Origin of the sequence: Pseudomonas sp. CAU 1711 (assembly GCF_039888625.1) — a bacterium.
Classification (GTDB): Bacteria; Pseudomonadota; Gammaproteobacteria; order Pseudomonadales; family Pseudomonadaceae; genus Aquipseudomonas.
In genome coordinates, this window is sequence record NZ_JBDQQT010000001.1 from 169,147 (window position 1) to 279,545 (window position 110,399).

Annotated in this window: 101 protein-coding genes, 1 CRISPR repeat array and 1 riboswitch (2 of these 103 only partly in view); of the genes, 48 read left to right on the plus strand and 53 right to left on the minus strand. The window is 68.4% G+C overall.

The annotated features are described in order from the left end of the window. Both AAFN46_RS00720 and AAFN46_RS00725 read right to left on the minus strand, forming a co-directional pair. On the minus strand, positions 1-92 hold the beginning of the coding sequence (locus AAFN46_RS00720; protein WP_347806766.1) for a glycine betaine/L-proline ABC transporter ATP-binding protein. The gene continues 1,105 nt to the left of window position 1, outside the view; only the first 92 of its 1,197 coding nucleotides appear in the window; its start codon is at positions 90-92; its stop codon lies beyond the left edge, outside the window. A gap of 522 nt (positions 93-614) precedes the next feature. Continuing rightward, on the minus strand, positions 615-1,547 hold the full coding sequence (locus AAFN46_RS00725; protein ID WP_347806767.1) for a choline ABC transporter substrate-binding protein: 933 nt from the start codon (positions 1,545-1,547) through the stop codon (positions 615-617). Positions 1,548-2,108: 561 nt separating this feature from the next. Here AAFN46_RS00725 and AAFN46_RS00730 point away from each other — a divergent pair. Then, on the plus strand, positions 2,109-3,200 hold the full coding sequence (locus AAFN46_RS00730; protein WP_347806768.1) for a GlxA family transcriptional regulator: 1,092 nt from the start codon (positions 2,109-2,111) through the stop codon (positions 3,198-3,200). Positions 3,201-3,263: 63 nt separating this feature from the next. On the opposite strand, the gene AAFN46_RS00735 is transcribed toward AAFN46_RS00730, so the two are convergent. The 15 genes from AAFN46_RS00735 to gbcB form a co-directional block, all read right to left on the minus strand. Next, a complete protein-coding gene (locus AAFN46_RS00735) occupies positions 3,264-3,509 on the minus strand; it encodes a hypothetical protein (RefSeq protein WP_347806769.1) in 246 nt (81 codons plus the stop codon). Between the two features lie 39 nt (positions 3,510-3,548). Next, a complete protein-coding gene (locus AAFN46_RS00740) occupies positions 3,549-4,328 on the minus strand; it encodes an electron transfer flavoprotein subunit beta (RefSeq protein WP_347806770.1) in 780 nt (259 codons plus the stop codon). Further along, positions 4,318-5,550: an electron transfer flavoprotein subunit alpha/FixB family protein gene (locus AAFN46_RS00745; RefSeq protein ID WP_347806771.1), complete on the minus strand. Its 1,233-nt coding sequence runs from the start codon at positions 5,548-5,550 to the stop codon at positions 4,318-4,320. Before AAFN46_RS00745 ends, AAFN46_RS00740 begins: the two co-directional genes overlap by 11 nt. A gap of 154 nt (positions 5,551-5,704) precedes the next feature. Continuing rightward, on the minus strand, positions 5,705-7,678 hold the full coding sequence (gene dgcB, locus AAFN46_RS00750) for a dimethylglycine demethylation protein DgcB (RefSeq protein WP_347806772.1): 1,974 nt from the start codon (positions 7,676-7,678) through the stop codon (positions 5,705-5,707). A gap of 101 nt (positions 7,679-7,779) precedes the next feature. Beyond that, positions 7,780-9,855 carry a dimethylglycine demethylation protein DgcA gene (dgcA, locus tag AAFN46_RS00755; RefSeq protein WP_347806773.1) on the minus strand — a complete coding sequence of 692 codons (2,076 nt, stop codon included), beginning with the start codon at positions 9,853-9,855 and terminating at the stop codon, positions 7,780-7,782. 45 nt (positions 9,856-9,900) lie between these two features. Then, entirely contained in the window at positions 9,901-10,431 is a 531-nt protein-coding gene (locus AAFN46_RS00760; protein ID WP_347806774.1) for a DUF5943 domain-containing protein, read from the minus strand. Positions 10,432-10,521: 90 nt separating this feature from the next. Further along, positions 10,522-11,499, minus strand: a complete 978-nt coding sequence (locus tag AAFN46_RS00765) for a dipeptidase (RefSeq protein WP_347806775.1) — start codon at positions 11,497-11,499, stop codon at positions 10,522-10,524. A gap of 384 nt (positions 11,500-11,883) precedes the next feature. Further along, a complete protein-coding gene (gene fdhA, locus AAFN46_RS00770; protein ID WP_347806776.1) occupies positions 11,884-13,083 on the minus strand; it encodes a formaldehyde dehydrogenase, glutathione-independent in 1,200 nt (399 codons plus the stop codon). 227 nt (positions 13,084-13,310) lie between these two features. After that, positions 13,311-14,168: a formyltetrahydrofolate deformylase gene (gene purU, locus AAFN46_RS00775; RefSeq protein WP_347806777.1), complete on the minus strand. Its 858-nt coding sequence runs from the start codon at positions 14,166-14,168 to the stop codon at positions 13,311-13,313. 207 nt (positions 14,169-14,375) lie between these two features. After that, positions 14,376-15,008 carry a sarcosine oxidase subunit gamma family protein gene (gene soxG, locus AAFN46_RS00780; RefSeq protein WP_347806778.1) on the minus strand — a complete coding sequence of 211 codons (633 nt, stop codon included), beginning with the start codon at positions 15,006-15,008 and terminating at the stop codon, positions 14,376-14,378. Positions 15,009-15,068: 60 nt separating this feature from the next. After that, the gene (locus AAFN46_RS00785) at positions 15,069-18,107 is read right to left on the minus strand and encodes a sarcosine oxidase subunit alpha (protein WP_347806779.1); all 3,039 of its coding nucleotides are present in this window, start codon (positions 18,105-18,107) and stop codon (positions 15,069-15,071) included. Beyond that, on the minus strand, positions 18,104-18,430 hold the full coding sequence (locus AAFN46_RS00790; protein WP_347806780.1) for a sarcosine oxidase subunit delta: 327 nt from the start codon (positions 18,428-18,430) through the stop codon (positions 18,104-18,106). Before AAFN46_RS00790 ends, AAFN46_RS00785 begins: the two co-directional genes overlap by 4 nt. Before the next feature lie 11 nt (positions 18,431-18,441). Continuing rightward, on the minus strand, positions 18,442-19,692 hold the full coding sequence (locus AAFN46_RS00795) for a sarcosine oxidase subunit beta family protein (RefSeq protein ID WP_347806781.1): 1,251 nt from the start codon (positions 19,690-19,692) through the stop codon (positions 18,442-18,444). Between the two features lie 126 nt (positions 19,693-19,818). After that, positions 19,819-21,072: a serine hydroxymethyltransferase gene (gene glyA, locus AAFN46_RS00800; RefSeq protein ID WP_347806782.1), complete on the minus strand. Its 1,254-nt coding sequence runs from the start codon at positions 21,070-21,072 to the stop codon at positions 19,819-19,821. A gap of 421 nt (positions 21,073-21,493) precedes the next feature. Further along, entirely contained in the window at positions 21,494-22,591 is a 1,098-nt protein-coding gene (gene gbcB, locus AAFN46_RS00805; protein ID WP_347806783.1) for a glycine-betaine demethylase subunit GbcB, read from the minus strand. A 391-nt stretch (positions 22,592-22,982) separates the two neighbouring features. Here gbcB and gbcA point away from each other — a divergent pair, with 391 nt between their 5' ends. Then, the gene (gbcA, locus tag AAFN46_RS00810; protein ID WP_347806784.1) at positions 22,983-24,269 is read left to right on the plus strand and encodes a glycine-betaine demethylase subunit GbcA; all 1,287 of its coding nucleotides are present in this window, start codon (positions 22,983-22,985) and stop codon (positions 24,267-24,269) included. Between the two features lie 459 nt (positions 24,270-24,728). On the opposite strand, the gene AAFN46_RS00815 is transcribed toward gbcA, so the two are convergent. Next, on the minus strand, positions 24,729-25,967 hold the full coding sequence (locus tag AAFN46_RS00815; protein ID WP_347806785.1) for a TIGR03862 family flavoprotein: 1,239 nt from the start codon (positions 25,965-25,967) through the stop codon (positions 24,729-24,731). Positions 25,968-26,074: 107 nt separating this feature from the next. Between AAFN46_RS00815 and AAFN46_RS00820 the strand changes: the two genes are divergently transcribed. Continuing rightward, complete coding sequence (locus tag AAFN46_RS00820) at positions 26,075-27,208, plus strand: aminotransferase class V-fold PLP-dependent enzyme (protein WP_347806786.1); 1,134 nt, start codon at positions 26,075-26,077, stop codon at positions 27,206-27,208. 121 nt (positions 27,209-27,329) lie between these two features. Here AAFN46_RS00820 and AAFN46_RS00825 read toward each other — a convergent pair whose 3' ends face one another. After that, positions 27,330-28,250, minus strand: a complete 921-nt coding sequence (locus AAFN46_RS00825; protein WP_347806999.1) for a histone deacetylase — start codon at positions 28,248-28,250, stop codon at positions 27,330-27,332. 170 nt (positions 28,251-28,420) lie between these two features. Between AAFN46_RS00825 and AAFN46_RS00830 the strand changes: the two genes are divergently transcribed. The 5 genes from AAFN46_RS00830 (at position 28,421) to AAFN46_RS00850 (ending at position 32,558) form a co-directional block, all read left to right on the plus strand. Continuing rightward, positions 28,421-28,975, plus strand: a complete 555-nt coding sequence (locus AAFN46_RS00830) for a GNAT family N-acetyltransferase (RefSeq protein ID WP_347806787.1) — start codon at positions 28,421-28,423, stop codon at positions 28,973-28,975. Further along, the gene (locus tag AAFN46_RS00835; protein ID WP_347806788.1) at positions 28,965-30,578 is read left to right on the plus strand and encodes a SagB/ThcOx family dehydrogenase; all 1,614 of its coding nucleotides are present in this window, start codon (positions 28,965-28,967) and stop codon (positions 30,576-30,578) included. Before AAFN46_RS00830 ends, AAFN46_RS00835 begins: the two co-directional genes overlap by 11 nt. Continuing rightward, on the plus strand, positions 30,575-31,444 hold the full coding sequence (tesB, locus tag AAFN46_RS00840) for an acyl-CoA thioesterase II (protein ID WP_347806789.1): 870 nt from the start codon (positions 30,575-30,577) through the stop codon (positions 31,442-31,444). The genes AAFN46_RS00835 and tesB overlap by 4 nt, the downstream gene beginning before the upstream one ends. Then, positions 31,441-32,040, plus strand: coding sequence for an HAD family hydrolase (locus AAFN46_RS00845; RefSeq protein ID WP_347806790.1), 600 nt, complete (start codon positions 31,441-31,443; stop codon positions 32,038-32,040). The genes tesB and AAFN46_RS00845 overlap by 4 nt, the downstream gene beginning before the upstream one ends. Positions 32,041-32,132: 92 nt before the next feature. Beyond that, positions 32,133-32,558: an endonuclease domain-containing protein gene (locus AAFN46_RS00850; RefSeq protein WP_347806791.1), complete on the plus strand. Its 426-nt coding sequence runs from the start codon at positions 32,133-32,135 to the stop codon at positions 32,556-32,558. 71 nt (positions 32,559-32,629) lie between these two features. Here AAFN46_RS00850 and AAFN46_RS00855 read toward each other — a convergent pair whose 3' ends face one another. Continuing rightward, positions 32,630-34,459, minus strand: coding sequence for a long-chain-acyl-CoA synthetase (locus AAFN46_RS00855; protein ID WP_347806792.1), 1,830 nt, complete (start codon positions 34,457-34,459; stop codon positions 32,630-32,632). Between the two features lie 153 nt (positions 34,460-34,612). On the opposite strand from AAFN46_RS00855, the gene AAFN46_RS00860 reads away from it, so the two are divergent. Then, entirely contained in the window at positions 34,613-35,626 is a 1,014-nt protein-coding gene (locus tag AAFN46_RS00860; RefSeq protein WP_347806793.1) for an AraC family transcriptional regulator, read from the plus strand. Positions 35,627-35,715: 89 nt separating this feature from the next. Here AAFN46_RS00860 and AAFN46_RS00865 read toward each other — a convergent pair whose 3' ends face one another. Both AAFN46_RS00865 and AAFN46_RS00870 read right to left on the minus strand, forming a co-directional pair. After that, positions 35,716-36,573, minus strand: a complete 858-nt coding sequence (locus tag AAFN46_RS00865) for a neutral zinc metallopeptidase (RefSeq protein WP_347806794.1) — start codon at positions 36,571-36,573, stop codon at positions 35,716-35,718. Positions 36,574-36,641: 68 nt separating this feature from the next. Next, positions 36,642-37,073 (minus strand): DUF411 domain-containing protein, encoded by a 432-nt coding sequence (locus AAFN46_RS00870; RefSeq protein ID WP_347806795.1) that lies wholly within the window; start codon positions 37,071-37,073, stop codon positions 36,642-36,644. A 129-nt stretch (positions 37,074-37,202) separates the two neighbouring features. Here AAFN46_RS00870 and AAFN46_RS00875 point away from each other — a divergent pair, with 129 nt between their 5' ends. Continuing rightward, a complete protein-coding gene (locus AAFN46_RS00875; RefSeq protein ID WP_347806796.1) occupies positions 37,203-37,586 on the plus strand; it encodes a DUF4345 family protein in 384 nt (127 codons plus the stop codon). On the opposite strand, the gene trmA is transcribed toward AAFN46_RS00875, so the two are convergent. Continuing rightward, positions 37,583-38,671, minus strand: coding sequence for a tRNA (uridine(54)-C5)-methyltransferase TrmA (gene trmA / locus AAFN46_RS00880; protein WP_347806797.1), 1,089 nt, complete (start codon positions 38,669-38,671; stop codon positions 37,583-37,585). The two genes, AAFN46_RS00875 and trmA, sit on opposite strands and share 4 nt — an antisense overlap. Further along, complete coding sequence (locus AAFN46_RS00885; RefSeq protein ID WP_347806798.1) at positions 38,668-39,963, minus strand: NCS2 family permease; 1,296 nt, start codon at positions 39,961-39,963, stop codon at positions 38,668-38,670. The genes trmA and AAFN46_RS00885 overlap by 4 nt, the downstream gene beginning before the upstream one ends. Before the next feature lie 197 nt (positions 39,964-40,160). On the opposite strand from AAFN46_RS00885, the gene AAFN46_RS00890 reads away from it, so the two are divergent. From AAFN46_RS00890 to AAFN46_RS00940, 11 genes are all read left to right on the plus strand, one after another. After that, on the plus strand, positions 40,161-40,718 hold the full coding sequence (locus AAFN46_RS00890; protein ID WP_347806799.1) for a DJ-1 family glyoxalase III: 558 nt from the start codon (positions 40,161-40,163) through the stop codon (positions 40,716-40,718). Beyond that, positions 40,715-41,161, plus strand: a complete 447-nt coding sequence (locus tag AAFN46_RS00895) for a hypothetical protein (RefSeq protein WP_347806800.1) — start codon at positions 40,715-40,717, stop codon at positions 41,159-41,161. The genes AAFN46_RS00890 and AAFN46_RS00895 overlap by 4 nt, the downstream gene beginning before the upstream one ends. A 101-nt stretch (positions 41,162-41,262) precedes the next feature. Then, complete coding sequence (locus AAFN46_RS00900; RefSeq protein WP_347806801.1) at positions 41,263-42,951, plus strand: molecular chaperone HscC; 1,689 nt, start codon at positions 41,263-41,265, stop codon at positions 42,949-42,951. Positions 42,952-42,962: 11 nt separating this feature from the next. After that, positions 42,963-44,657 carry a J domain-containing protein gene (locus AAFN46_RS00905; RefSeq protein ID WP_347806802.1) on the plus strand — a complete coding sequence of 565 codons (1,695 nt, stop codon included), beginning with the start codon at positions 42,963-42,965 and terminating at the stop codon, positions 44,655-44,657. Positions 44,658-44,978: 321 nt separating this feature from the next. Further along, positions 44,979-45,122 carry a hypothetical protein gene (locus AAFN46_RS00910; RefSeq protein ID WP_347806803.1) on the plus strand — a complete coding sequence of 48 codons (144 nt, stop codon included), beginning with the start codon at positions 44,979-44,981 and terminating at the stop codon, positions 45,120-45,122. Between the two features lie 6 nt (positions 45,123-45,128). Then, positions 45,129-45,317 carry a hypothetical protein gene (locus tag AAFN46_RS00915; RefSeq protein WP_347806804.1) on the plus strand — a complete coding sequence of 63 codons (189 nt, stop codon included), beginning with the start codon at positions 45,129-45,131 and terminating at the stop codon, positions 45,315-45,317. Between the two features lie 189 nt (positions 45,318-45,506). Continuing rightward, complete coding sequence (locus tag AAFN46_RS00920) at positions 45,507-48,338, plus strand: xanthine dehydrogenase family protein molybdopterin-binding subunit (RefSeq protein ID WP_347806805.1); 2,832 nt, start codon at positions 45,507-45,509, stop codon at positions 48,336-48,338. Further along, on the plus strand, positions 48,331-48,870 hold the full coding sequence (locus tag AAFN46_RS00925; protein ID WP_347806806.1) for a (2Fe-2S)-binding protein: 540 nt from the start codon (positions 48,331-48,333) through the stop codon (positions 48,868-48,870). The genes AAFN46_RS00920 and AAFN46_RS00925 overlap by 8 nt, the downstream gene beginning before the upstream one ends. Before the next feature lie 2 nt (positions 48,871-48,872). Beyond that, a complete protein-coding gene (locus AAFN46_RS00930; protein WP_347806807.1) occupies positions 48,873-50,078 on the plus strand; it encodes a cytochrome c in 1,206 nt (401 codons plus the stop codon). Beyond that, on the plus strand, positions 50,078-51,049 hold the full coding sequence (locus AAFN46_RS00935) for an XdhC family protein (RefSeq protein WP_347806808.1): 972 nt from the start codon (positions 50,078-50,080) through the stop codon (positions 51,047-51,049). Before AAFN46_RS00930 ends, AAFN46_RS00935 begins: the two co-directional genes overlap by 1 nt. Continuing rightward, on the plus strand, positions 51,046-51,618 hold the full coding sequence (locus AAFN46_RS00940) for a nucleotidyltransferase family protein (protein ID WP_347806809.1): 573 nt from the start codon (positions 51,046-51,048) through the stop codon (positions 51,616-51,618). The genes AAFN46_RS00935 and AAFN46_RS00940 overlap by 4 nt, the downstream gene beginning before the upstream one ends. A 214-nt stretch (positions 51,619-51,832) precedes the next feature. Here AAFN46_RS00940 and AAFN46_RS00945 read toward each other — a convergent pair whose 3' ends face one another. From AAFN46_RS00945 to AAFN46_RS00955, 3 genes are all read right to left on the minus strand, one after another. Then, complete coding sequence (locus tag AAFN46_RS00945; RefSeq protein ID WP_347806810.1) at positions 51,833-52,183, minus strand: hypothetical protein; 351 nt, start codon at positions 52,181-52,183, stop codon at positions 51,833-51,835. 2 nt (positions 52,184-52,185) lie between these two features. Further along, positions 52,186-52,932: a hypothetical protein gene (locus AAFN46_RS00950; RefSeq protein WP_347806811.1), complete on the minus strand. Its 747-nt coding sequence runs from the start codon at positions 52,930-52,932 to the stop codon at positions 52,186-52,188. A 319-nt stretch (positions 52,933-53,251) separates the two neighbouring features. Beyond that, positions 53,252-53,671: a MerR family DNA-binding protein gene (locus AAFN46_RS00955; protein WP_347806812.1), complete on the minus strand. Its 420-nt coding sequence runs from the start codon at positions 53,669-53,671 to the stop codon at positions 53,252-53,254. A gap of 200 nt (positions 53,672-53,871) precedes the next feature. Here AAFN46_RS00955 and AAFN46_RS00960 point away from each other — a divergent pair, with 200 nt between their 5' ends. Further along, positions 53,872-54,501: a cation transporter gene (locus AAFN46_RS00960; RefSeq protein ID WP_347806813.1), complete on the plus strand. Its 630-nt coding sequence runs from the start codon at positions 53,872-53,874 to the stop codon at positions 54,499-54,501. Next, entirely contained in the window at positions 54,491-54,826 is a 336-nt protein-coding gene (locus tag AAFN46_RS00965; RefSeq protein WP_347806814.1) for a DUF3703 domain-containing protein, read from the plus strand. The genes AAFN46_RS00960 and AAFN46_RS00965 overlap by 11 nt, the downstream gene beginning before the upstream one ends. A gap of 1 nt (position 54,827) precedes the next feature. Here the strand turns inward: AAFN46_RS00965 and holA are convergent, their stop codons facing one another. Genes holA through leuS form a run of 3 tightly spaced genes read right to left on the minus strand, consistent with a single transcriptional unit; the run spans position 54,828 to position 59,184 of the window. Beyond that, the gene (holA, locus tag AAFN46_RS00970) at positions 54,828-55,862 is read right to left on the minus strand and encodes a DNA polymerase III subunit delta (protein ID WP_347806815.1); all 1,035 of its coding nucleotides are present in this window, start codon (positions 55,860-55,862) and stop codon (positions 54,828-54,830) included. A gap of 37 nt (positions 55,863-55,899) precedes the next feature. Continuing rightward, entirely contained in the window at positions 55,900-56,511 is a 612-nt protein-coding gene (gene lptE / locus AAFN46_RS00975; protein ID WP_347806816.1) for an LPS assembly lipoprotein LptE, read from the minus strand. Between the two features lie 60 nt (positions 56,512-56,571). Continuing rightward, positions 56,572-59,184: a leucine--tRNA ligase gene (leuS, locus tag AAFN46_RS00980; RefSeq protein WP_347806817.1), complete on the minus strand. Its 2,613-nt coding sequence runs from the start codon at positions 59,182-59,184 to the stop codon at positions 56,572-56,574. A gap of 191 nt (positions 59,185-59,375) precedes the next feature. Between leuS and AAFN46_RS00985 the strand changes: the two genes are divergently transcribed. Both AAFN46_RS00985 and AAFN46_RS00990 read left to right on the plus strand, forming a co-directional pair. Beyond that, the gene (locus tag AAFN46_RS00985) at positions 59,376-59,825 is read left to right on the plus strand and encodes a hypothetical protein (protein WP_347806818.1); all 450 of its coding nucleotides are present in this window, start codon (positions 59,376-59,378) and stop codon (positions 59,823-59,825) included. A 24-nt stretch (positions 59,826-59,849) separates the two neighbouring features. Further along, positions 59,850-60,617 (plus strand): YdcF family protein, encoded by a 768-nt coding sequence (locus AAFN46_RS00990; RefSeq protein ID WP_347806819.1) that lies wholly within the window; start codon positions 59,850-59,852, stop codon positions 60,615-60,617. 124 nt (positions 60,618-60,741) lie between these two features. Here the strand turns inward: AAFN46_RS00990 and lnt are convergent, their stop codons facing one another. The 5 genes from lnt to miaB form a co-directional block, all read right to left on the minus strand. Further along, complete coding sequence (gene lnt / locus AAFN46_RS00995) at positions 60,742-62,280, minus strand: apolipoprotein N-acyltransferase (RefSeq protein WP_347806820.1); 1,539 nt, start codon at positions 62,278-62,280, stop codon at positions 60,742-60,744. Between the two features lie 188 nt (positions 62,281-62,468). After that, on the minus strand, positions 62,469-63,305 hold the full coding sequence (locus AAFN46_RS01000) for an HlyC/CorC family transporter (RefSeq protein ID WP_347806821.1): 837 nt from the start codon (positions 63,303-63,305) through the stop codon (positions 62,469-62,471). A gap of 31 nt (positions 63,306-63,336) precedes the next feature. Further along, entirely contained in the window at positions 63,337-63,795 is a 459-nt protein-coding gene (gene ybeY / locus AAFN46_RS01005; protein ID WP_347806822.1) for an rRNA maturation RNase YbeY, read from the minus strand. Beyond that, on the minus strand, positions 63,788-64,780 hold the full coding sequence (locus AAFN46_RS01010) for a PhoH family protein (protein WP_347806823.1): 993 nt from the start codon (positions 64,778-64,780) through the stop codon (positions 63,788-63,790). The genes ybeY and AAFN46_RS01010 overlap by 8 nt, the downstream gene beginning before the upstream one ends. Before the next feature lie 98 nt (positions 64,781-64,878). Continuing rightward, entirely contained in the window at positions 64,879-66,207 is a 1,329-nt protein-coding gene (gene miaB, locus AAFN46_RS01015; RefSeq protein ID WP_347806824.1) for a tRNA (N6-isopentenyl adenosine(37)-C2)-methylthiotransferase MiaB, read from the minus strand. A gap of 129 nt (positions 66,208-66,336) precedes the next feature. On the opposite strand from miaB, the gene AAFN46_RS01020 reads away from it, so the two are divergent. Then, positions 66,337-66,660, plus strand: a complete 324-nt coding sequence (locus tag AAFN46_RS01020) for a DUF1820 family protein (protein WP_068830405.1) — start codon at positions 66,337-66,339, stop codon at positions 66,658-66,660. A gap of 3 nt (positions 66,661-66,663) precedes the next feature. Here the strand turns inward: AAFN46_RS01020 and AAFN46_RS01025 are convergent, their stop codons facing one another. From AAFN46_RS01025 to AAFN46_RS01045, 5 genes are all read right to left on the minus strand, one after another. Next, a complete protein-coding gene (locus AAFN46_RS01025) occupies positions 66,664-67,269 on the minus strand; it encodes a tetratricopeptide repeat protein (protein WP_347806825.1) in 606 nt (201 codons plus the stop codon). Between the two features lie 151 nt (positions 67,270-67,420). After that, entirely contained in the window at positions 67,421-68,704 is a 1,284-nt protein-coding gene (gene hemL, locus AAFN46_RS01030; RefSeq protein WP_347806826.1) for a glutamate-1-semialdehyde 2,1-aminomutase, read from the minus strand. 18 nt (positions 68,705-68,722) lie between these two features. Continuing rightward, positions 68,723-69,358, minus strand: coding sequence for a thiamine phosphate synthase (gene thiE / locus AAFN46_RS01035; protein WP_347806827.1), 636 nt, complete (start codon positions 69,356-69,358; stop codon positions 68,723-68,725). Between the two features lie 12 nt (positions 69,359-69,370). Further along, positions 69,371-70,168, minus strand: coding sequence for a bifunctional hydroxymethylpyrimidine kinase/phosphomethylpyrimidine kinase (locus tag AAFN46_RS01040; protein ID WP_347806828.1), 798 nt, complete (start codon positions 70,166-70,168; stop codon positions 69,371-69,373). Between the two features lie 28 nt (positions 70,169-70,196). Beyond that, positions 70,197-70,949: a transporter substrate-binding domain-containing protein gene (locus AAFN46_RS01045; RefSeq protein ID WP_347806829.1), complete on the minus strand. Its 753-nt coding sequence runs from the start codon at positions 70,947-70,949 to the stop codon at positions 70,197-70,199. Between the two features lie 158 nt (positions 70,950-71,107). On the opposite strand from AAFN46_RS01045, the gene AAFN46_RS01050 reads away from it, so the two are divergent. From AAFN46_RS01050 to amrS, 5 genes are all read left to right on the plus strand, one after another. Next, positions 71,108-73,507: a 7TM diverse intracellular signaling domain-containing protein gene (locus AAFN46_RS01050; RefSeq protein WP_347806830.1), complete on the plus strand. Its 2,400-nt coding sequence runs from the start codon at positions 71,108-71,110 to the stop codon at positions 73,505-73,507. Between the two features lie 165 nt (positions 73,508-73,672). Further along, positions 73,673-74,308, plus strand: a complete 636-nt coding sequence (locus tag AAFN46_RS01055) for a TetR family transcriptional regulator (protein ID WP_347806831.1) — start codon at positions 73,673-73,675, stop codon at positions 74,306-74,308. Between the two features lies 1 nt (position 74,309). Beyond that, positions 74,310-75,959 carry an acyl-CoA dehydrogenase family protein gene (locus AAFN46_RS01060; protein WP_347806832.1) on the plus strand — a complete coding sequence of 550 codons (1,650 nt, stop codon included), beginning with the start codon at positions 74,310-74,312 and terminating at the stop codon, positions 75,957-75,959. Positions 75,960-76,164: 205 nt separating this feature from the next. Further along, positions 76,165-77,517, plus strand: a complete 1,353-nt coding sequence (gene amrB, locus AAFN46_RS01065; RefSeq protein ID WP_347806833.1) for an AmmeMemoRadiSam system protein B — start codon at positions 76,165-76,167, stop codon at positions 77,515-77,517. After that, positions 77,510-78,580 carry an AmmeMemoRadiSam system radical SAM enzyme gene (gene amrS, locus AAFN46_RS01070; RefSeq protein WP_347806834.1) on the plus strand — a complete coding sequence of 357 codons (1,071 nt, stop codon included), beginning with the start codon at positions 77,510-77,512 and terminating at the stop codon, positions 78,578-78,580. Before amrB ends, amrS begins: the two co-directional genes overlap by 8 nt. A 186-nt stretch (positions 78,581-78,766) precedes the next feature. On the opposite strand, the gene AAFN46_RS01075 is transcribed toward amrS, so the two are convergent. Then, positions 78,767-79,918, minus strand: a complete 1,152-nt coding sequence (locus AAFN46_RS01075) for an MFS transporter (RefSeq protein ID WP_347806835.1) — start codon at positions 79,916-79,918, stop codon at positions 78,767-78,769. Between the two features lie 105 nt (positions 79,919-80,023). After that, positions 80,024-80,164 carry a hypothetical protein gene (locus AAFN46_RS01080; RefSeq protein WP_347806836.1) on the minus strand — a complete coding sequence of 47 codons (141 nt, stop codon included), beginning with the start codon at positions 80,162-80,164 and terminating at the stop codon, positions 80,024-80,026. A gap of 101 nt (positions 80,165-80,265) precedes the next feature. Continuing rightward, a riboswitch (cobalamin riboswitch) is annotated at positions 80,266-80,461 on the plus strand. Positions 80,462-80,514: 53 nt separating this feature from the next. On the opposite strand from AAFN46_RS01080, the gene AAFN46_RS01085 reads away from it, so the two are divergent. Then, the gene (locus AAFN46_RS01085) at positions 80,515-81,195 is read left to right on the plus strand and encodes an energy-coupling factor ABC transporter permease (RefSeq protein ID WP_347806837.1); all 681 of its coding nucleotides are present in this window, start codon (positions 80,515-80,517) and stop codon (positions 81,193-81,195) included. 84 nt (positions 81,196-81,279) lie between these two features. Here the strand turns inward: AAFN46_RS01085 and AAFN46_RS01090 are convergent, their stop codons facing one another. The 3 genes from AAFN46_RS01090 to AAFN46_RS01100 form a co-directional block, all read right to left on the minus strand. Further along, positions 81,280-81,768, minus strand: coding sequence for a heme-binding protein (locus tag AAFN46_RS01090; RefSeq protein WP_347806838.1), 489 nt, complete (start codon positions 81,766-81,768; stop codon positions 81,280-81,282). Between the two features lie 97 nt (positions 81,769-81,865). Further along, positions 81,866-82,483, minus strand: coding sequence for a response regulator (locus tag AAFN46_RS01095; protein ID WP_347806839.1), 618 nt, complete (start codon positions 82,481-82,483; stop codon positions 81,866-81,868). Continuing rightward, a complete protein-coding gene (locus AAFN46_RS01100) occupies positions 82,480-83,928 on the minus strand; it encodes an ATP-binding protein (RefSeq protein WP_347807000.1) in 1,449 nt (482 codons plus the stop codon). The genes AAFN46_RS01095 and AAFN46_RS01100 overlap by 4 nt, the downstream gene beginning before the upstream one ends. A gap of 383 nt (positions 83,929-84,311) precedes the next feature. Between AAFN46_RS01100 and cas3 the strand changes: the two genes are divergently transcribed. Genes cas3 through cas2e form a run of 9 tightly spaced genes read left to right on the plus strand, consistent with a single transcriptional unit; the run spans position 84,312 to position 93,555 of the window. Then, the gene (cas3, locus tag AAFN46_RS01105; RefSeq protein ID WP_347806840.1) at positions 84,312-86,981 is read left to right on the plus strand and encodes a CRISPR-associated helicase Cas3'; all 2,670 of its coding nucleotides are present in this window, start codon (positions 84,312-84,314) and stop codon (positions 86,979-86,981) included. Continuing rightward, the gene (gene casA / locus AAFN46_RS01110; RefSeq protein WP_347806841.1) at positions 86,978-88,537 is read left to right on the plus strand and encodes a type I-E CRISPR-associated protein Cse1/CasA; all 1,560 of its coding nucleotides are present in this window, start codon (positions 86,978-86,980) and stop codon (positions 88,535-88,537) included. Before cas3 ends, casA begins: the two co-directional genes overlap by 4 nt. Further along, on the plus strand, positions 88,534-89,055 hold the full coding sequence (gene casB / locus AAFN46_RS01115) for a type I-E CRISPR-associated protein Cse2/CasB (protein WP_347806842.1): 522 nt from the start codon (positions 88,534-88,536) through the stop codon (positions 89,053-89,055). The genes casA and casB overlap by 4 nt, the downstream gene beginning before the upstream one ends. A gap of 11 nt (positions 89,056-89,066) precedes the next feature. Beyond that, complete coding sequence (gene cas7e, locus AAFN46_RS01120; protein WP_347806843.1) at positions 89,067-90,200, plus strand: type I-E CRISPR-associated protein Cas7/Cse4/CasC; 1,134 nt, start codon at positions 89,067-89,069, stop codon at positions 90,198-90,200. A gap of 2 nt (positions 90,201-90,202) precedes the next feature. Continuing rightward, positions 90,203-90,874, plus strand: coding sequence for a type I-E CRISPR-associated protein Cas5/CasD (gene cas5e, locus AAFN46_RS01125; protein WP_347806844.1), 672 nt, complete (start codon positions 90,203-90,205; stop codon positions 90,872-90,874). Continuing rightward, the gene (gene cas6e, locus AAFN46_RS01130; RefSeq protein ID WP_347806845.1) at positions 90,849-91,460 is read left to right on the plus strand and encodes a type I-E CRISPR-associated protein Cas6/Cse3/CasE; all 612 of its coding nucleotides are present in this window, start codon (positions 90,849-90,851) and stop codon (positions 91,458-91,460) included. Before cas5e ends, cas6e begins: the two co-directional genes overlap by 26 nt. Before the next feature lie 38 nt (positions 91,461-91,498). Further along, positions 91,499-92,326: a KilA-N domain-containing protein gene (locus AAFN46_RS01135; RefSeq protein ID WP_347806846.1), complete on the plus strand. Its 828-nt coding sequence runs from the start codon at positions 91,499-91,501 to the stop codon at positions 92,324-92,326. 2 nt (positions 92,327-92,328) lie between these two features. Next, complete coding sequence (gene cas1e, locus AAFN46_RS01140) at positions 92,329-93,255, plus strand: type I-E CRISPR-associated endonuclease Cas1e (RefSeq protein ID WP_347806847.1); 927 nt, start codon at positions 92,329-92,331, stop codon at positions 93,253-93,255. Further along, positions 93,256-93,555 (plus strand): type I-E CRISPR-associated endoribonuclease Cas2e, encoded by a 300-nt coding sequence (gene cas2e / locus AAFN46_RS01145; RefSeq protein ID WP_347806848.1) that lies wholly within the window; start codon positions 93,256-93,258, stop codon positions 93,553-93,555. It begins immediately after the preceding gene. A gap of 65 nt (positions 93,556-93,620) precedes the next feature. Further along, positions 93,621-95,175: a CRISPR direct-repeat array (repeat unit 29 nt; unit sequence GTGTTCCCCGCGCCAGCGGGGATGAACCG). A 132-nt stretch (positions 95,176-95,307) separates the two neighbouring features. Here cas2e and AAFN46_RS01150 read toward each other — a convergent pair. Beyond that, positions 95,308-96,009 carry a hypothetical protein gene (locus tag AAFN46_RS01150; RefSeq protein WP_347806849.1) on the minus strand — a complete coding sequence of 234 codons (702 nt, stop codon included), beginning with the start codon at positions 96,007-96,009 and terminating at the stop codon, positions 95,308-95,310. Between the two features lie 111 nt (positions 96,010-96,120). On the opposite strand from AAFN46_RS01150, the gene amn reads away from it, so the two are divergent. Both amn and AAFN46_RS01160 read left to right on the plus strand, forming a co-directional pair. Further along, positions 96,121-97,587 carry an AMP nucleosidase gene (gene amn, locus AAFN46_RS01155; RefSeq protein WP_347807001.1) on the plus strand — a complete coding sequence of 489 codons (1,467 nt, stop codon included), beginning with the start codon at positions 96,121-96,123 and terminating at the stop codon, positions 97,585-97,587. Between the two features lie 128 nt (positions 97,588-97,715). Next, positions 97,716-98,546 carry a hypothetical protein gene (locus tag AAFN46_RS01160; RefSeq protein WP_347806850.1) on the plus strand — a complete coding sequence of 277 codons (831 nt, stop codon included), beginning with the start codon at positions 97,716-97,718 and terminating at the stop codon, positions 98,544-98,546. A 112-nt stretch (positions 98,547-98,658) separates the two neighbouring features. Here AAFN46_RS01160 and AAFN46_RS01165 read toward each other — a convergent pair whose 3' ends face one another. Both AAFN46_RS01165 and AAFN46_RS01170 read right to left on the minus strand, forming a co-directional pair. Beyond that, positions 98,659-99,132, minus strand: a complete 474-nt coding sequence (locus AAFN46_RS01165; RefSeq protein ID WP_347806851.1) for a GNAT family N-acetyltransferase — start codon at positions 99,130-99,132, stop codon at positions 98,659-98,661. Continuing rightward, positions 99,129-100,154 (minus strand): NAD(P)-dependent alcohol dehydrogenase, encoded by a 1,026-nt coding sequence (locus AAFN46_RS01170; RefSeq protein ID WP_347806852.1) that lies wholly within the window; start codon positions 100,152-100,154, stop codon positions 99,129-99,131. The genes AAFN46_RS01165 and AAFN46_RS01170 overlap by 4 nt, the downstream gene beginning before the upstream one ends. A gap of 187 nt (positions 100,155-100,341) precedes the next feature. On the opposite strand from AAFN46_RS01170, the gene AAFN46_RS01175 reads away from it, so the two are divergent. After that, entirely contained in the window at positions 100,342-100,908 is a 567-nt protein-coding gene (locus tag AAFN46_RS01175) for a pseudouridine synthase (RefSeq protein ID WP_347807002.1), read from the plus strand. 155 nt (positions 100,909-101,063) lie between these two features. Here AAFN46_RS01175 and AAFN46_RS01180 read toward each other — a convergent pair whose 3' ends face one another. From AAFN46_RS01180 to AAFN46_RS01200, 5 genes are all read right to left on the minus strand, one after another. Next, positions 101,064-101,282, minus strand: a complete 219-nt coding sequence (locus AAFN46_RS01180) for a DUF2788 domain-containing protein (protein ID WP_347806853.1) — start codon at positions 101,280-101,282, stop codon at positions 101,064-101,066. A 90-nt stretch (positions 101,283-101,372) separates the two neighbouring features. Continuing rightward, entirely contained in the window at positions 101,373-101,852 is a 480-nt protein-coding gene (locus AAFN46_RS01185) for an Lrp/AsnC family transcriptional regulator (protein WP_347806854.1), read from the minus strand. Positions 101,853-102,165: 313 nt separating this feature from the next. Then, positions 102,166-103,026: a cation diffusion facilitator family transporter gene (locus AAFN46_RS01190; protein ID WP_347806855.1), complete on the minus strand. Its 861-nt coding sequence runs from the start codon at positions 103,024-103,026 to the stop codon at positions 102,166-102,168. Further along, positions 103,023-103,526: a DinB family protein gene (locus AAFN46_RS01195; RefSeq protein ID WP_347806856.1), complete on the minus strand. Its 504-nt coding sequence runs from the start codon at positions 103,524-103,526 to the stop codon at positions 103,023-103,025. Before AAFN46_RS01195 ends, AAFN46_RS01190 begins: the two co-directional genes overlap by 4 nt. After that, positions 103,526-103,942: a polyribonucleotide nucleotidyltransferase gene (locus tag AAFN46_RS01200; RefSeq protein ID WP_347806857.1), complete on the minus strand. Its 417-nt coding sequence runs from the start codon at positions 103,940-103,942 to the stop codon at positions 103,526-103,528. Before AAFN46_RS01200 ends, AAFN46_RS01195 begins: the two co-directional genes overlap by 1 nt. 155 nt (positions 103,943-104,097) lie before the next feature. Between AAFN46_RS01200 and hrpB the strand changes: the two genes are divergently transcribed. From hrpB to AAFN46_RS01220, 4 genes are all read left to right on the plus strand, one after another. Next, positions 104,098-106,614, plus strand: coding sequence for an ATP-dependent helicase HrpB (hrpB, locus tag AAFN46_RS01205; RefSeq protein ID WP_347806858.1), 2,517 nt, complete (start codon positions 104,098-104,100; stop codon positions 106,612-106,614). 130 nt (positions 106,615-106,744) lie between these two features. Beyond that, entirely contained in the window at positions 106,745-108,433 is a 1,689-nt protein-coding gene (locus tag AAFN46_RS01210; protein WP_347806859.1) for a phosphoethanolamine--lipid A transferase, read from the plus strand. A gap of 65 nt (positions 108,434-108,498) precedes the next feature. Next, positions 108,499-109,404 carry a hypothetical protein gene (locus tag AAFN46_RS01215; RefSeq protein WP_347806860.1) on the plus strand — a complete coding sequence of 302 codons (906 nt, stop codon included), beginning with the start codon at positions 108,499-108,501 and terminating at the stop codon, positions 109,402-109,404. 3 nt (positions 109,405-109,407) lie between these two features. After that, positions 109,408-110,399, plus strand: the start of a protein-coding gene (locus AAFN46_RS01220; protein ID WP_347806861.1) for an LTA synthase family protein. It continues 1,084 nt past the right edge of the window; 992 of the gene's 2,076 nt are visible here — the first part of the coding sequence; it begins with the start codon at positions 109,408-109,410; the stop codon falls past the right edge of the window.

The window sequence follows — 110,399 nt, forward strand, 5'->3', positions numbered from 1 at the left end:
CTCATGCCTTGCTTGAGCAGGTCGATCGCTTGCTGCGGGTGCTCACCGAAAACCTTGTAGAGGTTCTGCACCACGATTTTTCCAGACAACATGAGTCATTTCCCCTTGGCTAGGCATCCTTGCGGTAACACTCCGACGCGACTGCATCCGAGGGTTTCGGCGGCGGTGGCCGCAGGCAGGTATGGCCTGGGTGTCAAATGGTTCCTGGGCTTGGCCGCCGTGCGCATTGCGTACCACCGGCCTCCGTCGTGCCCGCACGGGGCGGGCCATGAACCGAGCAGGCGGGCGGTAATGCAAGACACGATCCAAACCGCTGGCAGTGTTACGCAGCTTCATCCATTAGGCAGCCGCCCGCATCCTGCGGGCGCGTACATCCGAATTTTCTTGTTGGGCCTGCGCAAGTGGCGTCAGGCGCTTGTCTGGCTTCGGTCCGGGGTGGTGTGCCCCGGTCTGTCGTCACTCACTGGCGGCGACAGCGACGAAATCGGCTGACTCAACGATAAAGCCTTCAGCTCTCAGGAATTGTCGGTTTGCGACCTCGGCTTGCTGGGTGACGACATGCGGCGCATGGCGCGCTGCACGGGGCATTCCAGGTCGCCATGCGCGGGAGGGGGTCAGGGCTGCTGCGCCAGCAGGGGCGGCAGGGCGCCGCCGTCGCGGCTGGTCACGCCCTGCAGCCATTGCGCCTGGGTCTCGGGGTTGGCCTTCAGCCAGGCGATGGCCTCGCGGCGGCGGTTGGTGTTCTGGTCGAGGATCGCCTCCATCAGGTGGTTCTCCATGGCCAGGCTGAAACGCAGGTTCTTCAGCAGCCGCGCGACATTCGGGCACTCGCTGGCATAGCCGGCGCGGATGTTGGTGTAAACGGTGGCGCCGCCGTAGTTGGGGCCGAAATACTGGTCGCCGCCGCTCAGGTAGCGCAGCTTGACCTGATTGTTCATTGGGTGCGGCTCCCAGCCGAGGAACACCACCCAGCGCTTGAGATGCGCGGCGAGGCGCACCTGCGCGAGCATGCGCGACTCGCTGGACTCCACCAGCTTGAAGTCGCCGAGGGCGAAGGCGTTGTCGTCGATCATCTGCTGGATCAGCTTGTTGCCGTCGTTGCCCGGCTCGATGCCGTGGATCTTGCCGCCCAGCTTGTCCTTGAACTTGGCGATGTCGGCGAAGCTGCGCAGGCCGCCGTCAAAGGCCTCCTGGTTTACCGCCAGGGTGTACTTGGCGCCCTCCAGGTTGGCGCCGAGGATCTCCACCGTGCCGTTCTCCTGATAGGGGCGGATGTCGCCCTCCATGCTCGGCATCCAGTTGCCGAGGAACACATCGATCTGCTTCGCCTGCAGGGCCTTGTAGGTATCGGGCACCGACAGCCGCTTGACCCGGGTGCGGTAGCCCAGCTCGGTCAGCACCTGGCGGGTGACGGCGGTGGTGACGGTGATGTCGCTCCAGCCGACATCCGCGAAGCGCACCACATCGCACCTGGCGGGGTCGGCGGCGTGGGTCAGCAGCGGGGCGCTCAGGGCTGCTGCCAGGAGCAGGCGTTTGGGCAGTTTCATGGAGGCGTCCTATGCGAGTTGGGGGGCAGAAGCGGCTGCGACGATCATGCCGGGGGTGTCCGGGCTTGCCTATGCAGCAGGTCGCATACTGCGAAGGCCTGGCGGATTTGGATATGCGCGGGTCGGTTTTGGATATTTGGCCTCGGGCCGAGCCCCGATGATGGGGCTGGGCGCCGGGCCTGCAGGCCCGGCGCGGCGGGTGGCAGGGAGCCCGCGTGGCGGTCGCCGCCGCGAGTGCCCGATAAGCGTCGCTCGCCGCTCTGCGCTGGTGCATGGGTAGGTGTTACTCGCGGCCCCCGGCCCTGTGTAGCGGCCCGCCCTGTGTCGACGGGGCAAGTGCTACCGAAGGCCTCAGGATGGCGCCGGGCCTGCCGTGGCAGTGGCCGGCGCAGTCGCCGGGAATGGCCGGGCTGGGCGGTTTTCTATTTTTATTGAATGGCCAATCAAGTTAGGCACGGCCTTTGCCTCGTCATCCCTGTCCATCCGGAGGGAACGGCTCCGGAGCATAAGAAAGACTCGTCGATCAGAGTCCAGACCGTGTTTTGCGTGAGGGTTACACTGATGTCGCAGCTCAATTCCGTGGGGCAGTCCCAGACCACCGAACCCCAGTCCATCGGCTTCCTGCTGCTGGACAACTTCACTCTGATCTCCCTGGCTTCGGCGATTGAGCCGCTGCGCATGGCCAATCAGCTGTCCGGGCGCACGCTCTACCGCTGGCACACCCTGACCCGCGACGGCGGCCCGGTCTGCGCCAGCGACGGTCTGCAGATCACCCCCGATTCCGCTCTGAGCAACGCGCCGGCGCTGAATTCCGTGATCGTCTGCGGCGGCATCGATATCCAGCACAGCGTCACCCGCGAGCACCTGCTCTGGCTGCAGAGCCAGGCACGCCTGGGGCGCCAGCTCGGCGCCGTGTGCACCGGCAGCTGGGCGCTGGCCAAGGCCGGGCTGCTCGACGGCTACGACTGCAGCGTGCACTGGGAGTGCCTGGCGTCGATGCAGGAAGCCTTTCCGCGCGCGGCCCTCACCACCCGCCTGTTCTCCATCGACCGCAACCGCAACACCGCCACCGGCGGCACGGCGCCGCTGGACATGATGCTGCACCTGATCGCCCGCGCCCATGGCCGCGAACTGGCGGCGGCGATTTCCGAGATGTTCATCTGCGAGCGCATCCGCAACGAGCAGGATCATCAGCGCGTGCCGCTCAAGCACGTGCTGGGCACCAACCAGCCGAAGCTGCAGGAGATAGTGGCGCTGATGGAGGCCAACCTGGAGGAGCCGATCGAGCTCGACGAGCTGGCCTGCTACGTCGACGTCTCGCGCCGCCAGCTCGAGCGCCTGTTCCAGAAGTACCTGCACTGCTCGCCGTCGCGCTACTACCTGAAGCTGCGCCTGATCCGCGCGCGCCAGCTGCTCAAGCAGACCAGCATGTCGATCATCGAGGTGGCGGCGGTGTGCGGCTTCGTCTCCACCCCGCACTTCTCCAAGTGCTACCGCGAGTACTTCGGCATTCCGCCGAGCAACGAGCGCGCCGGCCAGCAGGGCGCCAGCGTGGTGGCCCTGCTGCCGATTCCCGGCGAGCTGCACGGCGCCCAGTCGCTGGCGCTGAGCCGCGCCCAGGGCGAGTCGAGCTACGCCAGCGTGCGCCTCTGAGCGGCGTCTGCCGCTAAGCAAAGGGGGCGCCACGGCGCCCCCTTTGCATGGCTCTGCGTACTGCTAGCGTGGCGCCAGGGCCGGCAGCAACTGGCGGGAAATCGCTTCGCGCACGGCCGGCAGCAGGGTAGCGCCGCTGCCCAGCAGTTCCTCCACCAGATGGCGCAGGGCCTTGGCCCGCTCCGCGTCGAGGCCGCTGACGGCCAGCGCGCAGGCCTGTTCGGCGCTGCTGCCGCTGGGGATATTCAGGCCCAGCGCCAGCAGGCGTTCGCGGAAGTCTTCCTGGTCGATCAGATCGGCATGCATCATGGCGCGGTTCCCTGTTCGGTGATGGGGCGAGGGGCGCGCTCAGCGCAGCACGCCTTCCTCGAGCAATAGCTTGAAGATAGCCTCGGCGCCGGCCTGTGGCGATACCTCCTTGAGCACCTGGCCGCCTCCGCCGGCGGCCTTGGCCGTGGCCGCCTTCATCCGCTCGGCGCCGGTCTTGGCCTTGATCACCTTGAGCCGCTTGGGGCGCGGGCGGGCCGGCTGCAGCTGGGCCTCGGCGAACAGCTCGTCGGCCACGGGCGCCACCTCATCGGTGTCGATGCGTCCGCGCCGCGCCGGGCCGAAGGCGCTCTGCCGCGCGGCCGGTGCGGCGTTGTCGACGCTGGCGAGAAACGGCAGGCGCACTTTCAGGCGCCGCCGCTGGCCGCGGGGCAGGGCCTGCAGCACCTGAGCCACGCCGTTGTCGACGCGCTCCACCTCGGCCAGGCCGACTACCAGGGGCCAGCCCAGGCGCTCGGCCAGGAGAAAGGGCAGCATGCCGGAGCCTTCGCCGGTTTCCGCCTGGCTGCCAGTGAGCACCAACTGCGCGCCGCTGCTGCGCAGGAAGTCGGCGAGCGGCGGCAGGGCGTCGTCCCGGGCGCCCTGTGCGAGCACGGTCAGCTCGTCCAGGCCCATGCCCAGGTAGGCGCGCAGGGCCTCCTCGCGCGGATCGCCGGCATGCACCACGCGCAGGCGCGGGCCGGCCAGGCGCAGGCCCAGCTCCACCGCGCGGGCGTCCTGCTCGGCGCGGCGGGCGCGGCCGGAGCCGGGGTGCGCGCCGGTGGATACCAGGCTGACGATATTCAGTGCGTCATGCGGCATCGCGTGCCCCTCCCTGACGGTAGGCGCTGACCCGCTCGATCAGCGCGGCGAGGATGGCGGCGGAGTCGCCGACCACCGCGAGGTCGGCGCGCTTGATCATGTCGCAGCCGGGGTCCAGGTTGATCGCCACCACCTTGTCGCAGGCGCCGATGCCCTGCAGGTGCTGGATGGCGCCGGAGATGCCCACGGCCAGATAGACCCGCGCGGTGACCCAGGTGCCGGTGGCGCCGACCTGGCGCTCGCGCGGCATATGGCCGTCGTCCACCGCCACGCGCGAGGCGCCCTCGGTGGCGCCGAGGACGCTGGCGGCCCGGTGGAACAGCGGCCAGTCCCTGACCCCGTTACCGCCGGAGAGAATGAACTCGGCCTCGGCCATGGGAATCTGCGCCGGGTCCACGGCCACCGGGCCGAGATCCTCGATGCGCGGCAGGCTGTGGGCGATCTTCGCGTCCAGCTGCAGTGGGCGGGCCTCGTGACGGCTCTCGCCGACCGGCTCGGCGCACTCGGCGGCGGCCAGAATCAGGCGCGGCAGGGCGCGCTGGATGTCCTGCTGGCCCGCCCCGGCGCGGCCGGTGGTCTGCTCGCCGGCCACCTGCCAGACGCGCGTGGCCGGGCGTTCGCCGAGCTTGGCGGCCAGGCGCCGGCCCAGCTCGCCGCCACCGCTGCGGCTGTCGGGCAGCAGCCAGTGGCGTGGCGCCAATTGGCTCTCCACCGCACCGAGGGCCAGCACGCGGGCCTCCGGGGCGTAGCCGTCGAACTCGGCGCCGTCGATGCGCAGCAGGCGATCGACGCCGGCGCTGTCGAAGGCGTTCTCCTTGTCCTCGCCGAACAGCACGGCGACCACCGCGCCGCCGTCGCCGGCCAGCTTGCGGGCCAGGCCGAGCAGGTCCCGGTCGTGGCTGGTCAGGCGCCCGCCGACCATGTCCGGCACCACGCAGATATGGAAGGCCGGCCGCTCGATCACATGCAATGGCAGCTGGACTTCGGCGCTGGCGCTGCTGCGCTTGCCGCCCGTGCCCTGCTGTGCACCGCTGCGGTCGATGCGCTTGATCCCGGCCGGGCCGACGAAACCGGCGGCGATGGCATGGGGGTTCTTGCGCAGCAGGCCGTTGGGGCCCATCCAGCTGGTCTGCTGCTGGGTCTGCATGGCGGCGTGCAGCGGGTGCAGGCGGTTGCGCGCGATCCACTCGGCGCGCGGGTCGCGGCGGATAAGGTCGCTCATGGCATGGTCTCCAGGGCTGCACGGACAACGCCCTCTCCCTGCGGGAGAGGGCTGGGGTGAGGGTGGCAGGTGATTGCGCGGGGCCTGAGGCTTCCCTCACCCCCGGCCCCTCTCCCAGAGGGCGAGGGGAGGAAAGCATGCGGACTTCGAGTCATCACGCCACCTCCTCGGCAGTCTTAGCCGCCGACGGCTTTTTTACGTTCACCGCTTCCTCGATCAGCACCTCGGCCACCAGCTCGGCGATGTCCTTGATCTCCGGACGCGGCGCCACCACGCCTTCGAGCATGGCGGTGCACTGCGGGCAGCCCACCGCCACCAGTTCGGCGCCGGTCTCCTTGATGTCGGCCATGCGCATGTCGGGGATGCGCTGCTGGCCGGGAATATCGGTGATCGGCGCGCCGCCGCCACCGCCGCAGCAGCGCGAGCGAAAGCCCGAGCGCTGCATCTCCCTAACCTCGATGCCGATGGCCTTGAGCACGGCGCGTGGCGCCTGGTACTCGCCGTTGTAGCGGCCCAGGTAGCAGGGGTCGTGGTAGGTCACGCTGCTCGCCTTGCTCTGGCCGAGATTCAGCGCGCCGCTCTGCATCAGCTCGTCGATGAAGGTGCTGTGGTGCAGCACCTGGTAGTGGCCGCCGAGGGCCCCGTACTCGTTCTTCAGCACATGGAAGCTGTGCGGGTCGCAGCTGACGATGCGCTGGAAGCGGTACTGGGCCAGGGTGGCGATATTGCGCTTGGCCAGGCTCTGGAAGGTCGCCTCGTCGCCCAGGCGGCGGGCCAGGTCGCCGCTGTCGCGCTCTTCCAGGCCGAGCACGGCGAAGTCCACCCTGGCCGCCTTGAGGATCTTCACGAAGGCGCGCAGGGTGCGCTGATTGCGCATATCGAAGGCGCCGTCGCCGACCCAGAACAGCACCTCGGCCTGCTGCTTGTCGCTCATCAATGGCAGGTCGAGGTCGGCCGCCCAGTTCAGCCGCCCGCCGGGGGCGAAGCCGCCGGGGTTGTCGGTGGCGATCAGGTTGTCCAGCACTTCGGCGCCCTTGTTCGGCGTGGCGCCCTTCTCGAGCGTGAGATGACGGCGCATATCGACGATGGCGTCGACGTGCTCGATCATCATCGGGCACTCCTCGACGCAGGCGCGGCAGGTGGTGCAGGACCACAGGGTGTCGGCCTCCACCAGCCCCTTGCCGTCCTGCACCACGATCGGCAGGTGCGGGCCGCCGCCGTGTTCGCCGAGCGGAATGCCGGGGTAGGGAGAGCCGGCGAACTGGGCATCGTTGCCGCCGGCCAGGCCGATGACCATGTCCTGGATCAGCTTCTTCGGGTTGAGCGGCTGGCCGGCGGCGAAGGCCGGGCAGGCCGCCTCGCACTTGCCGCACTGCACGCAGGCGTCGAAGCCGAGCAGCTGGTTCCAGGTGAAGTCGCTGGGTTTCTCCACGCCCAACGGCGCCTGGGGATCATCCAGGTCCAGCGCCTTGAGGCCGGTGGAGCGGCCGCCGCGCCCGTCTTTGCTAGAGAACCGTTCGGCGCGGCGGTGCCAGGCCAGATGCAGGGCGCCGGCGAAGGCGTGCTTCATCGGCCCGCCCCAGGTCATGCCGAGGAACAGCTCGGACACGCCCCAGGCGATGCCCAGCAGCAGAAGGCCGGCGAGCAGCCAGCCGCCGAAGCCTTCCGGCAGCACGCCGGCCACCGGCAGGGTGGCGATAAAGAAGCTCGCCGCGAACATCAGCAGGCTCTTCGGCAGGCGCATCCACGGCCCCTTCGACAGCCGGCTCGGCGGATTGCGCCGGCGTAAAGCGACGAACAGGGCGCCGCCGAACATCAGCGCCGTGGCGGCCAGCAGGGCGAAGCCGAGGATGCGGCTGTGCAGGCCGAAGCCGTGCACCAGGATGGCCAGCAGCGCCGCCAGGACGAAGCCGCCGGCGGTGGCCACGTGGGTCCTGGACATGTACTTGTCGCGCTCGACCACGTGGTGTAGGTCGACCAGGTAGCGGCGCGGCATGGCCAGCAGTCCACCGAGCCAGTCGACCCGCGCCGGGCGGCCGCGGCGCCACATCAGGAAGCGCTTCACGGCGCCCAGCACGGCGAGGCCGAGGGCGACGAACAGCAGGATGGGAAGAAGGGTGTTCAACATGAGAGCCCCCAGGGGGCAGCTACAAGTTGCAAGCTACAAGCCTCAAGTAAAAGCGATGTGCGCCTCTGCTTGCGGCTTGCGGCTTGCGGCTCATGGCTGCTTTAAAAGTCCTTGCACAGGCGCAGCGCGTCGTAGATCGCCGCGTGGGTGTTGCGCTGGGCCACGCAGTCGCCGATGCGGAACAGCAGGTAGCCGTCGCCTCCGGCCTTTTCATCGAGCGCGGACAGGCAGGGCTGCGGCTGGATGGCGAACAGCGCCTCGACGTCGATCTGGCCCTTGTTGCGCGAGCCCTGCTTGAGCGCGTAGTACAGGCTCTCGTCGGGGCGCACGCCGTTCTCCACCACCACCTGGTCGACCACCCGTTCCTCCTTGGCCCCGGTGTATTCGTTCTCCAGCACCGCCACCAGCTTGTCGCCCTCGCGGTAGACCTTCTCCAGCATCAGGTCGCCGGTCATGATCACTTCCTTGGGGTACAGGCTGCGGTAGTAGGTGGGGAAGCTGGTGCCGCCGATGGCCACGCCCGGCTTGATGTCGTCGGTGACGATCTCCACCTGGGCGCCCTTGTCGGCGAGAAAATCCGCCACCGACATGCCGGTGAATTCGCAGATGGTGTCGTACACCAGCACGTTCTTGCCCGGCGCCACCTTGCCATCGAGCACGTCCCAGCTGCTCACCACCAGGCCCTCGGCGGCGCCCCAGTGCTCGTTCTGTTCGAGGAAGGGATGGCCGCCGTTGGCCAGCACCACGATGTCCGGCTTGAGGTCCATGATGGTCGCGGCGTCCGCGCCGGTGCCCAGGCGCAGGTCGATGCCGAGGCGCGCCAGCTCCAGCTGGTACCAGCGGGTGATGCCGGCGATCTGGTCGCGCTGCGGCGCCTTGGCGGCGAGGCTGATCTGCCCGCCGAGCGCATCCTTCTTCTCGAACAGGGTCACGGCGTGGCCGCGTTCGGCGGCGACGCGCGCCGCCTCCATGCCGGCCGGGCCGCCGCCGACCACCACCACCTTGCGCTTCACGCCGGTGGTCTTCTCGATGATATGCGGCACGCCCATATATTCGCGGCTGGTCGCGGCGTTCTGGATGCACAGCACGTCGAGGCCCTGGTACTGGCGGTCGATGCAGTAGTTGGCGCCGACGCACTGCTTGATCTGGTCGACCTGGCCCATCTTGATCTTGGCGATCAGGTGCGGGTCGGCGATGTGCGCGCGGGTCATGCCGACCATGTCGACGTAGCCGCCTTCGAGGATGCGCGTGGCCTGGTTCGGGTCCTTGATGTTCTGCGCGTGCAGCACCGGCACCTTGACCACTTCCTTGATTCCGGCGGCCAGGTGCAGGAAGGGCTCCGGCGGGTAGCTCATGTTGGGGATCACGTTGGCCAGGGTGTTGTGGGTGTCGCAGCCGGAGCCGACCACGCCGAAGAAATCGACCATGCCGGTGGCGTCGTAGTAGGCGGCGATCTGCTTCATGTCCTCGTGGGACAGGCCGTCCGGGTGGAACTCGTCGCCGCAGATGCGCATGCCCACGCAGAAGTCCGGGCCGACCTCGGCCCGCACCGCCTTGAGCACCTCCAGGCCGAACTTCATGCGGCCCTCGAAGCTGCCGCCCCATTCGTCGGTGCGCTTGTTCACCCGCGGCGACCAGAACTGGTCGATCATATGCTGGTGCACGGCCGACAGCTCGACGCCGTCCAGGCCACCTTCCTTGGCCCGGCGCGCGGCGCTGGCGTAGTTGCCGATCACCCGCCAGATCTCCTCCTCCTCGATGGTCTTGCAGGTGGCGCGGTGCACCGGCTCGCGGATGCCGGAGGGCGACATCAGGGTCGGCCAGTGCTCGCCGTCCCACCTGGACCGGCGGCCCATGTGGGTGATCTGGATCATGATCTTGGCGCCGTGCCTGTGCATGGCGTCGGCCAGGTTCTGGAAGTGCGGGATGATCTTGTCGGTGGCCAGGTTGACCGACTTCCACCAGCCCTGCGGGCTGTCGATGGCCACGGTGGAGGAACCGCCGCAGATGGCCAGGCCGATGCCGCCCTTGGCCTTCTCCTCGTAGTACTTCACGTAGCGCTCGGTGGTCATGCCGCCATCGGTGGCGTAGACCTCGGCGTGCGCGGTGGACAGCACGCGGTTGCGGATGGTCAGCTTGCCGATCTGGATCGGCTGGAACATTGCTTCGAAGGCCATGACCTTCTCCTCGATTCGGCGGCTAGGCGGCGTGTTTGCCGGGGGTCAGAGTGGGCGGGTGACGAACAGTCCGTCGTCGTGGCCGTCCTGCGCGCCGCTGTATTCCTGCACGGTGACGGTGCGGATCGGACTGCCGGCGGCGGCGAGAATCTGGTCGATGGCGCCGGAGAACCAGCCGGTGAACATGTAGTCGACCTTGCGGTTGACCTTGCCGTACACGTAGACGAAGGCCGAGTGCCTGAGCCTGACCTCGGCGCAGCCGCTTTCCAGGTCCAGCTTCTGGGTTTCGAACAGGCCCCAGCCGCGTTGCGACAGGCGCTTCATGTAGTGCTCGAACACCGCCGCGCCCTGCAGGCCATGGCACTCGGCCTCCTTCTCGCACCAGTGCCAGGCCGACTTGTAGCCGGCCTTGTAGAGGATCTCGGCGTACTTGTCGGCGCCGAGCACTTCCTCGATGCCGATGTGGTTGTTGACGAAGAAATGCCGCGGCACGTAGAGCATCGGCAGGGCATCGGTGGTCCAGACGCCGGTCTCGTCGTCGACGGCGATGGGCATTTCGGGGGCGTGTGTGGCCATGGGTTCAGACTCCGGAATTCGTGTGTGCGCTTGGCGCTTGTGTAGGGTGGGTTAGCCGAAGGCGTAACCCACCCTACGTCGGTGTTCGGCTCATTCGCCCCAGACGTCTGCGAGCACGCGCACCCAGTTCTCGCCCATCACCTTGCGCACGGTGCGTTCGGGCATGCCGCGCTTGAGCAGGGTCTCGGTGAGGTTGGGGAATTCGCCGACGGTGCGGATGCCCAGCGGGTTGACGATCTTGCCGAAGCTGGTCAGGCGGCGGGCGTAACCCTTGTCGTGGGTCAGCCACTCGAAGAAGTCCTGGCCGTGGCCCTGGGTGAAGTCGGTGCCGATGCCGATGGCGTCCTCGCCGACGATGTTCATCACGTACTCGATGGCCTCGGCGTAGTCGTCGATGGTCGAGTCGATGCCCTTGGCCAGGAAGGGCGCGAACATGGTCACGCCGACGAAGCCGCCGTGGTCGGCGATGAACTTCAGCTCGGCGTCGGACTTGTTGCGCGGGTGCTCTTTCAGCCCGGACGGCAGGCAGTGGGAGTAGGTGACCGGCTTCTTCGAGGCGAGGATGACTTCCTCGCTGGTCTTGCTGCCGACGTGCGACAGGTCGCACATGATGCCGACCCGGTTCATCTCGGCGACTATCTCGTGGCCGAAGCCGGACAGCCCGCCGTCGCGCTCGTAGCAGCCGGTGCCGACCAGGTTCTGGGTGTTGTAGCACATCTGCACTATGCCCACGCCGAGCTGCTTGAACACCTCGACGTAGCCGATCTGGTCCTCGAACGCGTGGGCGTTCTGGAAGCCGTAGAGGATGCCGGTCTTGCCCTGCTCCTTGGCCCGGCGGATATCGGCGGTGCTGCGTACCTGCAGCACCAGGTCGGCGTTGTCGCGGATCAGCTGGTTGCTGGCGACTATGTTGTTCACCGTGGCCTGGAAGCCTTCCCACACCGACACGGTGCAGTTGGCCGCGGTCAGGCCGCCCTTGCGCATGTCCTCGAACAGTTCGCGGTTCCACTTGGCGATGATCAGGCCGTCGATGACGATGCTGTCGGCGTGCAATTCGGCTGGGCTCATGGTGCTGTCCCTGGGGGCTGTGGCGCCGCGGTGTGCGGCGTGCATTGGGGGCAGCTTATCGCCGGGGGGGATGTCGCCCGGGTGCAAAAACGACCGGGGGATTGCTCAAAGCGTCAAGGCGAGTGTCGCGTGGCGGCAAAAAAAGAGGAGCCGCGAAGGCTCCTCAAAGAAGCGGCGTCGACCTGTAACCGACGCCAGCCGTGACAGCGGGTGCGGTTAGAGCCAGGCGCGGATCTCGGAAACTCCCCTCTCCCACTTGTGGGAGAGGGGCTGGGGGAGAGGGGATTGGCCACTCTCCCTCTCCCCAACCCTCTCCCGTGAACGGGAGAGGGGGCAGAAGCGATCCGTACCTGCACTACACGCCGTTATGGCGCGGCAAAATACTCAGGCCGCGCTGAACATCCGGTGCGGGTCGATGACGAATTTCTTCGGTACCCCGGCATCGAACTCGCCGTAGCCGCGCGGCGCGTCGTCCAGGCCGATGACCTGCACGCCGACCACTTCGGCGATATTGATGCGGTCCCACATGATCGCCTGCATCAGCTGGCGGTTGTACTTCATCACCGGGGTCTGCCCGGTGTGGAAGCTGTGCGACTTGGCCCAGCCCAGGCCGAAGCGGATGCTCAGGCTGCCGATCTTCGCCGCCGCGTCCACCGCGCCCGGGTCTTCGGTGACGTACAGGCCGGGAATGCCGATCTTGCCGGCCACGCGGGTGACCTGCATCAGCGAGTTGAGCACGGTGGCCGGCGCTTCCTGCTGCACGCCCTGGTGGCCATGGCCGCGGGCCTCGAAGCCCACCGCGTCGACCGCGCAGTCCACTTCCGGCTCGCCCAGCAGCGCGGCGATCTGCTCGTGCAGCGGGGTGTCCTGGGACAGGTCGGCGATCTCGAAGCCCTGCGCCTTGGCGTGGGCCAGGCGCACCGGGTTGACGTCGCCGACTATCACCACCGCGGCGCCGAGCAGCCGCGCGGAAGCGGCGGCGGCCAGGCCGACCGGGCCGGCGCCGGCGACATACACGGTGCTGCCCGGGCCGACCCCGGCGGTGACCGCGCCGTGGTAGCCGGTGGGCAGGATGTCGGACAGGCAGGTCAGGTCGCGGATCTTCTCCATGGCCTTGTCGCGATCCGGCAGCTTGAGCAGGTTGAAGTCGGCGTAGGGCACCAGCACGTACTCGGCCTGGCCGCCGGTCCAGTCGCCCATGTCGACGTAGCCGTAGGCGCCGCCGGCGCGCGCCGGGTTGACGGTGAGGCACACCCCGGTGTGCATTTCCTTGCAGCTGCGGCAGCGCCCGCAGGCGACGTTGAATGGCACCGAGACCAGGTCGCCGATCTTCAGGTTCTCCACGTCGCTGCCTTTCTCGATCACCTCGCCGGTGATCTCGTGGCCCAGCACCAGGCCGACCTGGGCGGTGGTGCGGCCGCGCACCATATGCTGGTCGGAGCCGCAGATATTGGTGGACACCACCCGCAGGATGACCCCGTGCTCGATCTTGCGCCCGCGCGGGTCCTGCATCTTCGGATAGTCGATCTTCTGCACTTCCACCTGGCCCGCGCCGAGGTAGACAACACCACGATTTCCAGACATGCGTAGTTCTCCGTTGTTGTTGTGGATACAAGGCACGGCCGGCGGCCATGCGACCTGTACTGGAGCTTGCATTACTCCCTCTCCCGTTTACGGGAGAGGGTCGGGGAGAGGGTTAGTGGGCTTGCACCCTCTCCCCCGGCCCCTCTCCCACCAGTGGGAGAGGGGAGTTTCCGGGAGTCGGGGCAGGGCTTAGCCGGACTGTGAGTCCGGGCTATCCATGGCTGCTCTCAGAGCACCACGGTGCGGCTGGCGTGGAGGAACACTCGGCGCTCCAGGTAGTAGCCCACGGCCTTGGCCAGGGTCAGGCACTCGATGTCGCGGCCCTTGGCGATCAGGTCCTCGGGGTAGTGGGCGTGGTCCACCGGCTCGACGCCCTGGGCGATGATCGGGCCCTCGTCGAGGTGGTTGTTGATGAAGTGGGCGGTGGCGCCGACCAGCTTGACGCCTTTCTGGTAGGCCTGGTGGTAGGGCTTGGCGCCCTTGAAGCCGGGCAGCAGCGAGTGGTGGATATTGATCGCGCGGCCATCCAGGTGCTGGCACAGCTCGGGTGAGAGCACCTGCATGTAGCGGGCGAGGATCACCAGCTCGGCGCCGCTGTCCTCGACGATGCGCAGCACCTGGCGCTCCTGCGCGGCCTTGTCCAGCGGGTCGAGCGGCAGGTGGTGGTAGGGGATGCCGTGCCAGCGCGCCAGCGGTTCCAGGTCGGGGTGATTGGAGATCACCGCGCTGATGTCCATCGGCAGCTGGCCGATGCGCTGGCGGTAGAGCAAGTCGTTCAGGCAGTGGTCGGCCTTGGACACCATGATCACCACCTTGGCCCGGTAGCCCGGCGGGGTCAGCTCGGTGTGCATGTCGAAGGGCGCCGCGCGTTCGCTTAGCGCGGCGCGGAAGTCGGCCTCGGCGAAGCCCTGCGGGGCGCGGAACTCGATGCGGATGAAGAAGCGCCCGGCCAGGCGGTCGTCGAAGCTGTGGTGCTCGGTGACGTAGCAGCCCTGCTCGAACAGGAAGCGCGTGACCACGTCCACGGTGCCGAGCAGGCTCGGGCTGTGGGCGGTGAGAATCCAGGTGTCGGGGGTGCGGCTCATAACGGACTCCGATGATGTTCCCCCTCTGCCCTGAGGAGAGGGGCTTGGCACACGCCTTCTCCCGCCGGGAGAAGGTGCCCCGCAGGGGCGGATGAGGGATGCGGCCTGGGCCGGTCTCCCTCACCCCGAACCTCGGCTTGGGCATCCTGCGTCGCCCTACCTCCTGCATCCATGCAGTCGTCTCCCGCAGGCAGAGGGTGTGTCGATTCAGGCCTCGATGGCCAGGCCGTACTCGGCGCCGGCGTCCTGCAGCCAGGCCCAGATGTAGTCGGCGAAGCTGCGCCGCACCACCAGTTCCCAGCTGTCCTCGGCGGTATGGCGGATCACCAGCTGGCTCTTGGCGAAGTGGGTGCCGACCGCCTTGCCCACCGGGAAGTTGCTCGGGTGGACGTCGTAGGAGGTGGACTTCATCAGCAGCTCGCGGACCTTGGCGCCGCTCAGTTCGAGCAGGGTCTGCCCGCCGCTGACGTTGACCACCGCGTAGTGCAGCTCGCCGCCGAGGGTCTCGCGCAGGCGCCGCTCGGTGGCGAATTCCTCGCCGCGCGGCACCACCAGCAGCCACTCGTCCGGGGCCAGCCACTGCAGCGACAGCTCGCCGTTGGCGACCAGGGTCAGGGCCACCGGCAGCTCGACGCCGAGGGCCTTGTGCACGCCGCCGGCGAACGCCGGGTCGCGGGCGTCGCCGCGCAGCAGCAGATGGCCGAGCAGCTTCTTCTCGCGCAGGCGGATGCCGGCGTTGGCCACGCTCTTGCCGGCCAGCTCGGCGAGGCCGGCATGGTGCAGCGGGGATTGCCCTTCCAGGTTGTCCGGGCGTTGCTTGTAGAGGTTGACTGCGCTCATGGGCGTTCTCTCGTTAGGTTTCGTCGGGCCCCGCGGCGGCCGCGGGGCCATGGACCTGGGTCAGATGTTCTGCCGTTCACCCTTGGGGTCGTAGAACACCGAACCGACGATCTCCGCCTCGATCAGGCTGCCGTCGGCCAGCGGTGCGTAGACCCGCTCGCCCATGCGCTTGAGGCCGCCCTTGACCACCGCCATGGCGAAGCTGTGGCCCATGGCCGCGCTCATGTAGCTGGAGGTGACGTGGCCGACCATCTGCATCGGGATGCTCTGCTGCGGGTCGAACACCAGTTGGGCGCCTTCCGGCAGCACCTTGAGCGGGTCGACGGGGCGCAGCCCGACCAGCTGCTTGCGGTCCTCGCGCAGGCAGTCCTGGCGGTTCATGCCGCGCCAGCCGATCCAGGAGAACGGCTTGTTGCGACCGACGCACCAGCCCATGTTGAGGTCGTCCGGGGTCACCGAGGCATCGGTGTCCTGGCCGACGATGATGAAACCCTTCTCGGCGCGCAGCACGTGCATGGTCTCGGTGCCGTAGGGGGTCAGGCCGTACTTCTCGCCGGCGGCGATCAGCTGCTCCCAGACGCCCAGGGCGTAGTCGGCCTGCACGTTGACCTCGTAGGACAGCTCGCCGGTGAAGGAGATGCGGAACACCCGCGCCGGCACGCCGCCGACCAGGCCTTCCTTCCAGCTCATGAAGGGGAAGGCATCCTTATCGAGATCGATATCCGTGACCTCGGCCAGCAGCTTGCGGCTGTTGGGCCCGGACAGGGTCATGGTCGCCCAGTGGTCGGTGACCGAGGTGAAGTACACCTTCAGCTCCGGCCACTCGGTCTGGTGGTACAGCTCCAGCCACTGCAGCACGCGGGCGGCGCCGCCGGTGGTGGTGGTCATCAGGAAGTGATTGTCGGCCAGGCAGGCGGTCACGCCGTCGTCGAAGACCATGCCGTCTTCCTTGCACATCAGACCGTAGCGCGCCTTGCCCACGTCCAGCTTGGTCCAGGCGTTGGTGTACACGCGGTTGAGAAACTCGCGGGCGTCCGGGCCCTGGATGTCGATCTTGCCCAGGGTCGAGGCGTCGAGTATGCCCACGCTGTTGCGCACCGCCAGGCACTCGCGGGCCACGGCGGCGTGCAGGTCCTCGCCCTTCTTCGGGAAGTACCAGGGCCGCTTCCACTGGCCGACGTCCTCGAACTCGGCGCCATTGGCCACATGCCAGCTCTGCATCGCGGTGTAGCGCTTGGGCTCGAACAGCGCGCCGCAGTGGCGGCCGGCGATGGCGCCGAAAGTCACCGGGGTGTAGTTGGGGCGGAACATGGTGGTGCCCATCTCGGCGATGCCGATGCCCAGCGAGCGGGCGGCGATGGCCAGGCCGTTGATGTTGCCCAGCTTGCCCTGGTCGGTGCCGAAGCCCAGGGCGGTGTAGCGCTTGACGTGCTCGACCGACTCGAAGCCCTCGCGGGTGGCCAGCTCGATGCCGGCGGCGGTGACGTCGTTCTGCAGGTCGACGAACTGCTTGGGCGCGCGCGCCGTGGGCTTGTCGTGGGGCACCTGGAACAGCGCCAGGGTGGCTTCCTCGACGCGCTTCTCGGCGCGCGGCAGCTCGCCCTCGACGGCCTTGAAGCCCAGTTCGGCGACCGCCTTGCTGCCGGAGGCGTAGCCGTCGGCCAGCACCTCGGCGAGTCGGAACACGCCGTTCACCGCGCCGGCGTCGATGCGCTTCTGCAGGCCGTTGCCGCTGCCGGGGACGAAGGCCAGCAGCTCTTCGCGCCACTCCGGCTTGCCGCCCAGGTGCGAGGCCAGGTGCACCACCGGGCTGTAGCCGCCGGAGCTGGCGACCAGGTCGCAGTCCAGCCACTCGCCGGGGCTGCCGACCTTCATCGCCAGCGGGTCGATGGCGGCGACGCGGGCTGCCTGCACGCGCTTGCCGCCGCGCACGTCGATCACCGCGCTGCCGGTGAGGATGCGCACGCCGCGTGCGCGGGCATCCTCCACCCAGCTGCCGCGCGGGTTGTGGCGGGCATCGGCGATGGCCACCACCTGCAGGCCGGCGTCCAGCCAGTCGAGCGCCACGCGGTAGGCGTAGTCGTTGTTGGTGGAGAGCACCAGGCGCTTGCCCGGCGCCACGCCGTAGCGGCGCACATAGGTGGACACGGCGCCGGCCAGCATGTTGCCCGGCACGTCGTTGTTGGCATAGACCAGCGGCCGTTCGTGGGCGCCGGCGGCCAGCACCACGCGGCCGGCACGCACCCGGTGCATGCGCTGGCGCACCTGCGGGCGGGCGAAGGCGCCCAGCGGCGCGCTCTCGCCGAGGTGGTCGGTGAGGCGCTGGTGGATGGTGAGGAAGTTGTGGTCGTGGTAGCCGTTGACCGTGGCGCGCGGCAGCAGGGTGACCCCGGGCATGTCCCGCAGCTCGGCGAGCACGCCGGCGACCCAGTCGGCGCCCGGCTTGCCGTCGAGGGTCTCGCGGCTGTCCAGCAGGCTGCCGCCGAACTCCTCCTGCTCGTCGGCGAGTATCACCCGCGCGCCGCTACGCCCGGCGGCCAGGGCGGCGGCCAGGCCGGCGGGGCCGGCGCCGATCACCAGCACGTCGCAGTGCTGGTTGAGGTGGTCGTAGATGTCCGGATCGTTCTCCAGCGGCGCGCGGCCGAGGCCGGCGGCCTTGCGGATGTACTTCTCGTAGGTCATCCACAGCGAGGCGGGGTACATGAAGGTCTTGTAGTAGAAGCCGGGCGGCATCAGCTTGCCGCCGACCTTGCCGAGGATGCCCATCAGGTCGCTGTCGACGCTCGGCCAGCCGTTGCAGCTGTTGGCCACCAGGCCGTCGTACAGCGCCTGCTGGGTGGCGCGCACGTTGGGCACCTGGGTTTCTTCGCGGGAGCCGATTTGCAGCACCGCGTTGGGTTCCTCGGCGCCGGCGGCGACTATGCCGCGCGGGCGCGAGTACTTGAAGCTGCGGCCGATGATGTCCACGCCGTTGGCCAGCAGGGCGGCGGCCAGGCTGTCGCCGGCATAGCCCTGGTAGCTCTGGCCGTTGAAGGTGAAGCCGAGCGGCTGGCTGCGGTCGATGCGGCCGCCGCGGGGTAGGCGATTGATCTGGCTCATGCGCTGACTCCTGCGACGACGGCCTTCTTCTCGCTGGCGGCGGGCGCGGTGACGCTGGGCCGCTCGCCGATCTTGTAGGTCTCGAGAATTTCGTAGCTGATGGTGTGGCGGGTGGCGTTGAAGTACTTGCGGCAGCCGGCCGCGTGCAGCCACAGCTCGTGGTGCAGGCCGCGCGGGTTGTCGCGGAAGAACAGGTAGTCGCCCCATTCCTCGTCGCTGCAGGCGTTGGGGTCGAGCGGCCGGGGAATGTGCGCCTGGCCGGCGGCCTGGAATTCCTCTTCGGAGCGCAGTTCGCCGCAGTGGGGGCAGAAGATATGCAGCATGGCGGGTCTCCTTAGTGAGCCACGGCGGCAGCGCCGTGCTCGTCGATCAGTGCGCCGGTGTGGAAGCGTTCGAGGGCGAAGGGCTTGGCCAGCGGGTGCATCTCGCCCTTGGCCAGGCTGGCGGCGAACACGTGGCCGGAGCCGGGGGTGGCCTTGAAGCCGCCGGTGCCCCAGCCGCAGTTGAAGAACAGGTTCTTCACCGGGGTCTTGGAAATGATCGGGCAGGCGTCCGGGCTGGTGTCGACTATGCCGCCCCACTGCCGGTTCATGCGCACCCGCGAGAGCACCGGGAACATCTCGACTATGGCCTGCAGGGTGTGCTCGATGGTCGGGTAGGAGCCGCGCTGGCCGTAGCCGTTGTAGCCGTCGATGCCGGCGCCGATGACCAGGTCGCCCTTGTCCGACTGGCTGATGTAGCCGTGCACGGCGTTGGACATGATCACGCTGTCGATGATCGGCTTGAGCGGCTCGGAGACCAGCGCCTGCAGCGGGTGCGACTCGATCGGCAGGCGGAAGCCGGCCAGCTTGGCCATGTGCCCGGAATTGCCGGCGGTGACCACCCCCACACGTTTCGCGCCGATAAAGCCCTTGGTGGTCTCCACGCCGATCACCGCGCCGTCCTGCTTGCGGAAGCCGATCACCTCGGTGTTCTGCAGCAGGTCGACGCCTAGCGCATCGGCGCCGCGCGCGTAGCCCCAGGCCACGGCATCGTGGCGGGCCACGCCGCCGCGGCGCTGGATGGTGGCGCCGAGGATCGGGTAGCGGGTGTGCTTGCTGCAGTCCAGGTAGGGAATCTCGGCGGCCACCTGGGCGGTGTCGATCAGCTCGCCGTCGATGCCGTTGAGGCGGTTGGCGCTGACCCGGCGCTCGGCGTCGCGCATGTCCTGCAGGGTGTGGCAGAGGTTGTAGACCCCGCGCGGCGAGTACATGACGTTGTAGTTGAGGTCCTGGGACAGGCCCTCCCACAGCTTCATGGCGTGCTCGTAGAGCTGCGCCGACTCGTCCCACAGGTAGTTGGAGCGCACGATGGTGGTGTTGCGCGCGGTGTTGCCGCCGCCCAGCCAGCCCTTCTCCACCACCGCCACGTTGGTCACGCCGAACACCTTGGCCAGATAGTAGGCGGTGGCCAGGCCGTGGCCGCCACCGCCGACTATGACCACGTCGTAGACCGGCTTGGGCGTCGGCGTGCGCCACATGCGCTGCCAGTTCTCGTGGTGGCTGAGCGAGTGCTTGAACAGGCCGAAGCCGGAATAACGTTGCATCTGGGTGCTCCTGATTTCTTCCCCCTCTCCCTCGGGGAGAGGGCTGGGGGGACGCCTAGTCGTGAGGGGCCTGGTTTCCCCTCATCCGCCCTTCGGGCACCTTCTCCCGGAGGGAGAAGGAAATTCTCAACGGTAAACGGGGTAGTCCGCGCACAGGCCGGCGACCTGCTCGGCGACCCGGGCCTCGACGTCGGCATCGCCGAGCTGGTCGAGGATGTCGCAGATCCAGCCGGCCAGCGCCTCGCACTGCGCCACCTTGAAGCCGCGGGTGGTCACCGCCGGGGTGCCGATGCGGATGCCCGAGGTGACGAAGGGCGATTGCGGGTCGTTGGGCACCGCGTTCTTGTTCACCGTGATGCCGGCGCGGCCCAGCGCCGCGTCGGCGTCCTTGCCGGTCAGGCCCTGCTTGATCAGGCTGAGCAGGAACAGGTGGTTGTCGGTGCCGCCGGAGACCACCTCGTAGCCGCGGCCGATGAACACCTTGGCCATGGCCTGGGCGTTGGCGATCACCTGCTGCTGGTAGGCGGTGAAGGCCGGTTCCATGGCTTCCTTGAAGCACACCGCCTTGGCCGCGATCACGTGCATCAGCGGGCCGCCCTGGGCACCGGGGAATACCGCCGAGTTGAGCTTCTTCTCGATCTCCTCGTTGCCACGGGCCAGGATCAGGCCGCCGCGCGGGCCGCGCAGGGTCTTGTGGGTGGTGGTGGTGACCACGTCGGCGTAGGGCAGCGGGTTGGGGTACAGGCCGGCGGCCACCAGGCCGGCGACGTGGGCCATATCGACGAACAGGTAGGCGCCTACCCGGTCGGCGATGGCGCGAAAACGCGGGAAGTCGAGGGTCTTGGAGTAGGCGGAGAAGCCGGCGACTATCATCTTCGGCCGGTGCTCCAGGGCCAGGCGCTCGACCTCGTCGTAGTCGATCAGCCCGGTGGCGGTGTCCAGGCCGTACTGCACGGCGTTGTACAGCTTGCCCGAGGACGACACCTTGGCGCCGTGGGTCAGGTGGCCGCCATGGGCCAGGCTCATGCCGAGGATGGTATCGCCGGCCTGCAGCAGGGCCAGGTAGACGGCGGCGTTGGCCGAGGAGCCGGAGTGCGGCTGGACGTTGGCGTAGTCGGCGCCGAACAACTGCTTGGCGCGGTCGATGGCCAACTGCTCGACCTTGTCCACATGCTCGCAGCCGCCGTAGTAGCGCTTGCCCGGATAGCCCTCGGCGTACTTGTTGGTCAGGCCGCTGCCCTGGGCCTGCATGACCCGCTGGCTGCAATAGTTCTCCGAGGCGATCAGTTCGATATGGTGTTCCTGGCGCGCCTCTTCGGCATCGATGGCGGCGAGCAGTTCGTCGTCGTAGCCCTGGATCTGGTCTTGCTTGCTGAACATCGCGTGTCTCCCTGGTGGCGGGCCGTGGCGCGCCAGTGGTGTCGATGAAGCGGGCCATGGCCCTTGCTGGCGATGGTAGGTAGCGGGCGTTTTGCCCAGATGCCTATGCACGCCTCGGCTGAGCGTGTTTGCGACATGCCGGTGTCGCCCGTGCATATGTCGGCGCGGCGGCGAGTTACCCCCAGCGGCTGTGGGGAGAGCTGTGCATAAGCTGTCGGCAAGGGGCGCCGCGCCAGACCCCGTGCGGGCTGCCGAGCTGCGGATGAAAAACGAGCAAATTCATGAGCTTGCGAGGCACGCCATACACAGGAACTGTGGGCAGGGTTGTGCATAAGCTGTGCATGCCCGGCGCCGTGGCAGGGCTGGCGAGGGCTGCCGCGCTCCGCCGGTTTTTTGTGCGGCGGCAGCGCCTCGCGTGCCGTCAGTATTCGATGCAGACGTCGCTCTGCGGCACGCTGCAGCAGGACAGGATGTAGCCCTCGGCGACATCCTCGTCGGTGATGCCGCCGTTGTGCTCCATGCTCACCTCGCCGCGGGTCTTGAGCACCTTGCAGGTGCCGCAGATGCCCATGCCGCAGGCCTTGGGAATATGCAGGCCGAGTTTGGCGGCGGCGGCGTGCACGGTTTCGCCGGGGGCCACGCGGATGCTCTTGCCGGTGTCGCTGAACTCCACGTTGTGCAGGTCGGCGGCCGGTACCTCCGGGGCCTCGGCCGCCTCGGCGGCCAGTTCCCTGACTTCTTCGCGCACCTGCGCCGGGGTCGGGCCGAAGGCTTCCTCGTGGTAGCGCGCCATGTCGTAGCCTTCTGCCTCGAGCAGGCGCCTGACCGCCTGCATGTAGGGCGTCGGGCCGCAGCAGAACACTTCGCGCTCGAGGAAGTCCGGGGCGATCAGCTGCAGCATGGCCTTGTTCAGGAAGCCGCGGTAACCGGCCCAGGCCTCGCCCATCTCGTACTTCTCGCAGATCAGGTGCAGCTTGAAGTTGCTCAGGCGCGCGGCCATGTGCTCCAGCTCGCGGTGGTAGATCAGGTCCTTGGGCGTGCGCGCGCTGTGGGCGAAGACCATGTCGACGCTGGCGTTGGTGTCGAAGAACCAGCGCGCCATGGACATCACCGGGGTGATGCCGACACCGCCGGAGAGGAACAGCGCCTTGTCGGTCGGGAAGTCGATGGCGTTGAAGTTGCCCACCGGGCCGTGCACCGGAACCTGTTCGCCTTCCTTGAGGTTGTCGTGCAGCCAGTTGGAGACCTTGCCGCCGGGCACGCGCTTGATGGTGATGGAGAAGCTGTAGGGCGCCGAGGGCGAGCTGGAGATGGTGTAGGAGCGCATGACCGGCTGGCCATCGATCTCCAGCTCCAGGGTGACGAACTGGCCGGGCTTGAAGAAGAACAGGATCGGCGTGTCGGCCATGAAGCAGAAGGTGCGCACGTCCCAGGTCTCCTGGATGACCTTGACGCAGCGCATCAGGTGGCGGCCATTGATCCAGGTCTGGGTGTTCACCGGGTTGAGGAAGTTGGACATACGCACCTCTCGCTCTCGTGCAGTCGCCGCGGGGCATGGCGATCCGCTGCGCGCGGACCTCTATGGCTAGCGATTGTGCGCAAGGCGCCGGGCGCTTATTTGCCTATCCGCGACATCGGCATGCTTATCGCGACCTGCCGTTGCAGTGCGTTCCGGCGGCGTCGGAAACGGATGTGGTCGTGTCGCCCATGGATAAGGTTCGCCGCCGCCCGCGCGACACACTCGCCAGCAGCCGAACGATAAGGTTTTCCCAGCGCGCCGGCTCCTCAAACCGTTGTGGGCGGGGCCTGGATTCGGCAGGTCGGGGAGGCCAGGTTCGCGGCCTTGCGTAGCAACCGTATCAGCCACTTTCGTTTGCCGGCCGCGCATCTGGCCGGCCTGAGGAGCCACCATGGACACCACCACCCTGAGCCTGGGCGACCCGCTGGAGCCCGCACGCAAGGCCACCGCCGAGATGCTGCAGAACCGCGAGCGCACCTTCTCCCTGGAGCAGCCCTTCTACAACGACGAGCGCCTGTTCCAGATCGACATGCAGGAGATCTTCCACAAGGAATGGCTGATCGCCGGCATGACCTGCGAGATTCCGAGCAAGGGCAACTACCTGACCCTGCAGATCGGCAACAACCCGATCATCGTGATTCGCGGCGCCGAGGGCGTGGTGCATGCCTTCCACAACGTCTGCCGCCATCGCGGCTCGCGCCTGTGCACCAGCGACAAGGGCAAGGTGGCCAAGCTGGTCTGCCCCTATCACCAGTGGACCTACGAGCTCGACGGCCGCCTGCTGTTCGCCGGCACCGAGATGGGCGCCGACTTCGACATGCACCAGTACGGCCTCAAGCCGGTGCACTGCAAGACCGCCGGCGGCTATATCTTCATCAGCCTGGCCGAGACTCCGCCGGCCATCGACGACTTCCTCTCCACCCTGGCCCATTACATGGAGCCCTACGACATGGAGAACGCCAAGGTGGCGGTGCAGACCACCCTGATGGAGAAGGCCAACTGGAAGCTGGTGCTGGAGAACAACCGCGAGTGCTACCACTGCAACGGCTCGCACCCGGAGCTGCTCAACACCTTGCTGGAGTGGGATGACGTCACCGACCCGCGCGCCACCCAGGCGTTCAAGGACCAGGTCGCCGAGTGCACCACCCGCTGGGACCGCGACAAGATTCCCTACGCCCACGCCAGCTTCGGCCTGCGCAACCGCATCGTGCGCATGCCGCTGCTCAAGGGCACGGTGTCCATGACCATGGACGGCCAGCCCGGCTGCAAGAAGCTGATGGGCCGCATCACCGACCCGGACCTGGGTTCCATGCGCATCCTGCATCTGCCGCACTCGTGGAACCACTGCATGGGCGACCACATGATCGTCTTCACCGTGTGGCCGATCGGCGCCCAGGAGACCATGGTCACCACCAAGTGGCTGGTGCACAAGGATGCGGTGGAAGGCGTCGATTACGACGTGGCGCGCCTGCGCCAGGTGTGGGACGCCACCAACGACCAGGACCGCCGCCTGGCCGAGGAGAACCAGCGCGGCATCAACTCCACCGCCTACCAGCCCGGCCCCTACTCGAAGACCTACGAGTTCGGCGTGGTCAACTTCGTCGACTGGTACAGCGAGCGCATGCTGGCCAACCTCGGCGCCGAGCCGGCGCCGCACCTGCGCCAGGTCAACGACTGAGCGTCCGGCGATGTCGCCCAGCCTGTGCCTGCTGCTGGCGCTGCTGCTCTACAGCGCCTGGAGCTGCCGGCCGGCGCGGCCGGATAAGGAGCCGCCGCGCTGAGCGACGCAGGGCGCCGACGAAAAGCCCGCGACCGGCGTAATGCTGTTCACTTAAGAAAACGCTGCGATTTCTATACAGAGTCGCGGCGATTTTCTGGCCTGGCCAGCAGCGAAGGACACTGCGTAATACCATGACCTGGATGTCGCGGAGCGCTCCCCTCTCCCGCCGGGAGAGGGGCTGGGGGTGAGGGACTATCGCCTACTCGTTGCCTGCCCCTCACCCCGACCCTCTCCCAGAGGGAGAGGGAGAACAACAGCCGCGGTGCCGACTCAATCAAAGTTCTGCCGAGCGCGATGTCGCTAAGTGAACAGCATTACGCGACCGGCGACGGTCGCGGGTTCTTCTTTGGCGGGGGGTTAACCAAGGCCGAGCCAGTGCAGGGCGCCCAGCCCGGCGGCGCGGCCGCTGGCGAAGCAGGCGGTGAGCAGGTAGCCGCCGGTGGGCGCCTCCCAGTCGAGCATCTCGCCGGCGCAGAAGGTGCCGGGCAGGGCGCGCAGCATCAGCCGTTCGTCCAGCGCCGCGAAGGGCACTCCGCCGGCGCTGGAGATGGCCTCGTCCAGCGGTCGGGGGCGCAGCAGTTCGATCGGCAGCGCCTTGATCGCCCGTGCCAGGCGGGCCATATCGGCGAAGTCCGCAGGCTCGGTCAGTTCGCGCAGCAGCGCGGCCCGGGCACCGTCCAGGCCGAGCTGGCGGTGCAGGTGCTTGGCCATCGACGCCGAGCCGCGCGGCTTGCTCAGCAGCGCCTCGACTTTCTCCAGGCTGCGATCCGGTTGCAGGTCGAGGCGCACAAGCGCGCGGCCCTCGCGCTCGATGCGCTGGCGCATGGCGGCGGACAGGGCATACACCAGGCTGCCCTCGATGCCGTGCTCGGTCAGCACGAACTCGCCGCGCCGCGGTGCCTCGCCGTCCAGCGCCAGGGTGACGTTCTTCAGCGGCGCGCCGGCGAACTTGCCGCGCAGGTGCTCGCTCCAGCCGGCCACCTCGAAGCCGCAGTTGGCCGGGCGCAGCGGCGAGATGGCGACGCCGCGTTGCTGCAGCAACGCCACCCAGGCGCCGTCCGAGCCGAGCCGTGCCCAGCTGCCGCCGCCCAGAGCCAGCACGCAGGCATCGGCCCGCAGCAGGCGCTCGCCGTCGGCGTCGGCGATGCGCAATTCGCCACTGTCGCTCCAGCCCAGCCAGCGGCTGCGGGTGTGGATCGCCACGCCGGCCTCGCGCAGGCGCTTGAGCCAGGCGCGCAGCAGCGGCGCGGCCTTCATATCGGTGGGGAAGACTCTTCCCGAAGTGCCGACAAAGGTGTCGATACCCAGGTTGTGAATCCATGCGCGTAGGGCTTCGCCGTCGAAGTCCCGCAGCAGCGCGGCGATCTCTGGTTCACGCTCGCGGTAGCGGGCGAGAAAGGGCGCCTTGGCTTCGGAGTGGGTGATATTCATCCCGCCGACCCCGGCCAGCAGGAACTTGCGCCCGACCGAGGGCATGGCGTCGAACAGCTCGACCCGCGCGCCGCCGGCGGCCAGCACCTCGGCGGCCATCAGCCCGGCGGGGCCGCCGCCGATCACGGCGACACGGGGGGCGGGGCGAGGGCTGGCGTCGGTCATGGCGGGGCACTGCGGGGCTACGGAAGGCGCCATTCTACCCGCCAGCCTTGTCATCCGCGCGGGCTTCGGGCAGGGTCTGGGGCTCCATCCAGTCGAGAGCGTGTGTTATGTCCGGCCTCTATCCCAGCGTCGACCCCGAGGGTCTGCTCGAATATTCGGTGGTCTACACCGACCGCTCCCTCAACCATATGTCGCAGTCCTTCCAGGGCGTGATGCGGGACATCTCCAGCACCCTCAAGCGGGTCTACAACGCCCACGCCGTGGCCGTGGTGCCGGGCAGCGGCACCTTCGGCATGGAGGCGGTGGCGCGCCAGCTGGCCAGCGGGCAGAAGTGCCTGGTGCTGCGCAACGGCTGGTTCAGCTACCGCTGGACGCAGATCTTCGAGATGGGGCGGATTCCGTCCGAGGCCCTCGTGCTCAAGGCGCGCCCGGTCAGCGAAGGCGCGCAAGCGGCTTTCGCCCCGGCACCGCTGGACGAAGTGCTGGCGACCATCGCCGCCGAGCGGCCGCAGCTGGTGTTCGCCCCCCATGTGGAGACCGCATCGGGGATGATCCTGCCGGATGAGTACCTGCGCGCCGTGGCCGATGCCGTGCACGCGGTCGGCGGTCTGTTCGTGCTCGACTGCATCGCCTCCGGCACCCTCTGGGTGGACATGCAGGCGTGCGGCGTCGATGTGCTGATCAGCGCCCCGCAGAAAGGCTGGAGCGCTTCGCCCTGCTGCGCCCTGGTGATGCTAAGCGAGGCCGCCCGGGCCCGGGTCGAGGCGACCCAAAGCAGCAGCTTCGCCTGCGACCTGAAGAAGTGGCTGCAGATCATGCAGGCCTACGAGCAGGGCGGCCACGCCTACCACGCGACCATGCCCAGCGACGCCCTGGCGCGCTTCCGCGATGCGATGCAGGAGGCCGAGGCCAGGGGCTTCGCCAAGGTCTGCGAGCAGCAGCGCGAACTGGGCCGCCGGGTGCGCGCATTGCTGGCCAGCAGGGGCTTCAGGAGCGTGGCCGCCGAAGGCTTCGAGGCGCCGGGCGTGGTGGTCTGCTACACCGACGATGCGCAGATCAAGAACGGCAGCAAGTTCGCCGCCCAGGGCCTACAGATCGCCGCCGGCGTGCCGCTGCAGTGCGACGAGCCGGCGGACTTCCAGACCTTCCGCCTCGGCCTGTTCGGCCTGGACAAGCTGGGCCATGTCGAGCGCACCGTGGCCACGCTGGAGCAGGCGCTGGACAAGGTCCTGGCGGGGTAGGGCAAGGCGTCCCTCACCCTGGCCCTCTCCCGCAGGGAGAGGGCATCTGTGTACTTCCAGACGACTCCGCCAGCCCCCTCTCCCCCCGGGAGAGGGTTGGGGTGAGGGAGGGCGTCTGTGATCAGCCCAACCCCGCCGCCCGCCACACCCGCGCGGCGCTGTGATGCAGGATGCCGTGGCGGCGGGCGAGTAGGGCGCGGTCCTGGTCGTAGCCGCCGCCGATCACCCCGACCACCGGGATGTCGCGCTCCAGGCAGTGGCGCAGCACCGTCTCGTCGCGGGCGGCGATACCGGCGTCGGTGAGCTGCAGGTAGCCGAGGCGGTCGTCCTTGTGCACATCCACGCCTGCGTCGTAGAGCACGATATCCGGCTGATACAGGGCCAGCAGGTAGCTCAGGCTGTCCTCTACCACCTTGAGGTAGTCGGCGTCGCCCATGCCGATCGGCAGGCCGATGTCCCAGTCGCTTCTAGCCTTGCGCGCCGGGAAGTTCTTCTCGCAGTGCAGCGACACGGTGATGGCATCGGGCACCTGCTCCAGCAGGCGCGCGGTGCCGTCGCCCTGGTGCACGTCGCAGTCGTAGATCAGCACCCGGCCGACGCGGCCGCTTTCCAGCAGGTAGCGGGCGACGATGGCCAGGTCGTTGTAGATGCAGAAGCCCGAGGCCTCGTCGTAGTGGGCGTGGTGGGTGCCTCCGGCCAGGTGGCAGGCCATGCCCTGTTCCAGCGCCAGCTCGGCGCTGAGCAGCGAGCCGCCCACCGCACGCACGGTGCGCCGGGCCAGTGCTGGACTCCAGGGCAGGCCGAGACGGCGCTGCTCGTGATGGGTCAGCTCGCCGCTGGCGAAACGCTCGATATAGTCCGGGCAGTGGGCCAGGGCGAGAATCTCCGGCGGGCAGATCTCGGGCCGGTGCAGCTCGGCGTCGCTGACCAGGCCGCTGTCCACCAGGTGGTCGCGCAGCAGGCGGAACTTCTCCATGGGGAAGCGGTGATTGGCCGGGAAGGGCGGGCTGTAGTCGTCGTGGTAGATCAGCGGCAGCATAATGAGCACTCAGAACCTATTTACGATCTCCTGGCTCGCGGCCATACCGCGTTAAAAACGGCCTCGGAATGCTCATTTACAGCTCGTAAACTCCGCTTCCTCGGCCGTTTTTGCCTTGTCTGGCTCTAATCCAGAAAATCGTAAACAGGTTCTATCAAAGGTGTGCCCAGTATATGACCACCACCTTAAGCAGCGAACGCCTGATCCTGCGGCCCTGGCGCGACGATGACCTGGATGCGCTGGCGGCGCTGTGCGCCGACCCCGAGGTGATGGCGCATTTCCCGTCCGTGCTGGACCGCGCCGGCAGCGCCACGCTGCTCGGCAAGCTGATGGCGCACCAGGCCGAGCATGGCTTCGGCTTCTGGTGCCTGGAGCGGCGCGCGGATGGCGCCGTGCTCGGCTTTGCCGGCCTGGCGCGGGTCGGCTTCGCCGCGCCTTTCGTGCCGGCGGTGGAGATCGGCTGGCGCCTGGCCCGGGCGTACTGGGGGCAGGGCTATGCCCTGGAGGCGGCGCAGCGCTCACTGCAGTTCGCCTTCGAGGATTTGCAACTGAATGAAGTGGTGTCCTTTACCGTGCCGACCAACCGCAACTCCTGGGGTCTGATGCAGCGCCTGGGCATGCGCCGCGATCCGGCCGACGACTTCGAGCATCCGGGCCTGCCGCAGGGCCATCCGCTGCGCCCGCATCTGCTTTATCGCATCGACCGGGAGGCCCGGCATGGACGCTGAACAACAGCTGCGCGCCTATCACCAACTCAGCAAACACGCGCCGAACGCCTATGCGCCGGGCCCCGGCCAGCTTGACTGGGCGACCCAGCCGGCACCGTTCCGCCGTTACGCCGGCAGCCGGCCGATCGCGCTGTGGCAGCGTCCGCTGGAGGAGACGCCGGGTTACGACACGGCTTTCGCCGGCCCTGCCGGCCCGGCGCAGCCGCTGACGCGCGCCAGCGTCTCGCAGCTGCTGTACGACAGCCTGGCGCTGTCGGCCTGGAAGGAGGCCGGCGGCAGCCGCTGGGCGCTGCGGGTCAATCCCTCGTCCGGCAACCTGCATCCGACCGAGGCCTATCTGCTGCTGCCGCCCGGCGCCATCGAGGCGCACGGCCTGCTGGCGCACTACGCGCCGGATATGCACGGCCTGGAAGTGCGCGCCGAGCTGTCGGCGCCGCTGGGCGCACAGCTGCAGGCGGCGCTGCCGCCCGGCGGCTTCCTCCTCGGCCTGGCCAGCGTGCCCTGGCGCGAGGCCTGGAAGTACGGCGAGCGTGCCTATCGCTACTGTCAGCACGACCTCGGCCATGCGCTGGCCTGCCTGGGTATCGCCGCCGCCATCCAGGGCTGGCAGGTGCGCCTGCTGCACGGGGTGGCCGAGGCGCGCCTGGACGGCCTGCTGGGGCTGGATCGTGACGGCTTCCACGAGGCCGAGCATGGCGACTGTCTGCTGTGGATTGGTCCGGCTGTGGCGCAGGAGTTCGCCCTGCCCGAGACGCTGCTGCGCGGCCTGGCGGCGCTGGAGCTGGCAGGTAACCCCAATCGGCTGTCGCGCCAGTACCGCGATTGGCCGGAGCTGGCGCGGGTGCATGCGCTGTGCCGCGCGCCGGCACTGCCGGCGTTGAACTGGCAGGCGCCCAGTGGCCATGGCGGCAGCGAAAATCCCGGCCTGCCGCTGCGCCCGATCCTGCATCGGCGGCGCAGCGCCCAGGCCTTCGACGGCCGTTCCGGCATCCACGCCGAGTTGCTGCTGGCCTGGCTGCGGCGGCTGATGCCGGAGCACTCGCCGGTGCCCTTCGCCATCACCGGCGAGCCGGCGCAGGTCGATCTGCTGTTGTTCGCTCATCGCGTCCAGGGCCTGCAGCCGGGCCTGTACTGGCTGGCGCGTGGCGCTGGCCAGCCGCAGCCGGACGGCCTGCGCGGCGACCTGGTGTGGCAGCGGGTGGATCAGGATCTGCCGCTGTACCGCCTGCTGGAGGGCGATGCCCGTGGCCTGGCCGGGTTCCTCTCCTGCGGCCAGGACATCGCCAGCGACGGCTGCGTCGCCCTGGCCATGCTGGCGCGTTTCGATGCGGCCCTGGCCGCTGGCGTATGGAATTACCCGCGGCTGTACTGGGAGTGCGGGCAGATCGGCCAGCTGCTCTATCTGGAGGCCGAGGCGGCGGGGCTGTCCGGCACCGGCATCGGCTGCTTCTTCGACGATCAGGTGCATGAATTGCTGGAACTGGCCGACAGCCGCTGGCAAAGCCTTTACCATTTCACCATCGGTCGCGCGGTGTGGGACGCACGCCTCACCAGCGCGCCGGCCTATGACGAACTGCGTGTGCCGCCGAGGAGCGATGTATGAGCCAAGTGCTGGATGATCTGGTGTCCCTGCTGAGCATGGAGCAGATCGAGGAGAACCTGTTCCGTGGGCGCAGCCAGGACCTGGGCTTCCGCCAGCTGTTCGGTGGCCAGGTGCTCGGCCAGTGCGTGTCGGCGGCCAACCAGACGGTGGAGCCGGCGCGCCATGTGCACTCGCTGCACGGCTACTTCCTGCGCCCCGGCGACGCCAGCCTGCCGATCGTCTATCAGGTCGACCGGGTGCGCGACGGCGGCAGCTTCAGCACCCGGCGGGTCACGGCGATCCAGAAGGGCAAGCCGATCTTCACCTGCGCCGCCTCCTTCCAGTACGACGAGGAAGGCTTCCACCATCAGCTGCCGATGCCCGAGGTGCCGGGGCCCGAGGGCCTGCCCTCGGAGACCGAGCTGGCGCGCCAGGTGGCGCAGCTGATTCCCGAGCGCATGCGCGAGCGGATGACCAGCGACAAGCCGATCGAGATTCGCCCGGTGACCCGCATCAACCCCTTCGCCCCCGAGCCCTGCGAGCCGGTCAAGCACGTGTGGTTCCGCGCCGCCGGCGATCTGCCGGACGAGCCGCAGCTGCACAAGCTGCTGCTGGCCTATGCCAGCGACTTCAACCTGCTGACCACCTCCATGCAGCCACACGGCGTCTCGGTGTTCCAGAAGTTCATGCAGGTGGCCAGCCTCGACCACTCGCTGTGGTTCCACGCCAACCTGCGCATGGACGACTGGCTGCTGTACGCCATGGACAGCCCCTGGGCCGGCAATGCGCGCGGCTTCTCCCGCGCCAGCATCTTCGACCGCAGCGGCCGGCTGGTGGCCTCGGCCTGCCAGGAGGGCCTGACCCGCCTGCGCGAGGACTGGAAGTGAGTGCACGGCTGCGCGACTGCCGCCACTGGGTGTTCGACATGGACGGCACCCTGACCCTGGCCGTGCACGACTTCCCGGCCATCCGGCGGGCGCTGGGCATTCCCCAGGAGGAGGACATCCTCCACCACCTGGCCGCGCTGCCCGAGGCCGAGGCGGCGGCCAAGCACGCCTGGTTGCTGGAGCACGAGCGCGAGCTGGCCATCGGCGCGGTGGCGGCGCCGGGGGCGGTGGCGCTGGTGCGCGCGCTGCATGAGCGCGGCTGCCGGCTCGGCATCCTCACCCGCAACGCCCACGAACTGGCCCTGCTGACCCTGGCCGCCATCGGCCTGGGCGACTGCTTCGACACCCTGGACGTGGTCGGCCGCGGCGAGGCACCGCCCAAGCCCGACCCCGCCGGCCTGCTGCAGCTGGCCGCGCGCTGGCAGGTGGCGCCAGGCGAGCTGGTGATGGTCGGCGACTACCGCTTCGACCTGGACTGCGCCCGCGCCGCCGGCGCCCATGCCGTGCTGGTCAACCTGGCGGACAACCCCTGGCCGGAGCTGACCGACTGGCATGCGGTGGATTGTGCGGCGCTCCTGGCTCGGCTTGCGCAATAGCGTCGTGGAGTTTGTCACCCCTCTCCCGTTGGGAGAGGGGCAGGGGTGAGGGTCTGCTAGGCTACTCGGACCACCAGGAAAGGACTCCTGCCATGCCCCACCACAAGCCCCCGCTCGACCCCAATCAACTCGAATTCGCCCGCCTGCTCAGGCACGAAGCCACCGATGCCGAAGCCCAGCTCTGGCACCATCTGCGCGGGCGGCAGATGGCCGGACGCAAGTTCCGCCGTCAGCATCCGCTGCCGCCCTATGTCTTGGATTTCTATTGCGAGGAGCTGTGCCTCGGCATAGAGCTGGATGGCGGCCAGCACTACAGCGCCGAAGGGCGGGAACTCGACAGGCGCCGCGCAGAACACCTGGCGCGCATGGGCGTACGCCTGCTGCGTTTCAGCAATCGTGAGGTGCTTTTGGAGCTGCCGGCTGTGCTGGAGCGGATCTATGGGGTGATCACAGCTCCCTCACCCTACGCGGGCCGCCCTTCCCCTCTCCTGGAGGGAGAGGGGAAGTCGGGCTGGTAGCGTCAGGAGATCGTCACCCCTCTCCCCCTGGGAGAGGGGCGGGGGTGAGGGAGCTTCAGACCACTCGCACCTCAATAGCGATAGGCCCCGCCCTGAATCGCCGCATGCAGCTCGGCGTCCACCGGCACATAGCGTTCGTCGCCGGGCAGCCAGGCATACAGCGGGTCGGCGCAGCGCTCCGGGTCGAAGCCCTGCTCCTTGAGCGGCGCCTTCTTGTGCTTGAAGGTGCCGGTGGTCTCCATCTTCTCGCTCAGGCGCAGGAACAGCGGCACCGCGTAGTGCGGCAGCTCGCGGCGCAGGTCGGCCAGCAGGTTCTGGAAGTCGAAGTCCGCCGGGGCGCGGTCCAGGCGGATGCAGGCCATGCCGGCGCGGCCGTTGGTGCCGGCGATCTCGACGCCGTAGACCACCGCCTCGCCGACGCCGTCGATGCCGTCCAGCACCGCCTCCACCTCGGTGGTGGAGACGTTCTCGCCCTTCCAGCGGAAGGTGTCGCCCAGGCGGTCGACGAACTGGGCGTGGCGCCAGCCCTGGTGCAGCATCAGGTCGCCGGTGTTGAACCAGGCGTCGCCCGGCCTGAACACGTCGCGCAGGATGCAGCTCTCGGTCTTGGCCGGGTCGGTGTAGCCGTGGAAGGGCGTCTTCGCGGTGATCTCGCCGATCAGCAGGCCGGCCTCGCCGGGCCTGACCCGCTGCAGCCGGCCCTCGGCATCGCGCAGCGGCGCCTCGCTGTCGCGGTCGTAGCGCACGATGGCGTAGGGGTAGGGGGTGAAGCCCACCGTGTTATCCAGGTTGAGCAGGTTGGTGAAGCCGATATTGCCCTCGCTGGAGGCGTAGAACTCGACCACCCGCTGGATGCCGAAGCGCCGCTTGAAGGTGCCCCAGATGGCCGGGCGCATGCCGTTGCCGACCATGATGCGCAGCGGGTTGTCGGCGTCGTCGGGGCGTTCCGGGCGATCCAGCAGGTAGCGGCACAGCTCGCCGACGTAGCCGAAGGCGGTGGCGCCGTGGCGGCGCACCTCATCGAGGAAGCGGCTGGCGCTGAACTTGCGCACCATGATCAGCCCGGCCCCGGCGGACAGCACCGAGCCCCAGCACACCACCATGGCGGTGGCGTGGTAGAAGGGCAGGCTGCAGTACAGACGGTCGTCGCGGCCCAGGCGCACGGCGCCGTAGCCGAAGATGCCGTAGCCCTTGAGGAAGCGTCCGTGGTTGAACACCACGGCCTTGGGCAGGCCGGTGGTGCCCGAGGTGTAGATGTAGAAGCAGGGATCCTCGGCCTGTACCGGCCGCGCCAGTGCGGGCGCGTCGCTGGGCTGCGTGGCCAGTTCGGCGGCCGGGTGCTGCCAGCCGGCCGGGGCCTGGCCGGGGTCGCGCCAGGTCGGGCGGTCGGCGAAGTAGTAGCGGGCATCGGCCGGCAGCTGCAGCTGCTCCTGCACTTCCTCGAAGGCTTCCAGCAGCTCCTCGCCGACCAGGGCCAGGCGCGGTTGCACCAGGTTGATGCTGTGCGCCAGCACCTGACCGCGCTGGCTGCTGTTGAGCAGCGCGGCGACCGCGCCGAGCTTGGCGCAGGCGATCACGCAGGCCAGCAACTCCAGGCGGTTCTCCAGCAGCAGCACGGCGCAGTCGCCCTGACCCAGGCCGCCGGCGCGCAGGCGATGGGCCAGGCGATTGGCCCACAGCTCCAGCTCGGCGTAGCTCAGCTGTTCGTCGCCCTGGATCAGCGCGATGCCCTGCGGGTTGGCGGCGGCGGCGCGCTCCACGCACTGAGCCAGGCCGCCGACCGCGCTGCCGCGGGCGCGGCTGGCCAGGCGCAGGCCGCGGATGATGCCGGGCAGACCGGCAAGCAGGTAGGGCACGCGGGACAGCAGGCGCGGCAAGGTGAGAACGGCGGCGTGGTTCATGGGCGGATTCCTGCACAGTGTTGTTGTTATTGAGCGGCAATCTACGCAAGGCGTCGCCAGGCTGTTGATAGCCGCAGGTCGCAAGGCACTGGCAATTCGTCTCATGTCCGCCGCACAATCACTCTTCCGCCCCGGGTGAAAGGATTTGCCGAGATGCTGGACAGCGTACCGAGCGCCACCGCTTCCCTGTTGCTCGATCTCTACCAGAGCCTGCGCCAGTTGCAACTGGCCGGGCCAGCCGACCTCGCCGATCTGGGCCTGGCGCCGGAGCGGCCGCTGGACCTGGAGCGGCGCATCCCGGTGGCCTGGTTGCTGCGCCTGTGGCAGCTGGCGGCCGAGCGCGGCGCGCCGGCCGATATCGGCCTGTCGCTCGGCCAGCAGCGTGGCCTGCGCAGCAGCGGTCCAGTGGCCAGCCTGGCGGCGATGAGTTCCACCCTCGGCGAGGCGCTGGAGCTGTTCAGCCGGCATAGCCAGGTGATGAGCGAGTGCGAGAACCTGCGGGTGGAGCACCAGGACGAGCGGGTGCGCATCTGCTTCCTGTTCACCGCGCCGCTGGCCGATCATGCCCCGGCCTGCGAATACAGCCTGAGCTCGGCCCTGTGCTGGGGCCGGCAGATGAGCGGTGTGCGCCTGCAGCCGCTGCGGGTGGGCTTTCGCCACGCGCCGCTGGCGGGGCTGGCCAGCTACCGCCAGGTGTTCGGCTGCCCGCTGCGTTTCGGCGAGCCGCTGGACTACATCGAGATAGCGGCGGCGGACCTGGGCCTGCCGCTGCTGGGCGGCAACGACTACCTCAAGGGCCTGCTGCTGCAGCGGGTCAGCGCCATGCAGGAGCAGCTGCCGAGCCGCCACAGCCTGCGCCAGCGGGTAGTGCAACTGATCGAGCTGGGGCTGATCGACGGCGCCTTCACGGTGGAGGCGGTGGCGCGGCGCCTGCGCACCAGCCGGCAGACCCTGCACCGCCACCTGCGCGAGGAGGGCTGCAGTTTCTCCGAACTGCTCGCCGAGGTGCGCCGTGAGCACTCGCTGCGGCGCCTGCGCCAGGCCGACTGCCGGGTGGAGCAGCTCAGTCGCGAGCTGGGTTTCGCCGAGCCGAGCGCCTTCTACAAGGCCTTCAAGAGTTGGTTCGGCGTGTCGCCCAAGGCCTATCAGGAACGGCGCAGCCCGTAGGGCGGGTTAGCCGCATCGCGGCGTAACCCGCCAGCCGCGCGCTCATCCGGCACCGATGGTGGGTTACCGCCTTGCGGCCTAACCCACCCCTACAGTCTGGTTGCCTTGAAGGTGTCGCAGCGCCCCGGCTGGCCGCTGTCGAAGCCGGTTCTGAACCAGCGCACCCGCTGCGCCGAGGAGCCATGGGTGAAGGAGTCCGGCATCACGGTGCCGCGGCTCTGCTGCTGCAGGCGGTCGTCGCCGATGGCGCTGGCGGCGTTCAGCGCCTCCTCCAGATCGCCCGGCTCCAGCCAGTCCAGACGCCGCTGGGCATGGTGCGCCCAGACCCCGGCCAGGCAGTCGGCCTGCAGCTCCTGGCGCACCAGCAGGCCGTTGTTCCCCTCCACCCGCTCGCCGCGCCGGCGTGCGCCATTCACCTTGGCCGAGACGCCGAGCAGGGTCTGCACATGGTGGCCGACCTCGTGGGCGATCACGTAGGCCTGGGCGAAGTCGCCGGCGGCGGCGAAGCGCGTTTCCATCTCGCGGAAGAAGCTCAGGTCGAGATAGACCTGTCTGTCGCCGGGGCAGTAGAAGGGCCCGACGGCGGCATCGGCGAAGCCGCAGGCCGAACGCACGCCGCCGCTGAAGAGGATGAGTTTAGGGTCCTGGTATTGCTTGCCGGCGGCCTGGAAGAGGGCGCGCCAGGTGTCCTCGGTGTCGCCGAGTACGGCACGGACGAATTCGCTCTGCGGGTCGTTGGCCGCCGGGGCGCGTTGCTCCTGCACCGGAGCACCTTGCTGCACGCTGAGCACGTTGCCGAGTATGGTCAGCGGGTCCTGGCCCATCAGCAGGCCGATCACCACCACCACGGCGATGCCGCCCAGGCTGAGGCCGCGGCCTCCACCCAGGCGCCTGCCGCCGCGGGCATCTACCACGTTGTCGCTGCGTCTGCCGCGTTCCCAGCGCATGGCCGCGCTCCCTCAATCGTTCGAGGTCGACAGTGTCGTTCCCGCAAGCGAAGGGCGCCAGCCCATGCTTACTCCGCCGGATAGTCGGCCAGAATGCTCTGCTTGCCGTCCTTGCCCAGGCCTATCACCTGGTAGGCGTGCCTGGCGCCCGTCTCCATGCCCGGCGAGCCGTGCGGCATGCCCGGTACGGCGGCGCCGAGCAGATCGGGGCGGCCTTGCAAGGCGAGGATGTCGCGAGCCGGTACATGGCCCTCGACGAACTTGCCGTCGATCACTCCGGTGTGGCACGAGGCCAGGCGCGGCGGCACGCCGAGGCGCAGCTTGACCGCTCTCATGTCGCTCTCGACATGGTCGTTGACCTGAATGCCGTTGGCCTGCAGATGGCTGATCCAGGCCTTGCAGCAGCCGCAGTTGGCGTCGCGGTGGACGTCCATGGTCACGGGCTCGGCGGCCTGGGCGGCGCCGGCGAGCAGCAGGGCGGCGAGGGGCAGGAGACGCATGGGGCTTTCCTCGAATGAGTGGACTGGCGGCAGGATACGCCCGTCCGCGCGGGCCTCCCAGTTCGCGACTGTTTCCGTCTGCGACGGCGGCGCCTATGCTGCCAGCCAGTCATCCGACGGAGAATGCCGATGCTGCCGGTTCGCCTGTTCCTGATCGTCCAGAGCCTGATTCTCGTCGGTTTCGGCCTGGCCTACTTCGTGCGCCCGCACGAGTTGGCCAACCTCAGTGGCATGCTGCTGATGGCGCCGGCGGCGGTCACCGACGTGCGCGCCTACTACGGCGGCCTGCAACTGGGGCTGGCGCTGTGGCTGGGCCTGGGGCTGCTGCGGAGCGAGCTGTTGCGCCCGGCGCTGATGCTGCTGGTGCTGCTGTATGCCGCCCTGTTCCTCGCCCGCCTCGGCGGGCTGTGGCTGGACGGCGGCGCGCAGCAGACCTTCAACCTCTACGCCATGTTGTTCGAGGGCGTGTCGGCCGCGCTGGCATTTTGGCTGCTGCGCGGCCTGGGCCGTTAGCCGCGTCGCTGCAGCAGCACGCCCGCTTCCATGTGGTGGGTCCAGGGAAACTGGTCGAACAGTGCCGTCTTCACCACTGCGTGGGTGTCGTGCAGCTGGGCGATATTGGCGGCCAGGGTCTGCGGGTTGCAGGAGATGTACAGGATGTTGTCGAAGCGCCGGGTCAGTTCGCAGGTGTCCGGGTCCATGCCGGCGCGCGGCGGGTCGACGAACACGCTGCCGAAGTCGTAGGACTTCAGGTCGATGTCGGCCAGGCGGCGGAACGGGCGCACCTCGTTGAGGGCCTGGGTCAGCTCCTCGGCCGACAGACGCACCAGCTCGATGTTGTCGATACCGTTGTCGGCCAGGTTGGCCAGCGCGGCATTCACCGAGGTCTTGCTGATCTCGGTGGCCAGCACCTTGCGCACGCGGGTGGACAGCGGCAGGGTGAAGTTGCCGTTGCCGCAGTACAGCTCGAGCAGGTCGTCCTGGCGCTCGCCGAGGGCGTCGAAGGCCCACTGCAGCATCTTCTGGCACACCGTGCCGTTGGGCTGGGTGAAGGCCCCCTCCGGCTGGCGGTAGCGGAAGCGGCGACCGGCCACGCTCATCTCTTCCTCGACGTAGTCCCGGCCTATCACCAGGCGCTGGCCGCGCGAACGGCCGACCAGGCTGACGCCCAGTTTGGCCGCCAGTCGCTCGGCCTCGGCCTGCCATTCGGCATCGAGCGGGCGGTGGTAGCACAGGGTGATCAACGCATCGCCGCTGAGGGTGGTGAGGAACTCGACCTGGAACAGCTTGAACGACAGTGCGCGACTACCCTGCCAGGCGGCTTTCAGCTGGGGCATCAGTTCGTTGATGCGCGCGCTGGCGATGGGGAACTGCTCGATCAGGATCGGCGTGTACTTGTCCCCGGCCTCGAACATCGCGTAGTGGCGCTCTTCCTGCTCGCGCCACAGGCGGAACTCGGCGCGCAGGCGATAGTGCTCGCGCGGCGAGTCGAACACCTGCGGCTCGGGTGCGGCGAAGGGCGCCAGCAGCTCGCGCAGGCGTGCGGCTTTCTCGTCCAGCTGGGCGGCATAGGCCGCCTGGTCACCGATCCTGATCATGCGCTGAAGTAACCCAGCTTGATCACGAACAGGGCGGAGAGAATCCACAGTGCCGGGTTCAGCGTGCGCCACTGGCCGGCGAGCAGTTTGACGGCGGTCCAGGCGATGAAGCCGAAGGCGATACCGTTGGCGATGGAGAAGGTCAGCGGCATGGCCAGGGCGGCGACCACCACCGGCGCGGCGACGGTCAGGTCGTCCCAGTCGATGTTGGCCAGGCTGCTCATCATCAGCACGGCGACGAACAGCAGCGCCGGCGCGGTGGCGAAGGCCGGCACGGCGCCGGCCAGCGGGGCGAAGAACAGGCTGAGCAGGAACAGCACGGCCACGGTCACGGCGGTCAGGCCGGTGCGGCCGCCGGCGCTGATGCCCGCGGCGGACTCGATGTAGCTGGTGGTGGTGCTGGTGCCCAGGGCGGCGCCGGCCATGGTCGCGGTGCTGTCGGCCAGCAGGGCGCGGCCGACGCGCGGCATCTTGCCGTCCTTGTCCAGCAGGTTGGCTTTCTGCGCGACGCCGACCAGGGTGCCGGAGGTGTCGAACAGGTCGACGAACAGGAAGGCGAAGATCACGCTGATCAGGCCGATATCCAGGGCGCCGGCGATGTCCAGTTGCAGCAGGGTCGGCATCAGGCTCGGCGGCATCGACACCACGCCATCCAGCTTGGACAGGCCGAGCAGAATGGACAGGCCGGTGACCAGCAGGATGCCGATCATCACCGCACCGGTGACCTTGCGGTAGTAGAGCGCGGAGATGACGAAGAAGCCGAGGCAGGCGAGCAGGGCGCCGCCGTTGCTGAGGTCGCCCAGGGTCACCAGGGTGGCCGGGTGGTCGACCACTATGCCGGTGTTCTTCAGCGCGATGATCGCGAGGAACAGGCCGATACCGGCGGCGATGCCGGCACGCAGGGCCAGGGGAATGCTGTTGATGATCCACTCACGGATCTTGAAGATCGACAGGGCAAAGAAGATCGCACCGGAGAGGAACACCGCACCCAGCGCCACCTGCCAGGTGTAACCCATGGTCAGCACTACGGTGTAGGTGAAGAAGGCGTTGAGCCCCATGCCGGGCGCCAGGGCGATCGGGTAGTTGGCGATCAGGCCCATCACCGCCGAGCCGATGGCCGCGGCCAGGCAGGTGGCGACGAACACCGCGCCCTTGTCCATGCCGGTTTCACCCAGGATCGCCGGGTTGACGAAGAGGATGTAGGCCATGGTCAGGAAGGTGGTGAGGCCGGCCAGGATCTCGGTGCGGACCGTGGTGTTGTGCGCCTTGAGTTGGAACAGCTTTTCCAGCATGGTGGGGCTCCCGTGGGCTGGTGCGGCATGGAGTTGGACTGCGCGAAAGCAAAGCACAAAGGTTGCCAACTCGGCGGCAACCGAGGGCTTTTTCGTGCCGAATCCGGAAAAGCCGCGCACTATACCAGCTCACCCCAGAACGGTGAATTTATGACCGGGCGGACAGCATCGGTTCCCGTCCGGCGAGGAGGAGTGCCATGACAGCCCGTGCCCTGATCGCCGTCGCCGACGGCGTGGAAGACCTGGAAACCGTGACCCTGATCGACGTGCTACGCCGCGCCGAGATCGAGACCCTGGTGGCCAGCGTGGAGAGTCGCCGCATGTTCACCGCCGCCCGTGGCACCCGGCTGACCGCCGACGCCATGCTGGTCGACGTGTTGGCCCAGGACTTCGACCTGATCGTGCTGCCCGGCGGCATGCCCGGCGCCCAGCACCTGGCCGATCACGCCCCGCTGGGCGCGAAGGTGGTGGAGCAGGCCCAGGCCGGCAAGCTGTTCGCCGCCATCTGCGCCGCGCCGGCCCTGGCCCTGCAGGGCTACGGTGTGCTCAAGCAACGGCGCATGACCTGCTATCCGGCCTTTAGCGACCGCCTGTCCGGCTGCACCTTCGTCGACCAGCCGGTGGTGGTGGACGGCAACTGCATCACCAGCCAGGGCCCGGGCACGGCACTGGAATTTGCCCTGACCCTGGTCGAGCAGCTGCTCGGCAAGGCCAAGCGCAAGGCGGTGGCCGAGGCCATGCTGGTGCCCGCATGAGAGCAGCGCTGGCGGCGTTGGCCCTGACGCTGCTGAGCGGCTGCGCCAGCGACGCACACATGCCGGGCGACCATCGGCTGGCCATTCATCCGGCGCGCACGGCCAGCGCCGACGGCTGGCTCGGCATGACCGACCGCCACAGCGGCGCCTACCTGTGGGTGGCGCCCCAGGCCTTTATCACCGAGGCCGATGTCGCGCGCGCGGAGCTGGCCCTGACTCCCGAGCAGCAGCCGGCCATCGTGCTGACGCTGACCACGGCGGGGCGCGAGAGCCTGGCCGAGCTGACCCGCCGCGGACTCAATCAACCGCTGGCGGTGCTGGTCGATGGCGAGCTGCGCCTGGCGCCGATCATCCGCGAGCCGGTGCTGGACGGCCGGGTGGCGTTGAGCGGTTTCGATTCGCTGGACGAGGCCGAGGCGCTGGTGCGCGACTGGAGTCGCTGAGCGGCGCTTTACCGGATACCCGCGCTGGGTTCAAATACCGGGCTTTGGCCGGCCTCGCTGAGGATGGCGGTTCTCCCAACGTCAAAGGAGTGATGTCCGGCATGATCGTCGGTATAGACCTCGGCACCACCAACAGCCTGGTTGCCGTATGGCGCGATGGCGCCCCGCAACTCGTCGCCAACGCTCTCGGCAGCTTCCTCACGCCCAGCGTCGTCGGGCTCGATGACGATGGCCAGGTGCTGGTCGGCCAGGTCGCGCGCGAGCGCCTGCAGACCCACCCGCAGCTGACCACGGCGCTGTTCAAGCGCTACATGGGCAGTGCCCATGAGGTGCGCCTCGGCAAGCGCAGTTTCCGCCCGGAAGAACTGTCGGCCCTGGTGCTGAAGAGTCTCAAGGCCGATGTCGAGCGCGCCTTCGGCGAGCCGGTCAGCGAGGCGGTGATCAGCGTGCCCGCCTATTTCAGCGATGCCCAGCGCAAGGCCACCCGGGTGGCCGGCGAACTGGCCGGGCTCAAGGTCGACAAGCTGATCAACGAGCCCACCGCAGCGGCACTGGCCTATGGCGTGCACCAGAAGGAGCAGACCACTTTCCTGGTCTTCGACCTGGGCGGCGGCACATTCGATGTCTCGATTCTGGAGCGTTTCGACGGCGTGATGGAGGTACGGGCCAGCTCGGGCGACAACTTCCTCGGCGGCGAGGACCTGGACGACGCGCTGGTCAAGAGCTTCGTCGAGCGCCAGGCGGGCAACCTGCCGGACGCCAGCCAGCCATTGCTGCGCCAGCGCCTGCGCCGCGAGGCGCAGCGCGTTCGCCATGCGCTGGGGCAGCAAGACAGCGCGACCTTCAGCCTGCGCGACAATGGTCGCGAATGGTGCGAAGCCTATACCCAGGAGCAGCTGCGGCAGATTCTCGAGCCGCTGCTGGAGCGCCTGCGCGGGCCGATAGAGCGGGCCCTGCGCGATGCGCGCATCCGCGTGGCCGATCTCGACGAGATCCTGCTGGTCGGTGGTACCACGCGCATGCCCTTGGTGCGCAAGCTGGTGGCCGGCCTGTTCGGCCGCTTCCCCTCCATGCATCTCAATCCGGACGAGGTCATCGCCCAGGGCGCGGCCATTCAGGCGGCGCTCAAGGCGCGCGATGCGGCTCTGGAGGAAGTGGTGCTCACCGATGTGTGCCCCTACAGCATGGGCATCGAGACCACGCAGCAGCATGGCGAGCACTTCGAGGGCGGCCGCTATCTGCCGATCATCGAGCGCAACTGCGTGGTGCCGGTGAGCCGCGTGGAGCAGGTGCAGACCCTGCACGACAACCAGCGGGAAGTGCTGCTGAAGATCTTCCAGGGCGAGAGCCGTCTGGTGAAGGACAACATCTTCCTCGGCGAGCTAAGCGTGCCGGTGCCGCCGCGCAAGGCGGGCGAGGTCGTGCTGGACGTGCGCTTCACCTACGACAACAACGGCCTGCTGGAGGCCGACGTGAAGATCCCCATGACCGGAGAGAGCCATCGCCTGGTCATCGAGAACAACCCGGGCGTGCTCAGCAGGGAAGAGGTCGCCGCCAAGCTCAAGGCTCTCGAGGGGCTCAAGGTCCACCCTCGCGAGCAGCAGGTCAACACGGTGCTGCTGGCGCGCCTCGACCGCCTGTACCAGGAGTGCCTGGGCGAGATGCGGGAGTATGTCGATCGCCTGGCCGGTGAGTTCCAGCGGGTGCTGGAGGGGCAGGATGAGCGGCAGATACGTGAGCACAGGAGCGCCGTGATTCAGCGCCTGGACGAGCTGGAACGCGGATTCTGACGGGGGCTGCGATGAACTGCTGGACGACTCTCGGCGTTCCCGCCGATGCGGATGAGCGGACGATCAAGCGTAGTTACGCTGCCCTGCTCAAAGTGCACCGTCCCGATGAGGACCTGGAGGCCTTCCAGTGTTTGCGTGAAGCCTACGAGCAGGCGCTTTCCATAGCGCGTCGACGGGCCGAACAGAATGAGATCGAGGAGAGCGTCGGTCTGGAATCGGTGGTCGAGCAGCCGGACGTCACAGCCATCGACCAGGACCTGTGGGGCCGCATCGACGCCAGCTTGGGTGATCTCACGCCACCAACCCTGGAGGTCGCGGCTCTCCAGGCTCGTGACCAGGGCCAGCTGGCACTGTTCGAGCGTTGCCTGTTGGAGCGTTGCCTGACCGACAACGAGCGGGGCTATGCCGCCGCGCACTGGGCTCTGGCCTGTTTGCACTGGCTGACGCCTTGGCAGGAGCCCTCCCTGCCGGGGGATCAGCTCGATGGCCTGCTTAACCGCCTGCTTGCGACTGAGTTGCATGCGCTGCATGGTCTGCTCGCCGAGGGGGATGAGGCTGCGTTCCAGGAGCGTCTGGATGTGCTGTTTGGTCAAGCCTGGTTGCAGCCATTCGAGCGGCGAGCCTACTTCAATCGCCAGCTGGTGGATGTGCTGCTGGCGGTGCCGTGCTGGTCCGAGACGCTCTTTCGGGATATCTCCAGCCGTTGCCAGTGGGGCGACACGTTGGCTCGTGAGGAGGGTTGGCTGCAGGAGTGGAGCCAACTGCAGCGCAGAGTCGAGCTGCAAGGGCTGCATGAGCGGATCACCAGCCGCATGGCGCTGCGCAAGCCCGACTCGCCTCAGGCCCGAGCAGCCTGGCTACTGTTCAAGCCTATGAGCGATGGCCTGCGCAGACGGATGGTAGATGGTTTCGCGGAGAAGGATTGGGCCGCCTGCGAGCTACTTGAAGAGACGTTGCTGAAAGAGGCACCGGAGGTTCTTGCTCAGTTGGCCCCGCAAGGGATTCCAGACTGGCGGAAGTGGTTGCGCAGTTCGTATTGGAAAGGGGCCGGCATCTGCCTCTGGTTGCTAATGCTGATGCCTGCCTGGTTGCAGATCACCAGTCAAAACGCCAGGTATGGTGCCGACTCACCGATTAGTAGCGTGCTTGGGGTGGGGTTATTGTCCGCTGCCCTGGTAGGTTTGCTGATGGTCACTCATAGTGCCTGGCGCTATTGCACAGGCTGGTTGACCTGGGTGGATGTGATAGTCAGTAAGCAGTTATTGCCGGCATCCCTGACGCGTCAAGGCACGGGGGTGTTGATTCTCAGGCACCTACTGCCCTCGTTGGCTATTTCAGGCGTCGCCATGCTCTTGGGGGCACAATCGGGGGCTCTCAGTATCGTGGCGTGCGCCACATCCGGGCTCGTGGCGTTTGTCTATGCGGACATCAATACCAGGGTGGGCCCGCCGCTAAGTATGCTCGGAGACTATCTGGAGCGCTTCAAGGGGCATTTGAACAAGGTTCTTTGGGTTGCCGGGCTGGGGTTGGTTGCTGCGGTCATCTTCCTGACGGTTCAGCATCGTTATGCACAAAGGCTGGAGGAAGGGACGGAATATTCGTCGGCGCAGTGGCATGAGAGCCGGGGGGCATTTGAACTCAAGGTGCCGAGCTCCGCATCCTGTGAAGGCTTGGCTTACGGTAGCTGCGAGCTTTCCGGTAAGTAGCGTGAATATCGCGATTGTGACCTACAGGCAGCAATCGCGACTATCCAGCGCCGCCAGTAGCCGACAATGCTCGGCGTGGCCGTTGTATCAGTCGGCCGGATGGCTCGGTTCGGCGCGCATGTTCTGCAGATCGCGGATGCGCGTCTCGATGGTGTCCAGGTGTTCGCGGGCCATGCGCTCGGCGTCGTCGCAGGGGCTCTCGGGGTGGCGGCCAGGTCCAGCAGGCTGCGGAGCTCCCCCTGGCTGAAACTCAGTTCGTGACCGCAGCGGATAAAGCGCAGGCGGTGCACGCCCCGCTCCTGATCATGACGATAACTCGAGGTGCTGCGCTGCGGCGCCCAGCACCTGGCCGATCACGCCCCTCTGGGCGAGATGGTGGTAGCACAGGCCTGCGCCGGTAAGTTGTTCGCCCCCATCCGCGCCTCGCCGGCCCCGGCCCAGCAGGGCTACGGTGTGCTCAAGTAACAGCGCATGACCTGCTATCCGACCCTCAGCGACCGCCTGTCCGGCTGCACTTTCGTCGGCCAGCCGGTGCTGGTCGATGGCGAACTGCGTCTGGCGCCGATCATCCGCGAGCCAGTGCTGGATGGCCGGGTGGCGCTGAGCGGCTTCGATTCGCTGGACGAGGCCGAGGCGCTGGTGCGCGACTGGGGGCGCTGAAGCCGCCCTAGGGCGGCGGGCGAGCGGACTCGCGCGATGATTGGCTCGATGTTTGTATACACTTTGTCAATTAAGTGTGTGCATGCGTGATCTTTCCTGACTAGAATGCCGGCCTTTTCGCCCGGCGGGTTTTCGCCTGGGCGCCTACGCTGTCTGTCAGCGACTCCAGCTTCGTTCAGGGGAAATCACATGCTCAAGCGTGATCTGTCTCGCCGCGCCTTCTTGCAGCGCAGCATCGTTGCCGGTATCGGGATCACCCTCGCGCCCCTCGGCAGCCGGGCCTTCGCCGCGCTGTTCGAGGAACAGGTGACGGCCAATCCCAAGCCCTGGTACGGCGCCGCCGGGCAGGCCAAGGGGCGCATCGACGGTGCCTCCAAGGCCTGCGGCGACAAGGTGTTCGCCCGCGATATCCGCGCCAAGGACATGCCGGGCTGGCCGCAGCAGCAGGGCCATGCCCTGCTGATCAAGACCACCCGTGTCGATCACCTCTATGCCGGCTTCGACCTGTCGATGCTGGAGGGCGAGCTGCAGCCGGACCGCGTGGTGACCGCCGAGGACCTGGCCCGCGACGGCATCGCCTGGCCCGAGTCGCACGGTCCCGACCCGCTGCTGCCGCCGGGCAAGGTGCCGATGTTCATCGGCCACCCGGTGGCGCTGCTGATCTGGAGCGACTTCGAGCGCTATCGCCAGGCCAAGAACCGCCTCAAGTTCAACGACAAGGTGATCCGCTACGGGGCCAAGAGCGAGCCCTACACCACCGACCCCTACGGCAGCTTCCGCTTCGTGCGCGTGGCGGACCAGGATCCCTTCGCCCCGGACCTGTTTTCCAGCCTCAAGGACGGCACGCTCTTCCCGATGATCCGCGAGCGCCGGCCGACCTGGCCGCAGGGCGCCAAGCTCGGCGGCGACCTGACCCAGGAAGGCCTGTACTACGCCGAGCGCATGCAGCAGCAACTGCAGAACCCGCCCGAGGAGTGGCTGGTGTTCGACGAGCGCTACACCACCCAGTCGATCGAACCGGCGGCGCTGGAGGCGGACAACGGCAACGGCTGGTTCGACGCGGCAACCGGCACCCTGCACTTCGTGGTCGCCACCCAGTGCCCGTTCGAGGTCGCCGAGCAGTGCGCGCACATGCTGGCGCCGTCGCGCTTCGGCGTGAAGCAGCTGAACCTGCATCCCGGCTACACCGTCGGCTACGGCTCCAAGGACAACAACATCTTCGTGTTCTACGCCGCCCTCGCCGCGATGTACGGCGACGGCGTGCCGGTGCGCCTGGCCAACGACCGCTACGAGCAGTTCCAGACGGGCCTCAAGCGCCACCCGTTCGACATGCACTATCAGCTGGCGGTGGACCGCCAGAGCCAGCAGTTCCGCATCTTCCGCGCGCACATGGATGCCAACGGCGGCGGCCGCATCAACTACAGCGCCTCGGTGGCGGCCGTCGGCGCCACCGCCGCGCAGTCGATCTACTACCTGCCGCAGAGCGACCTGGCCGCCACCGCCTACCACTCGGCCAGCGTCGAGGCCGGTTCCATGCGTGGCTACGGCACCCTGCAGACCATGGCCGCCACCGAGATGATGGTGGATGAAGTGGCCGAGCGCCTGGGCGTCGACGCCATCGCCCTGCGCCTGAAGAACGTCATGCAGTCGGGCATGAAGAACACCCAGGGGGCGATCCCGGCCGGCGCCCTGCGCCTCGACGAGATCCTGCACAAGGCCGCCGAGCACCCGCTGTGGAAGGAGCGCGCCGCGCGCAAGGCGCGTTTCGACGCGGAGGACCCGGACCACCTCTACGGCGTCGGCTTCGCCATCTGCCAGAAGGACTTCGGCACCGGCGCCGAGGCGCCCATGGCCAGCCTGGAGTTCGACGCAGACGGGCGCATATCCCTGCGCCAGATCGCCATCGACATGGGCACCGGCATGGCCACCTCGCAGGCGCTGCTGGTGGCCGACTGGCTCGGCGTGCCGGCCGACGAGATCAAGACCGGGGTGACCGAATGGCCGGAGCTGGCGCTGACCACCAGCGGCAACCCCTACTTCATCAGCCAGCCCGAACAGGATGCCGCGCTGCGCAACCCGCGCTGGGTGGCGCGCATCGCCTCGCCCTCCTCGGCGACCAACTCGGCCTACTACAGCGGCCATGCCACCCGCGAGGCCGGGCGCCTGCTGTTCAACCACGGCCTGTGGCCGGCGGCGCTGCATCTGTGGAGCCGAGGCGAAGCCGGCGGTCTGGCCAACCCCTATGTGGTGCGCCGCGAGAATGCTCACTGGGTCGAGGGCAAGCTCACCGCCGACGGCCTGCCGCCGATTCCCTTTGCCGTGCTGGCGAAGCAGGCCCACGAGCTGGGCCTGGTCACCGGGGTGAGCGTGCATGGCTTCAACCGCTGGAGCTGGGCCGAGGCCGAGTTCGACATCGACGGCAGCCGCGAGCGCGTGCCGCTCGACGGCCTGGCGCTGAAGTACGGCGCGGGTGCTGCGGCGGCGAAGAAGGCCCGCATGAGCAGCCATGGCTACCACCTGCTCGACCGCCTCAGCGTGAAGTATCCGGACACCCAGCTGAACAATGCCTGGGTCACCTACTACAGCCCGGTGGCGACCCTGGTCGAGGTCAAGGTCAACAAGGGCAGCGGCGAGGCGCGGGTGATCAACCACCACTCCTGGGTCGAGTGCGGCCGCACCATAGTGCCCGAGCTGGTGCTCGGCCAGCTCGAAGGCGGCATCGCCATGGGTATCGGCCACGCCCTGCTGGAGGAGCTGCCGCTGTACGAGGGCGGCCCGGGCGAGGGCACCTGGAACTTCAACCGCTACGTGCTGCCGCGCGCCAAGGACGTCGCGGTGTGGGCGCAGACCGCCGAGATCCTGCCGCCGCTGTCGCCGAGCGACCCGCCCAAGGGCATCGCCGAGGTCACCATGATCCCCGTGGTCGGCGCCGTGGTGAACGCCGTGGCCCACGCCACCGGCAAGCGCCTGCGCGACCTGCCCCTGACTCCGGCCCGTATCAAGGAGGCCCTGCATGGCTAAGCACGTTATGAGCCTGATCCTCAACGGTCAGGCGGTCGGCCCCGTCGAGGTCGCCGACGACCTGATGATGATCGACTTTCTCCACGAGTACATGAACCTCACCGGCTCGCGCCTGGGCTGCGGCCAGGGTATCTGCCACGCCTGCGTGGCGATCCTCGACCATGCCGACGGTACCAGCGAGGAGATCCGCACCTGCATCACCGGCGCGCACTTCTTCAACGGCAAGCGCGTGCGCACCGTGGAGAGCCACGCCAAGCGCGACGCGGCCGGCGCGGTGGTCGAGCTGAATCCGGTGCAGCAGGCCTTCGTCGATCAGTTCGCCTTCCAGTGCAGCTACTGCACCCCGGGCTATGTCAACGCCGCCACCGTGCTGGTGGAGAAGCTGCAGCGCCAACCGGTGCGCCGCAGCGAGCTGGAGCAGGAGATCGAGCAGGCGCTGGGCAAGCACATCTGCCGCTGCACCGGCTACGTGCGCTACTACAAGGCCGCCCGCGACGTGGTCGAATCCCTCGGACTGGTCAAGGAAGGTTGAGCATGCGCGTCCTGCTGATGGCGGCCCTGGCGCTGCCGCTCCTGGCCCAGGCGGCCGACGAGCAACTGATCGAGCGTGGCCGCTACCTGGCCCATGCCGCCGACTGCGTGGCCTGCCACACCGCCGAGGGCGGCGCGCCCTATGCCGGCGGCCTGCCGCTGGCCTCGCCCTACGGCATCATCTATGGCACCAACATCACCCCGGACAAGACCCACGGCATCGGCCACTACAGCGCCGACGACCTGTACCGGGCGCTGACCGAGGGCGAGCGCCCGGACGGGGTCAAGCTGTACCCGGCGATGCCCTACACCTCCTACCACCTGATCCGCCGCGAAGACTCCGATGCCATCCACGCCTACCTGATGAGCCTGGAGCCGGTGGCGCGGCCCAATCCGCAGACCGAGCTGGCGTTCCCCTACAACATCCGCTTCGGCATGGCCTTCTGGAACCTGCTGTACAAGAACCGCGTGCAGCTGGAGCCGGCCGAGGGCCGCAGCGAGACCTGGCAGCGCGGCCAGTACCTGGTCGAGGTGCTCGGCCACTGCGGCGAGTGCCACACCCCGCGCAACGCGCTGGGCGCGCTGGAGCAGGATCGGCGCCTGCAGGGCGGCCTGCTCGGTGGCTACCAGGCGCCCAGCCTGCTGGCCGAGGACCTGGCCGCGCGCGGCTGGAACACCGATGATCTGGCTCGCTTCCTCAAGCACGGCATCAGCGCCCAGGGCTCGATGTTCAACGAGATGTTCCCGGTGCTGCACCACAGCACCCAGTACCTGCCCGAGGACGACCACCGGGCCATGGCCACCTACCTGCTCGGCGACCAGCCGCCGCCGGCCCGCAGCATCGAGGCGCGGGCGCTCGACAGTCTCGGCGACAGCGCCCGGCGTGGGCGCCAGCACTACCTCAACGTCTGCGCCGGCTGCCACGGCAGCGAAGGCGAGGGCGTGCCGCACGTGGCGGTGGCGATGAACGGCAACACCACCCTGCGCCTGGACGACGCGCGCAACCTGCTGCGGGTGATCGACGACGGCATCCGCGAGCAGCAGTTCACCGGCTTCGAGCGCATGCAGCCGATGCCCGGCTTCCACGCGGCGCTCGACGATGCCGAGCTGACCGACCTGCTCAACTACCTGCGGCAGACCTGGGGCGGTATCGACGCCGAGCTGGGCGAGGCAGAGGTCGGCGTCCTGCGCGGCGAAACGGGGCACTGATGCAGCAGCTCGATCAACAGGTCATCGGCCGCGCCCTGCAGTGGCTGGCGGCCGGCGAGCGCGTGTGGCTGTGCACGGTGCTCGCCACCTACGGCTCGGCGCCGCGCGCGCCGGGTTCGCTGCTGGCGGCCAACGGCGCCGGCCAGTGGATCGGCTCGCTGTCCGGCGGCTGCGTCGAGGAGGCCTTTCTCGAACGTCTGGCCGCCGGCGCCTTCGCGGCGCCGGCCAGCCTGGTGCGCTACGGCGATGGCGGCGAGGCCAGCGGCGATATCCGCCTGCCCTGTGGCGGCGTGCTGGAGGTGCTGGTGGAGAACCTCGCGCCGGACTGCGACAGCCAGGCGCACCTGCGCGAACTGGCCGGCGCCTTGGTCGGCCAGCGTCGCCTGCTGCGCGAGGTGTCGCTGCACGACGGCAGCCGCAGCCTGCGCGACGACCGCGCGCAGGGCCCGCGCATCGAGCGCTGCGGGCAGAGCCTGCGCATCCGCGTCGGCGCGGCCCAGCGCCTGCTGCTGGCCGGCTACTCCAGCGTGGCCCAGGTGTGCGCCGAGTTCGCCCAGGCGCTGGGCTTCGAGGTGCTGCTGTGCGACCCGCGCGACGAGGTGCTCGTCGGCGTCGAGCTGCCCGGCGTCGAGCTGCGCCGCGAGCTGCCCTCCGAGGTGATTCGCGCCGGCTTCTGCCACGCCGACACGGCCGTGGTGGCGCTGACCCACGATCCGCGCATCGACGACCTGGCGATGATCGAGGCGGTGCGCAGCGAGGCCTTCTACATCGGCGTGATGGGCTCGCCGACCACCAGCGCCAAGCGTTTTGAGCGCCTGCGCCGGGTCGGTGGCCTGGACGAGGCGCAACTGGCGCGGATCAGCGCGCCGATAGGCCTGAACCTGGGCAGCCGCACGCCGGCGGAGATCGCCCTGGCGGTGCTGGCCGATATCCTGCGGGTGCGCAACGGCATCCCCCGCGAACGCCTGTGAGCGTCCTCGCCCTGGTGTTGGCCGCCGGCGCCGGTCGTCGCTTCGGCAGCGACAAGCGCCTGGCACGCCTGGCCGATGGCCGTGGCCTGCTGGCCGCCAGCGTCGAGCGGGCGCAGGCGCTGTTCGGCGAGGTTTGGGTGGTGCTGCGCGAGGAAGACGATCCGCAGGCCCTCGGCCTACCGCCGGCGGTGCGACCGATTCGCTGCGCCGACGCCGCGCTGGGCATGGGCCATAGCCTGGCGGCCGGCGCGCGGGCCCTGCGCGAGGAGCCGGGCGAGGCCATGGCGGTGCTGCTCGGCGACATGCCCTGGGTGGCGCCGGCGACTCTGCAGGCGCTGCAGGCGGCGGCCAGCGCCGAGCGCATCCTGTTCCCGCTGTACCGCGGCGAGCGCGGTCACCCGGTGCTGTTCGGCCGGCGCTTCTGGGGCGAGCTGGAGGCGCTGCATGGCGACCAGGGCGCGCGCGCCGTGCTGGCGACGCACCCGCAGGCCTGCCTGGGGCTGGAACTGGACGATCCCGGCGTACTGCGCGACGTCGACGAGCCGCAGGCGCTGATCCGCGTGCCTTAAATGCAGCAGTCGCGGCTGTCCAGCGCCTCCAGCAGGCGACAGTGCTCGGCGTGGCCGCTGTGGCAGTCGGCCAGCTTGCTCAGTTCGGCGTAAGTGCAAAAAGGGAACAGATTAATTTTCGAGCAATGTTCTGGGGGCAATCCTGACCACAGCACCGAGCTTACTCGGAAGTGTCCGTGTTAACGGGGAGGAACCCGTTCCCTTTTATCTTAATTCACCTCCTCCCTGGAGAAGACCACACCTCCCCCCCACCGGATGAACTATCAAACAGTATCGCCTTGTACCGGACACCCTCTAGGGCATCAAGCGCTCCGGCAATTGCAGGGCAGAGTTCGGAGTCAGACGGAAGCGCATCCTCGGCATTCAAGACAAGGACACCTTTCAGCTCATGAATGCCAAACTTAATCATCGGCAACACATAATCGGCAGGTAGACCCAAGCGACACTTAAGACGCGCCTGCTTCTCAGGGTCTCTACCCCAACTAGCCTCTTTAAGCAGCTCAAAAATGAGCTTTGCCTCACCGACAGCAGAAAAAACCTTACATTCGAAATAATGGCCGGACATATCTATTCAAACATTACCTTTATCTCGTCAATGGTTTGGCTGCTAAAAATCTTAGTTTTAAGCAAGTCGCTAAAGCTTTTTTGCATAGAGTCTCCTCCAGCCTCAATGTCCTCAATGCGTACTGACAAATGCTCTATGTAGCCACGCTTGGCAACGAGATCGCCAGCCGAAAAGTACTCCAGCGCACCCACTGTAAGATCGATCAATCTCTGAACTGGGTAGTACTCAACGTATAGAGGCAAGTCCATCCAGGAGCCAAGCTCTCGGCACATTTCGCACCCTGCTGCAACTGCGCTCCGCTCTGGCTCGAAGCCTCTCAGTGAGGAAGCCTCCAAATAACTCTCTCCATAGAACGCCTCAATTACAACTTCGCCTATAGAGGCTGGCAGCATACCTTGATCGACCATGGGGCCAAACGATTTGGGGATCAAATAATATTGACCAAAATAGCCACGCGTCATACAGCCAACGCGATCATAGAACGCAACAATATCTCGTGCCGCGGCCAAATCCAAGCAGGGGTGCATCACAAAATAATCACTAACATCCAAGTGACTCACGCCATCCGCATACCCCCCTTCCAGCGCCCCCTCGAAATAGTACTCTCTTGCCCTTCGCAAATATTCATCAGGGTTTCGTACCACATCGCCCGGATAGTGAGACTTAACAAATTCTAGATAAATTGGTAGCTGCTGCTCGCGGAGCGAGCGCCAAGAAATATCATCATTATGCCATGGGGATTTATTCATTGTTCCAGCTCGCAAAATTCCGGCAGCCTATATCCCGATCATTTATTCCAAGAGGGGGGATTTATTATCTAGCACCCGACTTCGGCCTCCCTTGGCCTCGTTGCTCAATCCGCAGCCCCGTGATTTGCTCAATCTCATCGATGAATCGACTGTTGCCAGTTGGGCTAAAGGGGTCGGAGTGATTTATTTTTAATCACCGGCCGACCAGAGTCCCGATACCCCACTGAACGCCCCAGCTGCATGGCTATCGACTCGCGAAAGCGATCATTACCCAAGGGATAGTTTGGATGGAGTTGCCTGCCCCTGGATTGCATCCGGGCTACCCACTCTGCAGGCAGCAGTCGCGGCTGTCCAGCGCCTCCAGCAGGCGGCAGTGCTCGGCGTGGCCGCTGTGGCAGTCGGCCAGCTTGCTCAGTTCGGCGCGCATGTTCTGTAGGTCGCGGATGCGCGCCTCGATGGCGTCCAGGTGCTCGCGGGCCATGCGGTCGGCGGCGTCGCAGGGGCTCTCGGGGTGGGCGGCCAGGTCCAGCAGGCTGCGGATCTCGTCCAGGCTGAAGCCCAGTTCGCGACCGCGTCGGATAAAGCGCAGGCGGCGCACGTCCCGCGCCTGGTAGTGGCGATAGCCCGAGGCGCTGCGCTGCGGCGGCGGCAGCAGGCCGCTACGCTCGTAGAAGCGCACGGTCTCCAGATTGACGCCGCTCTCGCGAGCCAGCACGCCGATGGTGATGGGTTTGCTCATGTTGACTCCGTAGTAACTACAGGGTTTAGCCTAGTCTGCACTGAAATCTGTCCACGATCTTCTGGCTGTCGGCCATACGGCGTTAAAAACAGCCTCGGAATGCTCATTTACCGTTCGTAAACTGCGCTTCCTCGGCCGTTTTTGCCTTGTCTGGCTCTAATCCAGAAGCTCGTGAACAGACTTCGATATGGAGAAGCCAAATGGGTGCTCACTGCTGTAACCACGACACCGGACCCAAGCACAACGACGGGCGCTACCGGCGCATCCTGTGGATCGCGCTGCTGGTCAACCTGGCCATGTTCGCCGTGGAGATCGGCGCCGGGCTCAAGGCCGGCTCGGTGTCGCTGCTGGCCGACTCGCTGGACTTCCTCGGCGATGCCGCCAACTACGCGATCAGCCTCTGGGTGCTCGGCATGGCCCTGACCTGGCGTGCCCGCGCCGCCCAGTTCAAGGCCCTGAGCATGCTGCTGTTCGGCCTCGGCGTGCTGGGCGCCGCGCTGTGGCACTGGTGGCAGGGCGAGGTGCCCAGCGCGCCGACCATGGGTGTGGTGGGCAGCCTGGCGCTGCTGGCCAACCTGGGCGTGGCGGCGCTGCTGTACGCCTACCGCGAGGGCGACAGCAATATGCGCAGCGTCTGGCTGTGCACGCGCAACGACGCCCTCGGCAACCTCGCCGTATTGGCCGCGGCCCTGGGTGTGTTCGGCACCGGCACGGCCTGGCCGGATCTGCTGGTGGCCGCCATCATGGCCGGCCTGGCGATCACCTCGGCGGTGCAGGTGCTGCGCCATGCCGACGGCGAACTGAGGGGAGGGCAGGAACATGCGCACTGAGCTCGATGCTGCGCTGCGGCAGGCCTTCGCCGAGGCCGAGGCGGCGCTGGCGCGTGGCGAGCTGGCGGCCACCTTCGCCCAGCTGGAGCGGGCGCATATCCTCGGCCAACGCGACACGGCGGCGCATGTGCGGGCCCACTGGCTGATGCTGCGGGCCGGCTGGCAGGGCCGCGACTGGCGCGAGGTGGTCGGGCAGCTGCCACGCATCCTCGCCGCACTGCTGTTCTCGCGAATCTGGGTACCGTTGGGCAATAGCGGAAGGGCGCGGGTCAGCGCCTTCAGACCTATGCCGCTCACGGAGGAGCTGCGCCGCCTGCTGGAGTGAACTACTCGCTCAGCGCCAGGCGCTGGCCGGCCATCAGCAGGGCCAGGCGCGCCAGGCTGCTCCAGGGGTCGCCGGCGGCCTGGCCCTTGACCTGGGCGTCGATGCGCTGGGCATCGATCAGCAGCTGATTCCAGCGCGCCGCGCTGTGCCGCTGCAGGGCCTTGCCGATCAGCGGCCGGCGTTTGTCCCAGATCGGCGGGCGGGCGCTGGCGAAGGCCTTCTCCAGCGGCACGCCCTGGCTGAACTGCAGGGCCAGGCCGGCCAGCTGGCGCAGCTCGCGGGCCAGCATGACGACGATGAACAGTGGCTCCACGCCCTCGCCGCGCAGGCCGTCGAGCATGCGCAGGGCGTGGCCGGCCTCGCCGTTGAGGATGGCGTCGATCAGGCCGAATACGTCGTAGCGGGCGCTGTCGGCCACCGCCGCCTGCACGGTGGCGGCGTCCACCTGGTTGCCCTCGGCCAGCAGCTTGAGCTTCTCGATTTCCTGGGCGGCGGCCAGCAGGTTGCCTTCCACCCGCGCGGCGATCAGCTCGACCGCCTCCTGGCTGGCGGCCAGGCCGGCCTGGGCGAGGCGCTGGCGAATCCAGTTGGGCAGTTGCGCCACTTCCACCGGCCAGATCTGCAGGAACTGGCTGTTGGGCCCGTCGATCAGCGCCTTGGCCCACTTGGTCTTCTGCGCGGCGCCGTCGAGGCGCGGCAGGCTGATCAGCAGGGTGGTGTCTTCCGGCGGGCGCTGCAGGTATTCGAGGATGGCCGCGGTGCCCTTGTCGCCGGGCTTGCCGCCCGCGATGCGCAGCTCGAGCAGGCGCTTCTCGGCGAACAGCGACAGGCTGGCGCCGGCCTCGTAGAGCAGGCCCCAGTCGAAGCTGGCCTCGGCGTGGAACACCTGGCGCTCGCTGACGCCCTGGGCGCGCGCGGCGCTGCGGATGGCGTCCTCGGCCTCCTGGCACAGCAGCGGTTCGTCGCCGCTGACCACGTAGACCGGAGCGAGGCCGCCCTGCAGGTGCTTGCCGAGCTGGTTGGGGTTGAGCTTCATGGCTGTGAAAAGGGCCGGTTCCCCGGCCCTTGCTGGCTTACTGGCCGATCGGCAGCTGGATCGGCGACTGCTGCGGCATCGCTTCTGCGGCGGCGCGGCGGGCGGCTGCGGCGGCTTCCGCCTCGGCCTGGGCGCGGGCCTCGGCCTCCTGTTGCAGCTGCTCGAGCTGGGCCGGGGTCAGCAGCTGCAGGCGCAGGGACAGCTGCTGGATCAGCTCGCGGCGCATCTCCTGGCGTACCTGGGCGGACTCCTGGTCGGAACCGATCAGGTTGTTCTCGTCGTGCACGTAGAAGTTCTGCACTTCCAGCTGGTCCTTGAGCAGCAGCAGGTTCTTCTCGCCGCGGATCTCGTAGTCCAGGGTGGTGGTCAGCTCGTACTCGGCGCTGCGCGCGCTGCTGGTGCGGGCGGAGGTGCGCTGGCTTTCCTGCTCGTTGGCCAGGTACAGGCGGTAGGGCGCGCCGGTGTGCACCTTCACCCCGCTGTTCTGCAGCAGTTGCTGCAGCTGCTTGGCCGTCTCGCCGTAGGCGTTGCGCGCCTGCAGGTCGATTTCCTTGAGGGCGAACTCGGCGCTGCCGGTGCCGCGCAGCTGGAAGCCGCAGGCGCTGAGCAGGACGGCGAGACCAATGACCAGCATGTTCCGTTTCATCATTCTGTTTTCCCCTTGAGAAACCCGGCGCCGCGGCGCCGGACTGAATCGTTGGCGACCGTTTTAGTTGGCGACGATATTGACCAGCTTGCCCGGCACGACGATCACCTTGCGGATGGTCACGCCCTCGGTGAAGCGCTGCACGTTCTCGTTGGCGCGGGCGGCGGCCTCGATCTCCTCGCGGGAGGCCGCTGCCGGCACCTCGATCTGGCCGCGCAGCTTGCCGTTGACCTGGATCACCAGGGTCAGGCTGTCCTGCACCAGGGCGGCGCCGTCCACGGCCGGCCAGGGTGCGTCGATGATCGCGCCGGCCTTGCCCAGGCGCTGCCACAGCTCGTGGCAGATATGCGGGGTGATCGGCGCCAGCAGCAGGGTCACGGTCTCCAGGCCTTCCTGCAGCAGGGCGCGGTCCTGTTCGGTGGCGGTCGCCGCCTTCTCCAGCACGTTCATCAGGGTCATCACCTGGGCGATGGCGGTGTTGAACTTGTGGTGCTGGCCGACATCGTTGCTGGCCTGCTTGATCGCCAGGTGGATGGCGCGGCGCACGGCCTTCTGCTCGTCGGACAGCGAGGCGATGTCCAGCGCGCCCGGCAGGCCGGCGCTGACGTGGCTGTGGGCCAGGCGCCAGACGCGACGCAGGAAGCGGTTGGCGCCTTCGATGCCGGCGTCGGACCACTCGCAGCTCATGTCGGGCGGCGAGGCGAACATCATGAACAGGCGGCAGGTGTCGGCGCCGTAGGCGTCGATCATGGCCTGCGGGTCGACGCCGTTGTTCTTCGACTTGGACATCTTCTCGGTGCCGCCGATTTCCACCGGCAGGCCGTCGGCCTTCAGTTTGGCGCCGATGACCTTGGCCTTGGCGTCACGCTCGACTTCCACGTCGGCCGGGTTGAACCAGTCCTTGCCGCCGTTTTCCAGGGTGCGGTAGTAGGTCTCGGCGACCACCATGCCCTGGGTTAGCAGATTCTTGAACGGCTCGTCGGAGGACACCAGGCCCTCGTCGCGCATCAGCTTGTGGAAGAAGCGCGCATACAGCAGGTGCAGGATGGCGTGCTCGATGCCGCCGATGTACTGGTCCACCGGCAGCCAGTGGTTGGCGGCCTGTGGGTCGACCATGCCCTGGGTGTAGGCCGGCGAGGCATAGCGTGCGTAGTACCAGGACGACTCCACGAAGGTGTCCATGGTGTCGGTCTCGCGCCTGGCCGCAGTGCCGCATTTCGGGCAGCTGCACTCGTAGAACTCGGGCATCCTGGCCAGCGGCGAACCGGCGCCGTCCGGCACCACGTCTTCCGGCAGGACCACCGGCAGCTGGTCTTCCGGTACCGGCACGTCGCCGCAGCTGGGGCAGTGGATGATCGGGATCGGGCAGCCCCAGTAGCGCTGGCGGCTGATGCCCCAGTCGCGCAGGCGGAACTGGGTCTTGCGCGCGCCGTGGCCGTTGGCTTCCAGGTCGGCGACTATGGCGTCGAAGGCGCTGGTGAAGTCCTTGCCGTCGTACTTGCCGGAGTTGACGGTGACCAGGCCTTCCTTGTCGGCATACCAGGCCTGCCACTGGCTGGCGTCGTAGTCCTTGCCCTCGGCGGCATAGACCTGCCGGATCGGCAGGCCGTACTTGCTGGCGAATTCGAAGTCGCGCTCGTCATGCGCCGGCACGGCCATCACCGCGCCTTCGCCGTAGCCCCACAGCACGTAGTTGGCGACGAACACCGGCAGCTTGTCGCCGGTCAGCGGGTGGATGACGAACTGGCCGGTGGCCAGGCCCTTCTTCTCCATGGTGGCCATGTCGGCCTCGGCCACGGAGCCGGCCTTGCACTCGGCGATGAATGCCTGCAGCTCGGCGTTGTGCTCGGCGGCGCGCTGGGCCAGCGGGTGTTCGGCGGCCACGGCGACGTAGGTGGCGCCCATCAGGGTGTCGGGGCGGGTCGAGTAGACCTTGAGCTGGCCGGAGGTGCCGATGCTGGCGACGTCGTAGTCGAACACGATGTCGGCACCGAAGCTCTTGCCGATCCAGTTGCGCTGCATGGTCTTGACCTGCTCGGGCCAGCCATCGAGCTTGTCCAGGTCGGCGAGCAGCTCTTCCGCATAGGCGGTGATGCGGAAGTAGTACATCGGGATCTCGCGCTTCTCGATCAGCGCGCCGGAGCGCCAGCCACGGCCGTCGATGACCTGCTCGTTGGCCAGCACGGTCTGGTCGACCGGGTCCCAGTTGACGGTGCCGTTCTTGCGGTAGATCACGCCCTTCTCGAACAGGCGGGTGAACAGCCACTGCTCCCAGCGGTAGTAGTCCGGCTTGCAGGTGGTGACTTCGCGGGTCCAGTCGATGGCCAGGCCCAGCGATTTAAGCTGGGACTTCATGTAGGCGATGTTCTCGTAGGTCCACTTGGCCGGGGCGACCTTGTTCTTCATCGCCGCGTTCTCGGCCGGCATGCCGAAGGCGTCCCAGCCCATCGGCTGCAGCACGTTCTTGCCCTGCATGCGCTGGTAGCGGGCGATCACGTCACCGATGGTGTAGTTGCGCACGTGGCCCATGTGCAGCTTGCCGCTCGGGTAGGGGAACATGGACAGGCAGTAGAAGGTGTCCTTGCCCGGCTGTTCGGTCACGACGAAGGACTTTTCCGCCTCCCACTGGGCTTGGGCGGCGGCTTCGATTTCACGGGGCGAATACTGTTCGTGCATGGGCTTGGGCGCTGAGAAATGGGGCTTGCGAGAAACGTCGTAGCATACATGAGCCCCCTCGATTCAGGGAAACCCTGATTACGCCCGTCGCCCGTGGCGCCGCCGTTTGTCGCGGCGCCCGGCCCGCAGCCGGCCTGACGCTAAGCTTGCCAGATAGGGGCGTGCTGCTGGGCGCCCGGTCGAGGTGAGGGATGGCAGAGTTGCGGCGTAAGGAAGAAGGGGGCGGACTTTATGAGCGGCTGTTGCAGCGCCTGGCCCTGGCCCTGGATGAGGCGGAAAGCGCGAGCCGCCTGCATCAGACGGCTCCGGCGGAACTGGAGCTGCGGGGGCTGACCCCGGCGGAGATGGATCTGATCCGCGCCTATCTGGAGCGCGATCTCAACTGGCTGCGTGGCTGGCATGCCGCCGCCGAGGAGTTGGCGGTGATCGAACAGCTACCGGCGAATGCGGCCCGGCCGCTGGACAAGCTGCCGGCCCGAACGCCGAGCAAGTCGTTGACGCGCGACAAGCCGGCGCTCAAGAAGCGCCAGCAGCTGTGCTGCGCCCTGTGCGGGGCGGCGGCCCGGATGCAGCGCGGCGAGGGCGTGCTGCCCTGCGTTTCCTGCGGCTCCAAGCTGTTCCGCGCGGGGCAGCCGCGTTAGGCTCCAGGGGTACTGGAGGTACCCATGGAACTGCGCTTCATCCTCAAGCAACTGATACTGCCGCCCGGCGGCTTGCTGCTGCTGATCCTGCTGGCCTGGCTGCTCTGGGCCTGGGCGGGGCGGCCGCGCCTGGCCTCGCTCTGCCTGCTGCTGGGTCTGGGCGGGCTCTGGCTGCTCAGTCTGCCGGCCGTGGTGGAGTGGGCGGCGCGCCTGATCGAGCGCGAGCCGGCGCTGGCCGAGGCCGAGTGGGCCGGGTTGGGGCAGCGCGCCGATGCCATAGTGGTGCTCGGCTCGGGGCGCGAGGAGGCCGATCCGGCCTGGGGCAGCGACCAGCCCAGCGTCACCGCCGTCGAGCGCCTGCGTTACGCGGCGCGTCTGCAACGGGCCTCGGGCCTGCCGGTGCTGATCAGCGGCGGCCTGCATTACGGCCAGCCGCCCAGCGAGGCGCAACTGATGGCCGAGGCGCTGCAGCGCGACTTCGGTGTGGCGACCCGCTGGCGCGAGGAGCGCAGCCGCACCACCTGGGAGAATGCCCGCTTCAGCGCGGCGATGCTCGAGACCGAGGGCGTGCGCCGGGTGGTGCTGGTGACCCAGGCGGCGCACATGCCGCGCTCGCGCTGGTGCTTCGAGCGGGCCGGGCTGGAAGTGGTGGCGGCGCCGCTGGGCTTCCTCGGCGTACCCAACGAGCGCCCACTGGGCGGCTGGCTGCCGGAGGGCAAGGCCCTGTGGCAGAGCACCCGGCTGCTCAACGAGGCGATAGGTTTGGCGGTCTATCCGCTGCTCTATCGCTGAGGTGGAGTTGGTGGATTGTCGCTGCGCTGCGAATCCACCCTACGAAGCGGTGGCCTGCGAGTAGGGTGTACTCGCCCGCAGGGCAGTACACCATGGGGAGCCCGGCGGTGGGCGCTCTATGGGCTCAGGCCGCCTGCAGGGCCATCGCGCGACTTTCGCGGCGGCGGGCGACTATCGCCCAGCCCAGCAGCAGGGTGCACAGCGCGACCAGCGGCCAGGCGCGCCACAGCAGGTAGGGCGTCAGGCCCTGCATCGGCTGCACCTCGCCATAGAGCACGGCCTGCTGGAACTGCGGCACCCGCTCGGTGATGCGCCCCTGCGGATCGATCAGCGCGGTGACGCCGTTGTTGGTGGCGCGGATCATCCAGCGGCCGGCCTCCAGGGCGCGCATCTGCGCCATCTGCAGGTGCTGCAGCGGGCCGATGGAGGTGCCGAACCAGGTGTCGTTGCTCACCGTCAGCAGCAGGTCGCTGCGCGCGGCCAGGGCGGCGGCGAACTCCGGATACACCACCTCGTAGCAGATAAAGGGCGCGATGCGCAGGCCCTTGGCCTGCAGCGGTTCCTGCTCGGCCGGGCCGCGGGCGAAGTCGGACATGGGCAGGTCGAAGAAGGCGATCAGCCCGCGCAGCACTTCCTGCAGCGGCACGTACTCGCCGAAGGGCACCAGCTTCTGCTTGAGGTAGGTGCCCTCGCCCCAGCCGGTGACGGTGATCGCGTTGTAGTAGCGCTGCTCGCCGCGTTCGTTGGCCTGGCGCAGCGGCACCCCGGTGATCAGCGCGGCATCGCGTTCGGCGGCGACGCGGCCCATCACGCCGAGGTAGCCCTCGGCATGCTCCTTGAGCACCGGCACGGCGGTCTCCGGCCAGACGATCAGATCGGCTTTCTCGCTGCTCAGGGTCATGTCGCGGTACAGGGCCAGCTGGGCGTCGAGCTGCGCCGGGTCCCACTTGAGGTTCTGCTCGATATTGCCCTGCAGGGCGGCGACCTTGAGCGGCGCGCCCTTGGCGCTGGTCCAGGCCTGGCCGTTGAGCCACAGGCAGGCCAGCCAGGGCGCCAGCAGCAGGAGCAGGCCGGCGACCAGCGGGCGCGGCTGGCGGCGCAGGCGCGGCAGATTGACCAGCAGCGCGGCCGACAGCGCCAGCACCAGGGAGATCAGCCACATGCCGCCGAGCGGCGCCAGCCCGGCCAGCGGGCCGTGCAGCTGGCTGTAGCCGGCGTAGAGCCAGGGGAAACCGGTGAGGAACCAGCCACGGAAGGCCTCCTGGGCCAGCCACAGGGCGGCGAAGGCCAGGGCGTCGGCGAGCGGGGCGTCGCTACGGCGCAGCCAGCGCGCCCACAGCCAGGCCGGCAGGGCGAAGAACAGCGCCACGCCGGCGCAGAAGCCGAGGGTGAGGAAGGCGGCCAGGGCCGGCGAGGCGGCGCCGTAGTCGTGGATGCTGACGTAGATCCAGCTGGTGCCGGCGAGGAACAGGCCGAGGCCGTAGCACCAGCCGCGCAGCAGGGCCTGGCGCGGGGCGAGTCCGCGCAGGCCGAGGTAGAACAGGGCGATGGCCAAGAGGGCCAGCGGCCAGATATCGAAGGGGGCCAGGGCCAGGGTGGTCGAGGCGCCGCCGGCCAGGGCCAGCAGGTTGCCCGGCCAGCCGGGTTGGGTGATCCAGCGCATGGTGCGTCCTTGGACGGGAAGTCTGGCGGGCAAGGGTACTGGAAGCGTGGGAGGGGAGAAAGTCGGGCGGGGTAACTCCCTCTCCCTTTGGGAGAGGGAGGGGCGGCCCGCGCAGGGTGAGGGTGCCATCGGGCCTGCAAGCTCCCTCACCCCCGGCCCCTCTCCCGGAGGGAGAGGGGAAGTGGGGCTTAACGCTCCAGCGGGGTCAGGCGCAGCAGGTGCACCCGGCGGCTGTCGGCGTTGAGCACGCGGAAGCGGTACTCGCCGATCTCGGCCACCTCGTTGCGCTTGGGCAGGTGGCCGAAGGCGTTCATCACCAGGCCGCCGACGGTGTCGAACTCGTCGTCGGGGAACTCGGTGTCGAAGGCCTCGTTGAAGTTGTCGATCGGCGTCAGCGCCTTGACCAGGAAGTCGCCGGAGGGCAGCGGCTTGATGTAGCTGTCCTCCTCGACGTCGTGCTCGTCCTCGATGTCGCCGACGATCTGCTCCAGCACGTCCTCGATGGTCACCAGGCCGGCCACGCCGCCGTACTCGTCGATGACCACGGCCATGTGGTTGTGGTTGGCGCGGAACTCGCGCAGCAGCACGTTGAGACGCTTGGACTCCGGCACGAAGGTGGCCGGGCGCAGCAGCTGCTTGATGTCGAAGGGCTTGTCGCCATTGAGAATCAGCGGCAGCAGGTCCTTGGCCAGGAGGATGCCGATGACTTCGTCCAGGCTCTCGCCGATCACCGGGTAGCGCGAGTGGGCGGAGTCGATGATGGCCGGGAGGAATTCGGCCGGGCTGTGGCTGGCCTTGATGCTGATCATCTGCGAGCGCGGCACCATGATGTCGCGCACCTGCAGGTCGGCGACCTGGATGGCGCCCTCGACTATGGTCAGTGCCTCGCTGTCGAGCAGCTTGTTGTCGTGGGCATCGCGCAGGACTTCCAGCAGTTCCTGGCGGTTTCTCGGCTCATGAGCAAAAGCCTGGGTCAGCTTGTTGAACCAGGACTTCTGCTCGTTGCTCGATCGGTCTTCGCTCATGATGGTCTCGGGACTGTTCCTGAGTCTTGGGTTATTCGTCGGCGGCATAGGGGTCGGGATGGCCCAGTTCCGCCAGCAATTGTCGTTCCAGCGCTTCCATCTCCTCGGCTTCCTCGTCCTCGAGGTGGTCGTAGCCGAGCAGGTGCAGGCAGCCGTGGATCACCAGGTGGGCCCAGTGCGCCTCGACGCTCTTGCCCTGTTCGCGGGCCTCGCGCTCGACCACCGGCACGCAGATCACCAGGTCGCCGAGCAGCGGGATGTCGAGGATGCCCTCGGGCACTTCGGCGGGGAAGGACAGCACGTTGGTGGCGTAGTCCTTGTGCCGCCAGGTGCGGTTCAGTTCGCGGCCCTCGGCCTCGTCGACCAGGCGGATGGTCAGCTCGGAGTCGGCCGTGCGCTGGCGCAGCGCCAGTTCGCACCAGCGGCGCAGCTGTGCCTCGCCGGGCAGGTCGCTGGCGCTGGAGGCGTTCTGCAGGTCGAGTTCAAGCATCGCGCGGGCTGTCCTTGCCGGGCTGGCGCTCCTCGAAGCGCTCGTAGGCCTCGACTATGCGTTGCACCAGCGGGTGGCGCACCACGTCCTTGGGCTTGAACTGGGTGAAGCTGATGCCCGGCACGTCCTTGAGCACGTCCATCACGTGGATCAGCCCGCTCTTGGTGCCGCGTGGCAGGTCGACCTGGGTGATGTCGCCGGTGATCACCGCGGTGGAGCCGAAGCCGATACGGGTGAGGAACATCTTCATCTGCTCGAGTGTGGTGTTCTGACTCTCGTCGAGGATGATGAAGCTGTTGTTAAGGGTGCGCCCGCGCATGTAGGCCAGCGGGGCGATCTCGATCACCTGCTTCTCGATCAGCCGGGCCACCGTCTCGAAGCCGAGCATCTCGTACAGCGCGTCGTACAGCGGGCGCAGGTAGGGGTCGATCTTCTGCGCCAGGTCGCCGGGCAGGAAGCCGAGCTTCTCGCCGGCCTCCACCGCCGGGCGCACCAGCAGGATGCGACGCACCTGCTCGCGCTCCAGGGCGTCCACCGCGCAGGCCACCGCCAGGTAGGTCTTGCCGGTGCCGGCTGGGCCGATGCCGAAGTTGATGTCGTTGTCGAGGATGGCCTTGACGTAGCGCTGCTGGTTGGTGCCGCGCGGCTTGATCGAGCCCTTCTTGGTGCGCAGGATGATGCCGCCTTCGACCTTCTCGCCGGTCAGCGTCTCCAGGCCGGATTCCTGCAGGTACAGGTGGACCGTCTCCGGCGACAGCTCGGTGCTCTTGGTCTCGCGGTACAGGCGGCGCAGCAGGTTCTCGGCGGACTGGGTGTGCTTGGCTGGGCCGACCAGTTCGAATTGGTTGCCGCGGTTGCGGATCTCGATGGACAGGCGCTGCTCAATCAGGCGCAGGTGTTCGTCGAACTGCCCGCACAGGTTGGCGAAGCGGCGTGCTTCGAAGGGTTCGAGGGTGAAGCGGTGCGGTTCTATGGGTGCGTTCAATGGGGTCCGGTTGCCGCTGTGCGGCGGGAGTGATGGTCGAAGGATAACCCCGCGCGCCCGGCGGCGAAAGTTCGGGCGGCGCGGCGGTCGTTAGCCAATTAGTCGATCAGGCTGCCGCGCAGCGAATGGGGCAGGGCGTCGTCGATATGTACGTCGACGAACTGGCCGATCAGCGCCGGGTTGCTGGCGCGGAAATTGACGATGCGGTTGTTCTCGGTGCGGCCCTGGAGCATGCCCGGGTCCTTCTTCGAGTAGTCGCTGACCAGGATGCGCTGGGTGCTGCCGACCATGCGTCGGCTGATCTCGAAACCCTGCTGGTTGATGCGCGCCTGGAGGATGGCCAGGCGCTGCTTCTTCACCTCTTCCGGGGTGTCGTCGACCAGGTCCGCCGCCGGGGTGCCGGGACGCGAGCTGTAGATAAAGGAGAAGGAGAAGTCGAAGCCGACGTCCTCGATCAGCTTCATGGTCTGCTCGAAGTCCTTCTCGGTCTCGCCGGGGAAGCCGACGATAAAGTCCGAGCTGATGCAGATGTCCGGCACCGCGGCGCGCAGCTTGCGGATGCGCGACTTGTACTCCAGCGCCGTGTGGTTGCGCTTCATCGCCGCCAGGATGCGGTCCGAGCCGGATTGCACCGGCAGGTGGAGGAACTTGACCAGCTGCGGGATCTCGGCGTGGGCGGCGATGATGGCGTCGGAGAACTCCAGCGGGTGGCTGGTGGTGTAGCGGATGCGCTCGATGCCGTCGACGGTGGCGACCAGGTGCAGCAGCTCGGCGAAGTCGGCGATGCCGCCGTCCGGGGTCTCGCCGCGGTAGCCGTTGACGTTCTGTCCGAGCAGGGTGACTTCCTTGACGCCCTTCTCGGCCAACTGGTTGATCTCCAGCAGCACGTCGCCCAGCGGCCGGCTGACTTCCTCGCCGCGGGTGTAGGGCACCACGCAGAAGGTGCAGTACTTGCTGCAGCCTTCCATCACCGAGACGAAGGCGCTGGGGCCGTCGACGCGCGGTTCGGGCAGGCGGTCGAACTTCTCGATCTCGGGGAAGCTGATATCGACCTGGGCCTTCTTGGTGGTGCGCGCGGCGTCGATCATTTCCGGCAGACGATGCAGGGTCTGCGGGCCGAACACCACGTCGACGTAGGGCGCGCGGTCGCGGATGGCGGCGCCTTCCTGGCTGGCCACGCAGCCGCCGACGCCGATCACCAGGTCCGGGTTTTCCTGCTTCAGCTCGCGCCAGCGGCCCAGCTGGGAGAACACCTTCTCCTGGGCTTTCTCGCGGATCGAGCAGGTATTGAGGAGGATCACGTCGGCTTCCGCCGGGTTCTCCGTGACTTCCAGGGCCTGATGTTCGCCCAGCAGGTCGACCATGCGCGAGCTGTCGTACTCGTTCATCTGGCAACCGTGGGTCTCGATATAAAGCTTCTTGGCCATCTGCGTGCGTCGGGTGGTTCGAATAGGACCGCGCATTATAGGTTGCGACCGTCTGGCTTCCTAGCGTTGCCTGTCCGCCGGCTGCTAAGATTCGCGCCCTCTTTCCTGCAGTCCTCTATTCTCCCTCCCATGAGCAAGCGCGAACCCATCTACAAGGTGATCTTCCAGAACCAGGGCCAGGTGTACGAGATGTACGCCAAGCAGATCTACCAGAGCGATCTGTGGGGCTTCCTGGAGGTGGAAGAGTTCGTCTTCGGCGAGCGCACCCAGGTGGTGGTCGACCCCAGCGAGGAGAAACTCAAGGCGCAGTTCGAGGGCGTGGTGCGCAGCTTCGTGCCGATGCACGCGATCATCCGCATCGACGAGGTGGAGCGCCTGGGCACGCCGAAGATCAGCGAGGCCAAGGGCGGCGGCAATGTGATGCCGTTTCCCATGCCGATGCCGGAGAAGTGATCTCTAGTTGGGGGCGAAGGCCGGCGCCTGCGGGCTGCCGAAGGCGGAGCCCGGCGTGCTGGGGGCGGGGCTGAAGCCCGAGGGGCCGCTGTCGATCTGCTGCAGTTCCAGTAGATAGCTGCGGAAGATCTGCCCGAGTACCTGGCTGGCCACCTGCAGCTCCTCGCGGTCCATGCGCTCGGCGACCTGGTCGGCGCTGTCCATGGCCTCGTCCGAACCGTTCACCGCCGCCATCTTCAGCACTATGTAGGCCTGCACGTTGTTGGCCGGCACCCCCTCGCCCCGGTAGAACATGGTGCCCAGGCGCAGCTGGGCCTGGGCGTTGCCCTGCAGCGAGGACTGTTCGAACCAGCGCAGCGCCTGGGGCAGGTCGCGCGGGGCGCGCTGGCCGTCGTAGAAGAATTCGCCGAGCTCGTACTGGGCCTGGGCATCGCCCTGCTGGGCCAGTTGCCGGCAGGCCTCGACGGCCTGGGCGAGGTAGTCGGGCGGTGCGTTCAGCGCGCAGCGGGCGGTGGCCGGCACCAGCAGGGAGTTGTCGCCCGCGCTGGCCAGCAGGGGCGAAACGGACAGCAGGCAGCCCAGAAGCAGGGTGCGGCCGGTGCATTTCATGGAAATCGGAACGCCTCGCGAAACGGTCGGGCTTCATGCCCTGCCGGCGAAAGGCGCCGGCCGTCACATTATGTGATAAGCCGGGGCGTCCTTACAAAGTCTTTACCGGGATTTCCTGCCGGCCGCCTGCGCGGCCGGCAGTCCGGGCGCATCACTTGAGTTTGGCGAAGGCGCGCTCGGCGGCGGCGAGGGTGATCTGCAGCTCCTTCTCGCCATGGGCGATGGAGGTGAAGCCGGCCTCGAAGGCGCTCGGTGCCAGGTACACGCCGCCCTCCAGCATCAGGTGGAAGAACTGGTTGAAGCGTGCCGCGTCGCTGGCCATCACGTCGGCGAAGGTGACGATGTCGTCCGCGCCGCTGAAATACAGGCCGAACATGGCGCCGGCCTGAGTGGTGACGAAGGGGATGCCGGCGGCATCGGCGCGTTCCTGCAGGCCGGCCAGCATGCGGCCGGTGTAGTCGGCCAGTTCGGCGTGGAAGCCCGGGCGGCTGATCAGCTTGAGGGTGGTCAGGCCGGCGGCCATGGCCAGCGGGTTGCCCGACAGGGTGCCGGCCTGGTAAACCGGGCCGAGCGGGGCGATGCACTGCATGATCGCGCGCTTGCCGCCGAAGCAGCCGACCGGCATGCCGCCGCCGACTATCTTGCCGAAGGTCGACAGGTCCGGGGTCACGCCGTAGTGGGCCTGGGCGCCGCCGAGGGCGACGCGGAAGCCGGTCATCACCTCGTCGAAGATCAGCACCACGCCGTGCTTGTCGCACTGCGCGCGCAGGCCTTCGAGGAAGCCCGGGGCCGGCGGCACGCAGTTCATGTTGCCGGCGACCGGCTCGACGATGATGCAGGCGACGCTGTTGCCGACTTCGGCCAGGCACTTCTCCACGGCGGCCAGGTCGTTGAACGGCAGGGTCAGGGTGTGCTTGGCGAAGTCCGCCGGCACGCCGGCCGAGCTGGGCACGCCCTGGGTCAGCAGGCCGGAGCCGGCCTTGACCAGCAGGCTGTCGGAGTGGCCGTGGTAGCAGCCCTCGAACTTGATGATGGCGTCGCGCCCGGTGTAGCCGCGGGCCAGGCGGATGGCGCTCATGGTCGCCTCGGTGCCGGAGCTGACCATGCGCACCATGTCCATCGACGGCACCAGGCCGCACACCAGTTCGGCCATCTCGGTCTCCAGCGCGGTCGGCGCGCCATAGGACAGGCCGTGCTCCAGCTGGCGGCGCACCGCGTCGAGCACGTCCGGATGGGCATGGCCGAGGATCATCGGGCCCCAGGAGCCGACGTAGTCGACGTAGCGCTTGTCGTCCTCGTCCACCACATAGGCGCCTTCGGCGTGCTTGAAGAACAGCGGGGTACCGCCGACGCCGCGGAAGGCGCGCACCGGCGAGTTGACGCCGCCGGGGATGTGCTTCTGGGCGCTGGCGAAGAGGATTTCCGAACGGGACATGGCAGGACTTCTCTTAAATCAGGAGGACGGGAAGAGCACGCTGAAGGCGCGTGCGCGGCGTTCCACCTCGGCGGCGGTCGGCGCGGAAAACAGGGCGTGGATCACCGCCAGCAGGTCGGCGCCGGCGCGGATCAGCTGGCCGGCGTTATGCAGGTCGATGCCGCCGATGGCCACCAGCGGCAGCTGGAAATGGGCGCGCGCCTGGCCCAGCAGTTCGGGGCGCGCGGCCGGCGCGCCGGGCTTGGTCTGCGAGTTGAAGAAGCGGCCGAAGGCCAGGTAGCTGGCGCCTTCGCGGTTGGCCTCGGCGGCCAGCTGCAGCTCGGCGTGGCAGGTGGCGCCGATGATCGCCTGGCGCCCGAGCAGGGCGCGGGCGGCGGCCAGCGAGCCGTCGCCCTGGCCCAGGTGCAGGCCGACGCCGAGCTTGGCGGCCAGCTCGGCGTCGTCGTTGATGATCAGCTCGGCGCCGTGGCGGGCGCACAGCTCGGCCAGCTGCGAGGCCTCGCGCAGGCGCCGCGCGGCATCGCCGGACTTGTCACGGTATTGCAGCAGGCGGGCGCCGCCCTTGAGAGCCGCTTCCACATAGGGCAGCAGCCTGCCGCCTTCCAGCAGCTGGCTGTCGGTGATGGCATAGAGGCCACGCAGTTTGTCTTTCACGAATGCCTCTTCTTAGAGCGAGAAATCCAGCGGCAGGCGGCGCGGCACGAACTGGCCGTGGCCGGGCTGCTCGGCGTCGCGCAGGGTGCGCCAGGTGTAATCCAGGGCCGAGCGCACGGCGCTGACCACTTCCTCGCCCAGGGCCAGGCGGCCGGCCAGGGTGCTGGCCAGGGTGCAGCCGGAGCCGTGATAGCTGCCCGGCAGGCGCGCGCAGGTGAAGTCGTGGCGCGTGCCACCGCGCACATAGAGGCGGTTGTGCACTTCGCGCTCGTCGCCGTGGCCGCCGGTGATCAGCAGGTGCTGGCAGTGTGGCGCCAGTTTCGCCGCGCACTCGTCCGCCGTGCCCTCGGGCAGCTCGGCGAGGATGCGTGCCTCCGGCAGGTTCGGCGTGGCCACGGCGGCGATCGGCAGCAGACGCTCGCGCATGGCATAGCCGACGTCGTCCTTGCCCAGCGCGCCGCCGCCGCCGGCGCGCAGCACCGGGTCGCAGACCAGCGGCACGCCGGGCAACGCCTGCATGATCTCGACTACGGTATCGACCATCTCCACCGAGCCGAGCATGCCCAGCTTGACCGCCGCCACCGGCAGGTCGGCGATGACCGCGCGCGCCTGGGCCAGCACCCAGGCGCGGTCGAGCACGCGGAAGTCGGAGACGTTGACGGTGTCCTGCACGGTCAGCGCGGTGACCGTCGGGGCGGCGTGGCAGCCCTGGGCGAGCAGGGCCTCGATATCCGCCTGCAGGCCGGCGCCACCGCAGGGGTCATGGCCGGACAGGCAGAGGACGACGGGACGGGAGTTGTGTCTGTTCATGGCCGCCGAGCTTACCACCAAACGCCCGCTACAGGCCGTGGCGCTCGACCAGGCGTTGCAGCTCGCCGTTGTCGCGAATGATCTGCAGGCCACGGTTGAATGCTTTCAGCGTGTAGGCCGCATCCACCCGTCGCTTCGGCACCACCAGGTGCAGTGTCGGCTGCAGCAGGGGCGGCTGGATCAGCTCGATGTCCGCCTGTCGCTGCGGGAAGTGCTCGCGCAACAGCGACTGGGCCACCAGATGGTCGATGAAAATCAGGTCCACGCGGCCGGCCAGGAGTTTGCTCAGGTTCTGCTGGTCGTCGCGGGCGAAGTCCCGCTGCAGGCTCGGGTCCGAGTCCAGCAAGGGGTGGTTGAGATAGCCTCTGACCAGGCCGATCTTCAGCCCGTGCAGTTCGGGGAAGCCGGTCGGTCCGTGATCGCCGTAACGCAGCGGCAGATCGCGCTCGCGCAGCTTGACCAGCCCGGCGGGGCCGCCGGGGAAGGCTTCCGAAAAAAGCAGGTTGGGCCGTTGTTCGGGGTCGTAATACTCGGGGAACAGGCCATCGACCTTGCCCTGGCGGACCAGGCTCAGGGCCCTGGCCCAGGGGTAGTAACGCACTTCCACGTCGATATCGACGGCGGCGAACGCGGCGCTGACGACCGCCGTGGCATAGCCGCCGTCTGGCAGGGCCTGGCTCGTGTAGGGAGGCCACTCCAGGGTGCTCAGGTACAGTCTCTGCTCGGCAAGCGCGTGCAGTGGTGCCATGGCAAGCAGGTAAAGCAACGCCAGCAACTTCATGGGGCCATTCCTCGGATGCGTACCCTTAAGCCGCTCTCTGGGAGACTTTCCTCTGGCGGGGCCAGACTGCTAGAGTTTGGCCGATCAATCAAATATTGCCTGCAAGGGCGCCTGTGGCCGGGTGGCCGCGGGTTGTTCACAGGCTCTGATGGAGCCGCATGCGCTGTTTACTGCTCGGGCTGCTTTGCCTGATACCTCTGCTGGCGCATGCCGTCGAGTTCGACGAGCAGGCCCGCTATCTGCCGCTCGGCCAACACATGCAGGTGTTCGAGGACGTGCGCGGCGACGCGACCATCGACCAGGTCAGCTCGGCGGCACTGGATGCCAGTTTCCGCACCAATGGCAAGCCGGTGCTGAACGCCGGCTATTCGCGCTCGGTGTTCTGGCTGCGCATCGACCTGCTGTACCGACCGCTCGAGTCCGACGGCCCGAAGAGCTGGCTACTGGAGCTGGCCTACCCGCCGCTCGACCACTTGGACCTGTACCTGCCGGACGGTGCCGGCGGCTATCGCCTGGCCGGGCGTACCGGCGATGCCTTGCCCTTCTCCAGCCGGCAGATCGCGCAGAACAACTACCTGTTCAATCTCGAGCTGCAGCCCGGGCAGCCGCAGCGCGTGTACCTGCGCGCGCAGAGCCAGGGCTCGATGCAGATGCCGCTCGGCCTGTGGTCGCCGGAGGCCTTCATCGAGGCGCAGCCCTCGCGCATCTATGTGCTCGGCATCATCTACGGCGTGCTGCTGGTGATGCTGATCTACAACCTGTTCATCTTTCTCAGCGTCCGCGACACCAGCTACCTCTACTACATCCTCTACATCGCCTCCTTCGGCCTCTATCAGGTCTCGGTCAACGGCGCCGGCATCCAGTTCTTCTGGCCGGACAACCCCTGGTGGGCCAATGCCTCCACGCCCTTCCTGATCGGCTCGGCGGCGCTGTTCGGCTGCCAGTTCGCCCGCAGCTTCCTGCACACCGGCGAGCACAGCCCCTGGGTCGACCGCAGCCTGTTGCTGCTGATGGCCATCGGCGCCCTGGTGATGGTGCTGGCGCTGGTCACCAGCTACGCCACCGCCCTGCGCCTGGCCACTTACCTGGCGCTGGCCTTCACCGTGGTGATCTTCAGCGCCGGCGTGCTGGCCTGGCTGCGCGGCATGCGCGTGGCGCGCTACTTCATCTTCGCCTGGACCGCCTTCCTGCTGGGCGGGGCGATCAACACCCTGATGGTGCTGGGTTACCTGCCCTACAGCTTCTTCACCATGTACGCCAGCCAGTTCGGCTCGGCGCTGGAGGTGGGCCTGCTGTCGCTGGCCCTGGCCGACCGGATCAACGCCATGAAGGAGGAGCGCGCGCGCATCCTGCAGCAGGCCGGCGCCGAGCTGGAAGTGCTCAACCGTGAGCTGGCCGAGAGCAACCGCCTCAAGGACGAATTCCTCGCCACCGTCACCCACGAACTGCGCACGCCGATGAACGGGGTGATCGGCTCGCTGGAGCTGATGCAGACGCTGAAGATGGACGTCGAGCTGGAGCAGTACCAGAAGACCGCCGCCACCTCGGCCCGCGACATGATGCGCATGGTCGGCGACATCCTCGCCCTCACCGAGCTGCAGGCCGGCAAGCTCTACCCGCGGCGCGAGCCTTTCAGCCTGCGCGGGATGATCGACGGCCTGCGCGCCCAGTACGGCGCGCGGGCCCACGACAAGGGCCTGGATTTCGTCGTGGAACTGGAGGACAGCCTGCCGGACACCCTGGAAGGCGACGCCGCCAAGCTGGGCCAGGCCCTGGGCTACCTGCTGGACAACGCCATCAAATTCACCCACCAGGGCCAGGTCACCCTCCGGGTGCAGGCCGCCGGGCCGCTGGCCGGCGACATGCCGCTGCGCATCGAGGTGCTGGACACCGGCATCGGCTTCGTCACACCGGAAGGCGGCAAGCTGTACCAGCGCTTCCGCCAGCTGGATGGCTCCATGACCCGTCAGTACGGCGGCCTGGGCATCGGCCTGGCACTCTGCCGGCAACTGGTCGAGCTGCTCGGCGGGCGCCTGCAGCACCAGTCGCAGCCCGGCCGGGGCAGTGTCTTCGGCATCGACCTGACCCTCGATCTGCCGGCCCAGGCGCGCGATGTCCAGCTGCCCATGCGCCGCCTCGGTGGCGTGCCGACGCGCCACCCGGAGCAGTGCACCGTGCTGATCGTCGAGGACAACGCGATCAACCAGCTGGTGACGCGCGGCATGCTGCTCAAGCTGGGCTATCGGGTGCGCACCGCCGACAACGGCGCGGAGGCCCTGGAGATGCTGCGCAGCGAGCCGATAGACGCCGTGCTGCTGGACTGCCAGATGCCGGTGATGGACGGCTTCGCCACCTGCCGGGCGCTGCGCCACCTGCCGGGCTGCGCCGAGCTGCCGGTGCTGGCGATCACCGCCCACGGCCACAGCGGCGACCGCGAGCGCTGCCTGGCCGCCGGCATGAGCGACTACCTGGCCAAGCCGGTGAAGTTCCTCGAGCTGCAGACCCTGCTGCACGACTGGGTGCTGTGCCAGCCGGCCACCACCGAAACGACCTCCTAGCAGCGGCTTGTGGCGCTCGCCCGGGGTGGCAAGCGCCCCGGCTTTTCCGCCTCAGGGCTGCCCCTATGCGATCCGCTAAAGCCGCCATTTTTGGCGCAAATGCCGTTGTCCATAAGAAATGAATCGTGATTCACTGTCGGTATTCACTGAATCCGGATTCATTGCATGACCTATCGCACCACCGCCGCCCGTCTCGACCGTGCCCAGGAGCTGCGCGAGCGCATTCTCCAGTGCGCCCATGCGCGGGTCGTCGAGGGCGGTTTCGCCAGCCTGACCATGCAGGCCCTGGCCGAGGACGTCGGCATCGCCACCGGCAGCCTGTACCGCCATTTCGGCGGCAAGGGCGAGCTGGCCGCCGAAGTCTTCAGCAATGCCAGCCGCGTCGAGGTGGAGGCCTTGGCCGAGGTGCTGCGCGGCCCCGGCAGCGCCACCCGGCGCCTGGCCGCCGGTCTCGGCCAGTTCGCCGCGCGCGCCTGGCACAGCCGCCGCCTGGCCTTCGCCCTGATCGCCGAGCCGGTCGACCCCGAGGTGGACGAGCAGCGCCTGCTGTACCGCGAGGCCTATGCCGAGCTGTTCGTCGACCTGCTCGACGAGGGCCGGCGCAGCGGCGAGTTCCGCGTCGCCCAGGTCAACCTGGTGGCCGCCTGCCTGGTCGGCGCCATCGCCGAGGCCCTGGTCGGCCCGCTCTCGCCACCGGCCCGCGCGGCGCGCGATGCCGGCCTGGCGGCGCCCGAGCTGGCCGACGTCAGCCAAGCCCTGATCACCTTCTGCCTGCGCGCCGTCGGCGCACCGGAGTCCTGAGATGTCCCTGCAGCAGTACGCGGAAACCCACGAAGTGTTCAACCAGGTGCCGAGCCTGGACGGCGCCAACCTCTATCGCCTCGACCTGCCGCTGCAGGAGTGGCTGCGCCGCTACGACGGCGGCTGGGCCGAGAACCGGCTCGACGCCTACGGCGCCCTGGCCGGCGGCGCGCTGATGCAGGCCGGCTTCCTTGCCAACGAGCACAAGCCGGTGTTCAAGAGCCACGACCGCTACGGCAATCGCATCGACCTGGTGGAGTTCCACCCGGCCTACCACGAGCTAATGCGCACGGCCATCGAGCACGGCCTGCCTTCGCTGCCCTGGCGCGACCCGCGCGCCGGCGCGCAGGTCGCCCGCGCCGGCCTGACCTACCTGCACAGCCAGGCCGAGGCGGCCAGCGGCTGCCCCCTGACCATGACCTTCGCCGCCGTGCCGGCGCTGCGCCTGCAGCCCGACGTGGCCGAGGTCTGGCTGCCGAAGATCCTCTCGACCGAGTACGACCCGCGCAACCTGCCGCTCGCGCAGAAAACCGGCGCCACCATCGGCATGGCCATGACCGAGAAGCAGGGCGGCACCGACGTGCGCGCCAACACCACCCGCGCCTACCCGGTCGGCGTCGGCGGCCCGGGCCAGGCCTACGAGCTGGTCGGGCACAAGTGGTTCTGCTCGGCGCCGATGTGCGACGCCTTCCTCACCCTGGCCCAGACCGACAGGGGGCTGTCCTGCTTCCTGCTGCCGCGCCACCGCCCGGACGGCACGCGCAACCAGTTCTACATCCAGCGCCTGAAGAACAAGCTGGGCAACTGGGCCAACGCCTCCAGCGAGGTGGAGTACCGCGGCGCCCTGGCCTGGATGATCGGCGAGGAGGGCCGCGGCGTGCCGACCATCATCGAGATGGTGGCCATGACCCGCTTCGACTGCATGGTCGGCTCCAGCAGCCTGATGCGCCAGGCCCTGACCCAGGCCGCGCACCACTGCGCGCACCGCCAGGTCGGCGGCAGGCTGCTGGCCGACCAGCCGCTGATGCAGAACGTGCTGGCCGACCTGGCCCTGGAGAGCGAGGCGGCGCTGGCGCTCTCCATGCGCATGGGCCGCGCGCTGGATCATCTGCACGACGAGCGGGAGGACAAGTTCGCCCGCCTGGTCACCGCCATCGGCAAGTACTGGATCTGCAAGCGCGCGCCGGAAATGATCTACGAGGCCAGCGAGTGCATGGGCGGCGCCGGCTACGTCGAGGAAACCATACTGCCGCGGCTGTACCGCGAGGCGCCGGTCAACTCGATCTGGGAAGGCTCGGGCAACGTGCAGTGCCTGGACGTGCTGCGCGCCCTGTCCAAGGAGCCGGGCGTGCTCGACGCGCTGTTCAATGAGCTGGGCGACGGCCATGGCGACGCGCGCCTGAAGGCGCATATCGAGCGGCTCAAGGCCGGCTTCAGTGATACCGCCGACATCCAGTACCGCGCCCGCCAGCTCACCGAGGACACCGCCGTGGCGCTGCAGGCCAAGCTGCTGCTGGAGGCCGGCAACGCCACCGTCAGCGACGCCTTTATCGCCAGCCGCCTGGACGGCCGTGGCCGGGTCTACGGCACCCTGCCGCGTGGCATCGATGCCGAGGCGCTGGTGGCCCGCGCGACGCCCCACCTGGCCTGATTTCCCCTCTCCCCCGGGAGAGGGACGGGGGCTCGTAGGATGGGTGGCGCGTAGCGCTGCCCATCGACTCAGGCGCTGGGTCACGCCTGTGGCTAACCCAGCCTACGCATCGATGCTCCTTCTCCCCGGAGAGGGCGCCTATGCATTCGTCGCCTGGCGCCCCCTGGGCGGCGTGGCGCCTTAACCTGTTCATGAGGTGATGCCCATGCACAGCGTTCGTCCCGCCGCGGTGGCCGGGCTTTTCTACCCGGCCGATCCTGCCCAACTCTCCGCCGAGCTGCGGCGCCTGCTGGCGGCGGCCGAGCCGCTCGCCGAGCGACCCGCGCCCAAGGTGCTGCTGGTGCCGCATGCCGGCTACCTCTACTCCGGCCCGGTGGCGGCCAGCGCCTATGCCGGCCTGCGCCCGCTGGCCGGGCGCATACGCCGGGTGGTGCTGCTCGGCCCGGCGCATCGGGTGGCGCTGCGCGGCCTGGCGCTGCCGGCGGCCGAGCGCTTCGCCACGCCGCTCGGCGAGGTCGAGCTGGATGAAGAGGCGCGCGCCCTCATCGCCTACCTGCCGCAGGTGCGCACCAGCGAGGCGGCGCACGCCCTGGAGCATTCCCTGGAGGTGCAGCTGCCCTTCCTGCAGGCCGTGCTGGGCGAGTTCCGCCTGCTGCCGCTGGCGGTGGGCGAGGCCAGCCCCGCGGAGGTGGCCGAGGTGCTGGAGCGCCTGTGGGGCGGCGCCGAGACGCTGATCCTGATCAGCTCCGACCTGTCCCACTACCTGCCCTACGAGCAGGCCTGCAGCCTCGACCGCGCCAGCCTGCGGCAGATCCTCGCGGCGCGCGGCCCGCTCGATCACCAGCAGGCCTGCGGCGCCACGCCGCTCAACGGCCTGCTGGCCCTGGCCGAGCGCCATGGCCTGCGCGGCGAGCTGCTCGACCTGCGCAATTCCGGCGACACCGCCGGCGACAAGGCGCGGGTGGTCGGCTATGCCGCCGTGGCCTTCTACGAGCCCGGCGCGCGGGTCGAGGAGCACGGCCCGGCGCTGCTGGCCGAGGCGCGCGACGCCATCGAGCGCGAGCTGGGTGGCGTCGGCCGCGCGCTGTCGGGGGCGGACTGGCTGGAGCGTCCCGGCGCCTGCTTCGTCACCCTTACCCGGGGCGGTCGCCTGCGCGGCTGCATCGGCAGCCTGGAGGCCCATCGCAGCCTGCGCGAGGACGTGCGCGACAACGCGGTCGGTGCGGCCTGCCGCGACCCGCGCTTCGCTCCGCTGCAGGCCGAGGAGCTGGCCGCCACGCGCATCGAGGTGTCGCTGCTGGGGCCCCAGGAGGCGCTGCCCTGCGCCGACGAGGCCGAGGCCCTGGCGCTGCTGCGCCCGGGGCACGACGGCCTGGTGCTGGAGTTCGCCGGGCAGCGCGTCACCTTCCTGCCGCAGGTCTGGGCGCATCTGCCGCAGCCTGCCGAGTTCCTCGCCGAGCTCAGGCACAAGGCCGGCCTGGCGGCCGACTTCTGGCACCCCGAGCTGCGCCTGTCGCGCTACGCCGTGCGCAAGTGGCGGGAGGCCTACCATGACTGACTATCCCGGCCGCTGGTGGCACCGCCTGGAAGACGGCCGCATCCAGTGCGACCTGTGTCCGCGCGACTGCAAGCTGCGCGCCGGCCAGCGCGGCGCCTGTTTCGTGCGCCAGTGCGACGGCGAGCAGATGGTGCTGACCACCTACGGCCGTTCCTCCGGCTTCTGCATCGACCCGATCGAGAAGAAGCCGCTCAACCACTACCTGCCCGGCAGCTCGGTACTGTCCTTCGGCACCGCCGGCTGCAACCTGGCCTGCAAGTTCTGCCAGAACTGGGACATCAGCAAGTCGCGCGAGATGGACAGCCTGCTGGACCAGGCCAGCCCCGAGCGCATCGCCCGCGCCGCCGTCGAGGCCGGCTGCGCCAGCGTGGCCTTCACCTACAACGACCCGGTGATCTTCGCCGAGTACGCCATCGACACCGCCCGGGCCTGCCGCGCGCTGGGCCTGCACCCGGTGGCGGTGACCGCCGGCTATATCCATGCCGAGCCCAGGCGCGAGTTCTACGCGGCGATGGACGCGGCCAACGTCGACCTCAAGGCCTTCACCGAGGAGTTCTACTTCCGCTTAAGCGGCGCCCACCTGCAGCCGGTGCTGGATACCCTGGTCTACCTGTGCCACGAGACGCAGGTGTGGACCGAGATCACCACCCTGCTGATCCCCGGTTACAACGACGGCAATGCCGAGATCGAGGCGCTGTGCCGCTGGGTGCGCGACGAACTGGGCGAGGAGGTGCCGCTGCACTTCACCGCCTTCCATCCCGACTTCAAGATGCTCGACGTGCCGCCGACGCCGCCCGAGACCCTCAGCCGCGCCCGTGCCATCGGCCTGGCCCAGGGCCTGCGCCACGTCTACACCGGCAACGTGCACGACACCGAGGGCGGCACCACCTTCTGCCCCGGCTGCGGCGCCGCGCTGATCGTGCGCGACTGGCACCGCATCCTGCACTACCGGCTCGACGACGACGGCCACTGCTTGGCCTGCGGCCGGCGCCTGGTCGGGCGCTTCCGCCCCTTCGCCGGCGCCTTCGGCCAGCGCCGCATCCCGGTGCGCCTGAGCGCCTAGGCAGGGGCGCCATGTGGCGAACCCCCGATGCGACGGCGATGGGAATCGCTGCGCGGCTCGACCCATCCTAGGTGCTAGCCCCTCTCCCTCCGGGAGAGGGTTGGGGTGAGGGAGCGTCTCCGAGCCGTCTGACGTGGCCCTCACCTCCGGCCCCTCTCCCATGGGGAGAGGGGAGCCACACTCCACCTAGGCCGTGCGCGCGGCCCTGCGCCGCAGGGCGCCGGCGGCGCTCACCACGAACAGGCTGGCGGCCAGGCACAGCGCCAGCGGCAGGCCCTGCGGGCCGCTGGCCATCAGCGCGCCGCTGAGCAGCGGGCCGAGCAGGCTGCCGACGCCCCACAGCAGGCCGACGCAGGCGTTGGCGGTGATCAGGTCGGGGCCGCGGAAGTGCTGGCCGATCAGCACCAGGGCCAGGGTATAGATGCCGCCGGCGGCCGCGCCGAGCAGCACCAGCGCCGGCCACAGCAGCGTGCGCTGTTCGATCAGCCAGGGCAGGGCCAGGCCCAGCGCCAGGGTCAGCACCCCGCAGGCCAGGTGCAGGGCGCGCCGGTCGAGGCGGTCGGACAGCCAGCCCAGCGGCACCTGAAACAGCATGTCGCCGGCCAGGATCACGCTGGCCATCAGCGCCGCCACGCCCAGCGCCCAGCCGTGGGCGCCGGCGTACAGCGGAAACAGCGACAGCACCACGGCATCGAAGAAGGCGAAGAACAGCACGCCCAGGCACAGGGCCGGCGCCACGCGGACGAAGCCGAGCAGGGAGAAGCGCCGTGGCGCCTGCTCGGCCGGCTCCGACCCGTGCGCCGGCAGGCTGTGCCAGACCAGCGCCAGGGCCAGCAGGTTGGCCAGCAGCACCAGCAGCACCGGCCAGGCGCTGGCGGCGCCGAACAGGCTGATCAGCAGCGGGCCGCCCAGCTGGCAGCCGGTGAAGCAGGCCGCGTACAGCGCCACCACCTGACCGCGCCTGCTTTCGTTGCACAGCTCGTTGACCCAGCTCTCGCCCAGTATCACCAGCACGCCCATGCCCAGGCCCAGCAGCAGGCGCGCGGCGACCAGCAGCACCAGCGACGGCGCCTCCGCCAGCAGGGCGAGCAGGCCGAGCAGGCACAGGACGAAACAGCCCAGGTACAGCGAGCGGCCGCTGAACTGACGGCACAGGCGGTTCACCAGCAGGGCGGCGAGCATCATGCCGGCCGCCGGCAGGGCGGACATCAGGCCGATGACCAGGCTGCCGAAGCCGGTCTGGTGCAGGCGCAGCGCCACCAGCGGCAGGGTGGCGCCCATGCTCAGGCCGACCACGGACACGGCGAAGATCAGGACGAACAATGACCAGCGATGCATATCTCTCTCCCGCCCGTTTGCGGCCCGGGCGCGGCCAATAGCGATGAGCCCCCGCGCGGCGGGCGCGCGAGGCGATGGAGCGGCGCCGAGGCGGCCGCGGAAGGCTCAGCGGCAGCGGGGAGGAGAGAAGGTGAAGGCGAACAGCACGCTGCGCCGGCGCTTGAGCTTGGCGTCGCCCGGCCGGGTGCGCGCCAGCAGCTCGGGATCGGGCTGGGCGGAGCAGGGCAGGTGGGCGAGCGACAGCATGGCGGTAGAGCGTGTGGTCGGGAATGGGGCCGCGCAGTCTAGGCCCGGGGCTGGTCGGGGTCAACGCGCGGCGGACGGGCTGTCTTTTGTCGGGCCGGAGCGCTAAGGTGGCCGCCGATGGTTCCGCCTGCGGGCGGATGAAAAGGGAACAGGGTGCGGCGCATGTCGCCAACGCCCTGGCTGCCCCCGCAACTGTAAGCGGCGAGCGAAGCCCACACGCCACTGGCCCCAGGCCGGGAAGGCGGGCGGAGCGCCGAGCCGCGAGCCAGGAGACCTGCCATCGCCCAGGGGCCCCGCGCCCGACCCTCTCATCCAGATCGCCGCGCGGTGGGCGCGGCAAAGGAACCCATATGCACATCGAACCCGGCGTCGTCGAAGGCGCCAAGCTCTTGCTCAGTTATGCCACCGCCAGCGCCGCCTTTGGCCTGAGCCTCAAGCTGGCCCGTGACAGCCTGCGCGACAACGGCGGCGCGCTGGCCCTGGCCCTGCGCAGCCTGATCGCCACGGCCCTGGTGTTCTGCTTCTTCGAGGTCCTGCCGCACCATCCGGTGGGCGTCTCCGAGGTGCACCTGATCCTCGGCTCGACCCTGCTGCTGCTGTTCGGTGCCGGCGCCGCGGCCGTCGGTCTGGCCACCGGCCTGCTGCTCCAGGGCCTGCTCTTCGCCCAGTTCGACCTGCCGCAGTACGGCATGAACGTCACCACCCTGCTGCTGCCGCTGTGGGGCATCCAGCTGCTGGCCAGGCGCATCATCCCGGCGCGCACCGCTTATGTGGACACCTCCTACAAGCAGGCGCTGGCCCTGTCCACCGCCTACCAGGGCGGCATCGTCGCCTGGGTGGCCTTCTGGGCCTTCTACGGCAACGGTTTCGGCGCCGACAACCTGGCCTCGGTGGGCAGCTTCGGCCTGGCCTACATGAGCGTGATCCTGCTCGAGCCGCTGGTCGACCTCGGCGTGCTGGCGCTCGCCAAGTCCCTGTCCCGCTACAGCCAGGGCCCGCTGTTCAACGTGCGCCTGCACCAGCCGGCCTGATCCCGCCGCCCGGCCGGAGTTCCGCTCCGGCTGTCTCGGCGTCGCGCCAACGCGGCCCGTGAGGCGGGTTGGCGCGACGGCCTCTTACTCGAACAGCGCGGCGTTTGCCGCCAGGACCTCATCGGCACACTGGGCGTCCAGATGGCCACCCGGGGCGCCGGCCACGCCTATGGCGCCGATGAGGCTGTCGCCGGCCTTGAGCGGAACGCCACCGCCGAGCAGGAGGAAGCCGGGGATATCGGTCAGGTTGCTGGCGCCCGGGTTCTTCTGCGCGTTTTCCATCATGGTCAGGGTCGCCACCTTGGTGGACGCGGCGGTGAAGGCCTTGGCGCGGCTGGACTCGATGGTGTGGGGGCCGGCATTGTCGGCGCGCGCGAATGCCTTCAGCAGGCCGGCGCGGTCCACCACCGCGGCGCTCACGTTGTAGCCCTTGGCCTGGCAGGCGCTGACGGTGGCAGTCACCAGTCGCTGGGCGTCGGCAGTCGAGATGTTGCTTTCCTGCAGCACGGCGGCCTGGGCGGCGCCGGTGAAAGTCAGGGCGCAGAACAGTGCGGCGAGAGGGTAACGAGGCATGGCTATGTCCTTCTGTGCGGCGAGTTGAGGAGCGGCCAGTGTGCTCGGCGCCGGGCGACGGCGGTATGCGGTCGGCTACGCCCTGGCCTCCGTAGCGCTACGGAGAGGACGGGTCCAGCAGGCTGGCGTACTGGCGGATGAGCTGGGCCAGCGAGTCGGCCTCGAGCTTGTCGAAGACATGGGCCCGATAGGTTTCCACGGTGCGCGGCGACAGGTCGAATTCGCGCGCGATCTCCTTGTTGCTCATGCCCTGGACTATGCGCACCAGCACTTCGCGCTCGCGCCCGGAAAGGCGTGCCAGGCGCTCGGCGGCCGCCTGGCTCAGGGCCTGGCGCTCGCGCCCGGCGACATGGCTGCGCACGGCGGCCTGCACGGCTTCGAGAAAGACGTCGTCGTCCACCGGCTTCTGCAGGAACTCCATGGCACCGCCCTTGAAGGCGCGGCGACAGAGGTCGACGTTGGCGTGACCGGTCAGCATCACCACCGGCAGGTCGGAGATCTCCGCCAGCCGTGCCAGCACGTCCAGCCCGCCGATGCCCGGCATGCGAATGTCGAGGACCACGCAGCCGATCGACTGCGGCGATAGCGCGGACAGGAAGGCCTGGGGGTCGCCGTGGCTCTCGCTGCGCAGCCCGACACTGCGCAGCAGCAGCGCCAGGGCGTCGCGCACGGCATCGTCGTCGTCGACCAGGTATACCAGCGGGGAGTGACTCATGCGGCATCTCCGGCGCGGGGCAGGCGCAGCGTGAAGCAGGCGCCCGAGGGCGCGAGGTTGCGGGCGCCGATGCGCCCGTCTATGGCCCCTGCCAAAGTTTCGCACAGGGTCAGGCCCAGCCCCATGCCTTGCGGGCGGGTGGTGTAGAAGGGTTCGAACAGGCGTGGCAAGGCCTCTTCGGGAATCCCGGGGCCGTTGTCGCTGACGCTGAACTCGTACGCCGCGCCGGCGGCGCCGCCACGCAGGGCGATGCTGCGAGCGCCCGCGCTATCGGCCAGGGCATCGGCGGCGTTCTGCACCAGATTGTGCAGGATCTGCTCGAGCGCCACCCGATCCCCCAGGGGGCGGGCGCCTGGGGTCGCGTTGTGCCAGCTCAGGCGGATGCCGCGGCGCGCCAGTTCCTCTTCGCGCAGGAACAGCAGCGAGGCCGCCAGCGCGTCGGGGTCGACTTCCGCGCGGGGCGCGGGCGAGCTGGGTTTCACCAGCGCGCGCATGCGTTCGATGATGTCGGCCGCGCGGCGCGCCTGGCCGGCACTGGCGAGCAGGGCCTGGCGCACCGCCGGGCGTTCCGTCTCGTCGTCCAGCAGGCGTTCGGCGGCGCGCACCTGCGCGAGAATCGCGGTCAGCGGCTGGTTCAGTTCGTGGGCGATGCCCGCCGCCATTTCCCCCAGGGTGCTCAGCCGCGTCATCGCGGCCAGGCGCACCTCTTCCTGCTGCCGCCGCGCCTCGGCGCGCGCGCCCTGCCAGGCAGCGCCAGCGGCTGCCAGCAGGCAACTGGCGAACGCCCAGATCACCCATTGCGCCCAGGGCCAGTCGGTGGACGTCAGCGCGCGCCAGCTGTGCAGGGGAAAGGGCTGGCTGGGCGCTCCCAGGGGTTTGTGCAGGTCGATGCGCCAGCGCGGCGAGCCCGCAGCGGGTTGCCGGGCCAGCAGTCCGAGCGGGCCCGAGCCCACATCCAGCGTCAGCATGGCCAGCGAAGGCGGAAAGTCGGCGGGCGCGATGAACAGCCGCGCGTCCAGCAGCAGACTCCAGCTCGACGGGGCGACCAGCCAGTAGCGGGACTCGTCCACCGGCAGCGTGACGGGGCGCCCCAGCCGGTGGGCGCGCTCGATTGTCCCGCTCAGGTCCGCAGGAGGGGAGGTGCTGCCTGCCCAGGCTCCGTCGCGCAGGTGGCCCAGGCCCAGCAGCTGTGGCATGGCGGGCTGCAGGCTGGGCAGCAGGCGTTCGGCCATGGGCGCGTGCGCCAGCGCGCTCAGGGTGGCCAGCACCGCCTCGTGCTGGACGGTCTTCTGGCTGAGCATGCGCTGCGCGATGCTGGTGTCCTGAAAGAAGCGTTCGTAACGCTCGGCATAGTCCTGCCAGCCGATCCAGGCCGCCACGGGGCAGAACAGGAGCAGCCAGAGCAGGAAGGTGCGGATATTCGTCAGGGGCTTCACGCCAGGCATCATGCCTTGCCGCCTCGTCTGTTCGCTATCCGTATGGCTACGGAGGATGGGCGGGCGCCATGGGAAGCCGTGGCCGCCGGCGTGCGGCGGCCTGCCGCCTGTCGATTGCAACTCTGGCCCATCCCCACGTTTGTGGGGAACATTTGGCGGCGCAGTTGGCCAGTTTGGCCAGCGTCGGTTCAGCCCCGCGTGCGCGGGGAACACTCATGGAGTAACCATCGGAGATTATTAGGGAATAGTTGGATTGCAGAAACTCATAGAGCTCAGCAGCCTTCTGTTTGTCTTGATCTCGCTCCTCAGATGCAGGCACTTTGTCGGACATTACCTGGGCGGGGTAGCGGCGAAGAATCTTGGTCGAAATGGCTGCAGGGAGGCGGCGCTCGATGGTTTTCTCTGGCTTGAGCAAGGCAGCCCGGCAAGTTTGGGCCAAGAGCGGTGAGGGGGCGGGGCACGGCTTGCTGGCCCATCTGCTCGATGTCGCGGCGGTGGCCGAGACCTTGCTGGCCATCGAGCCCGAGGCCACGCGCCGCTGGGCGGCCAGGAGTCTGGGGCTTGACGCCGATACTGTCGGCCGTTGGGTGGCGGCGCTCGCCGGCTTGCATGACTTCGGCAAGGCCGTCCCCGGTTTCCAGGCCAAGTGGGCCGAAGGTATGCAGGCCGATCAGGCCAACGGCCTGGGCTTCCCGGTGAGCGCCTGTGATCGCGATCGGCACGATCTGGCGACCGCCGCTCTGCTTGGCCAGCCCCTGCATGGGCTGACGTCGGCCGAGGCCGGCTGGTTGCGTCATGCGGTGCAGGCCGTCAGTGCTCATCACGGCTATCACTTTCTTGCCGACGAGGTGAATCAGGGCAAGCCGCTCAACGAGCCCGTCGAGTGGCAGCGGGCACGTGAGGACATCTTGCGTAGCTACTGGCAGGTGCTGGCGCCGGAGGGGCAGCCGACGCTCGACGAGCTGCCACTGGCGGCGGTGAACTGGCTGGCCGGGCTGACCAGCGCCGCCGACTGGATCGCGTCCAACCCCGAGTGGTTCGCCCTCGGCGAGCGCGGTTTCGACGATCTGGGTAGCTACTACCGCAATGCCTGCGTCCTGGCACGGGTGGCACTGGCGCAGATCGGCTGGCGTGCCTATCGCCCCTTGCTCGCGCAGGCCCTGGATACCGATGCACTGCTGGCGCGCATCGTGGCTCGCCCAGGATTGACCCCACGCCCCCTGCAACAGGCCGGCGATCGTTTGTTGCAACGTGCCCAGGGGCCGGCCCTGCTGTTGGTGGAGGCGCCCATGGGCGAGGGCAAGACCGAGCTGGCCTTTCTCGCCCATCTGCGTCTGCAGACCGCCAACGGTCATCGCGGGCTCTATGTCGCGTTGCCGACCCAGGCCACCGGCAATGCCCTGTTCAAGCGTGCGCTGACCTTTCTCGAGCAGTTCGCCGACGGCCCGCTGGATATCCAGCTGGTGCATGGCGGCGCGGCCATGACCGAGGAAGTTCGCCATCTGCGTGGCATCGATCATTCGCTTGGAGAAAGCCTCACGGCCTCGGCCTGGTTCTCTCAGCGCAAGCGTCCGCTGCTGTCGGCCTACGGCGTCGGTACCGTCGACCAGGCGCTGTTCGCCGCGCTCAACGTCAAGCATCACTTCGTGCGTCTGTGGGGGCTGGGCAACCGCGTGGTGGTGCTGGACGAGGTGCATGCCTACGACACCTACACCTCCGGGCTGATCGCCGCCCTGCTGCGCTGGCTTAAGGCACTGGGCTGCTCGGTGGTGCTGATGAGCGCGACCCTGCCGCTGGCCCGGCGCGAAGAGTTGCTGCGTGCCTGGGGTGTGCCGGCCGATGACGTGCCCGAGCTGGCCTACCCGCGCCTGTTGCTGGTCGATCAGGCCGGTGTGCGCGGCGAGTCCTTTGTCGCCCGGGCGCTGGCGCCCATTCATCTGGCCGGCCTCGACGAGAGCCTGGATGCTCTGGCCGATAGCGCCGTCGATCTGCTGGCCGGTGGCGGCTGCGGCGCGCTGATCGTCAACACCGTCGACCGTGCGCAGCAGCTCTATACGGCCTTGCGCCAGCGTCTCGGTGACGAGGCGCAACTGCTGCTGTTCCATGCCCGCTTTCCTGCCGACCAGAGGGCCGAGTGCGAACGCCAGGTGCTCGTGGCTTTCGGCGCCGAGGGCTCGCGTCCCGCACGGGCGCTGCTGATCGCCACCCAGGTAGCCGAGCAGTCGCTGGATATCGATTTCGACTTCATGCTCAGTGACCTGGCCCCGGTGGACCTGCTGCTGCAGCGTGCCGGGCGCCTGCACCGGCATGTGCGCGAGCGCCCGGCGCAGCATGCCGAGGCCCGCTTGTGGGTCGCCGGCTTGCAGGCCGAGCGTTTGCCCGAACTCAAGGACACCGCCTGGGGTTATGTCTACGACGCCTACATCCTGCTGCGCAGCTGGGCGCTGTTGCGCCATGAGCGCCGCCTGAGCTTGCCGGCCGATATCGACCGCCTGGTGCAGGCGGTGTATGGCGATGAGCCGCTGCCGGATGACCTGGATGAAGAGGCCTGCGCGCGTATCGAGATCGAGTCCTATGGCGAATATCTGGCGCGGGTGCAGAAGGAGCGGCGCGAGTCCTTCAACATCGCCATCGACCCCACCGAGGAAGCGCAGTCCGCCTACAACGGCAAGCCGCGCGGCAGCGAGGAGGGCGAGGGCGTCGGGCTGGAGAACAGGACCCGCCTGGGCGCAGAGTCCGTCACCCTGATTCCGCTGGAAGTGGTCGAGGGCGGCTGGTGCGTGCGCCCCGGCGAGCCAGTCTTCGCGCCCGGCCAGGCGCTGCCCGATGTCCTGGCGCGGCAGCTCTACAACCGCCAGCTCAAGGTGTCGCGCAAGGTGCTGGTCAGGCATTTCAAGGGCAACCCACTGCCCGCAGCCTTTGCACACCCGCTGCTGCGCAACTTCTACCCGTTGCCGCTGCGGCAGGGGTGCTATGTGCAGGAGGGCCTCAGACTGCGCCTGGATGACCTGCTCGGGCTGGTGTACGAGCCCGCCGAAGGAACGAAGGAGGAGAGTGCATGAGTAAAGCGTTCTGCCTGCTGGACGAACCCTGGCTGCCGGTGTGCCTGGCCGATGGCCGGGTAGTGGAGCTGGGCCTGTTGGAGCTGTTCGAGCGCAGCGGCGAAATAGTCGCCCTGGCGGAAACCGCGCCGCCCAGCCTGGTGGCGCAGTACCGCCTGTTGCTGGCCATCACCCACCGCGCGCTGGTCACGGCCTTCGGCGGCTGGCGCGACAAGGATCGCCTGCGCTGGTATCGCGAGGGCCTGCCACTGGCCGAGATTCGCGCCTACCTGGAGCAGTGGCGCGAGCGTTTCTGGCTGTTCCACCCGGAATATCCCTTTATGCAGGTGGCGGCGCTGGCTTGCGCCGAGGAGACCCGCGACAAGCGCAAGCCCTGGACGCAGATCGCCCTGGCCAGCGCCAACGGCAACACTCCCGTGGTATTCGACCATGCCTATGACGCGGCGCCCGCCGCCATCCACCCGGCCAACGCCATTGCCACTCTGCTCGGCTTCCTGCAGTTCACCCCGGGCGGCCTGGTCAAGACCCTGCGCGATGCGGACAAGGCCGGTGCTTTGGTCAATACGGCGGCGGTACTGCCGGTCGGACAGACCCTGGCGCGCACCCTTTGTCTGGCTCTGCATGCCTCGCCGCGTGCCGATGCCGAGCCCGACCTGCCTAGCTGGGAGCGCGAGCCGCCGGCCATCGCCGCTCTACGTGGCGACCCGCTCCTGGCCAGCGGCCCGAATGATCGTTACACCCGTCTGAGTCGTGCTGTGTTGCTGTGTCCCGAGGAGGGCGGTGTGATTCGCTGGCTGCATTTCGCCGCTGGTTTGGCGCTGGGCGAAGACCCGAACGCCCCCGACCCTATGGCCAGTTTTCGCGCTGGCAGCAATGGCCTGGTGCGTCTTACGTTCAATGAAGGGCGTGCGCTGTGGCGCGACCTGCCGGCGCTGGTACCCAATGCCGGGGCGGGCAGCCAGGCGGCTGCCGTGGTGCAGGGCGCCGTTGCCCTGCACCGGGAGTTGAATCCGTTCGAGACGGTGCATCAGCCGCTGCTGGTCGCCGGCCTGGCCAGTGACCAGGCCAAGCTGCTGCGCTGGCGCATGGAGCAGATTGCCCTGCCGTCGGCCCTGCTGCTGGAGCCGGACAAGGCGCTGCATCTGCGCGAGCGGGTGGCCGCCGCCGACGAGCTGTTCGGCGAACTGAAGCGCCTGGCCACCGGCATGCTGGCCGAGACCCTGCCGGACCCCGCCAGCAAGGACACCCGCAGCCGCGCCCGCAGCCTGGTCGAGTCCGGCCCGCTGGCCGCCAGCTACTTCGCCACCGCCGAACGCGCGCTGCCCGAACTGCTGCGGCTAATAGGCGAGGGCCAGCCGGAGCAGGCCGAAGCGCTCTGGCGCCAGGCATTGCGTCAGGCCGCCGAGCTGGCCTGGCAGCCGCTGCTGCAGGGGCTGGGCGGTTCCGCCCGCGCCCTGCGCGCCGATGCGCGCTATTGGCCGCGCCTGCATGGCGTGCTGAATAAACTGGTACCCCTTCCCGCTAGCCGAGTCACTGACAAGGAGGTCGTGTCGTGAGTGAACACGCCGAACAGTTCATCGCGCATCTGCATGCGCTCAAGGAGCGTGATCGCGGCGCGTTGGCCGCGCTGCGCCATAGCCTGGCCTTCGAGCCGGGTTGCTATCCCAGGGCCTTTCCCTATGTCGAGCGCTTCGCCGGGGCGGCCGTGCACGAGCGCGATGCCCGGCGGCTGGCGCTGTATGCGGTGGCCGGACTGTTCGCCCGTCATCCGCAGTCGCATTCGCAGAGCCTCGCCGCGGCCTTGGGTGAGCTGATGGCGCGGCGGCAGAGCCCGAGCATCGAGGGGCGCTTCATCGCCTTGCTCGGCGCCGATGCCGAGAACATCGTCGACTACCTGCGCCAGGCCGTCAGCCTGCTAGCCGCCGAGGATATCGGCTGCGACTACGCTCGGTTGCTCGACGATCTGTCGCACTGGCTGAATCCCAATGCCGATCCCAGCCGCCTTCGCCAGCACTGGGCGCGCGATTTTTATCGGGCCGCCCAGGCCATTCACGAATCCCTTGATGCCGAGTAAAGGAAGACCCCATGAGCCTGTTTCTCGAATTCCATCTGATCCAGAACTTCGCTCCATCCAACCTCAACCGCGACGACACCGGCGCGCCCAAGGATGCCCTGTTCGGCGGCCAGCGCCGGGCGCGGGTGAGCAGCCAGTGCTTCAAGCGCGCCGTGCGCCTGGCGGCCGGCGAGCACGAGCTGCTGCCGCAGGCCAATCGCGGTATTCGCACCAAGAAGCTCAGGGCCCTGTTGCTCGAACGCCTGACCGGGCGTGATGTCGAGGAGGCGGGCGCCAAGATCGAAGTGGCGCTGGCCGCCGCGGGCTTGAAGCTCAAGGACGACGGCAAGACCGAATACCTGCTGTTTCTCGGCGAGGGCGAGGTGGCGGCTTTCGCTGCCTTGATCGAGCAGCACTGGGACGAGCTACCGGTCGGTGGCGACAAGAAGAGCAAGAAGGACGCCAAGGCCAGTCTGCCGGCTGAGATCGTCAAGAAGGCCAAGGCCCTGCTCGACGGCGGCAAGGCCGTCGATGTCGCCCTGTTCGGTCGCATGCTGGCCGATCTGCCCGCGGTCAATCAGGATGCGGCCTGCCAGGTGGCACATGCCATCAGCACCCATAGGGTCGAGCGTGAGTTCGATTACTTCACCGCGGTGGACGACAAGGGCGACGTCGACGAAACCGGCGCCGGCATGATCGGTCAGGTGGAGTTCAACTCCGCCACCCTCTACCGCTATGCCGTACTCGACCTGCGCAAACTGCTGGCCAACCTGCAGGGCGACCTGGAACTGGCGCTGTCCGCCGTCGAGGCCTTCACCCGCGCGCTGGCCCTGGCCATTCCCAGCGGCAAGCAGAACAGCTTTGCCGCGCACAACCCGCCCGAGTTCGCCGGCCTGTGCCTGCGCCATGCCACACCGTTGAGCCTGGCCAATGCCTTCGAGAAACCGGTGGCGCCGCGTGCCGACCAGGCCCTTACCGAGCAGTCGGTGGAGCGCCTGGCCACCTACGAAAGCAAGTTGGCCGCCGTCTACGGCGCGGCGCAGGACCGCTGGCTGAGCCTCGACCTCACCGGCCGCTGGCCGGCGGCCAAGGGCGAGGCGGTGGCCAACCTGGCGGAGCTGGCGCGGCGGGCACGCGAAGTGGCCGCCAGCGCCATGAGGGCTTGAGCATGGCGACCTTGCTGCTGCGCCTGGCAGGGCCGATGCAGTCCTGGGGCACCACCAGCCGTTTCGACGAGCGCGACACCCAACAGGAGCCGTCCAAGTCTGGTGTGCTCGGCCTGGTCTGCGCCGCCCTCGGCCGCGATCGAGCCGAGCCGGTCGATGATCTGGCCGCCTTGCGCATGGGCGTGCGGGTCGAGCGCGAGGGCGTGCCGCTGCGCGACTACCAGACCGCCACCGGCGTGCTGATCGCCTCCAGCGGCAAGCCCGACCAGGAGCGCACTGTGGTCAGCCCGCGCTACTACCTGGCCGACGCCGTGTTTCTGGTCGGCCTGGAAGGGGATCGCGGCCTGCTGGCGAGCATCCACCAGGCGCTGGCGAGTCCGGTCTGGTCGTTGGCGCTGGGACGCAAGAGCTACGTGCCGTCGCTGCCGGTATACCTGCCCGACGGGGTGAGCGAACAGCCGCTGCGGGCGGCGCTCGCGGCATGGCCCTGTCTGCTGACGGGCGAGGTGCCGCAGGTACCGAGGCGGGTACTGCTGGAACATCCCAGCGAAGGCAGCGTGCGCCTCGATCAGCCGGTGGCAGCCTTCGCCGAGCGGCGCTTCGGCCCGCGTTTCGTCAAGTCCGAACTGTTCTTCACGGGAGCGTCACATGTACCTGACCCGACTGCGGCTTGACCCGCGCAGCGCCCAGGCGCGGCGCGACCTGGGCGACCCCTACGAGATGCACCGCACCCTGGTGCGCGCCTTCGTCAAGGATGCCGAGCGGGTTCCGCCGCGCATTCTCTGGCGCGCCGAGCCCACGGCGGCCTGGAGCGAGCCGGTGGTGCTGGTGCAGGCGCAGGAGCCGGCCGACTGGTCGGTGCTGGAGGCCCTGCAGAACTACCTCAAGGGCAGTGCCGAAACCCGCGATATCAGCCCGGATGGCTGGCTGCAGCCTGAACAGTGCTATCGCTTCCGCCTGTTCGCCAACCCCACGGTAACGCGCGACGGCAAGCGCCAGGGCCTGGTAGCGGAAGAGGCGCAGTTGGCCTGGTTGGCGCGCCAGGGCCAGCGCCATGGTTTCGCGCTCGAGGCGGCGCTGGTGACGGGTAGCGAAGTGCTGCGCAGCCGCAAGCAGGACGGCCGCGTCAGCCTGCTCAGGGTGTGCTTCGAGGGGCGTTTGCGGACGCTAGACAGCACCGCGCTGGCAACTGCGCTGCGCAACGGCATAGGGCCGGGCAAGGCCTTCGGTTGCGGCCTGCTCAGCCTGGGTCGTGGTTGATGGCGAATAACGAACAGACAGGGACGGAGGTTCACCACATGAAAGCCAAGCTGCAGGTGCTCGAACAGGACATCGCCACCTATGCCAGGGACGGCATCGAGTACATCTGCATCACCGATATCGCGCGCTACAAGCATGCGGAGCGCACCGACGATCTGATTCGCAACTGGCTGCGCAATCGCAACACCATCGAGTTCCTGGGCATCTGGGAACAGCTCAACAACCCGGCGTTTAAACCCGTCGAATTCGACGGGTTTAGAAAGCAGGCCGGCCTCAACAGCTTCACCCTGACGCCCAAGCAGTGGATCGAGCAGACCGCTGCTATCGGCCTGATATCCAAGGCCGGGCGCTATGGCGGCACCTTCGCCCAGAAGGACATTGCCTTCGAGTTCGCCAGCTGGATTTCGGTGGAGTTCAAGCTCTATCTGATCAAGGAGTTCCAACGCCTCAAGGAACAGGAGTTCCAGCAACTGGGCTGGGATATCCGGCGCAACCTGGCCAAGGTCAACTACCTGATCCATACCGATGCCATCCGTGAGAACCTGATCCCGGATCAGCTCAGTGCGCAGCAGATCGGCTTCATCTACGCCAGCGAGGCCGATCTGCTCAATGTCGCCCTGTTCGGCGTGACCGCCAAGGAGTGGCGCGAGGACAATCCGGCACTCAAAGGCAATATCCGCGACCACGCCAACGTGCATCAGTTGGTGTGCCTGGCCAATCTGGAATCGATGAACGCGCACTTCATCGAGCAGGGAATGCCCCAGTCCGAGCGGCTGGTGAAGCTGAACGAACTGGCCATTCGACAGATGCGCGTGCTGGTCGACAAGGGCCTGTCGCCGTTGCCACCGACCGGCGAGGGTGACTGAGTATGTCCGGAACGCTCCTGCCGCCGCTCAAGCCGCTACCGATGAAGGACCGCATTTCCATGGTGTTCGTCTACTACGGGCAGATCGACGTGCTCGATGGCGCCTTCGTGGTGATCGACAAGAACGGTGTGCGCAAGCATATCCCGGTCGGTTCGGTGGCCTGCATCATGCTGGAGCCGGGCACTCGCATCTCCCATGCGGCGGTCAACCTGGCCGCTACCGTGGGCACCCTGTTGGTCTGGGTGGGCGAGTCGGGTGTGCGCCTGTATTCCAGCGGCCAGCCCGGCGGTGCGCGGGCCGACCGCCTGCTCTACCAGGCCAAGCTGGCGCTGGACGACGAACTCCGCCTGAAGGTGGTACGCAAGATGTACGAGATTCGCTTCGGTGAGCCGGCGCCGGCCAAGCGTAGCGTGGAGCAGTTGCGCGGCATCGAGGGTGCCAGGGTACGAGGAACCTACAAGTTGCTGGCCCAGCAATATAAGGTCAACTGGCAGGCGCGCAACTACGACCGTAACCAATGGGATGCGGCGGATATTCCCAATCGCTGCCTGTCCGCCGCCACCGCCTGCCTCTACGGCATCACCGAGGCGGCTGTGCTGGCCGCCGGCTATGCGCCGGCGGTGGGCTTTATCCATACCGGCAAGCCGTTGTCGTTCGTCTACGACATCGCCGATCTGTACAAATTCGACACAGTCGTACCGCTGGCCTTTCGCATCGCCGCCAAGTCGCCGGCCGAGCCCGAGCGTGAGGTGCGCCTGGCCTGCCGCGACCTGTTCCGCACGGACAAGCTGCTCGGTCGTATCATCCCGTTGATCGAGGAGGTGCTGGCCGCCGGTGGCATCAGCCCGCCCGAGGCGCCTCCGGAGTCGGTGCCGCCGGCCATTCCCAACCCCGAAAGCCATGGCGATGCCGGACACAGGGCCAAGTGAATGAGCTTTCTCATGGTCGTTACCGAAAATGTCCCGCCGCGCCTACGTGGGCGCCTGGCCATCTGGCTGCTGGAAGTGCGTGCCGGGGTGTATATCGGCGATGTGTCACGGCGTACTCGAGAAATGATCTGGCAGCAGCTCGAAGCGGGCTACGAAGACGGCAATGTGGTGATGGCCTGGGCCAGCCAGACCGAGTCCGGTTATGACTTCCAGACCCTTGGCGCCAACCGCCGCGAACCCATCGACTATGACGGCTTGCGTTTGGTCGCTTTTCTGCCACCTGCAGGCCCCGATCTTTAACAAGAAAAATCGGTAGATTTTTCGTGGCCGATTTTCTCTTTCGAGAACAATCGGTTACGTTTGGTGTGTTCCCCGCGCCAGCGGGGATGAACCGCCTGAATTGCAGCCGGTATGCACTACTCCCGCGTGTTCCCCGCGCCAGCGGGGATGAACCGTTCATGTGCGCTCTGACGGGGCGTGCGCCGCAGTGTTCCCCGCGCCAGCGGGGATGAACCGTGCGTCGGGCGCCCGGGCCTCGGCCTGGAGTTGTGTTCCCCGCGCCAGCGGGGATGAACCGCCCCGCTCCACGTCCGAATGGGCGGTGGGGCTGTGTTCCCCGCGCCAGCGGGGATGAACCGGAGGCGCTCAGGACGTGCGACGCCGCGTCGCTGTGTTCCCCGCGCCAGCGGGGATGAACCGGAATGGCGGGCGGATGCGCGCAACCCCCGGCCGTGTTCCCCGCGCCAGCGGGGATGAACCGCTGAGCGGGCTTGGCGCGATGGCGAGCTGGCCGTGTTCCCCGCGCCAGCGGGGATGAACCGGCTGGCGGCAGCCTGCACGAGTGCCTGATTCTGTGTTCCCCGCGCCAGCGGGGATGAACCGGCCGTCAGGGTGCCGTCGGGGGCAACGTATTGGTGTTCCCCGCGCCAGCGGGGATGAACCGGCGGCGGACCATCCGCCGAGGCCGGCGAAGAAGTGTTCCCCGCGCCAGCGGGGATGAACCGCCGGTATCCAACCTTAGCAGCCTGGACGACACGTGTTCCCCGCGCCAGCGGGGATGAACCGGCCAGAGCGTGGGCGCTACCTGGCGCGCTCGGGTGTTCCCCGCGCCAGCGGGGATGAACCGGTCGTGGCCCACGGTGTGACGGCTATTTGGCGGTGTTCCCCGCGCCAGCGGGGATGAACCGCGCTAACCGGCGGGATCAAGGTCACGGAGTTGGTGTTCCCCGCGCCAGCGGGGATGAACCGCGGGCCTTGTAGGGGTGAACTGCGATCAGGCCGTGTTCCCCGCGCCAGCGGGGATGAACCGCCCTGGCTCGTGCCTGCGTTCAATGCCACGCTGTGTTCCCCGCGCCAGCGGGGATGAACCGCATAGGGATGCATGCACACACATAACATTTGCGTGTTCCCCGCGCCAGCGGGGATGAACCGGCGGTCCGGGTATGGGTGGAACCGATCGATGCGTGTTCCCCGCGCCAGCGGGGATGAACCGCGGGCATGTGTAGCGAATGGCGGAACATCGCCGTGTTCCCCGCGCCAGCGGGGATGAACCGTCCGCGAACCCCGAATTGTGGTACGTGTGCAGGTGTTCCCCGCGCCAGCGGGGATGAACCGTAGTCGATGGGCGGCAGCGGTTCGCCGTTGCCGTGTTCCCCGCGCCAGCGGGGATGAACCGGCACAATTGGCGGGTTCAAGGTCTACGTCGGCGTGTTCCCCGCGCCAGCGGGGATGAACCGATCATCGGTTGGTTCCGCTGATCGCGTTGCGCCGTGTTCCCCGCGCCAGCGGGGATGAACCGGCCTCGCGCGAGCAGCTCAAGGCCCTGCAAACGTGTTCCCCGCGCCAGCGGGGATGAACCGCAAATAGACAACGAAAAAGTGCTGGTCGCCCTGTGTTCCCCGCACCAGCGGGGATGAGCCATGCCGCCAGATCGGCGCGCCGTTCTACCTTGCATGCTTTCCGTGCTAGGGGATGATCGGTGTGGACAGGGAACAACAATGAGTACCTGACCCGGCTGTGCTCATGGCAGCAAGCGCAGATTTGGCTGTCAGCTCAGCGCCTCTGCCACTTCATCTCGCCGGTATTGCTTCTGGTCACCAGGTAGGGCTGGTCGAAGCGGTAGTGCGCCGCCGGCTGGAAGTCCGCCGCGCCCTTGAGGCGCACCAGCAGCAGGCCATCGTCGCTGCGCCAGCGCCCGCTGTACTGCAGCTCGCCGGGGCGGTCGTAGCTCCATTCGCTGCCGCCGCCGACCTGGCGCGCCCACTGGGCGATGCTGCCGTCGGCGCGGATGCGCAGGGTGGTGATCTGCGCCGGGGCGAGCAGCTGGCCATCGCGCACATGGGGTTCGCGCTCGTTGACCCAGGTGCCGACCAGGGTCGGGTCCAGGCTCGGATCGGGCGCCGGGCCGATACGCTGGAACAGTCCGTCGCGCACCAGCGTCTCGCCGCTCTGCGGGTGGCGGGTGGCGAGCACCGCATTGAGCATGTCGTTGGCGTAGTTGGCGTTGATATTGGCCAGCGTCTCGCCCGACACGGGATCGTTGACCCGCAGTTTCAGCACCTGGCCGTCCAGGCGCCCGCTCAGCGGATAGCGGCTCTGCCGGTTCTCCACATACTCGCCGCTGAGCGTCTCGCCGCTGCTGCGCAGGATGAGCTCGGTGGGCTGTTCGTTCATCAGACCCTGGTAGTGGCCGTCCAGCTCATTGGCCAGTGTCGTGCCGCACAGCAGCAGGCAGAAGAGGGGGGCAAGGCGCACGGTCGGCTCCGTCGGTCGGGATAGGCTAAGCCTAGTCGAGGTTTGCCGACGACCGCCGGGCGGGCGCAAGATAGGCCATCGCTACAGCCAGGAAGCTGCCCCGTGACCGCCATGCCGCACTCCGATTTCGTCGTCGCCGCCACCGCCGAGGAGGCCGTCGACCGGCTCGCCGCCCTGCATCGTCAGGCCACCGAGGCCCTCAGCCACGCGCTCAAGCGCTACCTCAAGGAGCGCGTGCAGCCCGGCGAAGCCGAGCGCGCGCTGTTTCGCTACCCGGAGCTGCGCCTGACCTACCACTGCCAGGGCGAGGTGCCGAGCAGCGTGCGCGCCTACGCCAAGGTGCAGGTGCCGGGCACCTACCGCGCCACCGTGACCCAGCCGCAGGCCTTTCGCGGCTACCTGCTGGACCAGCTGCGTCCGCTGATGGAGGACTTCTCGGTCACCGTCGAGGTCGGCTTCAGCCTGCAAAACATCCCCTACCCCTATGTGGTCGACCAGGGCGACGAGCTGTCCGGCTCCGGGGTCAGCGCCGCCGAGCTGGCGCGGGTGTTTCCCAGCACCGACCTGTCCGCCGCCACCGACTCGGTGGCCGACGGTCTGTACGGCTGGGGCGACAGCAGCGACCTGCCGCTGGCGCTGTTCGACGCGGCGCGCACCGACTTCTCGCTCAAGCGCATCCAGCACTACACCGGCAGCGACTGGCGCCACGTGCAGCCGTGGATACTGCTGACCAACTACCACCGCTACGTCGACCAGTTCATCCGCCACGGCCTGGAGCAGTTGCGCGACGATCCGCGCTTCGTGCGCATGGTGCTGCCGGGCAACGTGATCATCGAGCGCGGCACTTCCGAGGAGGACGCCCAGGCGGTGGCCGACGCCATCGTCTGGCACCGCTACCAGATGCCGGCCTACCACCTGATCGCCGCCGACGGCCACGGCGTGACCCTGGTCAATATCGGCGTCGGCCCGTCCAACGCCAAGAACATCACCGACCACCTGGCCGTGCTGCGCCCGCACTGCTGGCTGATGATCGGCCACTGCGGCGGTCTGCGCCAATCGCAGACCATCGGCGACTACGTGCTGGCCCACGCCTATATGCGCAGGGACGGCATCCTCGACCGGGTGCTGCCGCCGAACATCCCCATCCCGGCCCTGGCCGAGGTGCAGCAGGCCCTGCAGGAGGCCGCCGCGCAGGTCACCGGCGAGCAGGGCGAGGCGCTGAAGAAGCGCCTGCGCACCGGCACCGTGCTGACCTACGACGACCGCAACTGGGAGCTGCACTGGGCTCACGAGCGGCCGCTGATCAACCTGTCGCGCGCGGTCGCCGTGGACATGGAGAGCGGCACCATCGCAGCGCAGGGCTATCGCCTGCGGGTGCCCTACGGCACCCTGCTGTGCGTGTCGGACAAGCCGCTGCACAGCGAGATCAAGCTGCCCGGCTCGGCCACCGGCTTCTACCAGCGTGCGGTCAGCCAGCACCTGGCCATCGGCATCGCCGCCCTCGACCTGCTGCGCTGCCAGCTCGACTCGCTGCACTCGCGCAAGCTGAGGAGCTTCGACGAGCCGCCGTTCCGCTGATCGAGCGCCCGCCAGCCGGGGGCGCACACTTTGTGTGCCGCCGCACAGTCTCCGCTGCACGGGCTGCGAGCGCCGGCGCGGTGGATTAGGCTGCGGCTCCCGAACGGATGACGAGGAGCGTCGGCGCCATGGATAAGGCTCAGGTTCTGCTGCAGGGCTTGTGGGAGCCCTTCAGCTTTCTCTCGCTACTGGGTTACAGCTGCCTCGGCGTGCTGCTCGGCGTCGTTGCCGGGCTGTTGCTGGCGCTGCAGTTGCAGCGCCGTGGCTGGCTGGGGCGGCGCAAGCGCTGGCACCACTGGCTGCTCAAGTCGTACTTCCTGCTATTGCCGGCTGGCGGCGCCTTCTTCGGCCTGCAGGGCGGTCTGCTCTATGGTGGCCAGCAGCAGGTCTACCGCCATCTGGACAGCTACGCGCCGCTGGTGCAGACGGTCGCCGATGGCCTCTGGCAGGACTTCGAGGCTCATCTGCAGGCCCAGGACCAGCAGACCCTGGCCAAGGCGCTGCAGGCCAGCAGCGTGCAGGCCCTGCTCAACCAGCTGGCGGCGCAGTACCTGCAGGCGCAGATGCTGGCGCGGGCCCCCGAGCTGGAGCACGCCTCCGTGAGCGAGCGTATCGCCACGGGCCTGCTCGACCTGTTGCAGGCGGCCATGCTCGAAGAGCTGGTACGCGACAGCGTGGCGGAGCAGGCCGACAAGTATGCGGGGGTCGATCGCCAGGTGGTGCTGCAGGTGCTGGATGCGCGGGTCGAGCAGCTGTTCCAGGCCGACTTCCTGCTGGGTCTGCTCAAGCGCCAGATCGGCCAGGCGCTCAAACCCTTCTATCTGTCGCTGCTGCTGCTCGTCGCGCTGCTGCTGGCGGTGATCGCCGCCGAGCTGCTGCTGTCGCGGCGGCTGCAGCTGTGGGCCGGGCAGCCGCCGCGGGGCGTCCCGGCCCAGGCGCAGAGCCTGGCCCGGAGGTAATCCGGGGGAGGTCCGCGGCGCGGTCTTGGGTTCAGCCGGACTAGCAAAGCGTGCAGCGATACCCCATGCGGGCCATTGCGATGGGTATCGCCGCCATGCAGCTCAACCCATCCTACGGTCGGTTCAGACGCAGGTGCAGCAGCGGGTAGGGCTTGTCGGCCCCGTCCAGCGGCGAGCGGCCGATCCGTTCGAAGCCCTGGGCGAGGTAGAAGGCCAGGGCGGTGGGGTTCTGCTCGTTGACGTCCACCAGGCGCACGCCGTCGCGCTCGATGGCATGGCGCAGCAGCGCCTTGCCCAGGCCCCGGCCATGCTGCGCCGGATCGACGAAAAGCATCTCCAGCCTGTCCTCGGCGGTGCCGGCGAAGCCCTGGATATGCCCCTGCTCGTCGCGCAGGCAGCTCAGGCGCACCAGGTCGAAATACTGCTCGGCGAGCATGCGCCGGTAGAACTGGATGTCCTCTTCGGCGAGGAAGTGGTGGGTGGCGCGCACTGCCGCCTCCCATAGCTGCAGCAGGCGCGGGCGGTCGGTGCCGTCCACCGCGCCCAGGTGCCAGGGCGGCGCGGGCCGCCAGCGCAGGCCGTTCACTGGCTGGCGTCCAGCACCACGCGGTAGCGCGCCTTGCCGGCACGCAGGTGATCCAGCGCGGCGTTCACCTGGCTCATGGGGAAGTGCTCGACCTGCGGCAGTATCTGGTGGCGGGCGCAGAACTCCAGCATGGTCGCCATGCTGGCGGGCGAGCCCACCGGCGAGCCGGACAGGCTCTTCTGCTGCGGAATCAGGCCGAACACGTGGGTGGGGATGGCGCTCGGCACTATGCCGACGAAGTGCAGGCGGCCCTTGCCACGCAGGGTGGCGAGCAGGGCGTTCCAGTCCAGGTCGGCGCTGGCGGTGACCAGCAGGAAGTCCAGGCTGCCGGCGATCGCCTTCAGCGCCGCGCCATCGGTGGAGGCCACCACCTTGTGCGCGCCCAGGCGCCTGGCCTCGTCCTGCTTGCTCAGCGAGGAGGTGAAGGCGGTGACTTCGCAGCCCCAGGCATTGAGGAAGCGCAGGGCCAGGTGGCCGAGGCCGCCGATGCCGACCACGCCGACCCGGTCGGTGGGCTTCACATCGAACTCCAGCAGCGGGCTGAACACCGTGGAGCCGGCGCAGAACAGCGGGCCGACCAGCGCCGGGTCGAGGCCCTGCGGCAGCGGCACGGCCCAGGCCCAGTGCGCGCGCAGGCGGTCGGCGAAGCCGCCGTGGCTGCCGACTATGGTCGGTTTCACCGTGCGGCAGAGGTTGTGCTCGCCGTGCATGCAGGAGCCGCAGTGCATGCAGCTGCCCTTGTACCAGCCGATGCCGACCCGCTGGCCGAGTTGCAGGCCGCGCACCTGCTCGCCGAGGCGCACTATGCTGCCCACCACTTCGTGGCCGGGGATAAAGGGGTAGCGGGCGTTGCCCCACTCGTTGTCGATCATCGACTGGTCGGAGTGGCAGATGCCGCAGTATTCCACCGCCACCTCGACCTCCTCGGCGCCCAGCGGGCCGGGATCGTAGCTGTGGCGTTCGAGCGGCGCGCCCGGCGCGGTGGCGGCCCAGCCGGTGAAGGTGGCGAGTTCGTGGCTCATGCTGTCGTCCTCTGCGGTCGATTCGATTGCAGCAGCTTAGCCGGATGTGTGGCGCGGCGGGGCATCATCAGCGGGGCTGATAAGGCTCGGTTAAACTGCGCTCTTTTCCTTCCCAGGATCGAGCATGTCGCGCCCACCTCGCCCCTCCGCCCCGCGCCGCGTTGCCGGCAAGCCCGCCCCGCGCCGGGTGGCCAAGGCGCCGCCGGTCGAACCGCGCCTGCTGATGCTGAACAAGCCGTTCGACGTGCTGACCCAGTTCCAGGACGAGCAGGGCCGCGCCACTCTCAAGGACTTCGTCGGCGTGCCCGGGGTCTATCCGGCCGGGCGCCTGGATCGCGACAGCGAGGGCCTGCTGCTGCTGACCAACGACGGTCGCCTGCAGGCGCAGATCGCCGACCCCAGGCACAAGCTGGCCAAGACCTACTGGGTGCAGGTGGAGGGCGAGCCGACGGAGGAGCAGTTGCGCCAGCTGCGCGAGGGCGTACAGCTCAACGACGGTCCGACCCTGCCGGCCGAGGCGCGCCGCCTGGAGGAGCCGCAGCTGTGGCCGCGCAACCCGCCGGTGCGCTTTCGCAAGAGCGTGCCGACCGCCTGGCTGGAGCTGGTGATTCGCGAGGGGCGCAACCGCCAGGTGCGGCGCATGACCGCCGCCGTGGGCCTGCCGACGCTCAGGCTGGTGCGGGTGCGCATCGGCCCCTGGAGCCTGGACGACCTGCCGCCAGGGCAGTGGCGCGAGCTGGAGCCGCGCCTGTAGCTGACGTGGGGCGTATGGCCGAGGTGCCTGGAAGACCCTCACCCCAACCGCCCTTCCAGGGGGAGAGGGGTTAGGCACGGTGTTCCAGGATGGTCTCCCTCTCCCTCCGGGAGAGGGCCGGGGTGAGGGATTCGAGGGCCAGGTGAGGCTAAGCCTCAGCCGTGAATGCCGCGCGCGGCCTCGATGATGTAGGTGATGATCGGCTTGGCCAGGAAGGCGAACAGGCACAGGCCCAGGCCGAGGAACAGGATGGCGGTGCCGAGGCGCCCGGCCTTGGACTTCTTCGCCAGGTCCCAGATGATGAAGAACATGAACAGCACCAGGCCGCCGACCAGGACGTACATCATCAGGGCTTCGAACTGTTCGGTTTCCATCGGGGACCTCGGCGGGGCTGGCGGACAACGGGCGGCGATTATACGCAACCCGGCGCGCCAGGCGGCACACGCCGGTCGGCCCTGCGGCGATCAGCCGCGCAGGTGTTCCAGCGGCAGCTCGGTGCTGGACAGCACCTGGTTGAGCACGAAGCTGGAGCGCACGCTGGTCACGCCCTCGATGCGGGTCAGCTGGCCGAGGAGGAATTTCTGGTAGTGGTCCATGTCCGGCACCACCACCTTGAGCTGGTAGTCGGCGTCCATTCCGGTCACCAGGCTGCATTCCAGCACCTCCGGGCACTGGCGGATCACCGCCTGGAAGTGCTCGAAGCGCTCCGGGGTGTGGCGGTCCATGCCGATCAGGACGAAGGCGGTCAGGGTCAGGCCGAGCTTCTTGCCGTCCAGCAGCGCCACCTGGCGGGCGATGTAGCCGTCGTCCTCGAGCTGCTTGACCCGTCGCGAACAGGGCGAGGGCGACAGGCCGATGCGCTCGGCCAGCTCCTGGTTGGAGATGCGTGCGTCGCGCTGCAGTTCGGCGAGGATGCGCAGGTCGTAGCGGTCCAGTTTGTTCATGGTGATGCTTCTTTCTTTATGGATTGCGCTTTTTACTCTATCAGTAGTCATTTATTGCGCAAATGGCATGCTGGTCAGCAATCTTAGCAATCCTGTGTCGGGGGCCGGCGATTAAGCTTTCCCTCAGTTTCATGGCCCGGACGATGAGTCCAACCGCACTGCCCAATCAGGCGCTGCGGCGCCGGCGGTCCTACCGGATCGTGCAGGCCCCCGGGCCCGTACCGCCCAACCAGGCGGACGAGGAAAGCGGCGACACAATCGCCTGTGCCGGACAAGTCCCCGTAAGGGAGGCCGCAAGGCCTCCCTTTTTTATTCAGGCGACCGGGTCGGCGTGCACCAGCACCTCGGCACGCGGGAACTCGCCGCGTATCGCCCGCTCCACCGCCTCGCAGCGGCTGTGCGCCTCGCGCAGCGACAGCTCGCCGGGCAGCTCCAGATGCAGCTGGACGAACCAGCGGCTGCCCGACACCCGCGTGCGCAGGTCGTGGGCGCCGAGCACGCCGGGCACGGCGCAGGCCAGGGCATGCATGCGCTGGCTGACGTCGGGGGCCAGCGCCTCGTCCATCAGCACCGCCACCGCCTCGCGCACGATGGAGAACGCGCTCCACAGGATATAGACGGCGATGCCCAGGCCGAACAGCGGGTCCAGGCTGTGCCAGCCCTGCGCCGCCAGGATCAGGGCGAGCAGGATGGCGCAGTTGAGCAACAGGTCGGAGCGGTAGTGCAAGGCGTCGGCACGGATCGCCGTGGAACCGGTGACGCGCACCACGTGCCGCTGCAGCAGCAGCAGGGCGGCGGTCAGGGCCAGCGACAGCAGCATCACCGCGATGCCCAGGGTGGTGGCGGCGAGCGGCTCGGGGTGGCGCAGGCGGTCGACCGCCTGCAGCGCCACCAGCACCGCGCTGGCGCCGACGAACAGGGCCTGGGCCAGCCCGGCCAGGGCTTCGGCCTTGCCGTGGCCGTAGCGGTGGTCCTCGTCGGCCGGGCGCAGGGCGTAGTGCACGGCGATCAGGTTGAGCAGCGAGGCGGCGCCGTCCAGCAGCGAGTCGGTGAGGCCGGCCAGCAGGCTGACCGAGCCGCTCAGCCACCAGGCCACGGCCTTGGCCAGGGCCAGGCTGAGGGCCGTGGCCAGGGCCGCGACCGTGGCCAGGCGCAGCAGGCGGGCGGGGCTCATGGCAGTTCGGGCAGGGCGTAGATGTAGTCCAGCTTGGGCGCCGGGTGGCCGAGGGCGGTCAGCGCCGCGCTGATCTGCCCGCGGTGGTGGCTGCCGTGGTTGACCAGGTGGGTGACTATGTCCAGCAACGGCCGTTGCTGCGCCTCGCCGGCCATGTTGCGGTAGGCCACGGGGGCCAGCAGCTCGACGTCCTGCAGGCCCTCGAGATGGTCGTGCCAGGCGGCCACGCCGATCTCCAGATAGGTTTCGACGGCGGCGCGTTCGCTCACCGCCTCGGCATCCAGGCGGGCGAAGGGCTGCGCCTCGCCGCGCACCCGCGCCAGCCAGATACGGTCGGCCACCGCCAGGTGGTTGAGGGTGCCGTGGATGCTGCCGAAGAACAGTCCGCAGGGCGCGCGGTACTGCTCCTCGGGCAGGCTCGCCAGCTCGCCGAGCAGGCGCGCGTAGGCCCAGCCGTGGTAGGCCAGCAGGCGCTGCAGGTGAGTGGCGAGGTGGTTCATCAGGCCTCCGCGCGCAGGCCGAGTGCGGCCAGCTGCTCGATGCTGCCACTGTGCTGGATCAGGCGCGGATCGTCCAGAGGCAGGTCCAGGCCGATTTCCTGCAGCACTATGGCCTTGAGCCGGACCTGGTCGATGCGGCCGTCTTCACCCACGGCGTCCCGCAGCTTCTCGGGGGCGATGCTGTACTGATCGTTCGGCAGGTAGATGGCGCCGGTGGCGAAGTCGATGCCGAAGGCGATCAGCCCGGGGATCACGTAGAACAGAATGCCGATGGCGTCGAGGCCGGCCACCAGCGGGTCGATGCGACCCTCGATCTGGCCGCGGCGGTCGGGGAAGAACAGGGTGCCGCAGGCGGTCAGCTGGGTGGTCAGGGACAGGGCGAGAACGCCGCCAATTACACGGGAATGCGAGCGCATGAACACCTCCTGAAAATGGGGTCGGCACTATAGCAAGGCCAGTGTGTTAGTTGGATGTCCGCCACCCCCTAGGGCCTGGCTCCGTCGCGGTCGCGGCGAAACGTCAACAGGCCCTGGGGTTCGCCTCTATAATCGCCGGCTGTTTCGGAGAACCCATGAACCGCCTGCCCATCGACGACGTTCTGCCCGCCCTCCGCCAAGCCCTGGCCGAGCGCCACGAGGCCGTGCTGGAGGCCTCGCCCGGCGCCGGCAAGACCACCCGCGTGCCCCTGGCCCTGCTCGCCGAGCCCTGGCTGGCCGGGCAGTCGATCCTGATGCTGGAGCCGCGCCGCCTGGCCGCCCGCGCCGCCGCCGAGCGCCTGGCCAGCGAGCTGGGCGAGCGGGTCGGCGAGACGGTCGGCTACCGCATCCGCCTGGACTCCAAGGTCGGCCCGAACACGCGCATCGAGGTGGTCACCGAGGGCATCCTCGCCCGTCGCCTGCAGGACGACCCGGCGCTGGAAGGCGTCGGCCTGGTGATCTTCGACGAGTTCCACGAGCGCAGCCTGGATGCCGACCTGGCCCTGGCGCTGACCCTCAACGGCCGCGAGCTGCTGCGCGACGAGCCGCCGCTCAAGGTGCTGCTGATGTCCGCGACCCTGGAGGGCGAGCGCCTCTCGGCGCTGCTCGGCGCCGCGCCGGTGGTGTCCAGTGAGGGCCGCATGCACCCGGTGGAGATGCGCTGGGGCGCGCCCTTCCAGCCCGGCGAGCGCATCGAGCCGCGGGTGGTGCAGACGGTGCTGCAGGCCCTGGCCATTGAGCCCGGCAGTCTGCTGGTGTTCCTCCCCGGCCAGGCCGAGATCCGCCGGGTGCATGAGCAGCTCGCAGAGCGGCTCGGCGCTCGTCCGGATATCCTGCTCTGCCCGCTGCATGGCGATCTGGAGCTGGCCGCCCAGCGCGCCGCCATCGAGCCGGCACCGGCCGGCACGCGCAAGGTGGTGCTGGCCACCAATATCGCCGAGACCAGCCTGACCATCGACGGCGTGCGCGTGGTGGTCGATGCCGGTCTGGCGCGGGTGCCGCGCTTCGACCCGGCCAGCGGCATGACCCGCCTGGACACCCAGCGCATCTCGCGCGCCTCGGCCACTCAGCGTGCCGGCCGCGCCGGGCGCCTGGAACCGGGGGTGTGCTATCGCCTGTGGTCGCAGACCCAGCACGAGCAGCTGGCCGCCCATGGCACGGCGGAGATCCTTGCGGCCGACCTGGCCGGCCTGGCCCTGCAGCTGGCGCGCTGGGGCGTGCAGGCCAATGAGCTGGCCTGGCTGGATGCGCCGCCGGCCGCGGCGCTTGCCCAGGGCCGCGACCTGCTGGCGCGCCTCGGCGCCCTGGACCCGCGCGGCGCGCTGACGGCCCACGGCCAGGCCATGGCCGAGCTGCCGGCGCATCCGCGCATCGCCCATCTGCTGCTGCGCGGCCAGGCCCTGGGCCTCGGCGCGCTGGCGGCCGATCTCGCGGCGCTGCTGGGCGAGCGCGATATCCTGCGCGGCGCCGGAGCCGATCTGCACAGCCGCATGAGCCTGCTGGCCGGCGAGACAAGGGCCGGCGGCGCCAGGGGCGGCGTGCAACGCGCGCGCCAGCTGGCCCGCCAGTTCCGTTCCTATCTGCGCGGCGCGCCGAGCGAGGCGGTGGCCGACCCTGAGCATCCGCGCTGGCTCGGCGCGCTGCTCGCCTTCGCCTACCCGGACCGGGTCGCCCGCCAGCGCAAGGCCGGTGGCGGCGACTACCGCCTGGCCAATGGCCGTGCCGCCCAGTTCGGCGAGCCGGATGCGCTGATGAAGCACGAGTGGCTGGTGATCGCCGACCTCGGCAGCCGCCAGGGCCAGCGCGAGGAACGCATCTATCTCGCCGCCGACCTCGACCCGGCACTGTTCGACTCGGTGCTGGCCGAGCAGGTGAGCCTGCGCGAGGAGCTGGAGTGGGACGAGCGCGAGGGCGTGCTGCGCGCCGAGCGCCAGCGCCGGGTCGGCGAACTGGTGCTGTCCCGCGAGGCGCTGACCGGCCTGGACGAGGAAGCCCGAGGGCGCGCGCTGCTTGGCCTGGTGCGGCGCAAGGGCCTGGAGCTGCTGCCCTGGACCCCGGAGCTGCGCCAGTGGCAGGCGCGGGTGGCGCTGTTGCGCCGCCTGGATCTGCAGCACAAGGGCGCCAGCGAGTGGCCGGACCTGTCCGACGCGGCCCTGCTGGCGTCGCTGGAAGACTGGCTGCTGCCATTCTTAAGCAAGGTCAGCCGTCTCAGCCACTTCGCCAATCTGGATTTGCCGAGCATCCTCCTCGGTCTGTTGCCCTGGCCATTGCCACAACGTCTTGATGAGTTGGCACCCAAGACCCTGCAGGTGCCTTCCGGGTCTCGTATCGCGCTGGACTATTCGGAGTACCCGCCAGTGCTCGCTGTACGCCTGCAGGAGCTATTCGGCCTGGCCGCCACGCCGCGTATCGCCGGCGGTCGGCAGATCGTGCTGCTGCACCTGCTGTCGCCGGCGCGCCGCCCGGTGCAGGTGACCCAGGACCTGGCCAGCTTCTGGGCCAACACCTATGCGGAAGTGAAGAAGGGCCTCAAGGGGCGTTATCCCAAGCACTACTGGCCGGACGATCCCCTGGTGGCCGAGCCGACGGCGCGCGCCAAGCCGCGCTCCTGAGCCTCATTCCTCGCGCCGGCCCGCCCGCACCGGCCCGGCTTGACGGCTTTTTCACATCGCCATGACGGCGGCTTCACAGCCGGCGCAATAGCCTGACGGCCGATCCTCAACCTATCGGCCGAGCCCCGTTGTGAATACGTCCCCGCAGGCCACGCCTGGCCTCCAAGCCAAGCGCTGGACCCTTCCCCTCAGTCGCAGCGCACTGACCATGTTGGTCGCGCTGTGGCTGATGCTGAGCATGAATCTGCCCTTCTGGCGTGCCGTGGTGGATGGTCTGGGGCATCTGAACCAGTCCAGCATCTTCTTCCTGGCCAGTCTGCCGGTCTTCGTCTTCATCTGGCTGTATCTGCTGCTCAGTCTGCTGGCCTGGGGGCGTCTGACCAAGGCCGTTCTGGGCCTGGTGCTGCTGGTGTCGGCGGCGGCCAGTTATTTCATCAACAGCTTTGGCATCGTCATCGACCACGCGATGCTGACCAATGTGATGCAGACGGACAGCGCCGAAGCGCTGGATCTGCTCACCTGGCGGCTGCTGCTGTGGATGTTCGGCCTTGGCCTGATTCCCGTGTTGTTGCTCTCGCGGGTGCGGCTGCTGCAGCGCGGCTGGCGCCGCGAGACGCTGGCCAAGCTCGGCGGCATGGCGTTGCTGCTGTTGTGCATGGGGGGCATCCTCATGGGCCTGTACAAGCCCTATGCCTCTTTGCTGCGCAATCATCGCGAGGTGCGCCTGCTGCTGGTGCCGTCCAATGTGGTGGCGGCCGTGCATGGCTATCTCAAGCGTGAGCTGGCGGCCCCGCATCGGCTCGAAGTCGTGGGCAGCGATGCCAGGCGCATGCGGCGCGTCGCCTCCGGCCGGCCGCGGGTGACCCTGCTGGTGGTCGGCGAGACCGCGCGCGCCGCCAACTTCTCGCTCAACGGCTATGCCCGCCCGACCAACCCCGAGCTGGCCAGGCGCGATGTCATCAACTTCACCCAGGCCACCTCCTGCGGCACGGCCACGGCGGTGTCCGTGCCCTGCATGTTCCAGGGCCTGGGCCGCGACGGCTACAGGGAAGACATGGCCAAGGGGCGCGAGAACCTGCTCGACGTGTTGCAGCGCGCGGGCGTGCAGGTGCTCTGGCGGGACAACAACTCGGGCTGCAAGGATGTCTGCGACCGGGTCGCCTATGACGATGTCTCGCACCTGGAGGTGGATGGCGCCTGCGCCGACAATGAGTGTTTCGACGAGATTCTGTTGCACGGCTTGCAGGACTACCTGGACAGACTCGAGCGCGATGCCGTGATTGTCCTGCACATGAAGGGCAGCCACGGCCCCGCCTACTACAAGCGCTACCCGCCGGCCTTCGCGACCTTCAAACCGACCTGCAACCACGGTCAGCTGGATCGCTGCAGCCGCAGCAGCATCCTCAATGCCTACGACAACAGCCTGGTGTACACCGACCATGTGCTGGCGGCGGCCATCGACCTGCTGCGGCACAACGCCGGGCGTCTGGACAGCGCCATGCTGTATCTGTCCGACCACGGCGAGTCGCTCGGCGAGAACGGCGTCTATCTGCATGGCATGCCCTATGCCCTGGCGCCCAGCGAGCAGATTCACATACCCATGCTCATGTGGTTCTCCACCGGCCTGCAGCAAAGCGCGGGTGTCGACACCCAGTGCCTGCGTCAGCGGGCCGACGAACTGGTCTCGCAGGACAACCTGTACCACTCGGTCCTCGGGCTGATGGACGTGCAGACCGGGGTATATCGGCCCGAGAACGACCTCTTCCGTAATTGCCGGAGCGGCAGTACCCAGGCGCTGACTGCCGTACGTGGGCACTGAGCCCTTTGGACTTCACAGGCGTGTCGGGGCTGCCCCGGCATGCCGTCAATCTTGGGAAAAACTCGATGTCGCTAACGCAGACCTACCCTCAGGTCCATTTCTTCACCCGCAGTCTGAACGCCCGACATTGGCGGGCGCTGCTCGGCAGCGTCTGCAGCATTGCGCTGGCCGTGCTGGCGCTGGCGGCCTGGCGCCACCTCGCGCCACCGCAGGCTGCGGCGGGTTGGCGCTACGAGCCGTACCAGGACGATGTGGAGAAGGTCAGCGCACTGGCCTTCGATGGCCAGGGCGAGCTGCTGCTCAGCCAGGAGTTGCAGAATGGCCAGGGCCGCATTCTGAAGCGCTCGGCGGATGGCAGCCTGAGCGAGGTCGAGCTCGGCCTATCCAAACCGGATGGCATGACGTCCTTTCGCGGCGGTGTGCTGTTCAGCCAGGAGCAGGATGAAGAGCCCGTTCTCTGGTACACCCCGGATGGCACGCGCTCCCTGTTCAGCGGGCGAAATATCGAGGGGCTGGCCAACGATGGCCGTTACCTTTATGCGATAGAGGACCGCCATGGCGACGGGCGTCTGCTGCGTTACGACCCGCAAAGCGATACGACGCTGGTGCTGCGTAGCGACCTCGACGAAGCCGAGGCGATCACCGCCTGCCCCGATGGTCGCCTGTTCTACAGCGAAAAGACCAAGGGCCAGGTCTTCCAGCTGCTGAGCGAGGGGCAGGATCGTCTCGTGCTGGACGGCCTCAATCAGCCTGGCTTCCTGCTGTGCAGCGCCGACGGCCTGTGGATTACCGAAGACGCCACCCATATGGCCCGCCTGCTCCTGCTGAGCGAGGACGGCCGGCTGCAGACCGTGCTTAGCCATCTGCGCTCGGCGCAGAGCATCCTGCAGAGCGCCGCCGGCCAATATCTGCTCGCCGAGCAGGGACGCAACCGCGTGCTGCGCCTGCAGCGGCGCAAGACGGGGAACTGACCGATGCACGCCTCCAGTCGCCACAACCTGCTGCGCCAACACCTGCTGTTCACCGGGCTCGCCGGCCTGCTTCTGCTGGCCCTGCACAGCCTGCTGCGTCTCGCCCTGCTGCTGTACAACCACGAGCTGATCGGCGATACCGCCATCGGCGCCTTCGTGGAGGCGTTCGGCAACGGCGTGCGCTTCGACCTGCGCCTGACGGCGTTCGGCCTGACGCCGCTGCTCCTGGCCCTGGCCAGCCGACGGCTGATGGCGGCGCGCGGCTGGCAGCTGGCCTGGCTCGGCCTGTTCGCCAGTGCCGGCCTGTTTCTCGGCGTGCTCGAGCTGGATTTCTACCGCGAGTTTCACCAGCGTCTCAATGCCCTGGTTTTCCAGTACCTGGGCGAGGACCCGGGCACGGTGCTGAGCATGCTCTGGCATGGTTTCCCGGTGCTGCGCTATCTGCTGGCCTGGGCCCTGGCCAGCTGGCTGCTGCTGTGGGCGCTGCGCGCGCTGCACCGGCTGGCGGCCGTCGCGCCACCACGTCAGCCGGCGCCGCTGGGCGAGCGCTGGCATGTGCGCGCGGCGGTCTTCGCGCTGTGTCTGGTGCTGGCCGTGCTGGCCATTCGCGGCACCCTGCGCCAGGGGCCGCCGCTGCGCTGGGGCGACGCCAGCACCACCGATTCGGTATTCGCCAACCAACTGGGCCTGAACGGCAGCCTGAGCCTGATCGACGCGGCCAGGGCGCGTTGGTCCGCGCAGCGCGACAACCAGTGGAAGGCCAGCATGCCCCCGGAGCAGGCCGAGCGACTGGTGCGCGACATGCTGCTGGGGCGGAACGAGCAACTGGTCGATGCCGGGCAGGCGGCCGTGCGCCGCGTGATGACGCCGCCGCCGGCCCTGCGGTTGCCGGTGCGCAATGTGGTGGTGATCCTGATGGAGAGTTTCGCCGGGCACTATGTCGGCGCCCTGGGTGGCAAGGGCGATATCACGCCCAACTTCGACCGCCTGAGCCG

What these genes read in the sequence shown, in the direction of transcription:
- AAFN46_RS00725 (WP_347806767.1), bottom strand. Translation starts at nt 1,547, where the DNA reads ATGAAACTGCCCAAACGCCTGCTCCTGGCAGCAGCCCTGAGCGCCCCG.
- AAFN46_RS00730 (WP_347806768.1), top strand. Translation starts at nt 2,109, where the DNA reads ATGTCGCAGCTCAATTCCGTGGGGCAGTCCCAGACCACCGAACCCCAG.
- AAFN46_RS00735 (WP_347806769.1), bottom strand. Translation starts at nt 3,509, where the DNA reads ATGATGCATGCCGATCTGATCGACCAGGAAGACTTCCGCGAACGCCTG.
- AAFN46_RS00740 (WP_347806770.1), bottom strand. Translation starts at nt 4,328, where the DNA reads ATGCCGCATGACGCACTGAATATCGTCAGCCTGGTATCCACCGGCGCG.
- AAFN46_RS00745 (WP_347806771.1), bottom strand. Translation starts at nt 5,550, where the DNA reads ATGAGCGACCTTATCCGCCGCGACCCGCGCGCCGAGTGGATCGCGCGC.
- dgcB (WP_347806772.1), bottom strand. Translation starts at nt 7,678, where the DNA reads ATGTTGAACACCCTTCTTCCCATCCTGCTGTTCGTCGCCCTCGGCCTC.
- dgcA (WP_347806773.1), bottom strand. Translation starts at nt 9,855, where the DNA reads ATGGCCTTCGAAGCAATGTTCCAGCCGATCCAGATCGGCAAGCTGACC.
- AAFN46_RS00760 (WP_347806774.1), bottom strand. Translation starts at nt 10,431, where the DNA reads ATGGCCACACACGCCCCCGAAATGCCCATCGCCGTCGACGACGAGACC.
- AAFN46_RS00765 (WP_347806775.1), bottom strand. Translation starts at nt 11,499, where the DNA reads ATGAGCCCAGCCGAATTGCACGCCGACAGCATCGTCATCGACGGCCTG.
- fdhA (WP_347806776.1), bottom strand. Translation starts at nt 13,083, where the DNA reads ATGTCTGGAAATCGTGGTGTTGTCTACCTCGGCGCGGGCCAGGTGGAA.
- purU (WP_347806777.1), bottom strand. Translation starts at nt 14,168, where the DNA reads ATGAGCCGCACCCCCGACACCTGGATTCTCACCGCCCACAGCCCGAGC.
- soxG (WP_347806778.1), bottom strand. Translation starts at nt 15,008, where the DNA reads ATGAGCGCAGTCAACCTCTACAAGCAACGCCCGGACAACCTGGAAGGG.
- AAFN46_RS00785 (WP_347806779.1), bottom strand. Translation starts at nt 18,107, where the DNA reads ATGAGCCAGATCAATCGCCTACCCCGCGGCGGCCGCATCGACCGCAGC.
- AAFN46_RS00790 (WP_347806780.1), bottom strand. Translation starts at nt 18,430, where the DNA reads ATGCTGCATATCTTCTGCCCCCACTGCGGCGAACTGCGCTCCGAAGAG.
- AAFN46_RS00795 (WP_347806781.1), bottom strand. Translation starts at nt 19,692, where the DNA reads ATGCAACGTTATTCCGGCTTCGGCCTGTTCAAGCACTCGCTCAGCCAC.
- glyA (WP_347806782.1), bottom strand. Translation starts at nt 21,072, where the DNA reads ATGTTCAGCAAGCAAGACCAGATCCAGGGCTACGACGACGAACTGCTC.
- gbcB (WP_347806783.1), bottom strand. Translation starts at nt 22,591, where the DNA reads ATGTCCAACTTCCTCAACCCGGTGAACACCCAGACCTGGATCAATGGC.
- gbcA (WP_347806784.1), top strand. Translation starts at nt 22,983, where the DNA reads ATGGACACCACCACCCTGAGCCTGGGCGACCCGCTGGAGCCCGCACGC.
- AAFN46_RS00815 (WP_347806785.1), bottom strand. Translation starts at nt 25,967, where the DNA reads ATGACCGACGCCAGCCCTCGCCCCGCCCCCCGTGTCGCCGTGATCGGC.
- AAFN46_RS00820 (WP_347806786.1), top strand. Translation starts at nt 26,075, where the DNA reads ATGTCCGGCCTCTATCCCAGCGTCGACCCCGAGGGTCTGCTCGAATAT.
- AAFN46_RS00830 (WP_347806787.1), top strand. Translation starts at nt 28,421, where the DNA reads ATGACCACCACCTTAAGCAGCGAACGCCTGATCCTGCGGCCCTGGCGC.
- AAFN46_RS00835 (WP_347806788.1), top strand. Translation starts at nt 28,965, where the DNA reads ATGGACGCTGAACAACAGCTGCGCGCCTATCACCAACTCAGCAAACAC.
- tesB (WP_347806789.1), top strand. Translation starts at nt 30,575, where the DNA reads ATGAGCCAAGTGCTGGATGATCTGGTGTCCCTGCTGAGCATGGAGCAG.
- AAFN46_RS00850 (WP_347806791.1), top strand. Translation starts at nt 32,133, where the DNA reads ATGCCCCACCACAAGCCCCCGCTCGACCCCAATCAACTCGAATTCGCC.
- AAFN46_RS00855 (WP_347806792.1), bottom strand. Translation starts at nt 34,459, where the DNA reads ATGAACCACGCCGCCGTTCTCACCTTGCCGCGCCTGCTGTCCCGCGTG.
- AAFN46_RS00860 (WP_347806793.1), top strand. Translation starts at nt 34,613, where the DNA reads ATGCTGGACAGCGTACCGAGCGCCACCGCTTCCCTGTTGCTCGATCTC.
- AAFN46_RS00865 (WP_347806794.1), bottom strand. Translation starts at nt 36,573, where the DNA reads ATGCGCTGGGAACGCGGCAGACGCAGCGACAACGTGGTAGATGCCCGC.
- AAFN46_RS00870 (WP_347806795.1), bottom strand. Translation starts at nt 37,073, where the DNA reads ATGCGTCTCCTGCCCCTCGCCGCCCTGCTGCTCGCCGGCGCCGCCCAG.
- AAFN46_RS00875 (WP_347806796.1), top strand. Translation starts at nt 37,203, where the DNA reads ATGCTGCCGGTTCGCCTGTTCCTGATCGTCCAGAGCCTGATTCTCGTC.
- trmA (WP_347806797.1), bottom strand. Translation starts at nt 38,671, where the DNA reads ATGATCAGGATCGGTGACCAGGCGGCCTATGCCGCCCAGCTGGACGAG.
- AAFN46_RS00885 (WP_347806798.1), bottom strand. Translation starts at nt 39,963, where the DNA reads ATGCTGGAAAAGCTGTTCCAACTCAAGGCGCACAACACCACGGTCCGC.
- AAFN46_RS00890 (WP_347806799.1), top strand. Translation starts at nt 40,161, where the DNA reads ATGACAGCCCGTGCCCTGATCGCCGTCGCCGACGGCGTGGAAGACCTG.
- AAFN46_RS00895 (WP_347806800.1), top strand. Translation starts at nt 40,715, where the DNA reads ATGAGAGCAGCGCTGGCGGCGTTGGCCCTGACGCTGCTGAGCGGCTGC.
- AAFN46_RS00900 (WP_347806801.1), top strand. Translation starts at nt 41,263, where the DNA reads ATGATCGTCGGTATAGACCTCGGCACCACCAACAGCCTGGTTGCCGTA.
- AAFN46_RS00905 (WP_347806802.1), top strand. Translation starts at nt 42,963, where the DNA reads ATGAACTGCTGGACGACTCTCGGCGTTCCCGCCGATGCGGATGAGCGG.
- AAFN46_RS00915 (WP_347806804.1), top strand. Translation starts at nt 45,129, where the DNA reads ATGACCTGCTATCCGACCCTCAGCGACCGCCTGTCCGGCTGCACTTTC.
- AAFN46_RS00920 (WP_347806805.1), top strand. Translation starts at nt 45,507, where the DNA reads ATGCTCAAGCGTGATCTGTCTCGCCGCGCCTTCTTGCAGCGCAGCATC.
- AAFN46_RS00925 (WP_347806806.1), top strand. Translation starts at nt 48,331, where the DNA reads ATGGCTAAGCACGTTATGAGCCTGATCCTCAACGGTCAGGCGGTCGGC.
- AAFN46_RS00930 (WP_347806807.1), top strand. Translation starts at nt 48,873, where the DNA reads ATGCGCGTCCTGCTGATGGCGGCCCTGGCGCTGCCGCTCCTGGCCCAG.
- AAFN46_RS00935 (WP_347806808.1), top strand. Translation starts at nt 50,078, where the DNA reads ATGCAGCAGCTCGATCAACAGGTCATCGGCCGCGCCCTGCAGTGGCTG.
- AAFN46_RS00945 (WP_347806810.1), bottom strand. Translation starts at nt 52,183, where the DNA reads ATGTCCGGCCATTATTTCGAATGTAAGGTTTTTTCTGCTGTCGGTGAG.
- AAFN46_RS00950 (WP_347806811.1), bottom strand. Translation starts at nt 52,932, where the DNA reads ATGAATAAATCCCCATGGCATAATGATGATATTTCTTGGCGCTCGCTC.
- AAFN46_RS00955 (WP_347806812.1), bottom strand. Translation starts at nt 53,671, where the DNA reads ATGAGCAAACCCATCACCATCGGCGTGCTGGCTCGCGAGAGCGGCGTC.
- AAFN46_RS00960 (WP_347806813.1), top strand. Translation starts at nt 53,872, where the DNA reads ATGGGTGCTCACTGCTGTAACCACGACACCGGACCCAAGCACAACGAC.
- AAFN46_RS00965 (WP_347806814.1), top strand. Translation starts at nt 54,491, where the DNA reads ATGCGCACTGAGCTCGATGCTGCGCTGCGGCAGGCCTTCGCCGAGGCC.
- holA (WP_347806815.1), bottom strand. Translation starts at nt 55,862, where the DNA reads ATGAAGCTCAACCCCAACCAGCTCGGCAAGCACCTGCAGGGCGGCCTC.
- lptE (WP_347806816.1), bottom strand. Translation starts at nt 56,511, where the DNA reads ATGATGAAACGGAACATGCTGGTCATTGGTCTCGCCGTCCTGCTCAGC.
- leuS (WP_347806817.1), bottom strand. Translation starts at nt 59,184, where the DNA reads ATGCACGAACAGTATTCGCCCCGTGAAATCGAAGCCGCCGCCCAAGCC.
- AAFN46_RS00985 (WP_347806818.1), top strand. Translation starts at nt 59,376, where the DNA reads ATGGCAGAGTTGCGGCGTAAGGAAGAAGGGGGCGGACTTTATGAGCGG.
- AAFN46_RS00990 (WP_347806819.1), top strand. Translation starts at nt 59,850, where the DNA reads ATGGAACTGCGCTTCATCCTCAAGCAACTGATACTGCCGCCCGGCGGC.
- lnt (WP_347806820.1), bottom strand. Translation starts at nt 62,280, where the DNA reads ATGCGCTGGATCACCCAACCCGGCTGGCCGGGCAACCTGCTGGCCCTG.
- AAFN46_RS01000 (WP_347806821.1), bottom strand. Translation starts at nt 63,305, where the DNA reads ATGAGCGAAGACCGATCGAGCAACGAGCAGAAGTCCTGGTTCAACAAG.
- ybeY (WP_347806822.1), bottom strand. Translation starts at nt 63,795, where the DNA reads ATGCTTGAACTCGACCTGCAGAACGCCTCCAGCGCCAGCGACCTGCCC.
- miaB (WP_347806824.1), bottom strand. Translation starts at nt 66,207, where the DNA reads ATGGCCAAGAAGCTTTATATCGAGACCCACGGTTGCCAGATGAACGAG.
- AAFN46_RS01020 (WP_068830405.1), top strand. Translation starts at nt 66,337, where the DNA reads ATGAGCAAGCGCGAACCCATCTACAAGGTGATCTTCCAGAACCAGGGC.
- AAFN46_RS01025 (WP_347806825.1), bottom strand. Translation starts at nt 67,269, where the DNA reads ATGAAATGCACCGGCCGCACCCTGCTTCTGGGCTGCCTGCTGTCCGTT.
- hemL (WP_347806826.1), bottom strand. Translation starts at nt 68,704, where the DNA reads ATGTCCCGTTCGGAAATCCTCTTCGCCAGCGCCCAGAAGCACATCCCC.
- AAFN46_RS01040 (WP_347806828.1), bottom strand. Translation starts at nt 70,168, where the DNA reads ATGAACAGACACAACTCCCGTCCCGTCGTCCTCTGCCTGTCCGGCCAT.
- AAFN46_RS01045 (WP_347806829.1), bottom strand. Translation starts at nt 70,949, where the DNA reads ATGAAGTTGCTGGCGTTGCTTTACCTGCTTGCCATGGCACCACTGCAC.
- AAFN46_RS01050 (WP_347806830.1), top strand. Translation starts at nt 71,108, where the DNA reads ATGCGCTGTTTACTGCTCGGGCTGCTTTGCCTGATACCTCTGCTGGCG.
- AAFN46_RS01055 (WP_347806831.1), top strand. Translation starts at nt 73,673, where the DNA reads ATGACCTATCGCACCACCGCCGCCCGTCTCGACCGTGCCCAGGAGCTG.
- AAFN46_RS01060 (WP_347806832.1), top strand. Translation starts at nt 74,310, where the DNA reads ATGTCCCTGCAGCAGTACGCGGAAACCCACGAAGTGTTCAACCAGGTG.
- amrB (WP_347806833.1), top strand. Translation starts at nt 76,165, where the DNA reads ATGCACAGCGTTCGTCCCGCCGCGGTGGCCGGGCTTTTCTACCCGGCC.
- amrS (WP_347806834.1), top strand. Translation starts at nt 77,510, where the DNA reads ATGACTGACTATCCCGGCCGCTGGTGGCACCGCCTGGAAGACGGCCGC.
- AAFN46_RS01075 (WP_347806835.1), bottom strand. Translation starts at nt 79,918, where the DNA reads ATGCATCGCTGGTCATTGTTCGTCCTGATCTTCGCCGTGTCCGTGGTC.
- AAFN46_RS01080 (WP_347806836.1), bottom strand. Translation starts at nt 80,164, where the DNA reads ATGCTGTCGCTCGCCCACCTGCCCTGCTCCGCCCAGCCCGATCCCGAG.
- AAFN46_RS01085 (WP_347806837.1), top strand. Translation starts at nt 80,515, where the DNA reads ATGCACATCGAACCCGGCGTCGTCGAAGGCGCCAAGCTCTTGCTCAGT.
- AAFN46_RS01090 (WP_347806838.1), bottom strand. Translation starts at nt 81,768, where the DNA reads ATGCCTCGTTACCCTCTCGCCGCACTGTTCTGCGCCCTGACTTTCACC.
- AAFN46_RS01095 (WP_347806839.1), bottom strand. Translation starts at nt 82,483, where the DNA reads ATGAGTCACTCCCCGCTGGTATACCTGGTCGACGACGACGATGCCGTG.
- AAFN46_RS01100 (WP_347807000.1), bottom strand. Translation starts at nt 83,928, where the DNA reads ATGCCTGGCGTGAAGCCCCTGACGAATATCCGCACCTTCCTGCTCTGG.
- cas3 (WP_347806840.1), top strand. Translation starts at nt 84,312, where the DNA reads ATGGTTTTCTCTGGCTTGAGCAAGGCAGCCCGGCAAGTTTGGGCCAAG.
- casA (WP_347806841.1), top strand. Translation starts at nt 86,978, where the DNA reads ATGAGTAAAGCGTTCTGCCTGCTGGACGAACCCTGGCTGCCGGTGTGC.
- cas7e (WP_347806843.1), top strand. Translation starts at nt 89,067, where the DNA reads ATGAGCCTGTTTCTCGAATTCCATCTGATCCAGAACTTCGCTCCATCC.
- cas5e (WP_347806844.1), top strand. Translation starts at nt 90,203, where the DNA reads ATGGCGACCTTGCTGCTGCGCCTGGCAGGGCCGATGCAGTCCTGGGGC.
- cas6e (WP_347806845.1), top strand. Translation starts at nt 90,849, where the DNA reads ATGTACCTGACCCGACTGCGGCTTGACCCGCGCAGCGCCCAGGCGCGG.
- AAFN46_RS01135 (WP_347806846.1), top strand. Translation starts at nt 91,499, where the DNA reads ATGAAAGCCAAGCTGCAGGTGCTCGAACAGGACATCGCCACCTATGCC.
- cas1e (WP_347806847.1), top strand. Translation starts at nt 92,329, where the DNA reads ATGTCCGGAACGCTCCTGCCGCCGCTCAAGCCGCTACCGATGAAGGAC.
- cas2e (WP_347806848.1), top strand. Translation starts at nt 93,256, where the DNA reads ATGAGCTTTCTCATGGTCGTTACCGAAAATGTCCCGCCGCGCCTACGT.
- amn (WP_347807001.1), top strand. Translation starts at nt 96,121, where the DNA reads ATGCCGCACTCCGATTTCGTCGTCGCCGCCACCGCCGAGGAGGCCGTC.
- AAFN46_RS01160 (WP_347806850.1), top strand. Translation starts at nt 97,716, where the DNA reads ATGGATAAGGCTCAGGTTCTGCTGCAGGGCTTGTGGGAGCCCTTCAGC.
- AAFN46_RS01170 (WP_347806852.1), bottom strand. Translation starts at nt 100,154, where the DNA reads ATGAGCCACGAACTCGCCACCTTCACCGGCTGGGCCGCCACCGCGCCG.
- AAFN46_RS01180 (WP_347806853.1), bottom strand. Translation starts at nt 101,282, where the DNA reads ATGGAAACCGAACAGTTCGAAGCCCTGATGATGTACGTCCTGGTCGGC.
- AAFN46_RS01185 (WP_347806854.1), bottom strand. Translation starts at nt 101,852, where the DNA reads ATGAACAAACTGGACCGCTACGACCTGCGCATCCTCGCCGAACTGCAG.
- AAFN46_RS01190 (WP_347806855.1), bottom strand. Translation starts at nt 103,026, where the DNA reads ATGAGCCCCGCCCGCCTGCTGCGCCTGGCCACGGTCGCGGCCCTGGCC.
- AAFN46_RS01195 (WP_347806856.1), bottom strand. Translation starts at nt 103,526, where the DNA reads ATGAACCACCTCGCCACTCACCTGCAGCGCCTGCTGGCCTACCACGGC.
- AAFN46_RS01200 (WP_347806857.1), bottom strand. Translation starts at nt 103,942, where the DNA reads ATGCGCTCGCATTCCCGTGTAATTGGCGGCGTTCTCGCCCTGTCCCTG.
- hrpB (WP_347806858.1), top strand. Translation starts at nt 104,098, where the DNA reads ATGAACCGCCTGCCCATCGACGACGTTCTGCCCGCCCTCCGCCAAGCC.
- AAFN46_RS01215 (WP_347806860.1), top strand. Translation starts at nt 108,499, where the DNA reads ATGTCGCTAACGCAGACCTACCCTCAGGTCCATTTCTTCACCCGCAGT.